Origin of the sequence: Mesorhizobium sp. STM 4661, from assembly GCF_000359125.1 — a bacterium.
In the GTDB taxonomy this organism is placed as follows: domain Bacteria; phylum Pseudomonadota; class Alphaproteobacteria; order Rhizobiales; family Rhizobiaceae; genus Mesorhizobium.
Genome location: NZ_CAAF010000003.1, coordinates 1 through 114,634 on the forward strand (window position 1 = coordinate 1; position 114,634 = coordinate 114,634).

97 protein-coding genes, 1 tRNA gene and 4 pseudogenes (1 of these 102 cut by a window edge) are annotated in these 114,634 nt (G+C 63.5%); 53 read left to right on the top strand and 49 right to left on the bottom strand.

All coding sequences use genetic code 11. The annotated features are described in order from the left end of the window. Positions 1-128: 128 nt before the first annotated feature. From MESS4_RS00190 to MESS4_RS00200, 3 genes are all read right to left on the bottom strand, one after another. The gene (locus MESS4_RS00190) at positions 129-1,283 is read right to left on the bottom strand and encodes an ABC transporter substrate-binding protein (protein WP_006325105.1); all 1,155 of its coding nucleotides are present in this window, start codon (positions 1,281-1,283) and stop codon (positions 129-131) included. Between the two features lie 208 nt (positions 1,284-1,491). Then, complete coding sequence (locus MESS4_RS00195; RefSeq protein WP_006325107.1) at positions 1,492-2,418, bottom strand: LysR substrate-binding domain-containing protein; 927 nt, start codon at positions 2,416-2,418, stop codon at positions 1,492-1,494. Positions 2,419-2,501: 83 nt separating this feature from the next. Next, entirely contained in the window at positions 2,502-3,278 is a 777-nt protein-coding gene (locus MESS4_RS00200; RefSeq protein WP_006325109.1) for a DeoR/GlpR family DNA-binding transcription regulator, read from the bottom strand. A 428-nt stretch (positions 3,279-3,706) separates the two neighbouring features. Between MESS4_RS00200 and MESS4_RS00205 the strand changes: the two genes are divergently transcribed. Further along, a complete protein-coding gene (locus MESS4_RS00205) occupies positions 3,707-4,594 on the top strand; it encodes a phosphotransferase family protein (protein WP_006325111.1) in 888 nt (295 codons plus the stop codon). After that, entirely contained in the window at positions 4,591-7,044 is a 2,454-nt protein-coding gene (locus tag MESS4_RS00210) for an FAD-dependent oxidoreductase (protein WP_006325115.1), read from the top strand. The genes MESS4_RS00205 and MESS4_RS00210 overlap by 4 nt, the downstream gene beginning before the upstream one ends. Positions 7,045-7,046: 2 nt before the next feature. Here the strand turns inward: MESS4_RS00210 and MESS4_RS00215 are convergent, their stop codons facing one another. After that, a complete protein-coding gene (locus MESS4_RS00215; protein WP_006325117.1) occupies positions 7,047-7,679 on the bottom strand; it encodes a class I SAM-dependent methyltransferase in 633 nt (210 codons plus the stop codon). Between the two features lie 114 nt (positions 7,680-7,793). Here MESS4_RS00215 and MESS4_RS00220 point away from each other — a divergent pair, with 114 nt between their 5' ends. After that, entirely contained in the window at positions 7,794-8,696 is a 903-nt protein-coding gene (locus MESS4_RS00220) for a phosphotransferase family protein (protein ID WP_006325119.1), read from the top strand. An 18-nt stretch (positions 8,697-8,714) separates the two neighbouring features. On the opposite strand, the gene MESS4_RS00225 is transcribed toward MESS4_RS00220, so the two are convergent. The 3 genes from MESS4_RS00225 to MESS4_RS00235 all read right to left on the bottom strand — a co-directional run bounded on the left by MESS4_RS00225 (position 8,715) and on the right by MESS4_RS00235 (position 11,464). After that, positions 8,715-9,638, bottom strand: coding sequence for a DMT family transporter (locus MESS4_RS00225; RefSeq protein ID WP_006325120.1), 924 nt, complete (start codon positions 9,636-9,638; stop codon positions 8,715-8,717). Between the two features lie 163 nt (positions 9,639-9,801). Beyond that, positions 9,802-10,056, bottom strand: coding sequence for a hypothetical protein (locus MESS4_RS00230; protein ID WP_006325121.1), 255 nt, complete (start codon positions 10,054-10,056; stop codon positions 9,802-9,804). Between the two features lie 115 nt (positions 10,057-10,171). Beyond that, positions 10,172-11,464, bottom strand: coding sequence for an amidohydrolase family protein (locus MESS4_RS00235; protein WP_006325122.1), 1,293 nt, complete (start codon positions 11,462-11,464; stop codon positions 10,172-10,174). Positions 11,465-11,641: 177 nt separating this feature from the next. Here MESS4_RS00235 and MESS4_RS00240 point away from each other — a divergent pair, with 177 nt between their 5' ends. After that, positions 11,642-13,396, top strand: coding sequence for an ABC transporter ATP-binding protein (locus tag MESS4_RS00240; RefSeq protein ID WP_006325124.1), 1,755 nt, complete (start codon positions 11,642-11,644; stop codon positions 13,394-13,396). A gap of 161 nt (positions 13,397-13,557) precedes the next feature. On the opposite strand, the gene ilvD is transcribed toward MESS4_RS00240, so the two are convergent. Beyond that, on the bottom strand, positions 13,558-15,402 hold the full coding sequence (gene ilvD / locus MESS4_RS00245; protein WP_006325125.1) for a dihydroxy-acid dehydratase: 1,845 nt from the start codon (positions 15,400-15,402) through the stop codon (positions 13,558-13,560). 255 nt (positions 15,403-15,657) lie between these two features. On the opposite strand from ilvD, the gene MESS4_RS00250 reads away from it, so the two are divergent. Then, positions 15,658-16,125, top strand: a complete 468-nt coding sequence (locus MESS4_RS00250) for a VOC family protein (protein ID WP_006325131.1) — start codon at positions 15,658-15,660, stop codon at positions 16,123-16,125. Between the two features lie 78 nt (positions 16,126-16,203). Here MESS4_RS00250 and MESS4_RS00255 read toward each other — a convergent pair whose 3' ends face one another. Beyond that, positions 16,204-17,796 (bottom strand): peptide chain release factor 3, encoded by a 1,593-nt coding sequence (locus tag MESS4_RS00255; RefSeq protein ID WP_006325136.1) that lies wholly within the window; start codon positions 17,794-17,796, stop codon positions 16,204-16,206. Between the two features lie 141 nt (positions 17,797-17,937). Here MESS4_RS00255 and MESS4_RS00260 point away from each other — a divergent pair, with 141 nt between their 5' ends. Further along, entirely contained in the window at positions 17,938-19,008 is a 1,071-nt protein-coding gene (locus tag MESS4_RS00260; RefSeq protein ID WP_006325137.1) for an FAD-binding oxidoreductase, read from the top strand. Here the strand turns inward: MESS4_RS00260 and MESS4_RS00265 are convergent. The 3 genes and pseudogenes from MESS4_RS00265 to MESS4_RS00270 form a co-directional block, all read right to left on the bottom strand. Next, positions 18,981-20,375, bottom strand: a complete 1,395-nt coding sequence (locus tag MESS4_RS00265) for an amidase (RefSeq protein WP_006325138.1) — start codon at positions 20,373-20,375, stop codon at positions 18,981-18,983. The two genes, MESS4_RS00260 and MESS4_RS00265, sit on opposite strands and share 28 nt — an antisense overlap. A 324-nt stretch (positions 20,376-20,699) precedes the next feature. Continuing rightward, positions 20,700-20,804, bottom strand: a pseudogene (locus MESS4_RS33135) (class II glutamine amidotransferase); the annotation flags it as partial. A gap of 14 nt (positions 20,805-20,818) precedes the next feature. Then, positions 20,819-21,070 (bottom strand): DUF6356 family protein, encoded by a 252-nt coding sequence (locus MESS4_RS00270; RefSeq protein WP_006325140.1) that lies wholly within the window; start codon positions 21,068-21,070, stop codon positions 20,819-20,821. A gap of 114 nt (positions 21,071-21,184) precedes the next feature. Between MESS4_RS00270 and MESS4_RS00275 the strand changes: the two genes are divergently transcribed. The 5 genes from MESS4_RS00275 (at position 21,185) to MESS4_RS00295 (ending at position 24,840) form a co-directional block, all read left to right on the top strand. Continuing rightward, positions 21,185-21,655 carry an Lrp/AsnC family transcriptional regulator gene (locus tag MESS4_RS00275; protein ID WP_006325142.1) on the top strand — a complete coding sequence of 157 codons (471 nt, stop codon included), beginning with the start codon at positions 21,185-21,187 and terminating at the stop codon, positions 21,653-21,655. A gap of 84 nt (positions 21,656-21,739) precedes the next feature. Beyond that, the gene (gene dut / locus MESS4_RS00280) at positions 21,740-22,225 is read left to right on the top strand and encodes a dUTP diphosphatase (protein WP_006325151.1); all 486 of its coding nucleotides are present in this window, start codon (positions 21,740-21,742) and stop codon (positions 22,223-22,225) included. Then, positions 22,225-22,881 (top strand): HAD family phosphatase, encoded by a 657-nt coding sequence (locus MESS4_RS00285; protein WP_006325152.1) that lies wholly within the window; start codon positions 22,225-22,227, stop codon positions 22,879-22,881. Before dut ends, MESS4_RS00285 begins: the two co-directional genes overlap by 1 nt. A gap of 142 nt (positions 22,882-23,023) precedes the next feature. After that, complete coding sequence (locus MESS4_RS00290) at positions 23,024-23,827, top strand: oxaloacetate decarboxylase (RefSeq protein WP_006325153.1); 804 nt, start codon at positions 23,024-23,026, stop codon at positions 23,825-23,827. A 14-nt stretch (positions 23,828-23,841) separates the two neighbouring features. Next, complete coding sequence (locus MESS4_RS00295; protein ID WP_006325154.1) at positions 23,842-24,840, top strand: proline racemase family protein; 999 nt, start codon at positions 23,842-23,844, stop codon at positions 24,838-24,840. Here the strand turns inward: MESS4_RS00295 and MESS4_RS00300 are convergent. Continuing rightward, entirely contained in the window at positions 24,837-25,541 is a 705-nt protein-coding gene (locus MESS4_RS00300) for a sulfate transporter family protein (RefSeq protein WP_006325155.1), read from the bottom strand. The genes MESS4_RS00295 and MESS4_RS00300 overlap by 4 nt on opposite strands. A 232-nt stretch (positions 25,542-25,773) precedes the next feature. Between MESS4_RS00300 and MESS4_RS00305 the strand changes: the two genes are divergently transcribed. Beyond that, positions 25,774-26,766 carry an adenosine kinase gene (locus MESS4_RS00305; protein ID WP_006325156.1) on the top strand — a complete coding sequence of 331 codons (993 nt, stop codon included), beginning with the start codon at positions 25,774-25,776 and terminating at the stop codon, positions 26,764-26,766. Between the two features lie 290 nt (positions 26,767-27,056). Here the strand turns inward: MESS4_RS00305 and MESS4_RS00310 are convergent, their stop codons facing one another. Both MESS4_RS00310 and MESS4_RS00315 read right to left on the bottom strand, forming a co-directional pair. After that, the gene (locus MESS4_RS00310) at positions 27,057-29,336 is read right to left on the bottom strand and encodes an NADP-dependent malic enzyme (RefSeq protein WP_036240362.1); all 2,280 of its coding nucleotides are present in this window, start codon (positions 29,334-29,336) and stop codon (positions 27,057-27,059) included. A gap of 127 nt (positions 29,337-29,463) precedes the next feature. Beyond that, complete coding sequence (locus MESS4_RS00315; RefSeq protein WP_006325158.1) at positions 29,464-30,663, bottom strand: glycosyltransferase; 1,200 nt, start codon at positions 30,661-30,663, stop codon at positions 29,464-29,466. A 146-nt stretch (positions 30,664-30,809) separates the two neighbouring features. Between MESS4_RS00315 and mutS the strand changes: the two genes are divergently transcribed. Then, positions 30,810-33,542 (top strand): DNA mismatch repair protein MutS, encoded by a 2,733-nt coding sequence (mutS, locus tag MESS4_RS00320; RefSeq protein ID WP_006325159.1) that lies wholly within the window; start codon positions 30,810-30,812, stop codon positions 33,540-33,542. 218 nt (positions 33,543-33,760) lie between these two features. Here the strand turns inward: mutS and MESS4_RS00325 are convergent, their stop codons facing one another. From MESS4_RS00325 to MESS4_RS00335, 3 genes and pseudogenes are all read right to left on the bottom strand, one after another. Further along, positions 33,761-34,606 carry an aldo/keto reductase gene (locus tag MESS4_RS00325; protein WP_006325160.1) on the bottom strand — a complete coding sequence of 282 codons (846 nt, stop codon included), beginning with the start codon at positions 34,604-34,606 and terminating at the stop codon, positions 33,761-33,763. A gap of 91 nt (positions 34,607-34,697) precedes the next feature. Beyond that, positions 34,698-35,084: a DUF305 domain-containing protein gene (locus tag MESS4_RS00330; protein ID WP_006325161.1), complete on the bottom strand. Its 387-nt coding sequence runs from the start codon at positions 35,082-35,084 to the stop codon at positions 34,698-34,700. A gap of 43 nt (positions 35,085-35,127) precedes the next feature. Beyond that, positions 35,128-37,630, bottom strand: a pseudogene (locus MESS4_RS00335) (heavy metal translocating P-type ATPase). Positions 37,631-37,818: 188 nt separating this feature from the next. On the opposite strand from MESS4_RS00335, the gene MESS4_RS00340 reads away from it, so the two are divergent. Genes MESS4_RS00340 through murJ form a run of 3 tightly spaced genes read left to right on the top strand, consistent with a single transcriptional unit; the run spans position 37,819 to position 43,150 of the window. Further along, a complete protein-coding gene (locus MESS4_RS00340; protein WP_006325163.1) occupies positions 37,819-38,670 on the top strand; it encodes a glycosyltransferase family 25 protein in 852 nt (283 codons plus the stop codon). Positions 38,671-38,703: 33 nt separating this feature from the next. Then, positions 38,704-41,505 carry a [protein-PII] uridylyltransferase gene (locus MESS4_RS00345; RefSeq protein ID WP_006325165.1) on the top strand — a complete coding sequence of 934 codons (2,802 nt, stop codon included), beginning with the start codon at positions 38,704-38,706 and terminating at the stop codon, positions 41,503-41,505. A 46-nt stretch (positions 41,506-41,551) separates the two neighbouring features. Then, on the top strand, positions 41,552-43,150 hold the full coding sequence (gene murJ / locus MESS4_RS00350) for a murein biosynthesis integral membrane protein MurJ (RefSeq protein ID WP_006325167.1): 1,599 nt from the start codon (positions 41,552-41,554) through the stop codon (positions 43,148-43,150). On the opposite strand, the gene MESS4_RS00355 is transcribed toward murJ, so the two are convergent. Both MESS4_RS00355 and MESS4_RS00360 read right to left on the bottom strand, forming a co-directional pair. After that, entirely contained in the window at positions 43,125-43,529 is a 405-nt protein-coding gene (locus MESS4_RS00355; protein ID WP_006325168.1) for a type II toxin-antitoxin system VapC family toxin, read from the bottom strand. The genes murJ and MESS4_RS00355 overlap by 26 nt on opposite strands. After that, positions 43,529-43,774 (bottom strand): type II toxin-antitoxin system VapB family antitoxin, encoded by a 246-nt coding sequence (locus MESS4_RS00360; RefSeq protein ID WP_006325170.1) that lies wholly within the window; start codon positions 43,772-43,774, stop codon positions 43,529-43,531. Before MESS4_RS00360 ends, MESS4_RS00355 begins: the two co-directional genes overlap by 1 nt. A gap of 184 nt (positions 43,775-43,958) precedes the next feature. On the opposite strand from MESS4_RS00360, the gene trpS reads away from it, so the two are divergent. The 3 genes from trpS (at position 43,959) to MESS4_RS00375 (ending at position 46,497) form a co-directional block, all read left to right on the top strand. Then, complete coding sequence (trpS, locus tag MESS4_RS00365; RefSeq protein ID WP_006325171.1) at positions 43,959-45,026, top strand: tryptophan--tRNA ligase; 1,068 nt, start codon at positions 43,959-43,961, stop codon at positions 45,024-45,026. A 268-nt stretch (positions 45,027-45,294) separates the two neighbouring features. Beyond that, positions 45,295-45,786: a universal stress protein gene (locus MESS4_RS00370; protein ID WP_006325172.1), complete on the top strand. Its 492-nt coding sequence runs from the start codon at positions 45,295-45,297 to the stop codon at positions 45,784-45,786. 144 nt (positions 45,787-45,930) lie between these two features. Continuing rightward, positions 45,931-46,497: a NifU family protein gene (locus tag MESS4_RS00375; RefSeq protein WP_006325173.1), complete on the top strand. Its 567-nt coding sequence runs from the start codon at positions 45,931-45,933 to the stop codon at positions 46,495-46,497. Positions 46,498-46,615: 118 nt separating this feature from the next. On the opposite strand, the gene MESS4_RS00380 is transcribed toward MESS4_RS00375, so the two are convergent. Further along, entirely contained in the window at positions 46,616-47,233 is a 618-nt protein-coding gene (locus tag MESS4_RS00380; protein WP_036240365.1) for a L,D-transpeptidase, read from the bottom strand. A gap of 224 nt (positions 47,234-47,457) precedes the next feature. Here MESS4_RS00380 and cueR point away from each other — a divergent pair, with 224 nt between their 5' ends. The 4 genes from cueR (at position 47,458) to MESS4_RS00395 (ending at position 49,488) form a co-directional block, all read left to right on the top strand. Further along, a complete protein-coding gene (cueR, locus tag MESS4_RS00385; RefSeq protein ID WP_006325176.1) occupies positions 47,458-47,880 on the top strand; it encodes a Cu(I)-responsive transcriptional regulator in 423 nt (140 codons plus the stop codon). A 123-nt stretch (positions 47,881-48,003) separates the two neighbouring features. Continuing rightward, a tRNA-Cys gene (locus MESS4_RS00390) sits at positions 48,004-48,077 on the top strand. Between the two features lie 628 nt (positions 48,078-48,705). Further along, positions 48,706-48,879, top strand: a complete 174-nt coding sequence (locus MESS4_RS33140) for a hypothetical protein (protein WP_006325187.1) — start codon at positions 48,706-48,708, stop codon at positions 48,877-48,879. A 108-nt stretch (positions 48,880-48,987) separates the two neighbouring features. Next, positions 48,988-49,488 (top strand): MmcB family DNA repair protein, encoded by a 501-nt coding sequence (locus tag MESS4_RS00395; RefSeq protein ID WP_006325189.1) that lies wholly within the window; start codon positions 48,988-48,990, stop codon positions 49,486-49,488. Between the two features lie 227 nt (positions 49,489-49,715). On the opposite strand, the gene nhaA is transcribed toward MESS4_RS00395, so the two are convergent. From nhaA to MESS4_RS00420, 5 genes are all read right to left on the bottom strand, one after another. Continuing rightward, complete coding sequence (gene nhaA, locus MESS4_RS00400) at positions 49,716-50,906, bottom strand: Na+/H+ antiporter NhaA (protein ID WP_006325191.1); 1,191 nt, start codon at positions 50,904-50,906, stop codon at positions 49,716-49,718. Positions 50,907-51,002: 96 nt separating this feature from the next. Then, positions 51,003-51,566, bottom strand: a complete 564-nt coding sequence (locus MESS4_RS00405; RefSeq protein ID WP_081609599.1) for an ActR/PrrA/RegA family redox response regulator transcription factor — start codon at positions 51,564-51,566, stop codon at positions 51,003-51,005. Between the two features lie 76 nt (positions 51,567-51,642). Beyond that, a complete protein-coding gene (locus MESS4_RS00410; RefSeq protein WP_006325195.1) occupies positions 51,643-52,968 on the bottom strand; it encodes an ActS/PrrB/RegB family redox-sensitive histidine kinase in 1,326 nt (441 codons plus the stop codon). A gap of 62 nt (positions 52,969-53,030) precedes the next feature. After that, positions 53,031-55,493 (bottom strand): ATP-dependent helicase HrpB, encoded by a 2,463-nt coding sequence (gene hrpB, locus MESS4_RS00415; protein WP_036240337.1) that lies wholly within the window; start codon positions 55,491-55,493, stop codon positions 53,031-53,033. 82 nt (positions 55,494-55,575) lie between these two features. Beyond that, on the bottom strand, positions 55,576-56,466 hold the full coding sequence (locus tag MESS4_RS00420; protein WP_006325201.1) for a DMT family transporter: 891 nt from the start codon (positions 56,464-56,466) through the stop codon (positions 55,576-55,578). A gap of 26 nt (positions 56,467-56,492) precedes the next feature. On the opposite strand from MESS4_RS00420, the gene MESS4_RS00425 reads away from it, so the two are divergent. The 13 genes from MESS4_RS00425 to dhaK all read left to right on the top strand — a co-directional run bounded on the left by MESS4_RS00425 (position 56,493) and on the right by dhaK (position 67,445). After that, positions 56,493-57,182 (top strand): PIG-L deacetylase family protein, encoded by a 690-nt coding sequence (locus MESS4_RS00425; protein ID WP_006325203.1) that lies wholly within the window; start codon positions 56,493-56,495, stop codon positions 57,180-57,182. 240 nt (positions 57,183-57,422) lie between these two features. Beyond that, on the top strand, positions 57,423-58,754 hold the full coding sequence (locus tag MESS4_RS00430) for an ABC transporter substrate-binding protein (RefSeq protein WP_006325205.1): 1,332 nt from the start codon (positions 57,423-57,425) through the stop codon (positions 58,752-58,754). Positions 58,755-58,862: 108 nt separating this feature from the next. Beyond that, complete coding sequence (locus MESS4_RS00435; protein ID WP_006325208.1) at positions 58,863-59,810, top strand: sugar ABC transporter permease; 948 nt, start codon at positions 58,863-58,865, stop codon at positions 59,808-59,810. Further along, entirely contained in the window at positions 59,807-60,757 is a 951-nt protein-coding gene (locus tag MESS4_RS00440) for an ABC transporter permease subunit (protein ID WP_006325209.1), read from the top strand. Before MESS4_RS00435 ends, MESS4_RS00440 begins: the two co-directional genes overlap by 4 nt. Continuing rightward, positions 60,754-60,960 (top strand): hypothetical protein, encoded by a 207-nt coding sequence (locus tag MESS4_RS00445; RefSeq protein ID WP_006325210.1) that lies wholly within the window; start codon positions 60,754-60,756, stop codon positions 60,958-60,960. Before MESS4_RS00440 ends, MESS4_RS00445 begins: the two co-directional genes overlap by 4 nt. Before the next feature lie 3 nt (positions 60,961-60,963). After that, positions 60,964-62,070 carry an ABC transporter ATP-binding protein gene (locus tag MESS4_RS00450; protein WP_006325211.1) on the top strand — a complete coding sequence of 369 codons (1,107 nt, stop codon included), beginning with the start codon at positions 60,964-60,966 and terminating at the stop codon, positions 62,068-62,070. Next, entirely contained in the window at positions 62,063-63,082 is a 1,020-nt protein-coding gene (locus MESS4_RS00455; RefSeq protein WP_006325212.1) for an ABC transporter ATP-binding protein, read from the top strand. The genes MESS4_RS00450 and MESS4_RS00455 overlap by 8 nt, the downstream gene beginning before the upstream one ends. Then, entirely contained in the window at positions 63,079-63,696 is a 618-nt protein-coding gene (gene dhaL, locus MESS4_RS00460; protein ID WP_006325213.1) for a dihydroxyacetone kinase subunit DhaL, read from the top strand. Before MESS4_RS00455 ends, dhaL begins: the two co-directional genes overlap by 4 nt. Then, entirely contained in the window at positions 63,693-64,082 is a 390-nt protein-coding gene (gene dhaM / locus MESS4_RS00465) for a dihydroxyacetone kinase phosphoryl donor subunit DhaM (RefSeq protein WP_006325214.1), read from the top strand. The genes dhaL and dhaM overlap by 4 nt, the downstream gene beginning before the upstream one ends. Before the next feature lie 21 nt (positions 64,083-64,103). Further along, positions 64,104-64,406 carry an HPr family phosphocarrier protein gene (locus MESS4_RS00470; protein ID WP_006325216.1) on the top strand — a complete coding sequence of 101 codons (303 nt, stop codon included), beginning with the start codon at positions 64,104-64,106 and terminating at the stop codon, positions 64,404-64,406. Continuing rightward, complete coding sequence (gene ptsP, locus MESS4_RS00475; protein ID WP_006325217.1) at positions 64,390-65,976, top strand: phosphoenolpyruvate--protein phosphotransferase; 1,587 nt, start codon at positions 64,390-64,392, stop codon at positions 65,974-65,976. The genes MESS4_RS00470 and ptsP overlap by 17 nt, the downstream gene beginning before the upstream one ends. 9 nt (positions 65,977-65,985) lie before the next feature. Then, positions 65,986-66,411: a hypothetical protein gene (locus tag MESS4_RS00480; protein ID WP_006325219.1), complete on the top strand. Its 426-nt coding sequence runs from the start codon at positions 65,986-65,988 to the stop codon at positions 66,409-66,411. 47 nt (positions 66,412-66,458) lie between these two features. Next, positions 66,459-67,445, top strand: a complete 987-nt coding sequence (gene dhaK / locus MESS4_RS00485; protein ID WP_006325220.1) for a dihydroxyacetone kinase subunit DhaK — start codon at positions 66,459-66,461, stop codon at positions 67,443-67,445. Positions 67,446-67,527: 82 nt separating this feature from the next. Here dhaK and MESS4_RS35085 read toward each other — a convergent pair whose 3' ends face one another. Next, positions 67,528-67,689, bottom strand: coding sequence for a lasso RiPP family leader peptide-containing protein (locus tag MESS4_RS35085; RefSeq protein ID WP_348259031.1), 162 nt, complete (start codon positions 67,687-67,689; stop codon positions 67,528-67,530). 95 nt (positions 67,690-67,784) lie between these two features. Here MESS4_RS35085 and MESS4_RS00490 point away from each other — a divergent pair, with 95 nt between their 5' ends. Continuing rightward, positions 67,785-68,804 carry a nucleotidyltransferase family protein gene (locus tag MESS4_RS00490; RefSeq protein WP_006325239.1) on the top strand — a complete coding sequence of 340 codons (1,020 nt, stop codon included), beginning with the start codon at positions 67,785-67,787 and terminating at the stop codon, positions 68,802-68,804. 93 nt (positions 68,805-68,897) lie between these two features. Here the strand turns inward: MESS4_RS00490 and MESS4_RS00495 are convergent, their stop codons facing one another. From MESS4_RS00495 to MESS4_RS00505, 3 genes are read right to left on the bottom strand one after another with little or no spacing between them, the layout of a single operon-like run. Continuing rightward, positions 68,898-69,887: a hypothetical protein gene (locus tag MESS4_RS00495; protein ID WP_006325241.1), complete on the bottom strand. Its 990-nt coding sequence runs from the start codon at positions 69,885-69,887 to the stop codon at positions 68,898-68,900. Then, complete coding sequence (locus MESS4_RS00500; RefSeq protein ID WP_006325243.1) at positions 69,884-70,318, bottom strand: lasso peptide biosynthesis B2 protein; 435 nt, start codon at positions 70,316-70,318, stop codon at positions 69,884-69,886. Before MESS4_RS00500 ends, MESS4_RS00495 begins: the two co-directional genes overlap by 4 nt. Continuing rightward, positions 70,318-70,605 carry a PqqD family protein gene (locus MESS4_RS00505; protein ID WP_006325244.1) on the bottom strand — a complete coding sequence of 96 codons (288 nt, stop codon included), beginning with the start codon at positions 70,603-70,605 and terminating at the stop codon, positions 70,318-70,320. Before MESS4_RS00505 ends, MESS4_RS00500 begins: the two co-directional genes overlap by 1 nt. A 548-nt stretch (positions 70,606-71,153) precedes the next feature. Here MESS4_RS00505 and MESS4_RS00510 point away from each other — a divergent pair. Together MESS4_RS00510 and MESS4_RS00515 are read left to right on the top strand one after the other, a co-directional pair. After that, entirely contained in the window at positions 71,154-73,061 is a 1,908-nt protein-coding gene (locus tag MESS4_RS00510; protein WP_006325245.1) for a propionyl-CoA synthetase, read from the top strand. Between the two features lie 134 nt (positions 73,062-73,195). Further along, positions 73,196-74,278 carry an acyltransferase gene (locus MESS4_RS00515; protein ID WP_006325246.1) on the top strand — a complete coding sequence of 361 codons (1,083 nt, stop codon included), beginning with the start codon at positions 73,196-73,198 and terminating at the stop codon, positions 74,276-74,278. Positions 74,279-74,339: 61 nt separating this feature from the next. Here the strand turns inward: MESS4_RS00515 and MESS4_RS00520 are convergent, their stop codons facing one another. From MESS4_RS00520 to MESS4_RS00545, 6 genes are all read right to left on the bottom strand, one after another. After that, the gene (locus MESS4_RS00520) at positions 74,340-76,769 is read right to left on the bottom strand and encodes a GNVR domain-containing protein (RefSeq protein ID WP_006325247.1); all 2,430 of its coding nucleotides are present in this window, start codon (positions 76,767-76,769) and stop codon (positions 74,340-74,342) included. A 153-nt stretch (positions 76,770-76,922) separates the two neighbouring features. Next, the gene (locus MESS4_RS00525; RefSeq protein ID WP_006325248.1) at positions 76,923-77,819 is read right to left on the bottom strand and encodes a UTP--glucose-1-phosphate uridylyltransferase; all 897 of its coding nucleotides are present in this window, start codon (positions 77,817-77,819) and stop codon (positions 76,923-76,925) included. A 58-nt stretch (positions 77,820-77,877) separates the two neighbouring features. Then, entirely contained in the window at positions 77,878-78,846 is a 969-nt protein-coding gene (locus MESS4_RS00530) for a glycosyltransferase family 2 protein (RefSeq protein WP_006325249.1), read from the bottom strand. Continuing rightward, complete coding sequence (locus tag MESS4_RS00535; protein ID WP_006325250.1) at positions 78,836-79,786, bottom strand: glycosyltransferase family 2 protein; 951 nt, start codon at positions 79,784-79,786, stop codon at positions 78,836-78,838. The genes MESS4_RS00530 and MESS4_RS00535 overlap by 11 nt, the downstream gene beginning before the upstream one ends. Continuing rightward, positions 79,786-80,781 (bottom strand): glycosyltransferase family 2 protein, encoded by a 996-nt coding sequence (locus MESS4_RS00540; protein WP_036240340.1) that lies wholly within the window; start codon positions 80,779-80,781, stop codon positions 79,786-79,788. Before MESS4_RS00540 ends, MESS4_RS00535 begins: the two co-directional genes overlap by 1 nt. 25 nt (positions 80,782-80,806) lie before the next feature. Then, complete coding sequence (locus tag MESS4_RS00545; protein WP_006325252.1) at positions 80,807-81,979, bottom strand: glycosyltransferase; 1,173 nt, start codon at positions 81,977-81,979, stop codon at positions 80,807-80,809. Positions 81,980-82,143: 164 nt separating this feature from the next. On the opposite strand from MESS4_RS00545, the gene MESS4_RS00550 reads away from it, so the two are divergent. The 5 genes from MESS4_RS00550 (at position 82,144) to MESS4_RS00570 (ending at position 87,827) form a co-directional block, all read left to right on the top strand. Further along, the gene (locus tag MESS4_RS00550) at positions 82,144-83,640 is read left to right on the top strand and encodes a lipopolysaccharide biosynthesis protein (protein ID WP_006325253.1); all 1,497 of its coding nucleotides are present in this window, start codon (positions 82,144-82,146) and stop codon (positions 83,638-83,640) included. Between the two features lie 44 nt (positions 83,641-83,684). Continuing rightward, the gene (locus MESS4_RS00555; RefSeq protein ID WP_006325254.1) at positions 83,685-84,707 is read left to right on the top strand and encodes a phosphoribosyltransferase; all 1,023 of its coding nucleotides are present in this window, start codon (positions 83,685-83,687) and stop codon (positions 84,705-84,707) included. 41 nt (positions 84,708-84,748) lie between these two features. After that, entirely contained in the window at positions 84,749-85,828 is a 1,080-nt protein-coding gene (locus tag MESS4_RS00560) for a glycosyltransferase (protein ID WP_006325256.1), read from the top strand. Positions 85,829-85,921: 93 nt separating this feature from the next. Further along, positions 85,922-87,364: a GMC family oxidoreductase gene (locus MESS4_RS00565; protein ID WP_006325258.1), complete on the top strand. Its 1,443-nt coding sequence runs from the start codon at positions 85,922-85,924 to the stop codon at positions 87,362-87,364. A 13-nt stretch (positions 87,365-87,377) separates the two neighbouring features. Beyond that, entirely contained in the window at positions 87,378-87,827 is a 450-nt protein-coding gene (locus tag MESS4_RS00570) for a hypothetical protein (protein ID WP_006325262.1), read from the top strand. A 99-nt stretch (positions 87,828-87,926) separates the two neighbouring features. On the opposite strand, the gene MESS4_RS00575 is transcribed toward MESS4_RS00570, so the two are convergent. From MESS4_RS00575 to MESS4_RS00595, 5 genes are all read right to left on the bottom strand, one after another. Beyond that, entirely contained in the window at positions 87,927-89,258 is a 1,332-nt protein-coding gene (locus MESS4_RS00575; RefSeq protein ID WP_006325264.1) for a UDP-glucose/GDP-mannose dehydrogenase family protein, read from the bottom strand. 82 nt (positions 89,259-89,340) lie between these two features. Beyond that, positions 89,341-90,252: a family 16 glycosylhydrolase gene (locus MESS4_RS00580; protein ID WP_006325266.1), complete on the bottom strand. Its 912-nt coding sequence runs from the start codon at positions 90,250-90,252 to the stop codon at positions 89,341-89,343. A gap of 154 nt (positions 90,253-90,406) precedes the next feature. Then, a complete protein-coding gene (locus MESS4_RS00585) occupies positions 90,407-90,805 on the bottom strand; it encodes a hypothetical protein (protein WP_006325267.1) in 399 nt (132 codons plus the stop codon). Positions 90,806-91,089: 284 nt separating this feature from the next. Then, positions 91,090-92,106 carry a glycosyltransferase family 2 protein gene (locus MESS4_RS00590; RefSeq protein ID WP_006325268.1) on the bottom strand — a complete coding sequence of 339 codons (1,017 nt, stop codon included), beginning with the start codon at positions 92,104-92,106 and terminating at the stop codon, positions 91,090-91,092. Between the two features lie 519 nt (positions 92,107-92,625). Beyond that, on the bottom strand, positions 92,626-92,898 hold the full coding sequence (locus MESS4_RS00595) for a hypothetical protein (protein WP_006325271.1): 273 nt from the start codon (positions 92,896-92,898) through the stop codon (positions 92,626-92,628). Positions 92,899-93,524: 626 nt separating this feature from the next. On the opposite strand from MESS4_RS00595, the gene MESS4_RS00600 reads away from it, so the two are divergent. The 4 genes and pseudogenes from MESS4_RS00600 to MESS4_RS35090 form a co-directional block, all read left to right on the top strand. Next, positions 93,525-94,202 carry a sugar transferase gene (locus tag MESS4_RS00600; RefSeq protein WP_006325274.1) on the top strand — a complete coding sequence of 226 codons (678 nt, stop codon included), beginning with the start codon at positions 93,525-93,527 and terminating at the stop codon, positions 94,200-94,202. Between the two features lie 228 nt (positions 94,203-94,430). Beyond that, positions 94,431-95,639, top strand: a complete 1,209-nt coding sequence (locus MESS4_RS00605) for a polysaccharide biosynthesis/export family protein (protein WP_006325276.1) — start codon at positions 94,431-94,433, stop codon at positions 95,637-95,639. Between the two features lie 31 nt (positions 95,640-95,670). After that, on the top strand, positions 95,671-96,429 hold the full coding sequence (locus tag MESS4_RS00610) for a class I SAM-dependent methyltransferase (RefSeq protein ID WP_006325277.1): 759 nt from the start codon (positions 95,671-95,673) through the stop codon (positions 96,427-96,429). Positions 96,430-96,532: 103 nt separating this feature from the next. Then, positions 96,533-96,646: pseudogene (locus MESS4_RS35090) on the top strand (acyltransferase); the annotation flags it as partial. A 35-nt stretch (positions 96,647-96,681) separates the two neighbouring features. Here the strand turns inward: MESS4_RS35090 and MESS4_RS00615 are convergent. Further along, positions 96,682-97,947: an O-antigen ligase gene (locus tag MESS4_RS00615; protein ID WP_036240343.1), complete on the bottom strand. Its 1,266-nt coding sequence runs from the start codon at positions 97,945-97,947 to the stop codon at positions 96,682-96,684. A 305-nt stretch (positions 97,948-98,252) separates the two neighbouring features. Here MESS4_RS00615 and MESS4_RS00620 point away from each other — a divergent pair, with 305 nt between their 5' ends. From MESS4_RS00620 to MESS4_RS00640, 5 genes are all read left to right on the top strand, one after another. Then, positions 98,253-99,005, top strand: coding sequence for an SDR family NAD(P)-dependent oxidoreductase (locus MESS4_RS00620; RefSeq protein ID WP_006325280.1), 753 nt, complete (start codon positions 98,253-98,255; stop codon positions 99,003-99,005). Positions 99,006-99,044: 39 nt separating this feature from the next. Beyond that, positions 99,045-100,388 (top strand): glucoamylase family protein, encoded by a 1,344-nt coding sequence (locus tag MESS4_RS00625; protein ID WP_081609601.1) that lies wholly within the window; start codon positions 99,045-99,047, stop codon positions 100,386-100,388. Positions 100,389-100,530: 142 nt separating this feature from the next. Next, on the top strand, positions 100,531-101,181 hold the full coding sequence (locus MESS4_RS00630; protein ID WP_157385491.1) for a bifunctional DNA primase/polymerase: 651 nt from the start codon (positions 100,531-100,533) through the stop codon (positions 101,179-101,181). Between the two features lie 20 nt (positions 101,182-101,201). Then, complete coding sequence (locus MESS4_RS00635; RefSeq protein ID WP_244441036.1) at positions 101,202-103,343, top strand: glycosyltransferase; 2,142 nt, start codon at positions 101,202-101,204, stop codon at positions 103,341-103,343. A 33-nt stretch (positions 103,344-103,376) separates the two neighbouring features. Beyond that, positions 103,377-104,951, top strand: a complete 1,575-nt coding sequence (locus MESS4_RS00640) for a sugar-binding protein (protein WP_006325284.1) — start codon at positions 103,377-103,379, stop codon at positions 104,949-104,951. Positions 104,952-105,061: 110 nt separating this feature from the next. Here MESS4_RS00640 and MESS4_RS00645 read toward each other — a convergent pair. The 7 genes and pseudogenes from MESS4_RS00645 to ntrB form a co-directional block, all read right to left on the bottom strand. Then, a pseudogene (locus tag MESS4_RS00645) lies at positions 105,062-106,482 on the bottom strand (aldehyde dehydrogenase family protein). Positions 106,483-106,594: 112 nt separating this feature from the next. Further along, positions 106,595-107,080: a hypothetical protein gene (locus MESS4_RS35095; protein WP_006325285.1), complete on the bottom strand. Its 486-nt coding sequence runs from the start codon at positions 107,078-107,080 to the stop codon at positions 106,595-106,597. A gap of 203 nt (positions 107,081-107,283) precedes the next feature. Next, positions 107,284-110,274, bottom strand: coding sequence for a nitrate reductase (locus MESS4_RS31055; RefSeq protein ID WP_006325286.1), 2,991 nt, complete (start codon positions 110,272-110,274; stop codon positions 107,284-107,286). Between the two features lie 5 nt (positions 110,275-110,279). Further along, entirely contained in the window at positions 110,280-110,609 is a 330-nt protein-coding gene (gene nirD / locus MESS4_RS00660; RefSeq protein WP_006325287.1) for a nitrite reductase small subunit NirD, read from the bottom strand. A gap of 241 nt (positions 110,610-110,850) precedes the next feature. Next, positions 110,851-113,301, bottom strand: coding sequence for a nitrite reductase large subunit NirB (gene nirB, locus MESS4_RS00665; RefSeq protein WP_006325289.1), 2,451 nt, complete (start codon positions 113,299-113,301; stop codon positions 110,851-110,853). Positions 113,302-113,305: 4 nt separating this feature from the next. After that, complete coding sequence (locus MESS4_RS00670) at positions 113,306-114,103, bottom strand: ABC transporter ATP-binding protein (protein WP_006325290.1); 798 nt, start codon at positions 114,101-114,103, stop codon at positions 113,306-113,308. Positions 114,104-114,114: 11 nt separating this feature from the next. After that, positions 114,115-114,634, bottom strand: the 3' portion of a protein-coding gene (gene ntrB / locus MESS4_RS00675; protein ID WP_036240378.1) for a nitrate ABC transporter permease. 377 nt of this gene lie beyond the right edge of the window; the window shows 520 of its 897 coding nt (coding positions 378-897); the start codon falls outside the window, past its right edge; its stop codon occupies positions 114,115-114,117.

A 114,634-nucleotide genomic window follows, 5' to 3' on the forward strand; every position in this document is an offset into this window, starting at 1 on the left:
ACCTTCTCCCCGTATAGTGACGGGGAGAAGGGGCTGTTCGCAGCGCTGGCGACCCCCTCTCCCCGTTCTTCACGGGGAGAGGGTAAGGGTGAGGGGCAGCGCCGAGCTCAGCAAAGTAGGGCTATAAGTCACCGCCCGCCGATGACGCCGATATAGTCCGACACCCAGCGATAATAGGGTACGCACTGGTTGTTCCCGGTGGCGCATTTCGACACCGGCGTCTTCCAGAACTTGATCTTGTCGAAATTGTCGTAGCCGTTGGTCTTGCAGCCCTCCTCGCCGAGCAGCTCGTTGCCCTTGCAGGCGGCCGGCACCACCGGCAGCGAACCGAACCAGGCGGAGACATCGCCCTGCACCTTCGGCGACAGCGAGTGCTCCAGCCACATATAGGCGCAGTTCGGGTTGGCCGCGTCGGCCTCCATCATCGTGGTGTCGGCCCAGCCGGTGACGCCTTCCTCGGGCACGGTCGAAGAGACCGGCTTCTTGGCGGCAACCAGCGTGTTGACCTGGTAGGGCCATGAGCCGGAAGCGACGACGCCTTCGTTCTGGAAATCGTCGACCTGGATGGCGGCGTCATGCCAGTAGCGGCCGACCAGCGTGCGCTGCACGCGCAGCAGATCGAGCGCAGCCTTGTACTGGTCCTCGGTCAGCTCGTAAGGATCCTTGATGCCGAGTTCCGGCTTGTGGAACATCAGATAGTTGGCGGCGTCGGCGATGTGGATCGGCCCGTCATAGGCCTGGACGCGGCCCTTGTTCGACTTGCCGTCGGGCAGGTTCATCTCCTCGAAGACGACGTTCCAGCTCTTCGGCGCCTCCTTGAAGACGTCGGTGTTGTACATCAGCACGTTCGGTCCCCACTGGTAGGGCACGCCGTAATGGACGCCGTCGATCGTGAACCAGGGCGCATCCTTCAGCCGGTCGTCGACCGTCTTCCAGCTCGGGATGAGATCGGTGTTGATGGGCTGGACGCGCTTGCCGGCGACAAGGCGCAGCGAGGCGTCGCCCGAAGCGGTGACGAGGTCGAAGCCGCCCTCGTTCATCAGCGCGACCATCTCGTCCGAGGTGTTGGCGGTCTTGACGTTGACCTTGCAGCCGGTGTCCTTCTCGAAGGACGTCACCCAGTCGTAGCCCTTGTCGGTTTCGCCGCGTTCGATATAGCCGGGCCAGGCGACGATGTTGACCTCGCCTTCGCCCTTGCCGAGCTCCTTGACCTGGGCGATGGCCTGGCCGGAGAAGCTCAGCGCGACCGTCAATGCAGTGCATGACTTCAGGAATGAATTCATCATCGATCTCCCATTTTGGCGCATGACCCCGAAAACCGGTTTCGGTTTTCGGAAAGGGATCATGCGCAAACTCAAGATGTCAGAGCGTCCCGGCGCTCTGACGGCCGCACTGTTGACGGCGGCTTTGGTTCCCTAAGAGAAAGTGCTGCGAAAATTCCGGTTTCGCAAATTCATTTATCAGAACGCCGATATCGGTTTTACCGATAGATTATCGGCCGATCTTGTCCGGCCGCTGACGGATCATGCGCTGCGACTGGGCGAGCCCGATGAAGTCGCGCGCCGCCTGCGGCAGGCCGGAGCCGCGGCGCCAGACCATGCCGACCTGCACGACCGGCAGGGCACCCGAAATATCGCGCGATTCGATGCGGTCGCCTTCCAGCGACCATGGCCGGTAGACGAGGTCGGGCAGCAGCGCCACGCCGGCGCCGGTGGCGACGAGGCTGCGCACCGCCTCGACCGAGCGGGTGCGAAAGGCGACATGCGGCTTGGCGCCGATTGCCGCCAGCAATTTTCCAGTGTTCTCCTCGATCTCGTCGACGGTCAGCATGATCAGCGGCTCCGAGGCGATGTCACTAACGCCGATAATTTCGGCGCCGGCCAGCGGATGGCCGAGCGGCACCCATAGCCGATAGGCCGAGACTTCGAGGATTTCCGACTGCAGCGCGGTGCGGTCGCGCAGATTCGAGGTGACCATGACAGCGATGTCGAGCTTGCCGCCGATCAGCAGATGTTCGAGATAGTCGCCATTGTCCTCGATGGCCGACACCTCGACGCCGGGATAGGCGCGGCGGTAGCGGGCGAGAAGATCCGACAGCACATAGCCGGCGACCAGCGAGGTGACGCCCAGCTGCAGGCGGCCGCCGGCCACGATCTGCTCGCCGAAGAAGGCGCGGCGCGCGTCGGAAACATCGGCCAGGATCTTGGTCGCGTGGCGCAGGAACTGGTGGCCCTTATGGGTGATGTTGAGGCCGCGCGGGTGGCGCTCGAACAGTTCGACGCCGAGATCGCTTTCGAGCTCCTTGATCGCCTCGGTGACCGACGATTGCGAGATCGACAGGTTCTGCGCGGCGCCCGACACCGTGCCTTGCTCGGCGACGGCGATGAAGAACTGCAACTGGCGGATGGTGAAGGCCATGGCCGGACTAAACACGGCGAAGGCCGCGCTGGGAAGTGGGTGACCAGCGAACACGTGACGACCATAAGATCGTCGGTCTGCGATCAGACCCCGGCTTCGCCACCGGCAATGCTGAGCCGCGCGCCCGCCTGGCCGAGTGCGGCGGCGATGTCGCGCGGTGGCGGCCGGTCGGTGGCGAGCTCGGAAAAGCCGTCGAAACCGCAAACCTGGACAAGACCCTGGCGGCCGAATTTGGTGTGGTCGGTGATGACGAGGGAACGCTGGCCGCGCGACAGTACCATGCGGGCGAATTCCGCCTCCTCCAGGTCATAATCCATGACGCCGGTGACGGCATCGACGGCGCCCGTGGAGATCACCGCGTGGCTGACGGAAAAACGGCTGACGAATTCGATGGCCGAAACGCCGAAGGCCGCACCTGAATCGCTGCGCAACTCGCCGCCGGCCATGTAGACCTTGTTGCCGTTGACGGTGGCCAGCGTGCGGGCGATGTCGGAGGAGTTGGTGACGACCGTCAGCCGCCGGTGGCCAAGCAGTTCTCGGGCCAGGAAAGACGTCGTGGTGCCGGTGTCGAGCATGATCGATTCGCCGTCGCGGATGGTCGTCGCGACCATGCGCGCGATCGTTCGCTTGGCATCGGCGTTTTCGCGCATGCGCCGCTCGAACGGCGCCTCGCCGACCATGGACGACAGGCCTACCGCGCCGTGCATCTTCAGGATGGAGCCATCACTGGTGAGCGGCTTGACGTCGCGGCGCACGGTTTCCAGCGAGACGCCCAGCCGGTCGGCCAAGCTGGCGATGGTGACGGTGCCTTCCTCCTGCAGGAGACGCAGGATCTCACCATGCCGCTTCGAATGGACCATCAGACTTTCCGCTCGCACAGTTTGGGTTTCTGACCGGTTTTACGCCAAATACGCCCATACTTACAACAATATCGAACTACTTCAGGCAAAAAGACGTAAAAAGCCACAGATTCTCGTTGACAAGCCCGGCCAGATGGCGCGAGATTATTGTTGTGACAGGCTCGTAACTGCTGCCGGAGAACGATGGTCGAGCCGCACAAAAATTCACCTTTCCGGACGCCTGCAAAGCGCCCGGCATAGGGGAAATGGAGTTTCAGGAATCCGCGGGGGCGGATGCCGGCGTCGAAGAACCCGGCACAGGGGCTCGTCGGTGCGGTGCGGGATACCATCCCGCACCGACGAGATTTTCACATTACCCCCTACCGCCCGCTGCCATCTTCGGGTCATCCATGGCCTTGTTGAACCCCCGCCAAACGAGGGATGAATCCTTGACTGTCGAAGACCGCATCCGCGCCCTGCCCTGTTGGACCGGCATGATCGAGATCGCGCCGCTGCCGGGCGGCCTGAGCAACGCCAACTATGTGGTCAAGGATGCGGCCGGGCGGCATGTCGTGCGCTTCGGCCAGGACTATGCGTTCCACCATGTCTTTCGCAAGCGCGAGGTGATGACGGCGCGTGCGGCGCATGCCGCCGGCTTCGCGCCGGCCGTCCGCTATGACGAACCCGGCATCCTGGTGACGGAATTTCTCGGCGCCAAGGCCTATGTCGCGGAGGATGTGCGCGCCAATATCGGCCGCGTCGCCGCCCTGATGCGCGGCTTCCACCGCGAAATGCCCAATCATGTCTCGGGCGCCGGCTTCATGTTCTGGGTGTTTCACGTCATCCGCGACTATGCGCGCACGCTGGAGGAGGGCGGCAGCCGCAAGCTGAGCGATCTGCCGCGTTTTCTGACCTTGGCGGACGAACTGGAACGAGCGCAGAAACTGCTGCCGATCGTCTTCGGCCACAACGATCTTTTGCCGGCAAATATTCTCGATGACGGCAACAGATTGTGGCTGATCGATTTCGAATATGCCGGTTTCAACACGGCGATGTTCGACCTTGCGGGTGCTGCCTCCAATGCCGGCCTGAGCGACGAGGAATCCTTCGCCTTCCTCACAGCCTATTTCATGATGGAACCGGACAAGGCGATCCGCCGCTCGCACGCGGCCATGCAATGCGCGTCGCTGCTGCGCGAGGCGATGTGGAGCATGGTTTCCGAACTCTACCTCGATGCGCCCGGCATCGATTACGTTGCCTATACCGACGAAAACCTGACGCGGCTGGATGCCGCGCTGGAGAACTACAGAACAAAATACGGGATGCAGGCATCATGACCTTGCCCAGCCATGCCGAGATCGTGGTTATCGGCGGCGGCATCATCGGCTGTTCGACGGCCTATCATCTGGCGCGCGACCACAAGGCCGATGTCGTGCTCCTGGAACAGAGCAAGCTAACCTCGGGCTCGACCTGGCACGCCGCCGGGCTGGTCGGCCAGTTGCGCTCGTCGGCCTCGATCACGCGCGTGCTCAAATATTCGGTCGATCTCTACAAGGGACTGGAGGCCGAAACCGGGCTGGCCACCGGCTGGAAGATGACAGGGTGCCTCAGGCTTGCGACCAATGCCGACCGCTGGACCGAATACAAGCGGCTGGCGACGACGGCGAAGAGCTTCGGCATGGACATGCAGTTGCTGTCGCCGGCCGAGGTCAAGAAGATGTGGCCGCTCCTGGAAACCGGTGATCTCGTCGGTGCCTCCTGGTTGCCAACCGACGGCCAAGCCAGCCCCTCCGACATCACCCAGTCGCTGGCCAAGGGTGCACGCATGCATGGCGCCAGACTGTTCGAGGACGTCCGCGTCACCGGCTTCGACATGAAGCACGGCCGCATCGTCGCCGTGAAGACCAGCAAGGGCGACATTGCCTGCGACAAGGTGGTGAACTGCGCCGGGCAATGGGCGCGGCAGGTGGGGGCGCTGGCCGGCATCAACGTGCCGTTGCAGCCGGTGAAGCATCAGTACATCATCACCGAGAAGATCGAGGGGCTGGCTACCGACGCGCCGACGATCCGCGACCCGGACCGCCGCACCTATTTCAAGGAGGAGGTCGGCGGGCTGGTGATGGGCGGCTATGAGCCCAACCCGCAGGCGTGGACGACCGGCCTGCCCGGGGGCGATGTGCCCGATGACTGGGAGTTCCGGCTGTTCGGCGACGATTACGATCATTTCGAGCAGCATATGAACCAGGCGATCGCGCGGATCCCGGCGCTCGAGAGCGCCGGCGTCAAGCAGATGATCAACGGGGCGGAGGGTTTCACGCCGGACGGCAATTTCATCCTCGGCGTCGCACCGGAATGCGCCAACATGTTCGTTGGCGCCGGCTTCAATGCCTTCGGCATCGCCTCCGGCGGCGGCGCCGGCTGGGTGCTGGCGCAATGGGTGGTTGACGGCGAAGCACCGCTGGACCTGTGGGTGGTCGACATCAGGCGTTTTTCGGGCTTGCACCGCGACCGGCAATGGGTCCGCGACCGCACGCTGGAAGCCTATGGCAAGCACTACACGATCGGCTTTCCGCATGAGGAATATCTGTCAGGCCGGCCGCGCATCGTCTCACCGCTCTATGAGCGGCTGAAGACGCACCGCGCGGTGTTCGGCTCGAAGCTCGGCTGGGAACGGCCGAACTGGTTCGCGCCCGAAGGTGTCGAGCCTGAGGACATCTATTCGATGGGCCGGCAGAACTGGTTTTCAGCCGTCGGCGACGAGCACCGGCATGTGCGCGAAAACGTCGGCATCTTCGACCAGTCGTCCTTCGCCAAATACGAAATGTCTGGCGTGGACGCGCAGAAGGCGCTGGACTGGATCTGCGCCAACGACGTCGCCAAGCCTGTCGGCCGGCTGACCTACACGCAGCTCCTCAACACGCGCGGCGGCATCGAGGCCGACCTGACGGTGGCGCGGCTCGGCGAAGAGAAATTCTACATCGTCACCGGCACCGGTTTCCGCACGCATGATTTCTCCTGGATCGGCGATCATGTCGGCAAGGATCTCGACGTCACCCTAACCGATGTCACCGAGAATTTCGGCACGCTGTCGCTGATGGGCCCCCGCGCCCGCGATGTGCTGGCTGCGGTAACCGAGGCGGATGTGTCGAACGCCGGCTTCCCGTTCGGCCATGCGCGCGAGATTGTTGTCGCCGGCCACACGATACGGGCGCTGCGCGTCACCTATGTCGGCGAGCTCGGCTGGGAGCTGCATGTGCCGATCGCGGCGGCAGGCGAGGTCTTCGATGCGCTGATGAAAGCGGGGGAGGCACACGATATTCGCCCAGTCGGCTACCGCGCGCTGGAATCGCTGCGGTTGGAGAAGGGTTACCGCGCCTGGGGCGCCGATATCACGCCCAACGACACGCCCGAGGAGGCGGGCCTTGGGTGGGCGGTGAAGCTCAGGAAGAACACGGATTTCGTCGGCCGGCGGGCGCTTGAAAAGATCAACGGCGCGGCGCTGAAAAAACGCTTTGCCGGCTTCACGGTCGATAACCGGGAAACCGTGCTGCTCGGACGCGAGACGATCCTGCGCAATGGCGAGCCTGTCGGTTATCTCACCAGCGGCGGCTACGGCTACACGGTCGGCAAGAACATCGGCTATGGCTACGTGCGCAATGCCGATGGCGTCAGCGACGATTTCCTCGCCTCAGGCGACTATGAGCTGGTCGTGGCGATGGAGCGGACACCAGCGCGGATTCAGCTTCGGTCGCTTTACGATCCAGCCGGAGACAGGATCAAAGCGTAGATTCAGCTCACGCGCAGAACGAGGCCGCGGCTGGGCACGGTATCCGTCTCACCCGGCATCGAGACATAGGGCGGCGTTTCCTCGGCGCGCTCTATGACGCTCTTCGCCTCGAGCTCGGCCATCCGCACGGCAAATCCCGCATCCCACAGCGTGTTCTTGACCGTCAGCACGATCACGCCGCCCGGCCGGCAGATGCGGATCAGTTCGTCCAGCCCCTCGACGCCGACATGGCCCGAGGTAAAGACGCCGGCCGATACGATCCCGGCATAGGCACCGTCGGCGAAAGGCAGCGGCCCGCCGAGCGCCAGGCAATGCAGCGCCGAATAGACGCCCTTGCGCTTGGCCTGGGCCAGCATGCCGGCGGAAATGTCGAGTGCCTCGACCTTGGGATAGCCGGTAATGGCAAGCCATTCGCCGATGAGGCCGGTGCCGGCTCCGGCATCGAGCAGCGGCGCCGCGCCGCGCGGCAGATGGCGGGCCAGCAAGGCAAGGCAGATGGTTGGATGACGATAACCAGCCGCCGACATGTCGGCATCGTAGGTGTCGGACCAGCTGTCATAGAGGGCCGCCACGTCCTCGGGCCGCTTTGCCGCATAGGCAGCGGCGAGCGGGCCTTTGTTTTTCTTGTCCGTCATCCAGTCCCGTCCGCCGACTCGTGGGCTCATACGCCATCCGAATGATAGCCAAATGGCGAAAATTGTGGAACCGTCGCCGCGAGAAAATAACGCTTTGGGAGGAGGGGCGACGCGATGGTGGTTAACGAGGCGCGCGCGAGGCTTGCGGCCATTCCGGTGCTGGCCGGCTATGACGGGCCGCTGGAACGCCTCGGCGGCCTCACCAACCTCGTCTTCAAGGCCGGAGATGTCTGCCTGCGCATCCCCGGCAAGGGCACAGAGGAATATATCAACCGCGCCAATGAGGCGGTGGCGGCGCAGGAAGCCGCCAGGGCCGGGGTCAGCCCCGAGGTGCTGCATGCCGACGGCAAGACGGGCGTGATGGTGACGCGGTTCATCGCCGGCGCCGAGACGATGTCGCCGGAAAAGTTCAAGACCCGGCCGGGCAGTCCGGGGCGTGCCGGCGAGGCCTTCCGCAAGCTGCATGGATCGGGTGCGGTCTTCCCCTTTCGCTTCGAGCTGTTTGCGATGATCGACGACTATCTGAAGGTGCTGTCGACCAAGGACGTCACCCTGCCCGCCGGATACCACGACGTGGTGCGCGAGGCCGAAACCGTGCGGGCTGCGCTGGCCGCGCATCCGCTGCCGCTTGTCGCCTGCCATTGCGATCCGCTGTGCGAAAACTTCCTCGATACGGGCGAGCGGATGTGGATCGTCGACTGGGAGTATTGCGGCATGAACGATCCGCTCTGGGACCTCGGCGACCTCAGCGTCGAAGGACAGTTCGATAGGGCGCAAGACGAAGAGATGATGCGCGCCTATTTCGGCGGCGAGCCTTCGCCGGCCGAGCGCGGCCGTGTCGTCGTCTACAAGGCGATGTGCGACCTCTTGTGGACGCTGTGGGGGCTGATCCAGCTTGCCAACAACAATCCGGTCGACGATTTCCGCGCCTATGCCGACGGCCGCTTCGCACGCTGCAAGGCGCTGATGGAGACGCCAGAGTTTTCAAGGCATCTGGCGGCAGTGCGTGCGGGTTAGGCACCGGAAATCCGTGTCTCAGTTCACGCCCTTCGGCACGTTCTCCGGCGGCACCACCGTATCGACCACCTTCTGACGGTGGAAGATGAACATACCGGCCAGCACGATCACGCCGGAGCCGATCAGGATGCGTGGGCTGGGAATGTCGCCGAAGAACACCAGCCCGAAGACCACCGCCCACAGGAGCAGCGTGTAGTGCAGCGGCGCTAGCGTCGAGGCCGGCGCCAGCTTCAGCGCCCTGGTGATCATCAGATGCGCGCCGCAGGAGACGATGCCGAGCAGCAGCATGGCGCCGAAATCGAGCGCGGACGGCGTCTGCCAGTTGCCGATGGTCAGCACCGCGCCGACCAGCAGCGTGCCGATGGTTTGCCAGGTGACGAGCGAGGTGTCGCTGGTGCCACGCAGCCGGCGGTTGAGGATGATGGCGAAGGCGAAGGAAATGCTCCCGACCAGTGCGAAGGCCGACGACAGCGAAAACGCGGCCGAGGATGGCTTCAGCATGATCAGCACGCCGCAGAAGCCGACCAGGATCGCCATCCAGCGCCGCCAGCCGACCTTTTCGCCGAGCAGAAGATGGGAAAGTGCGGCAACATAGATCGGCCCTGCCATGTAGAAGCTCATCACGTCGGCGAGCGGCAGATAGACAACGGCGGCGTAGAACAGCGCGGTGTCGAGCGTCGTCATGACGACGCGCAAAAGCTGCAGTTCAAGGCGCTCCATCCGGAACAACTTGGCCGTACCTTGATGCGCGATCATTGGGCCGAGCACGAAAAAGGCGCCCACGGAACGGATCAGCACGACCTGGCCGACCGAAAAGCTGGCGACCAGCCATTTGCCCATCGCGTCGTTCAACGCAAACAGGAAATCGCCGGCCAGCATCAACAGAATGCCCGCCAGCAGCACATTCCTGACCGTCGGATTCTGGGCTATCGGCTGTGCCATGCCGTTTTCGGTTCCTGCCGCATGTATCGCCTCGTAGACGCAAGCAACCGGCTTGACGAGCAGAAATCGGAAAACCGGCCGGACCAGAGCCGGAAATCGGCTGGGCCTATGGCGCAGATCGCGGCTTGAATGGTTGCTTTGCGGGCTGGGACCCGGGTCGCGCCTACTTCGGCTGTGGCCGGATGATGATCGGCCGATAGATCACCGGCCTCTCCCATGGATCGAAAGCCGAGGCGCTTCGCAGTTCCGCGCGCCGATCGAGATCGATCCGCTGCAAGCATTCGGCGAAAGCGTCGTTCTTCTTGGTGAATCCGTAGGACCGGCATTTCGCCTCGTCGGCGGCACGACGATCCTGCGCCGTCATGCAGCCAGCGCAAAGCACCGCCAACGCGACCGCCATCACAGTCTTTTGCCACATCGCGGTAATCCTCCTCGAACTAAAGTGGAGGTTTATTGTAGACTTAATTGTGGCCAAGCGAAGCGGAGAGCCTTGATGCAGAGCGGCTCGCCTGTTGGGCCTGCTGGCGGCTCGCTTATGACCGCGAACCTACCGCCTTGTGCCGGCGGTTCACCTGCACCGGCCGGCCGGCGATCGACAGCCGTGTTTCCTGCTTCGTCCGCTCCGCAACCACCTTGCCCCTGGCGATGACGCAGAGACGCTCAGGGCGCAAGCGTATGGCCTCGACCGGATTGCCGGCATCGAGGACGACGAGGCTGGCGCGCTTGCCGACCGCAAGACCGAGATGGTCCAGCCCCATGATGGCGGCGTTGACATTGGTGACCATGTCGAAGCAGCGCGCCATGTCGGCGGGGCTCGACATCTGGGCGACGTGCAGGCCCATGAAGGCGACGTCGAGCATATCGGCGGTGCCGAGCGAATACCAGGGATCGAGCACGCAATCCTGGCCCCAGCCGACACGGATGCCCATGGCTAGCATCTCCTTGACGCGTGTCAGGCCGCGGCGCTTGGGAAAATTGTCGTGACGGCCCTGCAGCATGATGTTGATCAGCGGATTGGGGATCGCCGACACACCCGCCTCGGCGATCATCGGCAGGAGCTTGGAGACGTAGTAATTGTCCATCGAATGCATGGAGGTGAGGTGCGAGCCGGCCACCCTGCCCTGCAAACCAAGGCGCTGCGTTTCATAGGCCAGCTGTTCGATATGGCGCGACAGCGGGTCATCGGTCTCGTCGCAATGCAGGTCGACCATCAGCCCGCGCCTTGCGGCGATCTCGCACAGTTCCGTCACCGAACGCGTGCCGTCGGCCATGGTGCGCTCGAAATGCGGAATGCCGCCAACGATGTCGACGCCCAGGTCGAGCGCGCGGATGGTGTTGTCGCGCGCCGTCGGCGAGCGGTAGAACCCATCCTGCGGGAAGGCGACCAGTTGCAGGTCGATATAGGGCGCAACCGTTTTCTTGACATCAAGCAGGGCTTCGACCGCCAGCAGCCTGTCGTCGCAGACATCGACATGAGTGCGGATGCCGAGCAGACCCATCGACACAGCCCAATCGCAATAGGCGAGCGCGCGGTCGCGCACCGCCTCATGGGTCAACAGCGGCTTCAACTCGCCCCACAGCGAAATGCCTTCGAGCAGCGTGCCCGACACGTTGATGCGCGGAATGCCGTAGGAGAGCGTGGCGTCCATGTGGAAATGCGGATCGACGAAGGGCGGGGCGATCAAATTACCGTGCGCATCGATCGCCGTGCCGGCAGTGACGTGCAACTCGGGCGCGATCGCCGCGATCGTCTCGCCGATGATGCCGATGTCGGCAATCGTGCCGTCGGGCAGCGTGCCGCCCCGGACGATAAGGTCGAAATCCATCTGTCGCCATCCTCTTCTAGGAATCACCACGCCATCGTGGCGCAAAAGACAGCTTGCCGCAGCCGTTTGTTTCAGCGCGGGTGGAAGGTTCCATCCGGACGCAACTCGCTCTATAAGCCGCCTTTCGTCCCCGTGGCGAATCCGAAATTCGTCTCAGCCAGGCATGGGATCAGCCATTTGTTTCGCTTCTTCCGTTCGACGGAAAACCAGCGCCTTATCGCAAGGCTGGTCAGGGAATCCTTCCGCGAGCACAAGTTTGGTTATGGCGCCGCCATAGCGTCGATGCTGGTGGTGGCCGCGACGACGGGCGCCAGCGCCTGGATCCTGCGCGAAATCACCAATGAATTCGTGATCTATAAGAGAGTCGAGCGCGTCAACTGGATCGCCGCGGCGGTTGCCGCGATCTTCGTCGCCAAGGGCATCGCCAATTTCGTCCAAGCCTACTTCATGAGCCGCGTCGGCAACAGCATCATCGCCGAACGGCAACGCAAGATCTACGACCGCATCCTGGAGCAAGGCATAGAGTTCTACCATTCGACCTCGTCGTCCGACCTGATCACCCGCATGACCAACAACGCACAGGCGGCGCGCAGCGTGCTCGACCTCGTCGTCACCTCCTATGCGCGCGATCTGGTGACCTTGGTTGTCCTGGTGGGGGTCATGGTCTGGCAGCAGCCGGCGCTGTCCCTGATCTGCTTCGTCGTCGGGCCCGTAGCCATCTACGGCGTCAACCGCATCCTGAAGCGTGTCCGCAAGATCGCCGCGCAGGAATTCCGCTCGCTCGGCCAGATCGTGCAGGTGATGCAGGAAACGGCAATCGGCGTGCGTGTCGTCAAATCCTTCGGTCTCGAAGGCGCGATGCGCAAGCGCATGTACAAGGCGGTGTCCGATGTCGAGAACCGCGCCAACAACATTGCCACGCTGGAGGCTGCCACCAGCCCGGTGATGGAAACGCTCGCCGGACTGGCGATCTCCGGCGCCATTCTGGTCAGCGGCCTTCTGGTCCTGCAGGGAGGCCAGATGCCGGGCAACATCATGGCCTTCATCGCGGCGCTGCTGCTTGCCTATGAACCGGCGAAGCGCCTGGCCCGCGTGCGCATCTCGCTGGAAACCGGCATCGTCGGCGTGCGCATGATGTTCCAGCTCGCCGACCGGCCGCTGACGCTGGCCGAAAAGCCGGACGCCGAGCCGCTGCGGCCGGGGCCGGGCGAAATCCGTTTCGACAATGTCAGCTTTGCCTATCCCGAAAGCCCGCCGGTGTTCGATGGACTCGACCTGACGCTGGCGGGCGGCAAGATGACGGCGCTGGTCGGGCCATCGGGCAGCGGCAAGTCGACCATCCTCAACCTGATCATGCGCATGTACGACCCGCAGAGCGGCAAGGTGCTGTTCGATGGCCAGGACATCTCCTGCGCGACCATCGCTTCGGTCAGGGAAAAGATCGCCTATGTCAGCCAGGACACGTTCCTGTTTGCCGGCACGATCATGCACAACATCCGGCTTGGGCGTCAGGACGCGACCGACGACGAGGTCATCTCCGCCGCCAGGGCGGCCAATGCGCATGACTTCATCACCTCCTTGGCCAAGGGCTACGAGACGGATGTGGGCGAGAACGGCGCGCTGCTTTCAGGCGGCCAGCGCCAGCGCATCTCGATCGCGCGCGCCATGCTGCGTAGTGCGGAGATTCTGCTTCTGGACGAGGCGACCAGCGCGCTCGACGCCGAATCCGAGGCACTGTTCCGCGACGCGCTGCAGCAACTGACGGTCGGGCGCACCACCATCGTCATCGCGCACCGGCTGTCGACCGTGCACCAGGCCGACACGATCGTGGTTCTGGAGGCCGGCAAGGCGGTGGAAAGCGGCCCGCACAAGACCTTGCTCAAGCAGGGCGGGCTGTATCAGAAGCTTTATGAGTACCAGCTGATGCCTTGAGGCGGTGTGTTGCCGGACGTGGGAGCCATGCCCCCTCATCCGGCCCTTCGGGCCACCTTCTCCCCGAGGGGAGAAGAGATCAACGTCAGCGCCAGCCTCTTCTCCCCAGCGGGGAGAAGGTGGCCGCGTAGCGGCCGGATGAGGAGGCCTAGGCGCAAACCTTACTCCGGCACGTGCCTCACAGCACCCTTGTCGGCGCTGGTGGCGAAGGCGGCATAGGCGCGCAAGGCGGTCGTCACCTTGCGCTTGCGCTTCTCCTCGGGTTTCCAGGCAGCGGTACCCTTGGCCTCCATCGCCGCACGGCGGGTAGCCAGTTCGGCGTCGTCGACCGCAAGGCGGATGGTGCGGTTCGGGATATCGATTTCGATCGTATCGCCCTCCTCAACCAGTCCGATCAACCCGCCTTCCGCCGCCTCCGGAGACGCATGGCCGATGGACAGGCCTGATGTGCCGCCGGAGAAACGACCGTCGGTGACCAGCGCGCAGGCCTTGCCCAGGCCCTTCGATTTGAGATAGCTGGTCGGGTAGAGCATTTCCTGCATGCCGGGGCCACCGCGCGGCCCTTCGTAGCGGATGACGACGACATCGCCGGCCTTGATCTCGTTCGACAGGATCGCCTTGACGCTCGAATCCTGGCTTTCGAAAACCCTGGCCGGGCCGATGAATTTCAGGATCGATTCGTCGACGCCGGCGGTCTTCACGATGCAGCCGTCGAGCGCCAGATTGCCTTTCAGCACGGCAAGGCCGCCGTCTTTCGAGAAAGGCGTCTGCGCCGAGCGGATGACGCCCTTCTCGCGGTCGAGATCGAGCTCATCCCAGCGGCGATCCTGGCTGAAGGCGACCTGCGTCGGCACGCCGCCGGGTGCCGCGAGGAAGAAATCGCGAACGTTCTGGCTGGAGGTACGGGAGATATCCCAATGGTCGAGCGCCTCACCCAGCGTTCGCGTATGCACGGTCGGCAGGTCGCGGTTGATCAGTCCAGCATTGTCGAGCTGGCCGAGGATCGCCATGATGCCGCCGGCGCGGTGGACGTCTTCCATGTGCACATCCGCCTTGGCGGGGGCAACCTTGCATAGCACCGGCACCTTGCGCGACAGCGCGTCGATGTCATCCTGATCGAAGTTGATCTCGCCCTCATGCGCGGCAGCCAGGATGTGCAGCACGGTGTTGGTCGAGCCGCCCATGGCGATGTCGAGCGTCATGGCGTTCTCGAAGGCGCCCTTGGAGGCAATGCTGCGCGGCAGCGCCGTCTCGTCGTCCTGCTCGTAATAGCGCTGGGCGAGATCGACAACGAGATGGCCGGCCTCGACGAACAGGCGCTTGCGGTCCGCATGCGTCGCCAGGGTCGAGCCATTGCCGGGCAGCGACAGGCCCAGCGCCTCGGTCAGGCAATTCATCGAATTGGCGGTGAACATGCCTGAGCAGGAGCCGCAGGTCGGGCAGGCCGAGCGCTCGATGACCTCGACGTCCTCGTCGGAGATATTGTCGTCGGCGGCCGCAACCATGGCGTCGACCAGATCGAGCGCCTGGGTCTTGCCGGCGAGCACCACCTTGCCGGCTTCCATCGGCCCGCCGGAGACGAAGACCGTGGGGATGTTGAGGCGCAGCGACGCCATAAGCATGCCGGGCGTGATCTTGTCGCAATTGGAGATGCAGACCATGGCGTCGGCGCAGTGCGCGTTGACCATGTATTCGACCGAGTCGGCGATCAATTCTCGCGACGGCAGCGAATAGAGCATGCCGTCATGGCCCATGGCGATGCCGTCGTCGACGGCGATGGTGTTGAATTCCTTGGCGACGCCGCCGGCCTTTTCGATCTCGCGCGCGACGAGCTGGCCGAGATCCTTCAAGTGAACATGGCCCGGCACGAACTGGGTGAAGGAATTGACCACGGCGATGATCGGCTTGCCGAAATCAGAATCCTTCATGCCGGTGGCGCGCCACAGGCCGCGGGCGCCGGCCATGTTGCGGCCGTGAGTGGTGGTGCGGGAACGATAGGCAGGCATGAACTTTCCTTAGCTGGCTGGCCGCGCCAGGGATGTCGCGGCGGCGCTGAATTCGGACCGCAGGCGTTATAGACGCCGAAGCCTGGTCTGGCCACAATTTTGCAGTGCGCCAGATTTTCCCAAGAAAATTTAATGACACTGTCGGATTGCGTGCCCCCCGGGCGTCCTTGGGCAAACGGCAGGGCAAATGACGCCAAACGTCAAGCCAGGCCGTTTCCCTGCGAAACCCAACTGAAACAGCCCGAGGAACAAAATATGCAAAAGATCACCCCCTGCCTGTGGTTCGACGGTCAGGCCGAGGAGGCCATGAACCACTACATGTCCATCTTCAAGAATTCGAAGGTGCTGAGCGTGATGCGTTGGCCTGAGGGCAGTCCCAGTGAAGGCAAGGTTCTGGTGACTTCGTTCGAGCTCGACGGCGTCGAGTTCCAGGCGCTCAACGGTGGACCGGAATTCAAATTCACCGAGGCGGTCTCCCTGTCCATCACTTGCAAGACGCAGGAAGAGGTCGATCATTTCTGGAACAGGCTGCTTGAAGGTGGCGAACCCAGCCAGTGCGGCTGGCTGAAGGACAAGTTCGGCCTATCCTGGCAGGTCGTGCCGGAGCAGTTGCCCAGGCTGCTGCAGGATCCTGACAAGGCCAAGGCCGGCCGCGTCATGCAAGCGATGATGCAGATGATCAAGATCGACATCGCCAAGCTCGAAGATGCAGCCAAGGGCTGAGTGATCTTCCCTTCTTCTCTTGCGGCCAGAGCCCAATAACGCAACTGGCCCACAAGGGGAGAAGGAAAAGGCCGATGGTCAAGCCGCCTTGTCGCGGACCTGGTAATCCTTGACCGCCGCAAAGCGGATCGCCTTCCAGCGCTCGGCCTCGTAATTGAGCGAGAAGGCGTGCTGGGCGAGGAACACCGGGTCATTGTCGAGGTCGCGGGCGATGTCGCCGCGATGCGCTTCGATGAAGCGCTGCACCTCGGCCTTGTCGTCGGCGGAGATCCAGCGGCAGACGGAAAAGCGCGACATCTCGAAATCGACCGGCAGCGTATACTCGAAGTTGAGCCGTTCCTTCAGCACGTCGAGCTGCAGAGCGCCGACGACGCCGACGATCGCCGGCGAACCATCCTCCGGCGAAAACAGCTGCACGACGCCTTCCTCGGCCATCTGATGCAATGCTTCCTTGAGCTTCTTGGCCTTCATCGCGTCGCCCAAGCGGACGCGGCGCAGGATTTCCGGAGCGAAATTGGGCACGCCACGGAACAGGATTTCCTCGCCTTCGGTCAGCGTGTCGCCGATGCGCAGCGTGCCGTGGTTGGGAATGCCGACGACGTCGCCGGCAAAGGCCTCGTCGGCGGTGACGCGGGTACGGGCGAAGAAGAATTGCGGCGCCGACAGGCTCATCGGCTTGCCCGTGCGCACCAGCTTGGCCTTCATGCCGCGCTCGAGCTTGCCCGAGCAGACGCGCACGAACGCGATGCGGTCGCGATGATTGGGGTCCATGTTGGCCTGGATCTTGAAGACGAAGGAGGTCATCTTCTCCTCGGTCGCCTCGACCTTGCGGGTGTCGGCCTCCTGCGCACGCGGCGGCGGCCCGAACGCGCCGAGCGCCTCGATCAGGTCACGCACGCCGTAATTGCGCAGCGCCGAGCCGAAATAGACCGGGGTCAGGTGACCCTCGCGGAACGCGTCAATATCAAGAGGTCGGCAAGCCTCCCGCGCGAGCTCCAGTTCCTCGATGAAGGCCTCGCGCTCGTTTTCCGGCAAAAGGCCGGCGACGCGGTTGGAATCGGGACCGTTGACCGGCGTGCGCTCCTTTTCGGCATCGCCCTTGCGCACGGCGTTCAGCGCCAGGTGATAGGTGCCGGAGAAGGTTTTTCCCCGACCGATCGGCCAGGTGATCGGGGCGGTGTCCAGCGCCAGCTTCTGTTCGATCTCGTCGAGGATCTCGAACGGGTCGCGGCTTTCGCGGTCCATCTTGTTGACGAAAGTGATGATCGGGATGTCGCGCAGCCGGCAGACCTCGAACAGTTTCAGCGTGCGCGGCTCGATGCCCTTGGCGGCGTCGATGACCATGACGGCCGAGTCGACCGCCGAGAGCGTGCGATAGGTATCGTCGGCGAAATCCTCGTGGCCGGGCGTGTCGAGCAGGTTGAAGACATTGTCCCCGTACTCGAAGGTCATCACCGAAGTGACGACCGAAATGCCGCGCTCGCGCTCGATCTTCATCCAGTCGGACCGGGTCTGGATGCGGTCCTTCTTGGCCTTGACCTCGCCGGCAAGCTGGATGGCGCCGCCGAACAGAAGCAGCTTTTCGGTCAGCGTCGTCTTGCCGGCGTCAGGGTGCGCGATGATCGCGAAAGTGCGGCGGCGCGATACCGCGTTTTCGATGTCTTCAGCCAATGTCTGGAATCCTGTCTGTGGCGCGGGCTTCTAGCAGCGCTTTTTGGACCTGTCGAACAGTTTTGGCCGAACAGGCCTTGCCCACACTTGAGATAGGATCGCCGCAATGGCATCAGAAGACGGGTTCTGCAGAGGTCCAGCATGAGCAAGCAAGTCATCGTCATCGGCGCCGGCATCGTCGGCGCGTCGATCGCCTGGCATCTGGCGAAGGCCGGTGCGGAGGTGACGGTGATTGCCGACAGCAGCGCCGGCGGGGTCGCCACGCCGAATTCCTTTGCCTGGATCAATGCAAGCTGGGGCAATCCGGAGCCGTATTTCCGGCTGCGCACCTTCGCCATGGCCGAATGGACGCGGCTGGCCCAGGACTTGCCCGGTATTCCGCTCCAATGGTGCGGTGGTCTGTGCTGGGACCTGCCGCCGGCCAAGCTCGAGGCCTATGCCGCGGAGCATTCCGCCTGGGGCTATGGCATCGAACGCGTCGGAAACCAACGCGCCGCGCTGATCGAGCCCAATCTCGCCGAATCCCCGGATTTGGCGCTTTATGTCGCCGAGGAAGGTGTAGCCGAACCCGTGGCGGCCTCTCAGGCATTGCTGGCCGATGCAGAACGACGCGGCGCTCGTATCATTACCGGCAAAGCCGTGACCGGGCTCGTGCAGTCCGGCGGCAAGGTTACAGGCGTGGAGATGCCCGGCGAACGGCTTGCCGCCGATGAGGTGGTGATCGCGGCCGGTGCCGGTGCTCCGGCGATCGCGGCGACGGCCGGGATAGACGTGCCGATCGAGACGCCGCCCGGCCTGATCGCGCATTCACGGCCCTACAGAAAGCTGCTCAACGGCCTGGTGCTGGCCGAGCGGCTGCATATGCGCCAGACGGCGCAGGGCCGCATCATCGCCGGCTCGGATTTCGGCGGCGCCGATCCGGGCATGGATGCCGAAGCCACCGCGCGCGACCTGTTCGCGGCGACGAAAGCCATGCTGCGCGGCGCCGACGGGCTGGAGCTGGATTTCCATACTGTCGGCTACCGGCCGACGCCGATCGACGGCTTTCCGATCATCGGCCGCGCCGAGGGCGTGCCCGGTCTATACGTCGCGGTCATGCATTCCGGCATCACACTGGCGCCAGTTGTCGGCCTGTTCGCCACCCGGGAGATCCTCGACGGCGAGCGTGACCCGCTGTTGGCGCCCTACGGCTTGGAGCGCTTCGGTTCATAGCCAGGCGGACGGCGAAAGCCACCGGTCAGTGGTTCCATTGCCTTGGCGATGCCGAGCAGCCGCGACTCCGACCAGCGCTTGCCAACCAGCTGCAGGCCAATCGGCAGGTCGTCGCTATCCTGCCCGCACGGCATCGCAAGCGCCGGGTGGCCGCTGTAGTTGAACACCGCGCCATAGGCCGGCAGCATCCAATAGCTCTGCTCCTTGCCGTCGACCTCGATCGGCGTCCCAGGCGTGCAATGCGGAAATGCCGTGGTCATGGCGACGGGACACAGCAAGGCATCGCAGCTTTCGAAGAACCGCTCCCAGGCAAGGATCGAGCGGTCGCGGCGGGCAAGTGCCGCGAACCAGCAAGAGACCGGCGTCGGTTCCTGTGGTGGCTTCGGTTGGGCGGCTTCCAGCATCATGCCGATCAGTGCACCGCCTTCAGCCAGATCGTCGTGCAAGTCGAGTTCCGGCAGTCTTGCTTCCTCGACGCTTGCGCCCGCCTGATGAAGCTGGCTTACCAGATTTTCGACGGCGGCACTGATCTCGCCGGCTACCGGAAGTCCGGGAAAGGAGGGGGCAAAGGCGATGCGCAACGTCCTGAGATCAAGTCTCGGCATGTCCTCGACCGGCACCGGCGCGAGATCGGTGTCGTGGCCATCCGGCCCGGCGATAATCCCATGGATCAGCGCCAGATCCTCGACGCCGCGCGCCAGCGGCCCGAGACAGGACATCAGCCGCACGCTGCGCGGCGCACCGCCCGGATCGGGAAAGGCACCGGCGAGCGAGATGCGGTGCTCGGTCGGTTTCAGGCCATAGACGCCGCAAAAAGCAGCCGGCAAACGGATCGAATCCTGCATGTCGGTGCCGACCTCGAACGGCGTCATCCCGGCGCAGAGTGCGGCGGCCGCGCCTCCGCTGGAACCGCCTGACGTGCGCGACAAATCCCACGGATTGCTGGTTCGGCCAAACAGCGGATTGTCCGATTGCCAGTCTCCCAGCATGGTCGCGACATTGGTCTTGCCGAGCAGAATGCCACCGGCGGCCTTCAGCTTCGCGACCACCGGACTGTCCTGTCTGGCGACATAGTCGGCAAAGGGTGGAAAGCCGACCGTGGTCTTCATGCCCGCGGTCTCGTGCATGTCCTTCAGCGTGAATGGCACGCCGTGCAAAGGTCCGAGAATGTCGCCACGCGCCACTGCCGCGTCGGCCATTTTCGCGCGTTCGCGGGCCCCTTCCCGGTCGAGCGTGACGACGGCATTCACCACCTCGTTGTGCCTGTCGATCTCAGCCAGATGCGCGTCCAGCACTTCCACGGCGGAAATCTTGCGGTCGCGGATTGCAGCGGCCAGTTCGGTGGTTGAGGAAAAGACGAGGTCCATGACGAATGCTCCGGCTTGCCGGCAACGCGGTTTCAAGCCAGTTCAGCATTCGAGAGCCGGCGGCGCTTGATCGAAATTGCGCCGACTGGATCTGTTGAGGTCGGCGCTCTACGTCGCCCCCCTCTGTCCTGCCGGACATCTCCCCCACGGGTGGGGAGATTGGATGTCGATTCGGCTTTCGCCAATCGCCAACGCTGAAGAGGAGGCACTGTCGGCGAAGCTGCCGATCTCCCCCTCGTGGGGGAGATGTCCGGCAGGACAGAGGGGGCGCTGTCCCGCGGACTTGCCGCAATTTGTAACCCGGCGAAGGAACTACACGGCCAGCGCCAGCTGGGCGCAATGGCTCTGTGCGATCAGCGAGTGGCAGGGCGCCGTGATGATGTCTTCGAGGAAGACCGCTTCACCAAGATAGGCCGCCCAGCGGCACATCGCTTAATCTTCCCTCAGGCGCGATCCACGAGAGCCGCCGGCTCCTTGACCGCGTGCGTGCCTCTGTTGTGCGTGCGCTCATAGAGCTCACGTACGATGCGGCTGGCCGTAGTCTCAAACAGAAACGGCAAGAAAGCGTGAATGAGCGCGGCGGCGGCAGCCATCAACAGGCGCGAGCAGAACCACGCGGCAAAGGCCATATGGCTGAAATAGGTCTCGCCCACCTTGGCCGGGTGAGAGGTGAAGAGCTTCGAAAGCTGCGTCATGGTGATCCCTCCTGCCGGGATAAGCCCCGATGTTGAGTATCCTGGCACAGGCTCGCGGTTCATCGGTCTCAAATTGTCCTTGTTTCTGGTGCTATTTTGGGACAAATATCCCAAATGGCGCCCGATATCGATGAAATCGATCGAAGATTGCTGGCCGAGCTGCAGCGCGACGGCACGCTGTCGGTCGACCAATTGTCGGAACGGGTGGCGTTGTCGCGCAATGCCTGCTGGCGCCGCGTCAAGCGGCTGGAGGAAGACGGCGTCATCACCGGGCGGGTGGCGCTGGTCGATGCCGACAAGGTTGGGCTCGGCCTCTCGGTGTTCATCCTGATCCGAACCTCCAACCACGATCCGGACTGGCTGCGGAAATTCCGCGCGGCGGTGACCGGGTTCCCCGAGATCACCGGGGTCTACCGCATGTCGGGCGATCTCGACTATGTGCTCAGGGCCCGCGTCGCCGACATGAAGGCTTATGACCGGCTCTACCAGCGGCTGATCGCCAAGGTGGCGCTGTCGGATGTTTCGGCCTCCTTCGTCATGGAGGAGATCAAGGAGACGACGGTCGTGCCAATGGAGGTTCGCTGACAGGCAACCACGGTGAAAGAAAGCCGTTGATAGCATTGCCGCCGAGTTGACTGAATCGGCATTTGCGCCGATAGGATCGGCCTCATGCGCGCAGCCTTTTATCCTACTCCCGTCATCGGCCCCTCCGTCGGTTTCGTCAGGTTGCCGCATGGCGAAGGCCTGCCGCTGCCGGCTTATGAAAGTGCAGGCGCCGCCGGCATGGATTTGCGCGCGGCGGTGCCGGACGACCGGCCGCTGCTGATCTTGCCCGGGAAACGCGCGCTGGTGCCGACCGGGCTGATCCTGGAAATCCCGGAAGGCGTGGAAGGCCAGGTCCGGCCGCGTTCGGGCCTTGCCTTCAAGCATGGCCTCACCTGTCTCAACACGCCCGGCACCATCGACAGCGACTATCGCGGCGAGGTGAAGGTGCTGCTGATCAATCTCGGCGACGAGGATTTCGCGGTGACGCGCGGCATGCGGATCGCCCAGATCGTCTTTGCATCGGTGATGCAGGCGACGGTCGAGGAGCGCACATTGGCCGGCGGCACGGCGCGTGGCTCGGGCGGGTTTGGGTCGACCGGCACGGCCTGATGAAAATACCCAAACTCGTCATCTTCGATTGCGACGGGGTCCTGGTCGACACCGAGAACCTGGCCAATCACCGCCTCGCCGAATGGCTTAGCACCGCCGGTTTTCCCGCCAGCTTCGAATACTGCCGCAAGAATTTTTCCGGCCGCAGCATGGTCTCGGTTCAGAAAGAGGTCGAGGCGATCGGCGTCAGCCTCGGCGCCGATTTCGTCGAGCGCTGGAACGCCGGGCTGCCGGATCTGTTCGCGCATGGCGTCGAGGCGATCCCTTACGTCCGGGACTTCATCGAGGCCGTCCACGCGGCCGGCATTCCAGCTTGCGTCGCATCGTCGGCACGCGTGTCGAAAATGCACATCACGCTCGGCCAGACCGGGCTTTTGCCGCTGTTCGAGCATGCGCTGTTCAGCTCGACCATGGTCTCGCGCGGCAAGCCTTTCCCCGACCTGTTCCTGCACGCCGCAAGCACGATGGGCTTCGCGCCCGCCGACTGCATCGTCATCGAGGACAGCGTGGCGGGAACGCAAGCCGGCATTGCCGCCGGCATGCGGGTGTTTTCCTATCACGGCGACCCGCATTCCGACCGCGACGGCCTCGCCGAAGCCGGCGGCATATTGTTCGACGACATGCGTGTGCTGGCAGGATTGGTGCCGATCCACTGACGCGGTGCGACACCAGCCGTGGCGCTGACCCGTTTGTCAGCAGAGAACGCCGAACGCTTCTGAGCCAACCGCATTCGTTTGCCCGGCGCAAATCGGCACGCTAGAATCCCTTTCACATCTTCGCATTCGATGGGGAGCATTCATGGACAAGGGCAAGATCTTTCGCGACCTGCATGCCTCGATCTTCGTCATGCCCAATCCGTGGGATGTCGGCACGACGAAGCTGCTGGCCTCCTTCGGCTTCAAGGCGCTGGCGACGACCAGCGCCGGCTTTGCCTTTTCGCGCGGCCTGCCCGACGGCGCGGTGACCTTCGACGCCATGATCCATCACTGCCGCGAGGTGACCGCGGCGACCGCCCTGCCGGTCTCGGCCGACCTCGAAAAGGGCAAGGGCGACAGCGCCACAAGTGCCGCCGAGACCATCTTCGCGGCCGAAGCAGCGGGCCTCGCCGGCTGCTCGATCGAGGACCATACCGGCGAACCCGACAAGCCGATCTACGATTTTTCGCATGCGGTCGAGCGCGTCGCGGCGGCGGCGGAAGCGGCGCGGGCGCTGAAGCGCGATTTCGTCTTCACCGCGCGGGCCGAAAACTTCCTGTGGGACAGGCCTGACATCGAGGACACGATCAAGCGGCTGCAAGCCTTCGAAAAGGCGGGCGCCGACGTGCTCTATGCACCGGGCATCGGCGACATCGAGACGGTGCAACTCGTCTGCTCGTCGCTCAGCAAGCCGGTCAACGTCATGGCGAGGCCCGGCTTCACCATTGCCGATCTCGCTTTGGCAGGGGTCAAGCGTATTTCGCTCGGACCCTGGCTCGCCAATTTCGCTTTCGGCATGCTGGAGACGGCGGCACGCGAGATCCAGCAGGACGGCACGTTCGGCTTCACCCGCGCCGCCATGCCTTTCAGCAAGCTGCAGGCGCTGTTTGCCAAATCCTTGGCTTAGATGGGCCCCGACGCATGACGCTCACCGTCGTCGACATGCATACCGGCGGCGAGCCGCTGAGGATCGTCACCGGCGGCTATCCCGCGATACCCAAGGGCACCATCCTGGAAAAGCGCGCTCATGTGCGCGATCACCTCGATCATCTCAGGAAGATCCTGATGTTCGAGCCGCGCGGTCACTACGACATGTATGGCGCGCTGCTGGTCGAGCCCGACCTGCCCGGCGCCGACCTCGCGGTGCTGTTCATGCACAATGAGGGCTATTCGACCATGTGCGGCCACGCCATCGTCGCGCTCGGCCGCTACGCCGTCGACGAGGGGCTGGTGGCGAGGCAGGAGCCGGTAACGACAGTCAACATCGAAGCGCCGTGCGGGCTGGTGGTGGCTTCGGTGGAGGTCAGGGATGGCAAGGCGGGGGCAGTGTCGTTCGAAAGCGTACCGGCCTTCCTGTTCGCCCGCGATCAGCAGATCGAACTGCCGGGCTACGGGGCGATCGGCTTCGACGTTGCCTATGGCGGCGCGTTCTACGCACTGGCCAATTGCCGCCAACTCGGCCTGGAATTCGGCAGGAGCCGCGTGCGCGATTTCGTCGATGCCGCGACCGCGCTGACGGAGAAGCTGAAGACAGAGTTCCCGCTGTCGCACCCCGATCACGCGGATCTCGCCTTTCTCTACGGCAGCATCCTGACCGACGGAAGGGATGCGTTTTCCGGCGACGAGACAAAAAACATCTGCGTCTTCGCCGAGGCCCAGGTCGACCGCTCGCCGACCGGCTCGGGCGTCACCGCGCGGCTGGCGGCCATGCATGCCAAGGGCGAGATCGCGATCGGGCAGGCACGGACCTTCGAGAGCATAGCCGGCTCGCGTTTTTCCGGCAGCGTGACACGGACGGCAAAGGCCGGACCGCATGACGCGATCATCGCCCGCGTCGGTGGCCGCGCCTATTATTCGGGCCGGGCCGAGTTCATCGTCGAGCCCGACGATGAACTCGGACGCGGCTTTCTACTGTTTTAAATCGGCGCGTGGCTCTCGCGCGCAGAAATCGCCTTGTGCAGATGCACCATCATGGCGGCGGCGAAAAGCGGCGTCACGAGATTGAGCAACGGCACGGCGAGGAAGGCGGCGATGAGCAGCCCGGCCAGGAACACCGTGCCGGCATATTTCCTGCGGAGCGTCCTGGCCTCGGTCTCCGGGCGAAAGCGCATGGCGGCGAATTCGAAGAACTCACGCCCGAGCAGATAGCCGTTGACGATGAAGAAGGCGGCGATGTTGATGCCCGGCACCAGCAGGAGCAGCAAGGCGACGATGTTGCCGAGGACGACGACGCCGAAGAATTTTATCGCCAGCACCAGCGAGCGCAGCCCCGGCATGGCGCGTCCGGGCGGATCGCCCGGATAGTCGGTGCGCTCGACCACCTCGGCGACATCGTCGAGGAACAGGCCGGCAATGATCGCCGTCACCGGCGCGATGAGCAGCGCCAGACCCAGCGCAAGGCCTATGCCGGCGACGACGACGCCCAGCCATCCGGCCCAGGACGGCAGGCCGGGCAACCACGCATCGATCCACGGCCAGGCCAGCCATTCGAACAGGCCCCGGATCGTGAACCACAGCGCGGCCAGCGCCAGCAGCGTCAGCCCCAGCGTCTTAACGAATACCGAGCGGAATTCGGGCGAGAACAGCCGGCTGGCGGCGGCGCGGGCGGCATCGAGGATCACGGCGTTTCCAATCCCATGTCAAACGGGCCCATGTCAAACGGGGCCCATGGCGAGCGGGACATCTGCGAGATAGGCGGAGACAGATCAAGTCACAAGCGCAACCTCGCAATGCGGCCCATCTGCCATTCGCCAAGATTTATCGAGTCACGACCTAGGCAAAGCCGCATCAAATCGCTAGACCCGCCTGCGGCCGGCGTGGCAGAAAGCCGGTGGGTTTTTGGCGGAGATATTGATGCCGGACTATGACGTGCTTTGCATCGGAAATGCCATTGTCGACATCATCGCCCAGTGCGACGAGGCATTCCTGGAAACGAACGGCATCATCAAGGGCGCGATGAACCTGATCGACACAAGCCGCGCCGAACTGCTCTACAGCCGCATGGGCCCGGCGATCGAAGCCTCCGGCGGCAGCGCCGGCAACACGGCGGCCGGCGTCGCCTCCTTCGGCGGCCGCGCCGCCTTCTTCGGCAAGGTCTCGAACGATCCGCTCGGCGAGATCTACGCCCACGACATCCACGCGCAGGGCGTCGCCTTCGACACCAGGCCGCTTCAGGGCGAACCGCCGACGGCACGCTCGATGATCTTCGTGACGCCGGACGGCGAGCGCTCGATGAACACCTATCTCGGCGCCTGCGTCGAGCTCGGCCCGGAGGATGTCGAAGCCGACAAGGCTTCCGGTGCGGCGGTCACCTATTTCGAAGGCTATCTGTGGGACCCGCCGCGCGCCAAGGAAGCGATCCGGCAGACGGCGAAGCTCGCGCATGCCGCCGGGCGCGAAGTGTCGATGACGCTGTCGGATTCGTTCTGCGTCGACCGCTACCGCGACGAGTTCCTCGACCTGATGCGCTCGGGCACCGTCGACATCGTCTTTGCCAACAGCCACGAGATCAAGTCGCTCTACCAGACCGCCTCCTTCGACGAGGCGCTGGCGCAGATCCGCAAGGACTGCAAGATCGCCGCCGTCACCCGCTCGGAAAAGGGCTCGGTGATCGTGCGTGGTGAGGAGACGGTCACCATCCAGGCGACGAAGATCAGGGAACTGGTCGACACGACCGGCGCCGGCGACCTCTATGCGGCCGGCTTCCTCTATGGCTATACGCAGGGCCGCGGCCTGAAGGCGTGCGGCGATCTCGGCTCGCTGGCAGCCGGGCTGGTGATCCAGCAGCTCGGGCCAAGGCCGCGGCAGAACCTGCGCAGAGAGGCCGAGCAGGCGGGGCTGATTTAGGGCACCCCTTTTTCCTTCTCCCCTTGTTGTGGGAGAAGGGGAAGCACCGCTATCTCACCCCGCGCCTGAGGCAATCCATGGCAGATCAGATAGGTTCTGGCAGCGCGCGACCCCGGCCTTGATGCGCGACTGCGTAGACGCCGACATCGTCGCCATTGGGCGCACTGCGCGAACCGCAACAATTCAGTCGAGTTTCGGCAGCCGTCCGAAACAGCCCGGGGCGAAAAGCCGCGCCATGGCGCGAACCCAAAACAGCCGGTTGCAGCAAATATGGTCGCTGATTTTTGCCTTCAAGCCCCTGCGGTATACGCCGCAATGGCCGCCATATTCACGATGTCCGAGTCCTTGGCGTTCAGCGAGACGATCTGTACCGGCTTGTTCAAGCCGACCAACAGCGGGCCGATGACGGTCGAGCCGCCGAGCTCCTGCAGCATCTTGGTCGAGATCGAGGCCGAGTGGAAGGCCGGCATGATCAGCACATTGGCCGGGCCGGTGAGCCGGATGAACGGATATTGCGCCATGGCGCGGGCGTTGAGCGCCACGTCGGCGGCCATCTCGCCGTCATATTCGAAATCGACGCGCCTTTTGTCGAGGATGCGCACTGCTTCCTGGACGCGCTCGGAGCGCTCGCCCTGCGGATGGCCGAAGGTGGAATAGGCGAGCATCGCCAGGCGTGGCTCGTAGCCCATGCGGCGGGCAAAGCCGGCGGTCTCCTCGGCGATGTCGGCGATCTCGATGGCGTTCGGCATATCGTGCACGGCGGTGTCGGCGACCAGCACGGTGCGCCCTCGCGCCAGCACGATCGAAACGCCGATGACGCAGTGGCCGGGCTTGGCGTCGATAACGCGGCGGATGTCGTCGAGCGCGGTCGAATAGTTGCGGGTGACGCCAGTGACGATGCCGTCGGCGTCGCCCAGCGCCACCATGCAGGCGGCGAAATGGTTGCGGTCGTTGTTGATCAGGCGCTGGCAGTCGCGGAACAGGAAGCCCTTGCGCTGCATGCGCTCGTACAGATAGTCGGTGTAGACGCTGTTGCGGCGCGACAGCCTGGCGTTGATGATCTCGATGCCCTGCTTGTTGAGCTCGATGCCGGCATGCTTGGCGTTCTCCTTGATAACGTCGTCGCGGCCGAGCAGGATGGCGGTGCCGAGCCGCTGGTTCACATAGGAGACGGCGGCGCGCATGACCTGTTCCTCCTCGCCCTCGGCGAAGACGATGCGCTTGGGCTGGCGGCGCACGCGGTCGTAGATGCGCTGCAGCGTCGAGGCGATCGGATCGCGGCGGGCGGACAGCTCCTGCGCGTAGCGGTCGAGATTGAGGATCGGCTTGCGGGCGACGCCGCTATCCATCGCGGCCTTGGCCACCGCAAGCGGAATGGCGGAGATCAGGCGCGGGTCGAACGGCACCGGGATGATGTAGCTGGGGCCGAATTTTGGCCGGTTGCCCTGATAGGCGGCGGCGACGTCGTCGGGCACGTCCTGGCGCGCCAGCTCGGCGAGCGCACGTGCAGCGGCGATCTTCATGTCGTCATTGATGGTGGTGGCGCGCACATCCAGCGCGCCGCGGAAGATATAGGGGAAGCCAAGCACGTTGTTGACCTGGTTCGGATAGTCCGAACGGCCGGTGGCCATGATGGCGTCGGTGCGGATCTTGGCCACTTCCTCCGGGGTGATCTCCGGGTCGGGATTGGCCATGGCGAAGATGATCGGGTTCTTGGCCATCGACTGCACCATCTTGGTGGTCAGCGCGCCCTTGGCGGAGAGGCCGAGGAAGACATCGGCGCCGTCGAGCGCCTCGGCCAGCGAGCGCGCCTCGGTCTTGACCGCATGCGCCGACTTCCACTGGTTCATGCCTTCGGTGCGACCCTGGAAGACCACGCCCTTGGTGTCGCACAGGATGATATTCTCCGGCGCAAAGCCCATCGCCTTCATCAGCTCGATGCAGGCGATGCCGGCCGCACCCGCGCCATTGCAGACCATTTTGGTGGTCTTCATGTCGCGGCCGGTGATCTCCAGCGCATTGATCAGGCCGGCGGCCGAGATGATGGCCGTGCCGTGCTGGTCGTCATGGAAGACCGGAATATCCATCAATTCGCGCAGCCGCTGCTCGATGATGAAGCATTCCGGCGCCTTGATGTCCTCAAGGTTGATGCCGCCGAAGGAAGGGCCGAGATAGCGCACGCAGTTGATGAATTCGTCGGCATCCTCGGTGTCGACCTCGAGATCGATGGAATCGACATCGGCGAAGCGCTTGAACAGCACCGCCTTGCCCTCCATGACCGGCTTGGAAGCCAGCGCGCCGAGATTGCCGAGACCGAGGATGGCGGTGCCGTTGGAAATGACGGCGACCATGTTGCCGCGCGTCGTGTAGTCGAAAGCGCGGCTTGGGTCCTCGGCGATGGCAAGGACGGGAACCGCGACGCCCGGCGAATAGGCGAGGCTCAAATCGCGCTGCGTCGCCATCGGTTTGGTGGCGACGATCTCCAGCTTGCCGGGGCGGCCCATGGCGTGGAACTCCAGCGCCTCCTGGGCGCTGACGGAGGGGCCGTTGTTTTCGGTTTTCCTGGCCATGATGCTTTTGATTTCCTCGCCGGTACGGCACCGCTTGAGACGGGTGCTTTTTGTGGAGTTCCGAATTAAGGCCACATGCCGCCGCTGTAAACCGCCAAGCGGTGCGGAATCGCGGTCGTGCGCACTCTCAATCGGCTGGGGAGGCGAGCGCGGCAAGCTCCCGCGCATGGTCGCGCACCGGCGCCCACCGCATTAGCGCAGAGGTCGGGGGAAATGGCCATTGCGAGAGCGACGGCGCGTCGCTGCCCATGCGCCGCAGCAGCGCCGACAGATAGGCCATCAGCTCCAGCCGCTGCGCGCGCACCTTTTCCAGCGTGCGGGCGCGGATCTCCTGGCGCGGAATGGCGCGGTCGCGCAGCGTCTCGACAGCCTTCCTGATCGCGGTGGGTTCCGGCTCGGCGATCAGGCAATAGTCCCGATCGAAATAGACGTCGCGCCCGCCAAGGCTCGGTGTCGAGACGATCGGCAGCCCGGCCATCAGATATTCCATGCTGGAGTACATCGCCCCTTCCGCCGCCGACAGGCAGAGCCCGACCGCGGCCTGGTTGTAGACGCGGTTGACTTCTTCCTGAGACAGGCTCGCGGTCATGCCGTCGACGATCGGATTGGCGATGCGATGGAGCGGCGATTGCGCCTGCAGGCGGCGGAGGAAGGCGCGGGCGCCGGAAGGCGGCAGTTCGCCGATCGACGTGGCGATGTGAACGAGCCTTTCGATATCGAAGGCGAGGTAATGCCGCTTGGTGTGGGATATGCGGCCGGTATAGACAGCGTCGAACTCGACCGGTACGTCCGGCAGCGGCCGGAACACATCCTCCGATATCATCAGATTGTGATTGGAAAAGATCGCGGTGCCGCCAACCGCTGCGATCAGGCGGCGCTCCTCCCCGGTGTTGCAGAGGAAGATGACCTCATGATCAGGGCAAAGCCTGGCATACCAGGCGAGATCCCGGCCGATCTGGTCGACGACGGCCGGCCGCTCCAGGGTCCAGCTTGGCATCAGCAGGAATGTGGCACCCCGCGACGCCAGGCGCCGGCCGATGGCGGCGACGGAATAGAACGGGCGCGGTCCGCCCACCGGCGTATACAACACCAGCGGATCGCGGCTGACCACATGCACGGAAACCTGGATGCCGCCGTCGAGGTCGGACAGGGGACCGCGGGACGGGAGAATGAAAGGAAACCGCTTTTGCGCCGAGAGCCTGAGCTTGTCGGCGGTCCGGTTGGCGCGGCGCGCCGCCTTGAGCAGCATGTGCTGCAACGGCGATCCGACAGGACCGATCATCTCCTCGAACGTCTCGTGCCTGTCCTTGTCCACCGCGCCCGCCAAGCTCCGATCCCGGACGATCAATATTGAGCATTCCGGCGCGAGGCAATGCCGGCGCGCTGCCCGTTACCGCGTTCGAGATCGCGGTTTCCCCTGTTTTTCAATCCGCCGGCATTAAATCGCGCCGTCACATCTGCTAGCGTGCCGGCATGAACATGCACATGCCGACCGAGCCCGACGCACCGGAGGCGACGACGCCCGCGCCCGTCGCGGGCGGCGGCGCCACGCCGATGATCGAGCAGTTTATCGAGATCAAGGCGGCGAACCCGGATTCGCTGCTGTTCTACCGCATGGGCGACTTCTACGAGCTGTTCTTCGACGACGCCGAAAAGGCGAGCCGGGCGCTGGGCATCGTGCTGACCAAGCGCGGCAAGCACCAGGGCCACGACATTCCGATGTGCGGCGTGCCGGTGCATGCGGCCGACGACTATCTGCAGAAGCTGATCGGACAAGGGTTCCGCGTCGCCGTCTGCGAGCAGATCGAGGATCCGGCGGAGGCCAAGAAACGCGGCGGCAAATCGGTGGTGCGCCGCGACGTGGTGCGGCTGGTGACGCCCGGCACCATCACCGAGGACAAATTGCTGGCGCCGTCGGAATCCAGTTTCCTGATGGCGCTGGGGCGGGTCAAGGGCGGTAGCAGTGACCACTCCTTCGCGCTGGCCTGGATCGAAATCTCGACCGGCAGCTTCCGCGTGGCCGAGACCACCGCCGACCGGCTGCTCGCCGATGTGTTCCGCGTCGACCCGCGCGAATTGATCGTCGCCGAGCCGGTGTTTTACGACCCGGAGCTGAAACCGGTGTTCGACGTGCTTGGCCGCGTCGCCAGTCCGCAGCCGCCGTCGCTGTTCGATTCGGCGTCTGCCGCGGGGCGCATCGCCCGCTTCTTCGAGGTGGCGACGCCTGACAGTTTCGGCACGTTTTCGCGCGCCGAGCTGTCGGCGATCTCCGGCGCCATCGCCTATGTCGAGAAGACGCAGAAGGCAGAGCGGCCGCCGCTGTCGCGGCCCGAACGCGAGGAGCAGGGCTCGACGCTGTTCATCGACCCGGCGACGCGCGCCAATCTGGAGCTGCTGCGCACCTTGTCCGGCAGCCGCGACGGCTCGCTGTTCAAGGCGATCGACCGCACGGTGACCGGTGGCGGCGCAAGGCTGCTCGCCGACCGGCTGATGGCGCCGCTGACCGACCCGGCGGCGATCGGCGCCAGGCTGGACTCGGTGTCGCTCTTCCGTGCCGAGACGCGACTCTGCCAGGCAGTGCGATCGAGCCTGAAAAGCGTCGCCGACATGCCGCGCGCGCTGTCCAGGCTGGCGCTCAATCGCGGCGGCCCGCGCGATCTCGGTGCGCTGCGCGCCGGCTTCGAGGCGGCGGGCACGATTGCCGAATTGTTTGGAGAAACCGCACTGCCCGTGGAGCTGGAGGCGGCGCTTGATGCCATCAAGGCATTGCCGCACGCGCTGGCCAACCATCTGGCGCAGGCGCTCGGCGAGGAATTGCCGCTGCTGAAGCGCGACGGCGGCTTCATCCGCGGCGACTACAATGCCGAACTCGATGAGATGCGGGCGCTGCGCGATGAGTCGCGAAAAGTGATTGCCGGGCTGGAGCGCTCGCTGATCGAGGAGACCGGCATCCGCTCGCTGAAAATCCGGCACAACAATGTGCTGGGGTACTATATCGAGGTGACCGCCAACCACCATTCGATCATGACCGGCAGCGACGGGGCGAAGGCGCGGTTCATCCATCGCCAGACGATGGCCAACGCCATGCGCTTCACCACGACGGAGCTGGCCGAGCTGGAATCGAAGATCGCCAATGCCGCCGACCGGGCGCTGAGCATCGAGCTTGCCGCCTTCGACCGGCTGACGGCAGAAGCGGTCGGTGAGGCGGATAAAATCCGCGCCGGCGCCGAGGCGCTTGCCGTGCTCGACGTCTCGGCAGCCCTTGCCCTGCTTTCGGAAAGCGAAGCGTGGTGCCGGCCGGTGGTGGATGCAGGCCTTGCCTTCGAGATTTCGGGCGGGCGGCACCCGGTGGTCGAGCAGGCGCTGCGGCGTTCGGGCGAAGGCCCGTTCGTCGCCAATGATTGCGATCTGTCGCCGGAAGATGGGGCGAAGAACGGCGCGATCTGGCTTTTGACCGGCCCCAACATGGGCGGCAAGTCGACTTTCCTCAGGCAGAACGCGCTGATCGCCATCCTTGCGCAGACCGGCTCGTTCGTGCCGGCGGCATCAGCCCATATCGGCGTGGTCGACCGGCTGTTCTCGCGGGTCGGCGCCTCCGACGACCTGGCGCGCGGCCGCTCGACCTTCATGGTCGAGATGGTGGAAACGGCGGCGATCCTCAACCAGGCCGGCGAGCGCGCGCTGGTCATCCTCGACGAGATCGGTCGCGGCACCGCGACCTTCGACGGCCTGTCGATCGCCTGGGCGGCGGTCGAATATCTGCACGAGAAGAACCGCTGCCGGGCGATCTTCGCTACCCATTTCCACGAGATGACGGCGCTGGCGGGGAAACTGCCGCGGCTGCACAACGTCACCATGCGGGTCAAGGAATGGGAGGGCGACGTCGTCTTCCTGCACGAGGTCGGCAAGGGTGCGGCCGACCGCTCCTATGGCGTGCAGGTGGCGCGGCTGGCCGGCCTGCCGGAAGCCGTGGTTGGCCGCGCCAAGGAAGTTCTGCACCAGCTGGAAGAAGGCGAGGTTTCGGGCAAGGCCAACCGGCTGGTCGACGACCTGCCGCTGTTTGCGGTGGCGGTGAAGCGGGAAGTACCTAGGCCGGTGAAGGACGATGCGCTGGGTGCCGCACTCGGCGCGATCAACCCTGACGAGATGACGCCGAGGGAGGCGCTGGAGGCGCTGTACAGGCTGAAGGGGCTGGCGGGGAGGTAGATGGCGAGTTGCTTCGTCCGACGGCGTTCCTTCGCACCCCCTCTGTCCTGCCGGACATCTCCCCCGCAAGGGGGAGATCGGCAGCTTTGCCGACTGCGCTCTTCCTGCAACGTCGGCGATTGGCGAAAGCGATGACGACATCCAATCTCCCCCCTTGCGGGGGAGATGTCCGGCAGGACAGAGGGGGGTGGGCGGGAACGCGGCCTGAGCCACTACCCTCAAATCATCTCCAAACCACGCTTGCGGGTCGGCGGCGGGAAGGCGCGGTCGAGATCGGCGAGATCTTCCGGGGTGAGCTCGATGTCGAGCGCGGCGACGTTCTGGCGGACATGCTCCTGTCGGCTGGCCTTGGGAATGGCGATGACGCCGTCCTGGCGCATCACCCAGGCAAGCGCGATTTGCGCCGGCGTGGCGTCGTGGCGGGCGGCGATGGCTTCGAGCCTGGCGTTGCGCGCCAGCGCGCCCTGATCGACCGGCGAATAGGCCATCAGCGGAATGCCGCGCTGCCGGCTCCAGGGCGAAAGGTCGAATTCGGGGCCGCGCTGGGACAGATTGTAGAGGATCTGGTTGGTCTGGACATAGCCGCCGTCCGGCAGGTCGACCAGTTGCTCCATCTCGTGGGTGTCGAAATTGCTGACGCCCCAGTGGCGAATCTTGCCGGCCTTCTTCAAGGCTTCGAAGGCCTCGACGGTTTCCTCCAGCGGCACGCTGCCGGGCCAATGCAGCAGATAGAGATCGATGCGATCGGTGGCGAGGCGCTTCAGGCTGTTCTCGCAGGCGCGCGCCACGCCGGCGCGCGAGGCGTTGGACGGCAGCACCTTGGAGACCAGGACGGTCTCGTCGCGGCGCCTGGCAATGGCCTCCGCCACCACTTCCTCGGCGCCGCCGCTGGCATACATTTCGGCTGTGTCGATCAGCGTCATGCCGAGGTCCAGCCCGAGCTTCAGGGCGTTCACCTCATCGGCACGGCGACGAGCATCCTCGCCCATCTTCCACGTGCCCTGGCCAAGCACCGGAACGGCTTCGCCGGAGGGCAGCGTGGTCGTTCTTATTACTGATGGCATGGCGTGCTCCCGGCATGATCGGCGCGCATCGCACCACAACCGCCGGGAGAAATCCAGATGACGGTCCGGACTCCGATCACGGCGGGCGCGATCACTTCGCCGGATAGGCGGCGAGCCAGGCCTGCAACTGCTTGATCTCGGCTTCCTGCGCGGCGATGACCGCTTCGGCCAGCTTGCGGATTTCCGGATCCTTGCCGTTGGCAAGCTCGACCTTGGCCATGTCGATCGCCGCCTGGTGATGCGGGATCATGCGGCGGGCGAAGTCGACATCGGCGTTGCCGGAAGATTCGATCGCCATCATGTCGGCGTGCATCTTGTCCATCGCCGCCTTGTAGCCATCGGTGGAAGGGCTTTGCGCGCTCATCGCGCCCATGTCGTGTTTCATTTCTTGGGACTGCGCCGGCATACTTTCGAGAAAAACGGCAAGCAGCATTCCCGCCGCCATCAGCAACAGCACGATCTTTTTAGCCAAGGTCATCCACAATCTCCTGTTGAATGGATTTCGTATTTGGGGGCTTCACTCAGAGTTTCAACGTCCTGAGCCGCAAAGCGCTGGCGATGACCGACACCGAGGACAGGCTCATCGCCGCTGCCGCCACCATCGGCGACAACAGCGTCCCGGTGAGCGGATAGAGCACGCCGGCCGCGACCGGCACGCCAAGCACATTGTAGAGGAAGGCGAAAAACAGGTTCTGGCGGATGTTGCGGATGGTTGCCTGGGCGAGCGTTCGGGCCCGGACGATGCCGTTGAGATCGCCCTTGACCAGCGTGATCCCGGCGCTTTCGACCGCGACATCGGCGCCGGTGCCCATGGCGATACCGACATCGGCGGCGGCCAGCGCCGGTGCGTCGTTGACGCCGTCGCCGGCCATCGCCACCCCGGCGCCCCTGGCGCGCAGTTCCTCGACAAGTGCTGCTTTCTGTTCCGGCAGCAGCCCGGCACGCACTTCGTCGATGCCAAGCTTCTTCGCGATGGCCCTGGCGGTGCGCTCATTGTCGCCGGTCGCCATGATGATCTTCAGCCCGCGGCCGTGCAGCGCCCTGATCGCCTCGGCCGTCGTCGCCTTGATCGGGTCGGCGACAGCGACAAGGCCGGCCAGCTTCTTGCCGAAAGCAACGAACATCACGGTCTTGCCGTCGACCTGCAGCGCCTCAGCAGCGGCCGAGAGCGATGCGGTGTCGATGCCGAGATCGGCCATCATCGCGGCATTGCCGAGCACGACCTTCTTTCCCGACACCATACCGGAAACGCCCTTGCCGGTGACCGCCTCGAAATCGCGGGCCTCTGAGACCTTCAAGCCCCGTTCGCCGGCGCCCTCGACGATGGCCTCGGCCAGCGGATGCTCCGAGCCTTTTTCCAGCGCGGCGGCGAGTGCCAGCAGTTCGTCTTCCAACAGGCCTTCGACTGCGACGACATCGGTCAATTTCGGCCGGCCTTCGGTCAGCGTTCCGGTCTTGTCGACGATCAGCGTGTCGACCGAAGCAAAACGTTCGAGTGCGGCCGCCTCCTTGATCAGCACGCCGGCATGCGCACCGCGTCCGGTGGCGGTCATGATCGACATCGGCGTGGCAAGACCGAGCGCGCATGGACAGGCGATGATCAATACCGAGACCGCCGAGACGATGGCAAAGACCAGGCTGGGCTGCGGGCCGAAGACCGCCCATGCGACGAAGGCAAGGATCGCGACCAGCACCACGGCCGGTACGAAGTAGAAGGAGACGCGGTCGGCCAAGCCCTGAATCGGCGCGCGCGAGCGCTGCGCCTTGGCGACAAGCTCGACGATCCGGGCCAGCGTGGTCTCAGCGCCGATCCGCTCGGCGCGCATGATCAGCGAGCCGTTCTTGTTGAGCGTGCCGCCGGTCAAAGCATCGCCTCGGTTTTTCGACCGGCAGCGGCTCGCCTGTGATCATCGATTCGTCGATGGAAGAGCGGCCCTCGAGCACGATGCCGTCGACCGGCACGGCATCGCCGGGGCGGATGCGCAGGCGGTCGCCGGCTTTGACCGCGTCGAGCGGCACGTCGTTTTCGGAGCCGTCCTCGCCAATCCGCCGCGCCGTCTTCGGCGCAAGGTCGAGCAGCGCGCGGATCGCCGAGCCGGTTTTTTCCCGGGCGCGCAGTTCCAGCACCTGGCCCAGGAACACCAGCGCCACGATGACGGCGGCCGCCTCGAAATAGACCGGCACGGTGCCGTCATGACCGCGGAACTGGTGCGGGAAGATGTCCGGAAACAGCGTGGCGACGACGCTGTAGACATAAGCGGCGCCAACGCCGAGCGAAATCAGCGTCCACATGTTGGGGCTGCGGTTGAGAACCGAATCCCAGCCGCGATGGAAGAAGGGAAAGGCGGCCCACAGCACCACCGGGCTCGCCAGCACCAGTTCCAGCCAGACCTTCGTCCGATCGTCGATGAAGGCTTGAAAGGTCAGACCGAGCATCGGCGCCATGGCAATGATCAGCAACGGCACGGACAGCGCCGCGCTTACCCAGAAGCGCCTGGTGAAGTCGATCAGCTCCGGGTTCGGGCCTTCATCGCCGCTCGGCACGCCCATCGGTTCCAGCGCCATGCCGCAGATCGGGCAGGAGCCCGGCTTGTCGCGGACGATTTGCGGATGCATCGGGCAGGTGTATTGCGTGCCTTTCGGCATCGCCCGCGATTCCGGCCTGTCGCCAAGATATTTTGCCGGCTCCGCCTCGAATTTCGCCTGGCAAGCGGCCGAACAGAAATAGAAGCCCTGGCCCTCGTGCCGGAAAAAGTGCTTCGCGGTGGCGCGGTCCACGCTCATGCCGCAGACGGGATCGATGGCCGTCAGGTATTTCTCCGGCTCGGCGACGAATTTCTGGCGGCAGCGCTCGCTGCAAAAATGATGGAGCTGACCGCCATGCTCGGCCGTCGGCTTGCCGGCGGCAGGATCGACGGTCATGCCGCAGACCGGATCGCGGACGACGGCATCCGCGGCGGACGGAGCTTCCTTCGCCGAGCAGCAGCCGCCATGCGCGCGATGATCGTGGCCGGAATGGGTCATGCGAAAAGCCTCTGTGTCTCGATCTCTAGGCGGAAGTAGTGCTTCCAGTAACTGGAAGGTCAAGGGGCCGGCTTCGATTTTTCGCAACTGCCCCACTTCGATCCGCATGAGCGGAAAAAACCGCACGCTTATGCGCCGGTGTGCTATGGACGCCACCACTTTTGGACAACCGCGTCGATCCCGTTCAAATGAAATGTCTGGTCATCAACCTCGATCGGTCCCGCGACAGGCTCGCCCACATGACGGCCGAGTTTGCCCGGATCGGCGTTGCGTTGGAACGGGTTGCGGCGATCGACGCGCAGGATCGGCCCGACCTCGCCCTTATGCCGCTGCGCGTCAAGCGCAAATCGCCGCTGCGCATGACGGACGCCGAGATCGCCTGCTTCCTCAGCCATAGAGCTTGCTGGGCGATCATCGCGGCCGGCGACGATGCCTACGGCGCCATCTTCGAGGACGATATCGTCTTTTCGGCGAAGGCCGGCGCATTGCTTGCCGATGCCGGCTGGATTCCGGCCGATGCCGATATCGTCAAGCTGGAGACGTTCTTCAAGAAAACGACTATCGCGCGAAAGCGCGTTTCGGCAGGTCACGGCTTTTTCATGTCCAGGCTCCACCGAACCCATATCGGCACAGCCGGCTACATCCTTTCAAGGCAAGCCGCGCGCGACCTTGTCGATGCCACGGGGGACATCGGCATTCCGGTCGATCACGTCGTCTTCAACCCGAGCCTGGCAACGTCGTCCAGCAAGACCATCTACCAGCTCGTTCCGGCGCTTTGCGCGCAGGACCAGTTCCTGGGCGACAGGGCTGTCGGAATGCCGAGCCTGCTCAAGCAGGATCGCGGCGAGCAGCGTGACGTAATCGAGATGATCAAAAGACGCAGGAAGACGGGATTGAACAAAATCAGGACCGAGATCAAGCGGATAGCGGAACAGATTTCCGACCTCTGCCGGCTGCGGCAAGAGACAATCATCCCATTCGACTATCGCGGAGAACGTATCCGCCCGCCCCATACCCAGCGCCGCGAAAACGCGCTATAGACGCCGCCGAAACGGCGAGGCCGACCAGCACTTATGGCAAAAATAACCCTGAAGCTCGACGAATTGATCGACGGCGAAGCCTTGCGCCGCGACATGACCGCGCTGACCACGGCCACGGCAGGCAACGGCGCCGGGCAGGCTGCGCGTAGCGGCGTTCTCCAGCTTCTCAAAAGCCGGCTCAACGAGGGCCGCACGATCGCCGAACGCATGCTGATGGAGGATGGCGGCGGCACCGCCTGCGCCGCCCGGCTGTCGCATCTCATGGACGAAATCATCCGCGCGCTTTACGATTTCGCGGCGACCCATGTCTATCGCGTGAAAAACCCGTCATCGGCCGAACGCATGGCCGTCGTCGCGGTCGGCGGCTATGGTCGCGGCACGCTGGCGCCGGGGTCCGACATCGATCTCTTGTTCCTGCTGCCCTACAAGCAGACGCCATGGGGCGAGCAGATCGTCGAATACATGCTCTATATGCTGTGGGATCTCGGGCTGAAGGTCGGCCACGCCACCCGCAACATCGACGAATGCCTCAGGCTGTCGCGCACCGACATCACCATCCGCACCTCGATCCTGGAAGCGCGCTTCCTGTGGGGCGAGCAGAAGCTCTATGACGAGCTCCTGCTGCGCTTCGACCGCGAGGTGGTGCGCACGACCGGCCCTGAATATGTGCAGGCCAAGCTCGCCGAGCGCGACGAGCGCCATGCCAAGGCCGGCGAAAGCCGCTATCTCGTCGAACCCAATGTCAAGGACGGCAAGGGCGGCCTGCGCGACCTGCAGACGCTGTTCTGGATCGGCAAGTATTTCTACCGGGTGCGCACCGGCGAGGAGCTGGTCGACAAGGGCGTCTTCACCGATGCCGAGTACCGGGAATTCCAGAAGGCCGAGGATTTCCTGTGGGCCGTGCGCTGCCACATGCATTTCCTCACCGGCAAGGCCGAGGAGCGGCTGCACTTCGACATCCAGCGCGAAATCGCCGAGCGGCTGGGCTACACCACCCATCCGGGCCTGTCGGCGGTCGAGCGCTTCATGAAGCACTACTTCCTCGTCGCCAAGGATGTTGGAGACCTGACCCGCATCTTCTGCGCGGCGCTCGAGGAGGAGCAGGCCAAGCATGTGCCGGGTTTCAACCGCATCTTCCTCACCTTCTCGCGCCGCAAGCGCAAGCTTGCCGGCACGTCCGATTTCATTGTCGACAACCACCGTATCAACATCGCCGACGACCAGGTGTTCGAGCGCGATCCGGTCAATCTCTTGAGGCTGTTCTGGTTCGCCGACAAGCACGGGCTGGAGTTCCATCCCGATGCGCTGAAGCTTCTGACCCGGTCGCTCGGCCTTGTCGGCAAGGCGCTGCGCCGCGACGAGGAGGCCAACCGGCTGTTCCTCGACATATTGACCTCGGACCGCAATGCCGAGCTCAATCTCAGGCGCATGAACGAGGCGGGCTTGCTCGCAAAGCTGATCCCGGATTTCGGCAAGATCGTCGCCATGATGCAGTTTTCGATGTACCACCACTATACGGTCGACGAGCACCTGATCCGCTGCATCGGCGTGCTGGCCGAAATCGAGCGCGGCGACGGCGAAAAGCTCCATCCGCTCTCGCACACACTGATGCCGGGGCTGAGGAAGAGCCGCGAGGCGCTCTATGTCGCGGTGCTCCTGCACGACATCGCCAAGGGACGACCGGAGGACCATTCCGAGGTGGGCGCCCGGATCGCGCGGCGCATCTGCCCGCATATGGGGCTCTCGCCAGCCGATACCGAAACGGTCGCCTGGCTGGTCGAGAACCATCTCGTGATGTCGATGACGGCGCAGACCCGCGACCTCAACGACCGCAAGACGATCGAGGATTTCGCGGCGATCGTGCAATCGGTCGAGCGGCTCAAGATGCTGCTGATCCTCACCGTCTGCGATATCAGGGGCGTCGGCCCGGGCGTGTGGAACGGCTGGAAAGGGCAATTGCTGCGCACGCTCTACTACGAGACCGAGCTATTGCTGACCGGCGGATTCTCGGAAGTGTCGCGCGCCAAGCGGACGGCCGCGGCGCGCGAACGGCTGGCCGAGGCGCTTGCCGAATGGCCCGAAAAGGCCCGCAAGCGCTATGTCGGCCTGCATTACGAGAACTATCTGCTGACGGTCGATCTCGCCGACCAGCTCCGCCATGCCGAATTCATCCGCGAGGCGGATGCGTCGGGCAAGAAGCTGGCCACCATGGTCAAGACCCATCAGTTCGAGGCGGTGACCGAGATCACCGTTCTGGCGCAGGATCATCCGCGCCTGCTTTCGGTCATCGCCGGGGCCTGCGTGGCGGCCGGCGGCAACATCGTCGACGCGCAGATCTTCACCACCTCCGATGGGCGGGCGCTGGACACCATCCTGATCTCGAGGGAATTCGACCTTGACGAAGACGAGCGCCGCCGCGCCGAGCGCGTCGGCCGGCTGATCGAGGACGTGCTGTCAGGCAAGAGCTGGCTGCCAGAGATGATCGAGAAACGCACCAAGCCGCGGCGCGGCGCCAAGGTGTTCCGCATTCCGCCGCGCGCCGAAATCCGCAACACGCTGTCGAACCGGTTTTCCGTGATCGAGGTCGAGGGGCTGGACCGGCCGGGCCTGCTTTCGGAGATCACCGGGGTGCTGTCGGACCTGTCGCTCGACATCGCGTCGGCCCATATCACCACCTTCGGCGAGAAGGTCATCGACACTTTCTACGTCACCGACCTTACCGGCCAGAAGATCGACAGCCCGGCGCGCACCACCGCCATCCATAACAGGCTGATCGCAGCACTCGAAGGCACAGTGCCCGAGCGTGGCGGCAAGGCCAAGGCGGCCGCCGAGTGACGACGACCATCTATTTGTCCCAATCCCACAGGCAGTCTCCAAGCGCATGAGCCTTGTCAAAAAATTCGCTACCGTCGCTTCCGGCACGTTGATGAGCCGCGCCCTCGGCTTCGGCCGCGAGATGCTGATGGCCGCCGCACTCGGCACCGGGCCGATCGCCGACGCCTTCAACGCGGCCTTCCAGTTCCCCAACACCTTTCGCCGGCTGTTCGCTGAAGGCGCCTTCAACGCCGCCTTCGTGCCGCTTTTCGCCAAGGAGATCGAGACCCACGGCACCGACGGCGCCAAGCGCTTTTCCGAAGAGGTGTTCGGCGTGCTGTTCACGGCGCTTTTGGCGCTGACCATTGCCATGGAACTGGCGATGCCGCTGATCGTGCGCTACCTGGTGGCACCGGGCTTTGCCGACACGCCTGGAAAATTCGATATGACGGTGGCGCTGGCGACCGTCATGTTTCCCTATCTGATCTGCATGTCGCTGGGCGCGATGATGGCGGGCATGCTGAATTCGCTGCGCCGCTATTTCGCCGCCGCGGTGGCGCCGGTGTTCCTCAACATCATCCTGATCGGCGTGCTCGCCTATGCCTGGTACAAGGGATCGGATGCCCGCACCGTCGGCTTCGGGCTGGCCTGGGGCGTGCTGGCGGCAGGGGTGGTGCAACTGGCGATCGTCTGGGTGGCGGTGCGCCATGCCGGCATCTCGATCGGTTTCCGGCGGCCGAAAATGACGCCCAACGTCGAGCGGCTGCTGATCCTGGCGCTGCCGGCGGCGATCACCGGCGGCATCACCCAGATCAACCAGCTGATCGGCACGGCGATCGCCTCGGCGCAGGACAGTGCCGTGTCGTCGCTCGCCTATGCCGATCGCATCTACCAATTGCCGCTCGGCGTCGTCGGCGTGGCGGTCGCCATCGTGCTTCTGCCGGAACTGTCGCGGGCGCTGAAGTCGGGCAATCTGATCGAAGCGGCCAATCTGCAGAACCGCTCGGTCGAGTTCACGCTGTTCCTGACCTTGCCGGCGGCGGCCGCTCTTCTGGTCATGTCCGAGCCGATCGTGCGGCTGGTCTATGAGCGCGGGGCGTTTGCCGCCAGCGGCTCGACGCCGATCGTGGCGGCGATCCTGGCGATCTTCGGCCTCGGCCTGCCGGCCTTCGTGCTGATCAAGGCATTCACGCCAGGCTATTTCGCCCGCGAGGACACGCGCACGCCGATGATCTTCGCCGCCATCTCGGTGGCGGTGAACGTCACCACCGCGCTGAGCCTTTTCCCGTCAATGGGCGCGCCGGGTATTGCGGTCGCTTCCGCCGTCGCCGGCTGGGTCAATGCGCTGATGCTGCTCGGCGTGCTGATCCGCCGCGGCCATTGGGGCCGCGATGTACCGCTCCTGAAACGCATTCCGCGGCTGGTGCTGTCGGCGGCGGTGATGGGGGCTGCGCTCTATTTTGCCGAGCACTGGTTCGCCGCCAGATTGGCGTCGGGTTCGCCGCTGGTCACCAAGGCGGTAACGCTTCTTTCTTTGATTGCCGGCGGGGCGCTGCTCTATTTCGTCACCGCCTTCGCCACCGGCGGCGCCGATTTCGGCATGATCAGGCGGAATATGGCACGGAAGGGATCGTCGCCTGTCAGGGAACAGTCTCCAGATCCGTAAGCCGGAATTCGTCCGCCGTCGAAAGCATCGGAACGGCGTAGTAGCGCGCGCAAGCATAGTGGAAACAGTCCGCCATGTTCAGGCGGATGGCGTTGTTGCGAAACCGCGACGCGGCCTCAACGGACAGAGACGTTGCGTCAGAGGCAGGCGGAAGCTCCCGCAAGGCGATTGCCCGCTCTTCGAGAAAACGGCTGACGATCTTCAGGCTTACAGCGACCGGTATGGCCAGCTTTTCCGATCGCGAAAGCGCCATCGCGGCTTCCCAAACGGCAATTGCCGACGTGAATGGAGCCGACGCTTCCATGACCGCCTGCGCGCAGCGCTCGGCTTCAGCCTCGTGGCTCAACATCGCAACGATGGCGGCGGCGTCGATAAACATCAGTCTTCGCCGGACAATTCGTCGTAGACCGAGCGCGGCAGCGGGTCGCGCGCCTGGTTGCTCAGCTCAATCCCGAACTCGGCCCGGAGCCGCGCCGCCGTCTCCAGCGGCGTCTCGCGGTTGCGGCGGCGCTCCAGGGCCTCACGCATGGCGATCACGATAGCCTCGGTGATCCCGACGCCCTCGATCCTGGCGAAGGCGCGCGTCAGGCTGTCCGCCTCCTTGTTGTTGATATTGATGGTCATCGCTTCCGCCTAGTGAATGATGTAGCAGAAAGTATGTAGCAATCCACATCATTATGTCAACAAGCTTGCTAGCTATTGACCTTCCAGGAGCCTCTTGATCCTCCCTTCGCTCTCGTCCATAAGCGCGCCGTCGCAAGACTTTCGCCGCGCGCGAAACGGCCCTCCACAAGCCATGAGGAAACCCATGACCGCCTTCAAACCGCTCGTCTTTTCCGGCGTTCAGCCGACCGGCAATCTGCATCTCGGCAATTATCTCGGCGCCATCAAGAAATTCGTCGCCCTGCAGGACACGTCCGACTGCATCTATTGCGTCGTCGACCTGCATTCGCTGACCGCGCAGCTCGTCCATGAAGACCTTGCCGACCAGACGCGCTCGATCACCGCTGCCTTCCTGGCCTCCGGCATCGATCCGAGGAAGCACATCGTCTTCAACCAGTCGCGGGTCATGCAGCACGCCGAGCTTGCCTGGATCTTCAACTGCGTGGCGCGCATCGGTTGGATGAACCGCATGACGCAGTTCAAGGACAAGGCCGGCAAGGACCGCGAGAATGCCTCGCTCGGGCTGCTTGCCTATCCGAGCCTGATGGCTGCCGACATCCTCGTCTACCGCGCCACCCACGTCCCGGTGGGTGAGGACCAAAAGCAGCATCTGGAGCTGACGCGCGACATCGCGCAGAAATTCAACAATGATTTTTCGGACCGCATCGCGCGCCTTGGCGTCGGCGTCGAGATGCAGGTCGGAGAGGAGACGGTGAACGGCTATTTCCCGCTGACCGAGCCGGTCATCGGCGGGCCGGCGGCGCGCATCATGAGCCTGCGCGACGGTTCGAAGAAGATGTCGAAATCGGACCCGTCGGACCTGTCGCGCATCAATCTGACCGACGATGCCGACGCCATCTCGAAGAAGATCCGCAAGGCCAAGACCGATCCCGAGGCATTGCCGGGCGAGCTGGACGGCCTGACTGGCCGGCCGGAAGCGGAAAACCTCGTCGGCATCTATGCGGGTCTCGCCGAAATCTCGAAGGAAGCGGTGCTCAAGGAGTTCGGCGGCCAGCAGTTTTCCGTGTTCAAGCCGGCGCTGGCCGACCTTGCCGTGGAAAGACTGGCGCCGATCGCCGGCGAGATGCGCCGTATTTCCGGTGACCGCGCCTATGTCGACGCCGTCTTGAAGGATGGCGGCGAACGCGCCAGCGTCCTGGCCGAGGCGACGATGAAGACAGTGCGCGACATCATCGGTCTGCTGCAGGACTGATCTCTGTCCTGACACGGCCGCCCCTAATACCGCAGCAATGACCGGCCGCTTGCGGCCGGTCTGCGGCGGTGGCAGATTGCGGCCATAAGACCCTCGTATCCCTGATTTTGAAATTCGCCCGAGTTGGATATCAAGGGCAGTGCGAATTTCAAAATCAGGGATACGAGCAACTCATTGATTTCTAGTGTCGTTTTTGATTTCGAAGTTCGCTCCGAGCGCGATATCGAAATCAGGCGAACTTCGAAATCACGACACTAGGTAGACAGACATGGTCTCCAAACGCCTCAGCCGCGAAGCCGGTCATCGCCGCAAGTTCCTGGCGATCATCGACGACACGCCCGAATGCGAGCGCGCCGTCGCCTACGCCTCGAAGCGCGCGCAGAGCACGAACGGCGTGCTGGTGCTGCTCTATGTGATCGAGCCGGACGATTTCCAGCATTGGCTCGGCGTCGAGAAGATCATGCGTGAGGAGGCCACCGCCACGGCTCGCGCGGCCCTCGACAGCCACGCCAACAAGGTGCGCCAGAAGCTTGGCATCGAGCCGGAACTGGTGGTGCGCGAAGGCAAGCCGACCGAAGAGATCCACAAATTGATCGAGGAAGACCAGGACATCGCCATACTGGTGCTGGCGGCCGGCGCCGGCAAGGAGGGGCCGGGGCCGCTGGTCGGTGCGGTGGCCGGCAAGGGCGCCGCCTTTCCTATCCCGGTGACCGTGGTGCCGCAGAATCTGTCCGACGAGGAGATCGACAGCCTCGCCTGAGCCAATCTTTGGTATTCGGGTTTAGGGGCAAAAACATTCCGCCAGCCAGCCATTCCCGCGATGCGTTTCGCTTGAATGTCCAGCCGATAAAGCCTATTTAGAATTATTCCAAACTATCTGCCCGAAACGGGCATGGAGACGGCCATGTTCATCCAGACCGAATCGACGCCAAATCCGGCGACGCTGAAATTCCTGCCCGGCAAGGAAGTGCTTGTCGAAGGCACCGCCGATTTCCGCGACGCCGCTGCTGCCGCTGCCTCGCCGCTGGCCGGCCGGCTGTTCGAGATCCCGGGCGTCACCGGCGTCTTCTTCGGCTATGACTTCGTCACCGTGACCAAGGACGGCCCCGACTGGCAGCATTTGAAGCCGGCTATCCTCGGCGCCATCATGGAGCATTTCATGTCCGGCGCGCCTGTGATGGCCAAGGCCGGCCCAGCCGCCGAAACCAGCCAGACCGGCGAATTCTACGATAAGGCCGACGAGGAACTGGTCATCACCATCAAGGAACTGCTGGATACCAGGGTGCGCCCGGCCGTCGCCCAGGACGGCGGCGACATCACCTTCCGCGGCTTCGAGAATGGCACGGTGTTCCTGCACATGAAGGGCGCCTGCGCCGGCTGCCCGTCATCGACGGCGACGCTGAAGCACGGCATCCAGAACCTGCTCCGGCATTTTGTGCCCGAGGTGCAGCAGGTCGAACAGGTTTCTTGAGAGACTCACGTCCAGGAACAATTCGCCCTCGGGCAAAAAACAAAAAACCGGGCCGAATTGCCCGGTTTTCTGTTTTAGGACGTCAGTTGTTGCCTAGACGGTCCGCGTAGAATTGGTTTTACAAAACGATGACCTTGGCGCCGACCGAGGTACGGTCATAGAGGTCGATAATGTCCTGGTTCATCAGCCGGATGCAGCCCGACGACATCGCCTTGCCGATCGAGTTCCATTCCGGGCTGCCATGCAGGCGGTAGCCTGAATCGCCACCCCTGTTGAACAGATACATGGCACGCGCGCCGAGCGGGTTCTTCAGCCCCGGCTCCATGCCGCCGGCGAACTTGGCAAGCTCGGGCTGGCGCTTGATCATCGCTCCGGGCGGCGTCCAGGTCGGCCATTCGCGCTTCAGCGCGATGCGGGCGGTGCCGTTCCATTCAAAGCCTTCGCGGCCGACGCCGATGCCGTAGCGCATCGCCTCGCCGTCGCCCATGACGAAATAGAGGAATTTGTTCTGCGTATCGACGATGATGGTGCCCGGCTTTTCCCTGGTGTCGTAATCCACCACTTGCCGGCGGTACTTGAACGGCACTTTTTCGATCGGAATACGCGGCAATTGATAGCCGGCATCGGTCACCGCGCCGTAGTGGTTGGTGAAGACCTGCGAGCCGATGGTGCTGCAACCGGCGATAGCGGCCGACAGCGCAAGTGCGGCGACAATTGCAAATGACTTCATGCGCATGAAAAGGTCCGATGCCCCGCCCGAAATAGTGCGGCTCGTTGCGGCCGCTTTGTCGCCATCATTCATGCTGGCATTTGCTTTGCTTGCCAAGCCCGCGATGCCTATATGCGAGAGCTTACGTGCCGGTAACCACGTTACTATGGCATTTCGGCAACAGCCGCCACAGGATTGTGAAGCAAATTCAATGGGGCGGCCAGCCAGACCGCCAGAAATCGAGGAACGTCATGAATGTCGGGGATGCCGCCCACCGTTCCGGCCTGCCGGCCAAGACCATCCGCTACTATGAGGAGATCGGGCTGATCCATCCCCGGCGCGCCGGCAACGGCTACCGCGACTATACGGGCGAGGACATCCACCGGCTGGCTTTCCTGCGCCGCGCGCGCAACCTCGGCTTTTCCATCGACGATTGCCGCCAGTTGATGGCGCTCTATCAGGATCGCGACCGCGCCAGCCACGATGTGCGCGAGATCGCGGCCGCCCATGTTACCGCCATCGAGCAGAAGGTGCGCGAGCTGCAGTCGATGCGCTCGACCCTGCAGAAGCTGATCCACGCCTGCCATGGCGACGAGCGGCCGCACTGCCCGATTTTGGATGATATTGCGGGTGGTACGGAGGATGGCGACAAGGGCGCTTCGGCGGCGGTATAGGCGCTCACGCGCTCACGCGCTGACGCCCGAACGCCGGAGGAGGACGCCCCGAGCGCTAAGCCGTCGCGCCCGTTTTGCCAGCGCCATCTGGGGGCGATGATGGATTGGGCATAGAGGCACCAAGGTCTGAGGGCGGGACGGTGACGCATCGGTCTGCAAAACCGACGTAGTGGGTTCAATTCCCACTCAGACCTCCAGCCAGCCCACATGATCGACTATGAACGCATTCAAAAAACCGGCGCCGGCTCGCAGAGGACAGGCCGGCAACTACCGCGTTCGAAGCAGCGAGCGGATAAAGACAATAAGGGCGCCTAAAGCAAACCCCTGGCTTTGGGGACCGTACCACCTTCGCCCTCCGTTCCTTGCCAAGAACTCCGCCTCAAGTGGGTGTGTAGGACCAAGCGGGCCGCCGGCGATATGCTCACCCTCAGGGGGAGGTCGCCTTGCAGCCTTAAGCTCTGCAACGCGTGCGCCCAACAGTTTTAAGCGCGCTTGCCTCTCGTTATCTGTGGAATCCGTATTCATGCTTTTACCATCGCACTAACTTGGGATAGGGGCAACGTGGCGCCACCCAGCCATAGGGGAATGGCCGCTACAGGTGCTGACAGAAAACTAGCTTTTCCCAGATTCGCGCTCGCGGCGCACAAACTCCTTTATCTGTTCTGGTGTGAGTTTCCTCTCTTCAGCTTCGCCAGGAAGGCTTCGTCGATTGGGTTTGTCAAATATACAATCGCCCACCTTAAGGCGATTGTATATTTGACAAACCCATTTGCTTAAGACCCTAGCTCTGCTAGCCTCACGTTGGGTTTTTCTGGGGGTCGAGACATGAATGCCGCTGAGTTTATCGACAAGATTCTAACGCCGCTTGGTGGTGGGCTTGGCGTCCTGCTGGCATGCCGATTTTCACCGCAACTTCGTGCACAGGTTAAGCCGGGGCGGGAATATGTGATGGCAGCTATCGTTGTGCTAATTCTAGGAGCCATCAAATGGCTCGCCTAGTAATGGTCGTCGCATAGCGGGCCAGCGCTACCCCAGGGTCTGTCAAATATATAATCATCCCCATAAGATGGGTTCAAACCGTGAACAAAATCTGGCATGGTGCCCGCCATGCCTATCATCTCTCCTATCCCCCTCAATCCCCTGATCGATGGCCGCCAGTCGGAGCGCGCCATGCTGGTGCGGCGCGGCGTGCAGCGGCTGCTGATGGAGATGGGCGCGCATGTGCTGCCCGAAATCTCGCTGGCCACCGGCCGCCGTGCCGACCTCGTCGCGCTGACCCGCCAGGGCGACATCTGGATCATCGAGATCAAATCCTCGATCGAGGATTTCAGGGTCGACCGCAAATGGCCGGACTATCGGCTGCATTCCGACCGCTTCTTCTTCGCCACCCATCCCGGCGTACCCTCGGAGATCTTTCCCGAAGAGTGCGGCTTCATCCTCTCCGACGGCTACGGCGCCGAGATCCTGCGCGATGCGCCGGAGCACCGCATGGCGGCGGCAACGCGCAAAGCGCTGATGCTGAGGATTGCGCGTGCCGGCGCCTCGCGGCTCTTGGCGGCGGAGTTGGCGGGCGTGTCGGTGCCGGCGCTGGACGGGGAGAGCGAGTAGCTGGCGGTTGGCGAATGCCGACGCGGCATCCGATCTCCCCCCTTGCGGGGAGATGTCCGGCAGGACAGGGGGAAGGATCGCCGACTTTCGACTTAAACTCCTTCCGAACCGGGAACTGGCTGAGGACGTGGCTCCGACCGGCTGGCAGGTCGGAGGGACAGCACCCCCCTCTGCCCTGCCGGGCATCTCCCCCGCAAGGGGGGAGATCGGCAGCTTCGCCGATGGCTCTACTCCTCGCCCTCGTCCGCCACCGCCGGCGCCATCAGCAAGACCGCCGCGCCGAGGATGGCGGCGAGGAAGGAGCCGGCGAGGATGCCGACCTTGACCGCGTCCTGCAGCGCCACATCGTTGGCAAAGGCGAGCAGGCCGATGAACAGGCTCATGGTGAAGCCGATGCCGCACAAGAGCGAGATGCCGATCATGTGCAGCCAGCCGGCATTGACCGGCAGATCGGCAAAGCCGAGCCTTATGGCGAGCGCGGAAAAGCCGAACACGCCGACCAGCTTGCCGGCGACGAGGCCGGCGGCGACGCCCAGCGTCAGCGGCTCGACCAGAGCGGCGGGGCTGAGACCGGCGAGCGAGACGCCGGCATTGGCAAAGCCGAAGATCGGAATGACGAAGAACGGTACGATCTTGTGCAGGCCGTGTTCGAGCCGGTGCAGCGGCGAACGGTCGAGATCACGGCTGATGCCGGCGGAGCGTTCGAGCGGGATGGTCAGCGCCAATGCGACGCCGGCCAGCGTCGCATGCACGCCCGATTTCAGCACCAGCACCCACAGGACGACGCCGAGCACGAGATAGGGCAGCAGGTTCATCACCCGCATGCGGTTGAGCACGATGAGCACGGCAATGACCGCGAAGGCGGCACCCAGATAGGCCAGCGACAGGCCGCTGGTGTAGAAGATCGCGATGATGATGACGGCGCCGAGATCGTCGATGATGGCGAGCGCGGTGAGGAAGATCTTCAGCGAGGCCGGCACGCGGTTGCCGAGCAGCGACAGGACGCCAAGCGCAAAGGCGATGTCGGTGGCGGTCGGGATCGCCCAGCCGGACAGAGCGGCCGAATTGCCTCTGTTGACGGCGACATAGACCAGTGCGGGAACCATCATGCCGCCGGCGGCGGCGACGCCGGGCAGGACGCGCCTGGGCCAGGTCGAGAGCTGGCCGTCCAGCATCTCGCGCTTGATCTCCAGGCCGACCAGCAGGAAAAACACCGCCATCAGGCCGTCATTGATCCAGTGCGAGACGCTGAGCGGGCCAAGATAGGCTTGAAGGGCGGAGAAATAGGTTTCAGCCAGCGGCGAATTGGCGACGATCAGGGCAAGGGCCGCGGCCGCCATCAGGATGATGCCGCCGGCCGCCTCGCTATCGAGGAATTCGCGGAAAACGGAGACCGGCCGCTGTTTGTCGTCCTGCATGTCGCCTCCGTCATGCCCCCAGTCGAACGGAATCACTCCGCAGGATGATGCGCAAACCCCGGCAATGAGGCAAGCGGCCTCTTAAGTCAGCCCTAGTCAGCGCGGGGCGCGCTTGGCCAGTATACGCTGCAGCGTGCGGCGATGCATGTTGAGCCGGCGCGCGGTCTCGGAAACGTTGCGGTCGCACATCTCGTAGACGCGCTGGATGTGTTCCCAGCGCACGCGGTCGGCCGACATCGGATTTTCCGGCGGGGCGGCGCGTTCGCCTGCCGTGCGGGTGAGCGCCGCAAAAACATCGTCGGCATCGGCCGGCTTCGACAGATAGTCGATGGCCCCGAGCTTCACCGCCGTCACCGCGGTGGCGATATTGCCGTAGCCGGTGAGGATGATGGCGCGGGCGTCGTCGCGCTTTTCGCGGATGGCGGCGACGACGTCGAGGCCGTTGCCGTCGGCAAGCCGCATGTCGACCACCGCATAGGCAGGCGGATTGGCGCGCGCCTTGGCCACCGCCTCTTCGACGCTCTCGGCCGTCTCGACCAGGAAACCCCTGGTTTCCATGGCTCGGGCAAGGCGCGTCAGGAACGGCTTGTCGTCGTCGACGATCAACAGCGAGGTGTCCTCGCCTTCAACCATTGCACCAATCGTTTCGTCGCCACTCATCGTCTCTGGAATTCCTGCTGCCTGATTTTTACGCAGATATAGTTTTGGCGCGCCAATGTCCAATTTTTAGCGCCTGTCAGGCCGTGTCGAACATGGTGGTCGAAGCCTGCTCGGGATTGAGGAAGACGCTGCGCGGCCAGGCTATCTGCACGATGGCGCCCTCGCCCAGCCCGCTCGAATTGCGGAAATCGAGCGTGGCGCCCGAACGCTCCAGCAAGGTCTTGGCGATGAACAGGCCCAGGCCCAGGCCGCCGCCGGCTTCGGTACCCTGGCGCGTCGACATGTAAGGTTCGCCGATGCGGTCGATGATCTCCGCCGGAAAACCCGGTCCGTCGTCGATGATCGAGAAGGTGACGGCGGCCTCGTCCCAACTCCAGCGTATGGTGACGCTCTTGCGGGCGAAGTCGACGGCATTCTCGACCAGATTGCCGAGGCCGTAGATGACGCCGGGATTGCGCCGCCCGACCGGTTCCGGGCCGATGCGCTCGCCGGGCCGGAGCCTGATCTGGATGCCGAAATCGCGGTGCGGGGCCGTCACCTCCTCGACCAGCGAGGTCAGCGGCAGGCGGGAGAGATGCGCCTCGCCCTCGGAGGACAGGCTGGTAAGCCGCTTCAGGATTTCGCGGCAGCGCTCGCTCTGCGAACGCAGCAGCGTGACGTCCTCGCGGTATTTCGGGTCTGCGCCGAGCGCCTTCTCCATCTCCTTGGCGACCAGCGCGATGGTGGCGAGCGGCGTGCCCAGTTCATGCGCGGCGGCGGCTGCGAGACCGTCGAGCGCCGACAGATGCTGCTCGCGCTGCAGCACCAGTTCGGTGGCGGCAAGCGCGTTGGCGAGCAGGCGCGCTTCCTCGGCCACCCGGAAGGCATAGATCGCGGTAAAGGCGATCGAGGAAAACACCGCCATCCACATGCCGGCGACATAGATGAACGGCACCTCCAGCGGTGCGCCCTCGTGCCAGGGCAGCGGCAAATGAAAGAAGACCAGAAGGCTTGCCGCCATCATCACCAACGCGCCGAGGACGGCTGTCAGGCGCAGCGGCAGCGATGCCGCCGAGATGACCACGGGCACTGTCACCAGCACGGAAAAGGGATTGGTCAGGCCGCCGGTCATATAGAGCAGACCGGCAAGCTGAAGGCTGTCGAAGGTCAGGATGGCAAAGGCCGAAAGCGGGGTCAGGCGGTGCGCCGCCGGATAGCGGAAGGTCAGCAGCAGGTTCATCCAGGCCGAACAGGCGATCAGCGCGAAGCAGAGGCTGACCGGCAGCGGGAACTTCAGCCCATAGGCAACCACGAGCACCGTCAGGCTCTGGCCGACGATTGCCAGCCAGCGCAGCCTGATCAGCGTGTTGAGGCGCAGCCGCTGGCTTTGCTGGAAGTCGGGCGCGTGCAGGATGTTGATCATGGCCGGGGATTATAGCCGGGAAAGGGAATGGTGCGATGGTCCATGATGCTTCGACCCCCGGATCACGTTCCGCGCGGCTTGGCGCGGCTGGTGGCGGTGGCGAGAAGCGGGTTCTCCGGCCAGACATGCCGGGGATAGCGGCCGCGCATGTCGGTGCGCACATCGGCCCAGGAACCGCGCCAGAAGCCGGGCAGGTCGCGCGTCGTCTGGATCGGCCGGTGCGCCGGCGACAGAAGTTCGAGCGTCAGCGGCACAGTGCCGCCGGCGATCGCCGGATGCCGGTCGAGACCGAAAAGCTCCTGCACGCGGATCGCCAGCACCGGCCATTCGCCATCATAGCGGATCGGCACATGGCTGCCCGACGGCGCGTCGAAATGGGTCGGCGCCAGCGCCTCGACCTTGCGTTGGAGCTCATGCGGAACCAGGGCCATGAGGCCGGCCGAAAGCACGCCCGGATCGATCGCGGCGAAGGACGCCGAGCCGGAGAGAAAAGGCAGCAGCCAGTCGTCGAGGCCTTCGAGAAGTGCGGCATCGGACATGTCGGGCCAGGGCGCGCCAAGACCGCGATGCAGCCAGCCGAGCCGCTGGCGCAGCGTTTGCGCCTCCTTGCTCCACGGCAAAAGCGAGAGGCCATGTTCGCGCAAGGCGTCAAGGATGGCGCGGTCCGCATCGGCGCCCGATGGCGCCGGCAGCATGCGTTCGGACAGGGTGATGGCGCCGAGGCGAGCGATCTCGCGCATGCGCACCGCACGCCTGTCACGGTCGAAGCTGGTTACTCGGCGGACCTCCATCCTGTCGCCCAGCGCAGCGCAGATGTCGACGTCATCGACCGCGGCCGCCGCGGTGATGCGGGCGTTCTGCGCCTTGCCCTGCAGGTCGGCGACGACGAGCCAGGCCTCGCCGGCCAGCGGATCGGCGGCATCGAGCATGGCGCCGGAGCCATTGGCCAGCACGAAACGGCCGCGCTCGCCGCGCGCCTTGGCGATACGGTCCGGCCAAGCATGGATGAGGAGGGCGCCGGCGAAAGCCGGCTCATTGTTTCTCTCGCCACCAGCCTGCCTCGCGAGCCGCTCTGCAAGTTGCCGCGCCGATGTGGCACGCGGCGATCTTTCGGTCCGAAACCGCATCAGCCGCCGTTCGAGGTCGGCGCCATCGCCACCCAGGCCGCGCTCGGTGAGCAGCACGGCAAGCATTGCCGCTTCCGAGGCCTGGCCGGTCTTGGCCGCTTCAGCGACCATGTGAGCCAACCGCACCGGCAGCGCCAGCTTGCGCATCGCAGCACCTGATTCCGTCAGGCGCCCTGCCGCGTCGATGGCGTCCAGCGCGCGAAGCAGCGCCCTTGCCTCGTTGAGCGCCGGGGCCGGCGGCGGATCGAGGAAGGAAAGGCTCGCCGGATCGGCGACGCCGAAGGCGGCGCAATCGAGCAGCAGGCCGGAAAGGTCGGCCTCGAGGATTTCCGGCGGGGTGAAGGCGGGAAGTGCGGCCGTCTGCTCGGCCCGCCACAGCCGGATGGCGATGCCAGCTTGCGTGCGCCCGGCACGGCCGGCGCGCTGGTCGGCGGAGGCTCTGCTAACACGCACCGTCTCCAGCCGCGTCAGGCCGCTGGCCGGCTCGTAACGCGGCAGCCGCGACAGGCCGGAATCGATGACGACGCGCACGCCGTCGATGGTGATGGAGGTCTCGGCGATCGACGTCGCCAGCACCACCTTGCGGCGGCCGGGCGCAGCCGGCCTGATCGCCGCATCCTGCGCCTTGCCGTCGAGCTGGCCATAGAGCGGCACGATATCGGTGTCGGCGCCGATGCGGTCCCGCAGTCGCTCGGCGGTGCGCTCGATCTCGCGCTGGCCGGGCAGGAAGGCAAGCACGCTGCCGCTTTCCTTGGCAAGCGCGGCGCGAATCGCCTTGGCCATGGCGTCCTCTATTGCCGTGCCGGCCGGCCGCTCGTCGTAGCTTATGTCGACGGGGAAAGCGCGGCCCTCGCTCTCGATCACCGGCGCGTTTGCCAGCAACCGGGATACACGCACGCCGTCAAGCGTCGCCGACATGACCAGCAAGCGCAAATCGGGCCGCAGCGCGCCCTGCACGTCGAGCGCCAGCGCAAGGCCGAAATCACCGTCGAGCGAGCGCTCGTGGAATTCGTCGAACAAGACCGCCGAGACATCAGGCAATTCAGGATCGTCGAGGATCATGCGCGACAAGACGCCTTCGGTGACGACGAGGATTTTTGTCCGGGCCGAAATGCGGCTTTCCATGCGCATGGCGTAGCCGACCGTGCCGCCGGGCTCCTCGCCGATGAGCTCGGCCATGCGGCGGGCGGCGGCGCGGGCGGCGAGCCGGCGCGGCTCGAGCAGGACGATCCTTCCCGTGCCGAGCCATGGCGCGTCGAGCAGCGCCAGCGGCACCAGCGTCGTCTTGCCGGCGCCAGGCGGCGCCACCAGCACGGCGCTGTTGGCATGGTCCAGCGCCTCGCTTAGCGCCGGCAGCACGGCGGATACCGGAAGCTCCGGCAAGATTCTTTTGCTCATTGTCCTAGGGGTATACAGCCAGTCGCCAGCGCCCGCATATCAGCGCGCGGGGCTGCCGCGCAACCTGACGATTTGGGTCGGCTCAAAGCCGGGTCCGCGAAAACGGGTTCCAGCGCACGGTGCCGAGCCTTGCCTCCTCGCGCACCATCGTCAAAAGGCCGGAGCCGCCGACGACCGCAAGGCCGACCAGCGACAGCGCGTCCGGATACTCCTGGAAGAACAGCGCGCCGAGGATCACCGCCCAGACGATCTGCGAATAATGCGTCGGCGCGATGCGGTTGGCGGGCGCGTATTTGACGGCAAGTAACTGAAGCAACTGCCCGCAGGAGGTGAACGCACCGGAGATCACCAGCCAAGCGAGCTGCCTCGCGTCCGGCAAGGTGAATGAGGTGGCCGCCGCGCCAATGCCGTTGAAGAACAGGCCGTAGCCGATCAGTACGCCGAGCATGGTCGTGCGCTTTTCCTGCTGGGCAAGCGAGCGCATCAGGATGACGCTGGCGGCGGCAAGGAAGGCAACGCCGAAGGCGGCGAGGTGGCCGAGATGCAGTTCGCGAAAGCCCGGCCGCACCACCAGCATGACGCCGGCAAAGCCGGCGACCACCGCCAGCCATCGCCAAGGGCCGACCTTCTCCTTGAGAATGACGGTCGAAAGGATGGTGACGCAGAGCGGCGCCAGGAAGATCAGCGCATAGGCTTCGGCCAGCGGAATGGTGGTGAAGGCATAGACGCTGAGCACGCCGGACAATATGCCGGCCCAGGCGCGGGCCTGCACCGCCCAAGGCCGCTTCGTGCGCCAGAAATCCCGCCAGCGCTCCCCGTTCGGCCTGGTGAAGAGCAGGAAAAAGCCGGCAAACAGCGTCGAGAAGAAGCCGATCTCGAACACGGTGAACTGCCCGCCCAGGCTTTTGACAACGGCGTCGTTGCACGAATAGCTTGCATAGGCGATCAGGGCGAGCAGGATTCCGTTCGTCACGTTCTTCCATTTCCGGGGAGAGAGCAGTGAAAATATTGGCGCTCGGTGCGCATCCCGACGACATCGAGATCTTCATGCTCGGTACGATGGCCGCCTATGCCACGCAAGGCGCAGAATTGATTTTTGCAATAGCCACGGATGGGGCCAGGGGCGGCAAGAGCGATCCGGCAACGCTCGCCCGCGTCCGCCGCGAGGACGCGACGGCCGCGGCGGGCCTGCTTGGCGCCACGCCGCACTTTCTCGACTTCCCGGATGGTGCGCTGATTTTCGATGCTGCCCTGATCGCAGCCCTGAAGGCGCTGATCGGCGAGGTGAAACCGGATCTCGCGATTACCCATGCGCCAAACGACTACCATGGCGACCACCGCGCGCTGTCGGACGGCGTGCGCATCGCGGCGTCTTTCGCAGTCCCGGTGCTGCATGCCGATACGCTCGGCGGCACCGGTTTCTCGCCGACGCACTATGTCGACATATCAGTGCATTTCGACCTCAAGGCCAAGGCGATCCGGGCGCATCAATCGCAAGATCCCGAGCGCTTTGTCGACGCGGCGCGCACGCAGAACGCCTTTCGCGCCGGTCAGTGCAATGGCGCGACCGGTTCCTTCGCCGAGGCGTTTCGCTTCGAGCCGGTCTTCCCCTTCGCCGACATTCGCGCCTTGCTGCCGCCGGCCCCAGTGATCCGGCCAGTGACGGTCAGCACCAGGACGATGACCTGAGCCAGGCACCGGCGTGCCGGACGGCGCGAGCGCCGAAACTCCTTAGCCAGCGCCTGACCCGCGCGCGCCATGCTGCGGCGCAGCAACGAATTCGCTTGCCTTGTTTAGTAAAAATTGCATCACTAAACAAATTACTAAACATCGGCCACGCGATCGCGTTGTCATGTTTAGACCCCTGAGGAGGGGGGTTGAGGTTCTTGAAACCGTCATCCGGACGCGTTTCGCAAATGGGAGGAAGGCATGAAATCGACCTTGAAACTGACGTTGGGACTGGCCTCGGCGATGTTGGCGTCGACAGCCGCTTCGAACGTTGCGCAGGCTGAAGATCTGACGCTTTGCTGGGCAGCCTGGGACCCGGCAAACGCGCTTGTGGAATTGTCCAAGGACTTTACCAAGGAATCCGGCATCGGCATGAAATTCGAATTCGTTCCGTGGACGAACTATGCCGATCGCTTTCTCAACGAACTGAATTCCAAGGGCAAGCTGTGCGACCTGATCATCGGCGACAGCCAGTGGATCGGCGGCGCGGCCGAGAACGGCCACTACGTCAAGCTGAACGACTTCTTCGACAAGGAGAAGATCAGCATGGACGACTTCGTGCCGGCGACGGTCGTCGGCTATTCGGAATGGCCGAAGAACACGCCGAATTACTGGGCGCTGCCGGCCATGGGCGACGTCGTCGGCTGGACCTATCGCAAGGACTGGTTCTCCAGGCCGGAATTGCAGAAGGAATTCAAGGAGAAGTACGGCTGGGACCTCGCCGCGCCGACGACCTTCGACCAGCTCAAGCAGATCGCCGAGTTCTTCCAGAAGCGCGAGATCGACGGCAAGACCGTCTATGGCGCGTCGATCTATACCGAGCGTGGCTCCGAAGGCATCACCATGGGCGCCATGGACGTGCTCTACAGCTTCGGCTTCCAGTACGAGAACCCCAAGAAGCCCTACGAGATGGAAGGCTTCGTCAATTCCGAGAAATCGGTGAAGGGCCTGGAATTCTACAAGGCGCTCTATGACTGCTGCACCCCGCCCGGTGCCTCGAACAGCTATATGGGCGAAGGCGTCGACGCCTTCAAATCAGGCCAGGTGGCGATGCACATGAACTTCGCCTTCACTTGGCCAGGCTTGCAGAAGGACGAGAATGTCGGCGGTGACAAGATCGGCTATTTCGTCAATCCCAAAGGTCCCGATGGCGACCAGTTCGCCCAGCTTGGCGGCCAGGGCATCTCGGTGGTGTCCTACTCCGACAAGCAGGAATCGGCGCTCAAATACATCAAATGGTTCGCCAACAAGGACGTGCAGGCCAAATGGTGGTCGCTCGGCGGCTTTTCCTGCCTCAACGCGGTGGTCAAAGACCCGAACTTCCCGTCCAGCCAGCCCTATGCGCAGACCTTCCTCGACTCCATGGCCATCGTGAAGGATTTTTGGGCAGAGCCGAGCTACGCGCCCCTGCTGCAGGCGTCGCAAAAGCGCTTCCACGACTATGTCGTCGCCGGCCAGGGTTCGGCCAAGGATGCGCTTGACGGCCTGGTCAAGGACTGGACCAGCGTCTTCCAGGATGACGGCAAGATGTAAGGCTCCTCCCGAGCCGACGCGCGTGTCCCGTGCCGCCCTTGGCACGGGACACAGTTCAGATAAATTCCAGTGTCGAGACGACTTAAAGTGACCGAAGCGGGACTGACCATGCTCAATCGGACTGCGGACAGCGTTGCCCGGGCCACGCCTGAGCCGTTGGCCCGCAAGGTCCGGGGTATCAGCGACAAGGGCCTTGCCTGGCTGTTCATCTCGCCGACGATCCTGTTGCTGCTTGCCATCAATATCTTCCCGCTGTTCTGGGCGATCTATCTGTCCTTCACCAATTACCGCGCCAACCGTCCCAACGAGGTGGTGAAGAATGTCGGCCTTGCCAATTACAAGCGCATCCTCGGCGACCAGGATGTCTGGATCGCCATGCAGACGACGGCGCATTTCGTCTTCTGGACCATTCTCCTGCAGACGCTGATCGGTTTTACCCTCGCCTGGCTGATTGACCGCAAGTTTCGCGGCCACGCCTTCTGGACGACCATCATCCTGGTGCCGATGATGCTGTCGCCGGCCGTGGTCGGCAATTTCTGGCGCTTCCTCTACGAGCCGCAGATCGGTCTGTTCGCCTACGCCATCTCCTTTGTGTCCGGCATTCCACCGACCGATGTCCAGATGCTGTCCAATGTCTCGCTGGCGCCGTGGTCGATCATCATCGTCGACACATGGATGTGGACGCCCTACGTGATGCTGATCTGCCTCGCGGGCTTACGCTCCATCCCCGAATACCTCTATGAGGCGGCCGAGGTCGACCGCGCTTCCAACTGGCGGCAGTTCTGGTCGATCACGCTGCCGATGGCGCTGCCCTTCATCATGCTGGCGGTGCTGTTTCGCGGCATCGAGAACTTCAAGATGTTCGACATGGTCACTCTGTTGACCGGCGGCGGGCCGGGCTCGACCACCGAAGTCGCGTCGATCACGCTGAAGCGGCAGGCTTTCGAAAGCTGGCGCACCGGCTACTCGTCGGCCTTCGCCATCATCCTGTTCGTCGCGGTGTTCGGCCTCGCCAACATCTACGTCAAGGCGCTGAACAAGGTGAAGCAGAGATGAGCCTGACCACAGCCCATTCGGTCGTCGCACCTTCGGCAAACGCGAAGCTTATCGCCGGCACGATTATCGTTGCCTATGCGCTGATCTCGATCGTGCCGCTGCTATGGATCTTTGCCACCAGCTTCAAGACGCCACCGGACTCGATCGCCTATCCGCCGAAGATCGTCTTCCAGCCGAGCCTCGAAGGCTACTGCAATCTGTTCACGACACGGACAAGGCAGACGCCGGAATACATCAACTCGCTCGGACCGGCGACCGGCTTCTGCGACGAGACCGTGCGCAAGCGCAACATGGTGATCGCCGGACCATCCAACTTCATGCCGCGCTTCGTCAATTCGCTGATCATCGCCTTCGGCTCGACCTTCTGCGCGGTGTTCCTCGGCACGCTGTCGGCCTATGGCTTCTCGCGCTTCAAGGTGCCGCTGGCCGACGACCTTTTGTTCTTCATCCTGTCGACACGCATGATGCCGCCGATCGCGGTCGCGATTCCCATCTACCTGATGTATCGCGAGCTTGGCCTCTCCGACACCGCGCTCGGCATGATCCTGCTCTATACGGCGGTCAACGTGTCGCTCGCTGTCTGGCTCTTGAAAGGCTTCATCGACGAGATTCCGCGCGAATATGAGGAAGCGGCGATGATCGACGGCTATACGCGGCTGCAGGCCTTCTGGCGCACGGTTCTGCCGCAGGCGACCACCGGCATTGCCGCGACCGCCATCTTCTGCCTGATCTTCGCCTGGAACGAATACGCCTTCGCAGCGCTTCTGACGTCGGGCACGGCGCAGACCGCGCCGCCCTTCATCCCGACCATCATCGGCGAAGGCGGGCAGGACTGGCCGGCGGTGGCGGCCGGCACGACGATCTTCCTGGTGCCGATCCTGGTCTTCACCATTCTGCTCCGCAAGCAGCTCTTGCGCGGCATCACCTTCGGCGCGGTGCGCAAATGAGCACGATCCAGCCCGCAAAACGCAAATCGCGCTGGCCAGTCTGGGCAAGGCGCGGGCTGATGGAAAACATCGCCACCGCGATCATCGCCATCGGCTTCCTGATGCTGTTCCAGCCCTTCGCGCTGTCGCTCTACACCTATTCCTTCATCACCATGCTGGCCGGCACGCTGATGTTCATCATCGTCTCGAAATTTCCGGAGTAGACGATGGCTGAGATCCGCGTTGAGCATCTGAGGAAGGCGTTTGGCGATTTCGTCGCCGTGCAGGATTCCAGCTTCGTCGTTGAGGATGGTGAATTCTTCGTCATGCTGGGACCGTCGGGCTGCGGCAAGACGACGACGCTGAGGATGATTGCCGGGCTCGAACTGCCGACCGGCGGCAAGATCGTGCTTGGCGGCGAGGACGTCACCATGCGTCGTGCCCGCGAGCGCGACATCGCCTTCGTCTTCCAGCTGTTCGCGCTCTACCCGCACATGAACGTCAGGAAGAACATCGGCTTCCCGCTGCTGGCGCAAGGCATGCCATCAGCAGAAATCCGCCAGCGGGTGGAAGAGACGGCCAAGCTGTTGCGCATCGATCATCTGCTCAACAAATCCGTCTCGGGCCTTGCCGGCGGCGACCGCCAGCGCGTCGCACTCGGCCGCGCCATCGTCAGGCGACCGAAATGCTTCCTGATGGACGAGCCGCTCGGCACGCTCGACACCGAATTCCGCGACCTCATGGTCCATGAACTGCGCGAACTGCACAATCGCATCCACGCCACAACTGTCTACGTCACCCACGACCAGATGGAAGCGATGTCGATGGCCGACAAGATCGCGGTGATGAACCACGGCGTCATCGAGCAGTTCGGGACGCCGCGTGAGATCTACGACCGTCCGGCGACCATGTTCGTCGCCGACTTCATCGGCTCGCCGCCGATGAATTTTCTCGGCTTCGGCGGCGGGCTGGCGAAAGGATCGAAAGAGATCGTCGTGCAAGGCGCCAAGGTGGCAGTGCCGGAGGTGCGCGAGGACATCGCGCCGGCCGAGATGGCGCTTGGCATCCGTCCGGAATACATCCGCTTCGACGACGCCTCGAAATTGCGCGGCGCCATCTACGGCACCGAATATCTCGGCACCACGCAGATCGTCGCGGTGGAGACGGCGGACGGCATCATCAAGGCGCGGGTGCCGGCCGAAATCCGGCTCAACACGGGTGACCATGTCGGCCTGGCGCTGAGCAGCGCGCGGCTGTCGCTGTTCGACAAGGGATCCGGGCGCGCGGTCAGGACCGCAATCCATGACGCAGCCGTGGAGGCGCGCCATGGCTGATGTGCACATCAAGGGCGTGACCAAGAGTTTTGGCGAACACACCGCCGTCGACAGGCTGGACCTGCAGATCAAGGACGGCGAGTTCGTCGTGCTGCTTGGGCCAACGGGCGCCGGCAAGACGACGACGCTGCGGCTGATCGCCGGGCTGGAACGGCCCGACACGGGCACGATCCATATCGCCGGCCGCGATGCGACGATGCTGTCGCCGGCCGAGCGCGACACCGCCTTTGTCTTCCAGCAATATTCGCTCTATCCGCATCTGTCGGTCTTTGACAATCTCGCCTTTCCGCTACGCTCGCCGGCGCGGCGGCTGGCCGAGGACGCGGTGCGCCGCCGCGTCGAGGAAGTGGCCAGGATGGTGCGCATCCATCACAAACTGAACAACCGTTCGACGAAGCTTTCCGGCGGCGAGATGCAGCGCGTCGCCATCGGCCGCGCGCTGGTGCGCAAGCCCGCGATCTATTTGATGGACGAGCCGCTGTCGTCGCTCGACGCCAAGCTGCGTGCCGATCTCAGGCTGGAACTGAAGCGCATCCAGGCCGAACTCGGCGCCACCATGCTCTATGTCACGCACGACCAGATCGAGGCGATGACAATGGCCGACCGCATCGGCATCCTGGCCGAGGGCGTGCTGGTGCAGATCGGCACGCCGCGCACGATCTACTCGGAGCCGGCAAACCTGCATGTCGCCGCAAGGCTCGGCCAGCCGGCGATCAATCTGTTGCCGACCGGGCTCCTGCCCGATGGCGACATGCCGGCGGGGACGAAAACCATCGGCGCGCGCACCGAACATCTGTCGATCGGCAAGGCGTCTAACGGCCACGCTGACGGGGTTGTCGACTGGGTCGAGCATCTGGGCGACCAGAACCATCTGCATGTGACGGTGGGGACCAGGAAGCTGGTGACGCTGACCGACCCCGACACGCAACTGGAAAAGGGCGACAAAGTGACGATCCGTTACCGGGCGCCGCTGTTCTTCGACCAGGCCGGCAACAGGATCGCCAACCGATGAGCGCGGAGACGATGAACAAGGTAGAGCTGAAGGCGCTGATATCAGCCACCGCCGATACGATTGCCGCTCACGCGGATGAGCTGACCACGCTCGACCAGGCGATTGGCGACGGCGACCACGGGCTGAACATGAAGCGCGGTTTCGAGGCTGTCAGGGCCGATGCCGACAGTTTCGCTGCAAAGCCGCTGCCCGACGCGCTGAAGGCGATCGGAACCAAGCTGGTGATGACCGTGGGCGGTGCTTCGGGGCCGCTTTTCGGGACCCTGTTCATGGCGCTCGGCAAGGAGATTTCGACGGAGCCCGATCGCGCCGATCTGGCGACGGCGTTCGGCAAGGCAATCGAAGCGGTGGCAGCACGCGGCAAGTCGCAGGTCGGGCAGAAGACCATGCTCGACGTGCTGCAGCCAGTGCATGAGGCGCTGTTGCAAGACAGAACCGGTCCGGAAATCACCGACGCCGCCGACAGAGCGGCTGAGGCCACCGTGCCGATGAAGGCTTTGCGCGGGCGCGCCTCGTTCCTTGGCGATCGGTCGATCGGCCATATGGACGCCGGGGCGCGTTCGACAGCGCTGCTGGTACGGGCCGTTGCCGAAACAATCGAGGGCTACGCATGAGCAATGTCGGCATCGTCATCGTATCGCACTCGCCGCTGGTGGCCGAGGGCACGGCGGACATGGTGCGCCAGATGGTCGGCGACGAAGTGCCGCTTGCATGGTGCGGCGGAAACGGCCATGGCGGACTGGGCACAAACGTCGAAGCAATCATGGGCGCCATCGACAAGGCCTGGTCGGAGGCGGGTGTCGCCATCCTCGTCGATCTCGGCGGCGCCGAGACCAACAGCGAGATGGCGGTCGAGATGATCGGCGAGCCGCGCGCGCAGAAGATCATCGTCTGCAACGCGCCGATCGTCGAGGGCGCGGTGATGGCGGCGACGGAGGCTTCCGGCGGCGCCTCGCTGAGGGAAGTGGTGGCGACGGCGCACGAATTGTCACCGTCGTGAACGAACAGGAATTTTGACAGCATGTCCGCATCCGCCGAAGCCACCGTCCTGATCACCCACGAGGTGGGCCTGCATGCGCGCCCTTCGGTGAAGTTCACCAAGCTCGCCAAGACATTTTCGGCCGAGGTGGAGATGGCGCTCGCCGCCAACGGGCCGTGGTTCGACGCCAAGAGCATCGTCAAGGTGATGGCGGCGAAGGCGCCGAAAGGCACGATGCTGCATATCAGGGCCAAGGGCGACGGCGCCGGCGAGGCGGTCGGTGCGCTGGTCGAACTGGTACGGCGCGACTTCGACGAGGGCGCGGACCATGCCCGAACCGCTTAGGTTGACAGGCATTTCAGCCTCGGCCGGTTATGCCGAAGGGCCGCTGTTCAACCTCGAACCGGTTGCCGCGCGCTACGCCAGCAAGGCAACGGCGGCTGAGGAGAAGGCTGCGCTCGAGGCGGCGATCGGCGTTGCGGCGGGCCGGCTCGCCGGGCTGATGGAAATAGCCGACGGAGAGGCGGCCGGCATCCTCGAATTCCAGGTCGCCATGCTGGAGGACGACGCGCTGACCGGCCCGGCCTTCGTGGCGATCACAGCCGGCCAGCCGGCCGATGCGGCATGGCGGCAGGCGCTGGACGCTGAGATTGCCGGCTACGAGACCTCGGACCAGGATTATTTCCGGGCACGCGCCGCCGACATGCGCGATATCCGAGACCAGGTGCTGCGCGCATTGACCGAGGACGGCGGGGCCGCGGCGCCAGCCGGCGCCATCTTCTATGGCGAGGACATCGCGCCAACACGTTTCCTCGAAACCGACTGGAGTTGCGGCGGCGGCATCGCGCTGAAGGCCGGCAGCGCCGCCAGCCATGTCGCCATGCTGGCGCGCTCACGCGGCGTGCCAATGGTCGTGGGGCTTGGTGCTTCGCCGGCTCATCTTACCGGAATCGCACTGCTCGACGCCGAGCATGGCGGCATCGTGCTTTCGCCCTCGAAGGCCGAGATCGACGCTTTCCGCCAGTCTTCGTCGTCGTTCACAGCCCGTCGCGACAGGGCACGGACCTATCTGGACAAGCCGGCCGTGACGAAAGCCGGGACGGCGGTACGCGTGCAGGTCAACATCGCCGATCCGTCCGATGTCGACGGCATCGACATCTCGACCTGTGACGGCGTCGGGCTGATGCGCACCGAATTCCTGTTCGGCAAGACGCTGCCCGACGAGGAAACGCAATATCGCGCCTACCGCAAGGTGCTGGAATGGGCCGGCGAAAAGCCGGTGACCATCCGTACCGTCGATGCCGGCGGCGACAAGCCGGTGCCGGGTTTCACCGTCGAAGAAGGCAATCCGTTCCTCGGCCTGCGCGGCATCAGGCTGTCGCTGGCGCGGTCTGAGGTGTTTCGCGCGCAGATCCGGGCGCTTCTGCGCGCCGCCGTCCATGGCAATCTCAAGGTGATGTTTCCGATGATCGCCGTCGTGGACGAATATCAAAGAGCAGCCGCCCTGTTCGCGGAAGAGCAGGCCGGGCTTTCCGCGCGCGGCGTCGCATGCAAAATGCCGCCGCTGGGCATCATGGTGGAAGTGCCGTCGGTGGCGATCGCGCCCGAGGCATTTTCCGGCGTCGCCTTCTTCTCGATCGGCTCCAACGATTTGACGCAGTATGTGATGGCGGCGGCGCGCGACAATGCCGCGGTCGCTCATCTCAATTCGGTCCGGCATCCGGCGGTGCTCCGCCTCATCGCGTCGGTCGCCGCTTTCGGCCAGGCGAAGAGAATACCGGTCAGCCTGTGCGGCGACGCCGGCGGCGATCCGGCCTCCATCCCGGCGCTGATCGAGGCCGGCCTGCGCGACCTCTCCGTCGTTCCCGCCCAGCTCGCCATGGCCAAGGCGGCCATCGCGGATGTGGCCGTCTAGGGCGCCGGCATGGCCGACAAGATACCTGTACCCGGTTCGGAAGAGGCGATCCGCGCCTACAAGACGATCCTGTCGCTGGTTATCGATCAGCGCCCGTCCGGCATGCGCCAGCGCCTTGCCGATGCGCTCGGCAAGCATCGCAGCTTCGTCACCCAGATCTCCAGCCCGGCCTATTCGACCCCGATTCCGTCAAAACATTTGCCGGCTATTTTTTCCGTCTGCCATTTCAGCCCGGCCGAACGCGACCACTTCCTCGCCGCCTACCACCAGGCGCATCCGGGGAAGATGTCGGTGGCGGCGGGCATGCGCAAGACACGGCATGTCTCGCTGATCGTGCCCGATTTCGGCGACGAGAAGCAGAACGCCGCGCTCGACCGAGCGGTCAACGATTTCATCCAGAAGATCACCAGCATCACCGGCAAGGGTGGCGGCTGATCGTTTCATGACAGGTTGTTTCGGCTAGGTTGTATCGGGAGGACACCATGAAGAAGTTTCTGAATTCGGTTGATACGGTGCTGACCGAAAGCCTCGACGGCTTCGTTGCCGCGCATGCCGACATACTGGCGCTTGGCGACGAGCACAAATTCGTCCGCCGCAAGGTGCTCAAGCCCGGCAAGGTGGCGCTGATCTCCGGCGGCGGCTCCGGCCATGAGCCGCTGCATGGCGGACTGGTCGGGTACGGCATGCTGGATGCCGCCTGCCCCGGCCAGGTGTTCACCTCGCCGACGCCGGACCAGATGATGGCGGCGGTGGAGGCCGTCAATACCGGCGCCGGCTGCCTGTTCATCGTCAAGAACTACGAGGGCGACGTGATGAACTTCGAGATGGCGGCCGAAATGTCGGAAGGCGTCATGCAGATCGTGACCAATGACGACGTCGCCGTCGAGAATTCGTCCTACACGACCGGCCGGCGCGGTGTCGCCGGCACGCTGGTGGTCGAGAAGATCGTGGGTGCGGCGGCTGAGCAAGGCATGGCACTGAAAGAGCTGAAGGCGCTGGGCGAGCGCGTCAACGGCGAGACGCGCTCGATGGGCGTGGCGTTGACCAGCTGCACCGTGCCGGCGGCGGGCAAGCCGACCTTCGATATCGGCGACGGCGAGATGGAGTTCGGCGTCGGCATCCATGGCGAGCCAGGAAGGCGCCGCGACACATTGAAGAGCGCCGATACCATCGCCGAGGAGATCTGCCTGGCGATCCTGGGCGATCTCGGCGACCGGGCAAAGGGCCCGGCGCTGCTCTTCGTCAATGGTTTCGGCGGCACGCCGCTGATGGAGCTCTATCTTATGTACAACAGCGCCCGGACAATCTTCGAGAAGCACGGTGTGACGGTCACCCGGTCGCTGGTCGGCTCCTATGTGACGTCGCTCGACATGGCCGGCTGCTCGATCACGCTGACCATGCTCGATGAGGCGACGACCGCATTGTGGGATGCGCCGGTGCATACGGCGGCGCTGCGCTGGGGAATGTAGCCCCCCGGACATAGCCGCTAGTGAATGATCGGCACCTGTCAACCCATAGAGGTCAGGCTGCGATCAATCGATTTTGGCCGGATTATTCCACGATTACTACAGGCACGGAAGAGCCTGAGCCCGCCGTGACGCTCGACAGTTTTCCTGCTTTGCGAAGGACCGGCGCCTGATATTGTTTCTTGGTCATGTCATCCCCTGCTCTCGCGACACTGGCAAGATAATAGGAACAGGCGATACAACTCATGTGTTACTTGCCGACAAGAGACACACTGGCTTCCGCACGGCTTTTCTGCAACCATCTTTTCGAGATTCCTTTTCAGCACAAATGTTGCCTGTTCGATGCTGCCACCGCTGACGCCCGCCGATGAAAAACTGCTGCTGAACTATGCGGATCCCGAGGCGCTGACGGCCGGCGATCCCGCGGCAAAAACCCTGTCGGCCTTGCTCGCCAATGCCGAGTTCCACGGCGTTCTGCCGATCATGCTGCGCAAGCTGCAGGAGCGCGGCGACGCGCATCTGCCGCGGGATGCGGCGCTGCAGGAGCAATTGTCCGGCTTGCGCCAGAAGGCGCCGATCGTCACCGGCCAGTCGATGTTGCTGCAATATCACGGCGATCGCATCATGAAGACCCTCGCCGCCGACGGCGTTCCGGCGCGGATCGTCAAGGGTCCGGTCTTTGCCCGAAAGCTTTACCGGCATGTCGCCGACAGGCCGTTTACCGACATCGACATACTTGTCGAGCCGGCCAATCTGCCCCGCGCCAACAAGATCATCGCGGGATGCGGTTTCAAGCTTGCCGGCGATGAAGCGCGGTCACGGGAGCAGCAGGAGTTCAAATGGCTCGAACAGGAGAATTCGAGCCTGCTGATCGAGCTGCATGGCAATCTGGTGCATGATTCCGGCATGCGGCGGCGCCTGTCGCTCGGCTTCAGGGAATTGCGCGCGATCGACGGCGAGGCAACAGACACGCCGGCAGCGCTTCTCACCATCGCCATCGTGCATGCCGCCGGCGGCCACAAATTCCACCGCCTGCAGCTTTGCGTGGATGTGCTGCAGGGCGTGCGCGCGCTTCAATCAGCGGAATCGGAAGCGCGTCTGCTCGAGGCTGCGCGCATGACCGGCATCGAGCTCGAACTGGCAACGGTGCTCAACGTGACCGGCCGGCTGTTCGACGATGCCCACGCCCTCGAACTGGCGGGCCGGGTCAAGCCCGATCTCGGCATCCGGCTGGCCAGGCGGCTGATCACCAGGAGCACGCTGCTGAACGTCAATTCCAGGAACAAGATGGGCTCGCGCCTCAGCCGCGACGCCTTCCGCTGGATTCAGCGGCTTGCCAGGGCAAAGCCGAACCTCGCCTGAGAAGACTATTTCGGCGTCTGGATCCAGCGGCTTGCCAGGGCAAGGCCGCATTTCGCCTGAGAAGACGGCACGGCGTGATTGTCCAAACGCCTTTCAACCCTGCGCCAAGGCGGCGCGGATCAGCGGCGCGGCATCGGCCGGCCTGGACCCCACTTCCAGCGCAAAGGTCGGGACGGTCGAGACCAGCCTGGCGATCGTCGCCAGCCGGTGCTTTTGCAGCGGCAGCAGGCCGGTCATGCCGGTTCTGACATTGTCCGCGGCAAGCGCGGCCATCGCATCCGTTCTGGCCATGGCCAGGAGCCTGCTCTGGCCATCGGTCGACCGCGCGAGGTGGAGAAGTGCCGCCACCGGTCTGATGCCGGAATTCTCGACGCGCATGATCTCGCTCAGCTGTTCGAGCCCAACGGCCTGCTCGCCATTGCGATCCCATGAAGGACCGAGGCATGGCGCGACGAGCGGAACCATCTCGGCGGTCTTGCGATGGATCTTCACATGACGCGGCAGGCCCCAGGCGGTGGCCTTGCCTGAAGCAACGTTCAGGATCATGGCATCGTCCGAGCAGAGGCCGAAGCCTTGCGAGGCCAGCGCCAGCGACGTCGTGGTCTTGCCGGTGCCGCTCGGAGCATGGATCAGGACGACGGCATTGCCGCCCGGCAAGGTCAGGCCGGCGGTGTGCAGCATGTGCTGGCCACCAGCATCAAGCGCGGCATCGAGCAGCAGCATCCAGGCGGTCCAGGTGATCCTCGTGTCCGGGCGGACGCGGATTTCGGCCCAGCCTTCGCCGACATGGATCGCCACCGTCTGGCGGCCGGGGAAAATCAGATGGATGAGGTCGCCATCGTCGATCATTCGGCAGTGGCCGTCCTCCGGCACCTCGCCATCGAAGGCGAGAGACCCGTTTGGCGCTTCGGCCAAGGATTGCGTCTCGACGATGCGGATCAGAAAGTCCGGCTCGACCGGTGCCGTCGTGCGCAGGCTGGTGAGCATCCTGTCGAAATCCCGCCAGACATCAGGGCTTTCGGCCGATACGCCGACGACCTGCCCGTTGAGGGCATAGCGCCCCTGAGCCAAAGGTCCGGTCAAGCGGCGCGCGCCTTTCCGGCCTCGGCGTGATGACGATAGATTTCGACCATGCCCGGTAGGCTGTCGCTGACCACCGGCCTGCCATCGAGGCAGACCCAGCAATGCGCCGCCAGGCTCGGCGCCTGCATCGATTTGGGATCAACGCCGAAGCGCAGATCGGGATCGAAGCCGGCAAGCCGAAGGAAGCGATGGGCGAGCAGGCCTTCCCGCAGGCATCGGCGATCGCGCATCAGCCAGGGGTGCCTGACCGTGCGATTGACCGCTGCGACGATGTAGGACGACGGCAAGCCACGATACGGGGTCGATGACTGAAGCGGCGCCCATTTCAGCACGGCTTCGAAATCGCACTGGCCGATCAGCACCGGCATCAGCCGCGCGCTTGCCCATAGGTTGGCTCGAAACAGCGCACGCAGAAGAGGTCCGTCAGCCATCACGCAGCCGGGGCGGCGAGGATGCCTTCCGCCACCAGCTCCTCGGCCAGCGCCGCCATGTCCTGGTCGAGCGTATCCTTGTCGACCTCGAACTCCTGGGAAAGCAGACCGACGATCTGGTCGAGGCTGCGCGCGCCATCCACCTTGTCGAGAAAGGCTTCGGTTGTGTCGTTGCAAGTGTAGAGCTGACCGCTGCGCGCCAACAGCACGACTGCGCCATCGCCGACATGCTGGATCGAGGCATCGTCCGCCAGCCGCAGAACCATTTCAGAGGCAATTTCGACCATGGGCCGCTCCAGACCATGCAGGATTGCGGGAGAGCAAATAGCGCGACAACGCCACGCTGTCCATCGTATGGCGGTGCCCAGGAGGGCAATGGCGTCAGGTTCCGACAGTTGCGCCGATGTGACTCCCCCAGAAATAATCGGTGACAGCCTCATGACAAGTCGCGCTTCGGCATTGTCAAGCCGACAAAGGGATTCTAGGCACAGTGCTGCGCTTCTTACCCTGGGTAAGGTAAGAAGCTGGCGGTTTTGGGGAGACAGCTGATGCGTTATAACTGGGATCGGGCGCCGACGGGCTTCGAACGTCATCGCAAGGCGCTGGCGGCAGCCATATTGATCGCCGGCGGGGTCGGACTCATGCTCGCGGCGCTGCCATTCTAAAACGCGGCGCGCGACCAGGAGCGACCGATCAGGGTGGCAGCCGCTGACCTGCAGCTCGGAGGTTCCACACGTTTGCGGCCAGGGCGCGGTCGTCGAAAGACGAAATTGCACATGGCTGCAAAAAACCGCATAGGCTATCCCCGGCAAATCGTTCCTGGGGAGGAAGCTGGATGGCGTCACGCTATCACGAGGTCTATGATGGCTGGAAACGCGATCCGGAAAAATTCTGGGCGGATGCGGCCAAGGCCATCGACTGGTTTGCGCCCTTTGACAGCGTGTTCGATGCCAAGGCCGGCGTCTATGGCCGCTGGTTCAGCGGCGCGTCCTGCAACACCTGCTTCAACGCCATCGACCGCCATGTCGCTGGCGGTCGCGCCGACCAGATCGCGCTGATCCACGACAGCGCCATCACCGGCACGGTCAGGAAATTCACCTATGCCGAGCTGAAGCGCGAAGTGGTCGCGCTGACCTCGGTGCTGAAGAACCGCGGCATCCAAAAAGGCGATCGCGTCATCATCTACATGCCGATGGTGGCGGAAGCGGCTTTCGCCATGCTCGCCTGCGCCCGTATCGGCGCGGTGCATTCGGTGGTCTTCGGCGGCTTTGCCTCGCACGAGCTCGCCACCCGCATCGATGACGCCAGGCCGAAGCTGATCATTTCGGCCTCCTGCGGCCTGGAGCCCGGCCGCGTCGTTGCCTACAAGCCGCTGCTCGACAAGGCGATCGAGATGTCCAGGCACAAGCCGGAAGCCTGCCTCATCCTGCAGCGCGAGCAACTGCGGTGTGAGCTGCAGGATAATTACGATATCGACTATGCCGACGCCGTCGCCCGCGAACGGGCCGCGGGCGCCAATGTCGACTGCGTTCCGGTGCTGGCCACCGACCCGCTCTACATCATCTATACCTCAGGCACGACCGGCCAGCCCAAAGGCATCGTGCGCGACAATGGCGGCCACATGGTCGCCTTGAAATGGACGATGGAGAACGAGTTCGGCATCCAGCCGGGCGAAGTGTTCTGGGCTGCGTCGGATGTCGGCTGGGTGGTCGGCCATTCCTATATCGTCTACGGACCGCTGCTGCATGGCTGCACCACCGTCCTGTTCGAGGGCAAGCCGGTCGGCACGCCCGACGCCGGCACCTACTGGCGGGTGATATCGGAGCATGGCGTCGTCGCGCTGTTCACCGCGCCGACCGCTTTCCGCGCCATCAAGGGGCAAGACCCCAAGGGCGAATTCGTGCCGAAATACGACCTGTCGAAATTCCGCACGCTGTTCCTTGCCGGCGAGCGGGCCGACCCGGAAACCATCAAATGGGCGGAGCAGAAACTCAACGTGCCGGTGATCGACCATTGGTGGCAGACCGAGACCGGCTCGCCGATGACGATCAATCCGGCCGGGCTGGGTCTGCTGCCGGTGAAATACGGCTCGCCCGGCGTGCCGATGCCGGGCTACGACATCCGCGTGCTCGACGATGCCGGCCACGAGGTGCCGCGCGGCACTCTGGGCAATGTCGTGGTCAAGCTGCCTTTGCCCGCGGGCTGCCTGCCGACGCTGTGGAACGCCGACGACCGCTTCCAGCAAGCCTATCTCGACGAATTCCCAGGCTTCTACAAGACAGCGGATGCCGGCATGATGGACGAAGACGGCTACCTCTATGTCATGGCGCGGACCGACGACATCATCAATGTCGCCGGCCACCGGCTGTCGACCGGCGCGATGGAGGAGGTGCTTTCAGCGCATCCCGACGTTGCCGAATGCGCCGTCATCGGCATCGCCGATCAGATGAAGGGCCAGGTTCCGCTCGGCTTCGTCGTCTTGAATGCGGGCGTCACGCGCGACACTGGCGCCATCGAGAACGAAGTGGTCGCCCTGGTGCGCGAGCGGATCGGTCCGGTCGCCGCCTTCAAGACGGTGGTGACGATCAAGCGCCTGCCCAAGACGCGTTCCGGCAAGATCCTGCGCGGCACCATGCAGAAGATCGCCGACAAGGAAGAATGGGCGATGCCGGCGACGATCGATGATCCCGTCATCCTCGACGAGATCACAGCGGCGCTCAGAGGGCGTGGCATCGGGCTTTAGTTGCCTTCGGAGCGTGGCAAGCGGGATCGCGGCGTCGGACGAATTCACGAATTCATCCCGCATTGCAATCGTCTGTTGTGCAATGCAGCAACAGACCCTAAACTTTGCGTGGGGGGCCATTGCGAAGGCACGGCATGGCTCAGCAAAAAACCACATTCGGCGGCGTCGACATCCTGCGTTTTCTCGCCGCCGTCATGGTGATGTTCTACCACTACGGCTTCTGGGTGTGGGCGTTCCCCGAGGGCGTTTCGGCGCGCGCGACAGGCGGCGTTCCTCCCCATCCGGAAATAGGGGCGCTGGTCCAATTCGGATGGGTTGGCGTCCAGATATTCTTCGTCATCAGCGGCTTCGTCATCGCCTTCAGCGCCGAGAATTCGACGCCGCTGCGGTTTTTCGAGGCGAGGGTGAAACGATTGGCGCCGGCTGTGTGGATCTGCGCGCCTATCACCGCGATGGTGCTGCTGTTCGTCGATCTCAGTTGGCCGACGGATGCGGTCATCAGGCTCGTGCGCACCGCCTTGTTCGTTCCCTTCAACCCCTGGGTCGACAGCGTCTATTGGACGCTCGGCATCGAGATCGCCTTTTATGCCGTCGTCTGGATCCTGCTGCGGCTTGGCCGCTTCGACCTGATGGAAACGGTGGCGATCGCGCTCGGCGCGATCAGCACGCTTTTCTGGTGCCTATACCATCTACTCGACTGGTCGAACCTTGCCGAGACGCGCTGGCTCGACCTGCTCCTGGTGCATCACGGATCCTTCTTTGCGACAGGCGTGCTGTTCTGGCTGATGCGTTTCAAGGCCGTGACGCCCGCCCGCCTTGTCTTCTGCGCCCTGTTCCTGGCCGGCGGCGTGCTGCAGATCATCAGCGCGGTCGACGTCCGAAGCGTCAAGGTCGAAGCCGCGATGCCCTACGCGCCGCCGATCGTCCTGTTTCTCGCCGCCATGGCGCTCATGGCGTGGTCGTTGCGACTTGATCTCTCCTGGAGCGGCTGGCGCCGGATCGGCTTGATGACCTACCCCCTCTACCTGATCCACAATGTGGTCGGCGCGGCCCTTCTCGGCGCCATGGTGCGCGCCGGGGTGCCATACCTGCTGTCAATGATGGTCGTAGGAGCAACCATGATCGCGGCGAGCTGGCTGGTCGCGATCGAGGCAGAACCGCGAATCCGGCTTCTGCTCGACCACACCATTTTCCGCTACCGTCTCAAGGCCGCGTAACGCGCCGGCTTGCTTAGCCGACTGCGGGGGGCGAGCAGGCGGCGCCTCAAATGTACCAGCCTTAGGCGTTTGCCTTTGTCCGCGCTTCCGACTTTTCCAGATAGTAGGTCGAATATTTGTCGAAGAATTTTTCCGATCCGCCCATCGACCCATATTTTGCGAGCTTCTTCAAATCGACCTTGTTGAGGACGACGCCGACGATCTTGTTGGCGATATAGGGTTCCGAGCTCAGCATGGACTGCACCATGGCACGCGGCGTGCGCCCCCACTCGGTGACGAGCACGAAGCCGTCGGCAAGTGGAGCAAAGGCCTTGGCGTCGACCACGGGGCCGAGTGGCGGCAGATCGACGACAATGTATTCGAAGGTCTCCTTGGCGTTGTCGATGAAACGCCGCATTCCGGCCGACGACAGCAGCTCGCTCGTATGCGAAAAATGACCACGCAAGACCGCCGGGACGATCGCCAGCTTCGTCTGCCGATCGATCTTGCCGACGGACTGCCAGGTCTGCCCGCTGACCACTGCTTCCATCAGCCCCTGCTCGGCCTCCATGCCAAGGCTGCGGCTGAGGCCGGGATTGCGCAGATCGCCGTCGACCAGCAGCGTCCTCGATCCGTTGGCCGCAAGCAATCCTGCCAGATTCGCGGCGACTGTCGACTTGCCTTCACCGGGCAGGAGCGAAATCACGCCAATGACCCGGCTGCCCTGCCCTTCCATGACGACGTCGAAGGCGATCTTGGCGCTGCGCAGCGTTTCGGAGAACATCGACGCAGGCGCGTCGACGGTCACCCGCATGCGCGCGCGTTTTTCGGCGGCCGACAATGATTTCGCGGTTTGGGATTTGCCAGTTTGGGATTTGGCCGTTTGCGATTTGGCGGTTTTGGCGTCGGCCTGCCCGTCGTCGCGCTTGTCGTCCTTGCCGGCCTTGCTGCCGATGATCGGCAGGTAGCCGAGGAATTTGAGGCCGACGCGATCGCGAACGTCCTCGCCGGTCCTGAAGAACCGCTCCCTGAATTCATTCAGGCCACCCACGCCGGCTCCCAGCATCATGCCAAGCACAAGCGACAAGCCCAGCACGATGGACGTGCGCGGGGTTGCCGCCGACTGCGGCATCGTCGCGTCCGAGATGACGCGGATCTTGCCGACCGGGAAGGACTGCTGCTGGGAGGCTTCCTCATAGCGGCCGAGGAACGTCTGATAGAGCGTCGACAGCGCCGTTGCCTTCTGGTCCAGTTCACGCAACTGGACCTGCGACTGATTGTCGATGGAACTCTTGCCGGCCGCTAACGCGACGTTTGCGCGAAGCGCCGTCTCGCGCGCGAGAGCGACTTCGTATTCGTTGCGATAGCCTTCGGTCAGTTGCTTCAACTCGCCGAAGATCTGCGCCGATATGTCGGCCTTCTCCTTGGCAAGGGCGACCGCCTGGGGATGCTCGGCCCCGAAATTGGCTTCGACATCCTGTTGCCGCTTGGCCACGGCGAGATAGCGGGTCTTGAGCGTCGCAATGACCGAGCTGCTCGGCTGGTCGCTCGATATGGCGGCATCCTTGAATGCGTTGTCCGAGCCGCTTTCGACGATCGACTTGTATTGCTGGTAGCGAGCGCTGGCGCGGGCGGTATCGGCCTGCGCGACGATGAGTTGACCGTTGAGGTCGGACAGTTGCTTGTCGCTGATCAACTGGCCGTCATTGACGGACAATCCGTGTTCGGCCCTGAACTTCTCGACGGCGAGCGCCGCCGCCTGCGAACTCTCGCGAAGCTCCGTAAGCCGGCCTTGCAGCCAGACCGCCGCGCGCTCGGTCGCGTCGAAGCTCGCGTCGAGCTGATCCGCGAGATAGGCGTCGGCATAGGCTTTGGTGATCGCGGTCGCAAGCGCCGGATCCTTCGCCGGATAAGCGATGGAGATCACAAAGCTTCGGCCGCTGCGCTCGGCTTGCACCTCGCTTTGCAGTTTGAGGATTGCGTAATCGCGGCCTGACGAAGCGATCATCGCGTCACGCGTCGCCGGATCAAGCTTGGTGACGTCGACAGTGCCCACCGAGGCGGGGGTGGGACGGAAATACCGGATCAGGCCGCGCACAAAGCCAACGGCTTTCGCCGCGGCCGAGGTCGGAGGGTTCATGAAGGTGTCGTTCTTGTCGAGCTTCAGCTTGTCGACAACCACCGCCGCCAGCCTCGCCGACTGCAGAATTTCGAGCTGGCTCAGAATGGCCGAGTCGGTCTGCATGCTGACTGATGCCGCCGAAATATCGTCGACGACCTTGTTCAAGCCTTCGTCGATCAGCACGCTGCTCGTGGCTATATAGGTGGGAGGCGTGGTCTGCAAATAGAGCACGCCCAGAAAAAGACCGATGAAGGCGCAGGCCGCGACCACCTTCGCCTGCCTTGCCGCCATGGCGAGCAGGCGCTCGACATCGATGAAATCTTCGGCGCTTGCCGCATCAGAACTCGGCAATGGCTTCCTCTTGTCGAGAGGAAAGTTGGCATAATTCATCTTCGGTCCAATTCCCAGTTTGCAGGTGCGATCGGGAGCATCAGCGAATACGCGATGCAAACGTCATGCCAGATATCGCAAGACCTGGCGGCCAAACGCTTCGGCTTGTCCTTGCGTCGCCACCCGTACGCTGATGCTCCCAAAAAATGGGCATTATGCGGCTTCGACCCGGCGCTCATGTGACCGGACGAACTCCTGAAGCATCTCGAAGATCGGCTCCTTCATGTCATCGCGCGCCAGCGCGAAGGCGATATTGGCCTGGATGAACCCTTCTTTCGAACCGCAGTCGAACATGCGGCCGTCGAAGGGCTGGGCAAAGAAAGCCTGGCTTTGCGACAGACGGACCATGGCGTCGGTGAGCTGGATTTCGTTGCCGGCGCCGCGTTGCTGATTGCCCAGGAGCGAGAAAATCTCAGGCTGCAGGATATAGCGGCCGTTGATGTAGTAATTCGACGGCGCATTGGCCGAGGCCGGCTTTTCGACCATGGCGGTCACCTCGAAGCCCGAGCCGACATCGGCGCCGCAGCCGACGATGCCATATTTGCTGGTCTCTGCCGGGTCGCAGCGCTCGACAGCGATGACGTTTCCGCCGGTCTCGGCATAAAGGTCGGCGACTTCGGCGAGGCATCCGCGCCCACCGAAGGACACCATATCCGGCAACAGCAAGGCGAAAGGCTCGTCGCCGATGACCTCCCGGGCGCACCAGACCGCATGGCCGAGACCTTGCGGCGACTGCTGGCGGATGAAGCTGGTGGCGCCGGCCACCGGAAGCAGGCTTTCGAGCGACAGAAGCTGCGCCTTCTTGCCGGTTTGCTCCAGGGTTCCGATCAGTTCGGGATGCAGGTCGAAATAGTCCTCGATGACCGCCTTGTTGCGACCGGTCACGAAGACGATGTGCTCGATGCCGGCTTCGAACGCCTCGTCAACCGCATATTGCACGACAGGCCTGTCGACGACCGGCAGCATTTCCTTCGGCATGGATTTGGTCGCCGGCAGGAATCTGGTCCCAAGCCCCGCCACCGGTATGACTGCCTTCCTGACTTTCTTCATCGCAAGTTCCTTCTGAGGAGATCGAATTCAACCTATCGCAGGCCCATGAAAACCGTTTTCACCTGCCTGCACCCTTCACCTCCCCCGCACCCGCGGCAAATTGCGCCGCAACCCTTCGTAGCCGGACGGCGATCGGCATGCCCATATGCCTGACCGCCGCCGGATCGCTGAGCGCCGTCCATATCGCCTTGAGCGGGGACCGCGCCTTGATGTGCTGGACCAGCGACAGGAACGACGCCGCCTTGCGCAGGCTGCGCGTGCGCCTTGCGAAGGCGGCCTCGGCCTTTGCGTCCATCGAATGCGTTCTGGCGAAGACGATATCGGCCTTGCGCATCGCCTCGACGTGATGAAGTTCGAGCACGCGGGAAATGGAGCCGGTGCGGATATGGTAGACATAGCCGGTCGTCGGCTCGACCACGCATTTGCCGCCCTTGGCCAGCGCATTGGCCAGCAGGATGTAGTCCTCGCCGATGATCAGGCCCTCATCATAACGAAGCCCGTTTTCGTCCAGGAACCGGCGCTGGAAGATCGGCTTGAGATAGCCGAGGTTGAACCTGGATTCGAAGACCACATTGCCGGCGATGTAATCCGCCAGCGAGATTTCACTCAAGCTTTCGAGATAGTCGACCGGGAACATCGTCTCTTCGGCGACGCCGTCCTCGCGAACGACCTGGAGATTGTCGACGGCGATCTCGGCGCCGGCTTTCTCCGCGCGCGCGATCATGGCGCAGATCCGCCCGGGATAGACCGCATCATCGGAATCGAGCACCGCGACCCATCGGCCACGGGCAAGTTCGAGGCCGGCATTCCTGGCGCCGCCGGGACCTCGGTTCTGCGCCAGGGCGACGACGCGGACGACATCCTGCGGCCAGGCATTCGCCAGGTCGAGCGTCCGGTCGCGCGACTTGTCGTCGACGACGATGACCTCGACGGAGACGTCGCGCTGGGCGATGGCGCTGCGAACCGCCCGGTCGATGGTCGCCTCCGCATTGTAGGCGGCAATGACAAAGCTGACGTCAGGCTGCACGCTTGCCCCCTTCCTGCGGCGAGGACAGGCCGTATTGGCGGATCTCGCGCACGCCGACCAGACCGCTGACGACACCGACATGCATGATGCCGCGAAGCACGCTGCGGTTCCTGCGCACCGGATTGATGGCGACCGGGATCGCCGATGCGAAACAATAGACCGCCTTTGCCGAGGCAAGGCCGATCTCTTTCGCGCGCCGGACACCGCCTGCGTTGTGTCCGAGCAGGTGACCGTGCGTCTGTCCGAAACGAAAGCGGCGACGTCTCAGCCAGTCGAAGGCCGCCCTGGAGCGTGGCACGACTTCGTCAACCCAGGCCTCAGGCGAAAAGGCGATCCGGCCGCCGGCCTTGACCATCTGGTCGAAGAATTCGGTGTCCTCGCCGCCGGTCTGGCCACGCGCCAGGCTGAAGCGTCGGCCCTTGAGGCTGTCGGCGCCCATCCTGAGCAGGACGTTGCAGGTGTAGCCGGTGCGGATCTCGCCGCGCACCCAGACCGGCAAGGTCGAATGGAAATCACCTTTCCGCATCCAGTCGGGCGCGTCCGGCGCATAGAGCGCCCGCACCGGGCCGAGCACAGCGGCCGCGCCACTTGTTTGCGATTCCCCAACCAGTTCGGCGAGCCAGCGCGAAGACGCCGTTTCGTCGTCGTCGATGAAAGCGACGAAATCCGACGTGCTGGCGTCGAGGCAGGCATTGCGGGCGATCGAGATGTTGCGCGCCGGGGCATGCCGGTAGCGGATCGGCAGCCTGAGCTCCTCCGCCAGCCTCGTCACCAATGGTTCGGCCGTCGGCGTGTCGTCATTGTCGGCGACGATGATGCTGATATCGAACCCCGAAGGCATGTCCATGGCAGCCAGGGAGCGAAGCGTGTCGGCAAGCTCCGGCCGCCGAAACGTGCAGACGCAGATGTCGATGCCGCGGTTCTTGCCGGCCTTGGTCATCACGCCACTCCGCGCTGCGATCGAGGTCCAAGCAGTTGCAGCCAGAAGCCGACAGACCAGCCGAAATGCATGACCATCGCCGAGATCCCGGCCAGCGCAATATCGGGATTGCGCTGGCTGATGGCGGTCCACACACCATAGCCGAGGCAGACCGACGCCCACAGCAGCAGCGGCACGGCGGCCAGCCAGCTGACGAACGAGAAAGCCGCGAGCAGGACCACCGGAAACACCAGCAGCGGCACCATCTGCCGGACTTTTGGTATCATGCGGTGCTTGAGAACGTTCCTTGCCCGGCCGCGGCCATAGCCGAGATACTGGAAATAGAGGCCCTTCAGCGACGAGCGCGGATAGTAGACCATCTGGGTCTTGCCGCTGATCCAGATCCGGTAGCCGGCCTGGCGAAGCCGATAGTCGAGCTCGGCATCCTCGTTGTGGCTGAACGTCTCGTCATAGCCGCCCACCGCGGTGAAGGCCGATATCCGCATCAGCGCATGGTGACCGTGATCGACCCACTCTCCGACCGAGAGATGCCGGTGCTTGGAGCCGCCCGTGCCGAGCTTGGAATTCTGTGCCGCCGCGGCCGCTTTCTGCACGGTGCCGCTGCCGCTGGTCAGCATCGAGACCACCACCGAATCCGCGCCGGTGGCCTGCGCCTCCTCGACCAGCCGGTCGCAATAGTCCGGGGGATAGCCGCCATGCGCATCGATGCGGATGAGATACCCAGTGCCTCCGCCGTAACGAGCGACGGCGAGATTGATCGCCGCGCTCTGCAGGCGCTTTTCATTGTGGAGCAGAATGATGCGCGGATCCTTGCCGGCGATCTCCTCGACGACGGCCCTCGTGCCGTCGGTGCTGCCGCCGTCGGCGACGACGATCCTGGCGCCGAGCCTCTCGGCCGCCGGTCGAAGCTGATGAAGCAGCGCGCCGATATGGGCCGCTTCGTTCAGGCACGGAATCACGATCAGGCTAGAGGGAAGCATTTCGGTTTGCGTCATCGACCCGTGTCCATCCCCAGCCATGCTATGCCAGCGCCTCGGCGGGATATGGATCGGGCACCGAGGCCAAGCCGCGAAGTTTCTCGACCAGCGCCCGGCAATCGCCGCGATCATGGCTCCAGGTTCGCGGGTTGCGGGCAAGGACACGCGCCCGCAACGTCGCGAAACGATGCTCGTCCATATCGCCCAGGGCGGCTTCTAGCGCCTCGGGCGTGGCCTGAGGCAAAAGAACGCCGATGCCCTGCCGGTCGAGGAAGCGCCCGGTTTCGGTGTTGGCCATCGAGATCGGCACGGCGCCGAAGCGGCAACCCTCATAGAGGCGGTTGGGCAGCAGCCATTCAGAATTCAGCCCCTGCTCGAAAAAATCGATGGCCCAGGAAAAATGAACCTCCCCGTAGATCGCCGCCATGTCCTCCGGGTTCCGGTAAGGCCCGCCGAACGAGAGCCACGGCTCAGCTTCGACGAAAGCATGAAAATCCGGGAATTCGGTCAATGCCGGACGACCCCTGAGGATTATTTCGAACCGGCCGTCGAGCCGGCGGGAAAACTCGGCCAGAAGTTCCAGGGACCGGCGGCAGCGCAGCGCGCCGAACCAGCCGATTCGCCAAGGCGGAGCGACGGGATCCTCCGCCGCCATGCGATCGTCCGGCGACACCGCGGCAAGCTCGAAATATTTGTTCTCGAGCAGTTCGACAGGGGCCGCGACCTGCCCGAACGGCTTGAAGTAATTGGCGATGAAGGCCGGCGAACTCGTCACCAGGAGTTTGACATCCCTGGCCAGATAGCGTTCCGCGCCGCGCATCGCCTTGCCCAGCAAGTCGTCGCGCAGCACCAGGCGATGAATGTCGAGGCACTCGTAGACAATCGGCACCGATGCCTGGAAAGCCGACCTGGCACGCCGGGCAAGCGCCAGCATCTCCAGATTGCGCGCGATGATGAGGTCGGGCCTGGACGTCGAACCAAGTTTCGAGCCGATGGAAACCGCCGCCTTCGCGACCGCGGCCAGACGCTGGGCGAATCGACCGTCGCGCGTCGCACCAAGATCGACCGGCCGCAATCCCTCGACATCGGCAATCGGGCTCGCGGTTCGACGGAAACCCGCCAATGTAACCTCGGCGCCGCCTGCCTTGAGCATTATGATACGCCGGCGCACCGCCGGGTCGGAGACGTCGTGTACCAAGTACAAGACATGCAGCATGAAAAATCGACCGCTGTTGGCCCGCCCGCGTGAATGCTAGTACAGCTTTTGCTGCATCGCAACATTTTTGGTGCGGCGTAGCAGAAATCCACGTTTTTTGTTGCACTGCAAAATTATTGCCGTAGTTTGGTGACCGGGCCGGCACAAGATCAGGGACCCTGAATTTGCAAGCCAATGCATTCGATCCGCCAGAGGGTTCTCTCCGCAGATCGGTCGGACGTGGCGCCATTGTCACGGCCTTGGCACAATCAGTGCGGGTCGCGACGCAGATCGTCTCCGTCATCGTCTTGTCGCGCCTTTTGTCGCCACAGGACTTCGGCGTCGTGGCGATGTGCGCGCCGGTGCTTGCCTTCATCGCGCTGTTCCAGGATTTCGGCCTGACCCAGGCCACGATCCAGAAAAGCGCAATCAGGCATGAGGAGGTCAACTACCTCTTCTGGATCAATGTCGCGGTCAGCACGCTGCTCGCCTGCGTGCTTGCGGGTGCTGCACCCCTGGTTGCCGCTTTCTACGACGAACCGCGGGTGGCAGGCCTGGTCGCCGCGTTGGGGCTGCAGATCATCGCCTATGGCCTTGGCGCCCAGCATCTGGCGCTGTTGACGCGCCGCATGCAATTCGTTCGCCTGGCCGTCATCGACGTCGCGAGCGCCGTCGCCGGCCTTGCCGTCTCGATCGCCTGGACGTTCATCGACCGTTCCTACTGGGCGCTTTTTGCCGGCACGCTGACAGGAGCGGTGCTGCCGACGCTTTGCTTCTGGGCAAGCTCGCGCTGGCGTCCCAGCCTGCCGCGCAAGGTCGACGGCATCGGCGAGCTGATCAATTTCGGCGCCGGCATCACCGGGTTCAATTTCGCCAACTTCTTCGCCCGCAACCTCGACAATGTGCTGATCGGAAAATACTGGGGCGAAGCGCAGCTCGGGCTTTATGACCGCGCCTACAAGCTGCTTCTGTTCCCGTTGAGCCAGATCACCAATCCGCTGTCGAAGGTGATGGTGCCCGCTCTTTCCAGACTGAAGGACGAGCCGGACCGCTACCGCAGCGCCTATCTTCGCGTCATGCCGCTGATCTTGCTGGTGGCGCTTCCCGGCGTCGCCTTCGCCACTGCCATGTCCGACGTGCTCATCCCCTTCGTGCTTGGCGAGCAGTGGCGGCAGAGCTCGAGCATCTTTCTTGCGCTCGGTTTTGCCGGACTGCTGCAGCCGCTCAACAATCCGGCCGGATGGCTTTTCGTCAGCCAGGGCCGCTCGGGCGATTTCATGCGCTGGGGCATCATTACAGCGTTGACGTCGGTGCTGGCCTTCATCATAGGCCTGCCCTATGGCGCACTCGGCGTGGCGATCGCCTATGCGGCCAGCGAGTATCTGAGAACACCCTTCCTGTGGCTGTATATCGGCAAGACCGGGCCGCTCAGGGCAAGCCATGTGCTGCGCGCGGCAACGCCCTTCGTGCTTGGCGCGCATCTGGCGCTTGCCGCCATCTGGCTCGCCAAGCCGCTGCTGCCGCAGCAGCACGTCATCGCCATGGCCAGCGCGGCGCTGCTGTCCTACGCAATCACCATCGTTGTCGCGCTGGCCTTCGCTTCCGGCCGCGAGGCGTTGCGGGAGGCCTTGAAGCTGTTGCCGGCTCGCGTGCCCGCGGCAGCACCAAGCGAGGCGAAGTAACATGCGCGGACATCCATACGAGAACGAGAATCAGGCCTGATCCCATGCATTACCGATCGATCTCCGACATGAACGATGCGATTGTCAGAAGCCTCCACCGGCTACCGCGCGACATCGACCTGGTGGTCGGCGTTCCCCGCAGCGGCATTCTCGCCGCCACGCTGGTGAGCCTGACGGCGAACATCCCGATGACCGACCTGGACAATTTCCTCGCCGGAAAGATCTATACTTCTGGCGTCACCAAACGCCGTGCCGCGCTCGACCGGCAGGCCTCCGAAATGCGCAATATCCTGGTGATCGACGACAGCGTCAGCGGCGGCGCCGCCATGCGCGACGCACGCAGCCGGATAGAGGCCGCCGGCATCAAGGCGGACTTCACCTATGCCGCGGTGTTCGGCCTGTTGGCGCAGCATGAGGAAACCGATCTCGTCCTCGACGTCGTGCCGCATCCAAGGATGTTCCAATGGAACTTCATGCACCACAAATTCCTCGGGCAATCCTGCGTCGACATTGACGGCGTGCTTTGCCTGGATCCCACCGAAGCCGAAAACGACGACGGGCCGGCCTACGAGAAATTCCTGAGCGGAGCGCTGCCTCTCCATGGCCCGACCCGCAAGATCGGCTGGCTCGTCACCAGCCGGCTCGAAAAATACCGCGCGCTTACCGAAGCATGGCTTGCAAAGCACGACATCCAATACGATCACCTGATCATGCTCGACCTGCCGAGCAAGGCGGAACGGCAGCGGCTTGGCGTGCATGGCAGTTTCAAGGCCGATTTCTACCGCAAGTCCGATGCCATCCTATTCATCGAAAGCGAGCACCAGCAGGCGCTCAATATCGCCAGGCTGTCCGGCAAGCCGGTGCTGTGCGTTGAGACACATCTTGTAAGCTATCCCGACGCGCTGTCGCTGCCGTCACTTGGGCAGACGGCGCGCAATCTCCCGGCCAGATTGCGGCAGATCAATTCGCCTGACGGACGCAAGACGGCCATCAAGACCGTCGCGCGCACGCTGCTTGGCGAACGCGGCTACGAGACGCTCAAGAACCGGGTCAAACGACCGGCCTGACCTCTCCCCGAAATGTGAGATGCGACAAGGAGCCCTATTCCATGAAAATCCTTTTTGCAGGCGGCAATGGTTACACGCCGCAGTTCAGCGGCGGTGTCCAGTCCAGCACCCATCACCTGGCCGAGCAGTTGCTCGAGCATGGGCATGAGGCGTCAGTGCTTGCCGCCCTGTTCGGCCAGGGCGTTTTCGGGCTCAAGGCGCGCGCCAAGATGAAGCTCCTGAGGCAGCGCGCGGTCATCGACAGCTATCCGGGCTACCCGGTGGTAAGGGCCTGGTTTCCCTGGGAGGCGGCGGGCTTTGCCGTCAAAAAGCTGAGGCCAGATGTCGCCGTGGTCCAGTGCCACAAGTCGGTCCCGATCGGCAAGGCGCTGCAGGCCGAGGGCGTGCCGCTGGTCGTCTATCTCAGGAACGTCGAGTTCCATGAACTGGGCGGCGACCTGCGCGAGCTGCATTCGGCGCACTACATCGCCAATTCCGAATTCACGGCGCGCAGCTACAAGGCCAGGTTCGACATCGATTCGACGGTCATCCCGCCAACCATCAATCCAGCATTCTACTCAACGCCGACGACGGGCCAGTTCGTCACGCTGATCAATCCTTATGAGGAAAAGGGCTTCGAGCTTGCGGTGCGCATTGCCGAGGCTTGCTCCGAAATCCCGTTCCTGTTCGTCGAAAGCTGGAAGCTTGACGACGATCATCGGGCCCGGATCGAGCAGACGATCGCGCCGCTCGGCAATGTCACGCTGGAGAGCCGCACCAGCGACATGAAGACGGTCTATGGCCGCACGAAGATCCTGCTTGCCCCAAGCAAATGGGAAGAGGCCTGGGGCCGGGTGGCGTCGGAAGCCCATTGCAGCGGCATTCCCGTCGTCGGCTCGCGTCGCGGCGGCCTGCCCGAAGCGATCGGCTCCGGCGGCGTGGTGCTGGACTATGACGCCCCGCTCGCCGACTGGGTGGCTGCGATCAGGCTCCTGTGGAACGACAGCCGGGAGTATGAACGGCTCTCGGCGGCGGCGCGCGCATTCTCCGAGCGCCCCGCCTTGAACCCCGAGCGCCAGTTCGCCACTTTCTTCTCGCTGCTCGACAAGGCCGCGCAACAGCCTTCACGAAAGGCCGCATAGGGTCCAAATGCGCGTCGCGACGCGAACCGGCACGGCGCGAAGCGGCACGAAAGCCGTGGCGAACGCGCTTGTCTCAAGAAAGGGTTTTATCTGATGGTGCTGGACATCAGGCCGGACAAAATCACCAACGACCATTTCGATCTCGTCGCCATCGGTTCCGGTTTCGGTTCGGCCTTCTTCCTGCACGGATTCGCGAAGCGCCGAAAGGCCCGCATTCTGGTTCTGGAATGGGGCCGGCACAACACGCATGAATGGCAGCTCGACCGGAACGCCAACACCGACATCGACGATGAGACGACCTACAAGACCAATTCCGACAAGCCTTGGAATTACACCATCGGATTGGGCGGCGGCACGAATTGCTGGTTCGCGCAGACGCCACGCTTCCATCCGAACGACTTCAGGCTGAAAAGCCTTTACGGCATCGGCAACGACTGGCCGATCGCCTATGACGAGCTCGAGCCGTTCTACTGCGATGCGGAAGACGTCATGTCGATCTCCGGCGATCCCGACATGGCGGCGATGATGCCGCGCTCCAGGCCGTTCCCGCAGCCGCCACATAACATGTCGACGCCGGACCGGATGATGAAGGCGGCGCAGTCGGACCAGCACTTTGTCATGCCGACGGCGCGGGCGCGTGTACCGACGGCGCAGCGAACCTCATGCTGTGCCAATCTGCGATGCGGCCTTTGCCCGGTCGACGCCAAATTCACCGTCAACAATGGCCTGATGCATGTCTTCGAGCATCCCGACGTTTCGGTCTGCCTCGGTGCCGAAGTGCGTCGTCTCGACCATGTCGGCGGATCTGTCCGTTCGGTCACATTCACCCATGACGGCAAGGAGTATCAAGTCAGTGGCGACCTTTTCATTCTCGGCGCCAATGCCATCCAGAGCCCGGCGATCATGTTGCGCTCCGGCCTGTCGGGCGAACTCGTCGGCCGCGGCCTGCACGAGTCCTACGGATGGAATTTCGAAGCCTATCTCGACGGTATCGACAATTTCGACGGCAGCACCATCACCACTGGCCTGAATTTCGGCCTTTATGACGGCCCCCACAGAGCCGAGCATGCGGCAGCCCTCGTCTATTTCGAAAACCGCTGGCAGCACGGGATGCGCCCCGAGAAGGGACGTATCCGTCAGACACTTCCCCTCGTCATTGTGACCGAGAATCTGCTCGATCCCGAAAATTTTGTCACCCTCGACAAGGGCGACAACGCATTCGTCAGTTTCAAGGCACCGTCGAACTATGCCGTCGAAGGCATGGCGCGAGCGCTGGAAAAATTACCAGCGCTTCTCGCTCCATTGCCGGTCGAACAGATATTCGATCGCGGCATCCGGCCGACCGAGTCGCATGTCCAGGGCACATTGCGGATGGGTTCGAGCCCAGCGGATTCGGTCGTCGACAGCGACATGATCCACCATCAACTCCGGAACCTGGTTGTCGTCGGCACCAGCACCTATCCAAGCTGCTCCTGCGCCAACCCAAGCCTGACCGCGGCAGCCCTCTCCTTGCGGGCGGCGAGCCGGATAGCGTGAAAGGAGACGCCAGATGATCGAGGTTTCGCGACGCGCGGCACTGGCCATCCTGGCCGGCGGGGTTGCTTCGTCAGGTATCGCCTACGCCGCCGTTTCCTCGCTTTCGGACGAGGACCTGGTGCGGGTCACGCTCGAAAAATACTTCGGCAAGCTCAACATGCGCATCGAACATCTGCAGCAGTTCGTCCTGGAATTTCGGAACCGCAATCCGTGGATATTTCCGAACGAAAAGCTGGGCGATGCCGTCACTCTGCTTGAAGAGCTAAAACTGGGCGCCGCGCGCCAGCTGCTGCCCGAAGAGAAAAAGCAGGATCTCAGGCATTTCGACCGTTGGGTGATTGCCGAGTTCCATATGCTGACCGACTACGCCTGGCGCAGTTCGCCAAACGACCCGATCCGGTTCACCGGCTGGCATCCATGCACCAACCCATTCGCCAATTTTGAGATGCGACAGGACGCCTAGAGTGGTTCATCGTTTCACGGAAACGCCGAACCGCTCTATCTCTTTGTTTTTGCGCAATTCCCTAGGGAAAGCGCTATGCGCTTTTCCCGGGAAAAGGCCTCATGCCGCCATCCTGCCGATCGAGTGGTATTCGATGCCGTGGCGAGCGATGACCTTCGGATCGTAGAGGTTGCGGCCATCGAAGATGATCGGCGTCGTCAGCGCATCCTTCATCGCGTCGAAGGACGGGGCGCGAAAGCTCTTCCATTCGGTGGCGATCAGGAGTGCGTCGGCGCCGCGCAGCGCTGCCTCCTTGGTCCCGCACAAAAGCAGGTCGTCGCGCAGCCCGTAGATGTGCTGGCATTCCTGCATGGCCTCGGGATCGTAGGCCTGCACCTTGGCGCCGGCCTTCCACAGCGCTTCCATCAGGACACGCGCCGGCGCCTCGCGCATGTCGTCGGTGTTGGGCTTGAAGGCCAGGCCCCACAGCGCGAAGGTCTTGCCCTTGAGATTACCCTTGAAATAGCGGTTCACCTTGTCGAACAGAACCGACTTCTGCGCATTGTTGCGTTCCTCGACCGCGCGCAGCAGCTTGGCATCGAATTTGACGCCTTCCGCGGTCTTGATCAGGGCGCGCACATCCTTCGGGAAGCACGAGCCGCCATAGCCCAGGCCCGGATAGATGAAGTGGTAGCCGATGCGCGGATCGCTGCCGATGCCCTTGCGGACCTCCTCGATGTCGGCGCCAAGCTCCTCGGCCAGATTGGCCATTTCGTTCATGAAGCTGATCTTGGTCGCCAGCATGCAGTTAGCCGCGTATTTGGTGAACTCGGCGCTGCGCACGTCCATCACGATCATCTTCTCGTGGTTGCGGTTGAACGGGGCGTAAAGCTCGCGCATCACCGCCTCGGTGCTCTCGCTGCCGGTGCCGACGATGATGCGATCGGGCTTCATACAGTCGGCCACGGCGGAGCCCTCTTTAAGGAATTCCGGGTTGGAGGCGACGTCGAAAGCCAGATCCTCGCGACCGCGCGCCTTCAGCGTGGCCGCGATCTTGGCCTTTACTTTTTCGCAGGTGCCGACAGGCACGGTCGACTTGCCGACGACGATCTTGGGTGCGTCCATCTCCCGGCCGATGGTCTCGGCGACGGCCAGCACATATTTGAGGTCGGCCGAACCATCCTCGCCCGGAGGCGTGCCGACGGCGATCATCTGGATCTCGCCATGCTTGACCGCCGCGACCGCGTCCGTGGTGAACTTGATGCGGCCGGCCGCATGGTTCTCCTTGACCAGGTTTTCGAGCCCGGGCTCGTAAATCGGAATGAGGCCCTGATTGAGCCGTTCGACCTTTTTCGCGTCGATGTCGACGCACACCACCTGATGGCCGACTTCCGCAAGCACCGCCGCCTGGACGAGACCGACATAGCCAATTCCAAAGACTGTCAGATTCATTCGGTTTCATTCCTGTTCAAGGCTTCGGACTGTCTTCGGTCCGGCCGGTTCAGATGCGTTTTTCCAGGCCGTGATTTCACGACTAGTTCGTTATGCCGCATGCCAGCGATTCCGGAAACTGGCACGGTTGGCCTAGTGCGGTAAATGCGACGCGATCCACCTGCGTTGTGAGCTTGCGACCCGGATCCGAAAACGGGCCCATCCAGTCCTTCAACGTATCGCTGCCCCAAAGGCTGAAGAATATCTTTTGCGCATGGGTGGGCAGCTTTGCCGGATCGGTAATCGTGTTCACAAGCTTGCCATTGACGTACCAGCGCAGCCTGTCCTTCTCCCAGACGAAGGCATAGTCGTTGAAGGCCTTGTCGGTGCCGCCCGCGACATCGACCAGCTTCTCGTTCTTGCCCTTGCCGGCAATGTAGGCGTTGACCTGTATCTTGGACGTGTCCTTGGTCAACACTTCAAAGTCGATTTCGTCCCATGGCTGCTTGTCGGAGGGGCCGATATAGGAGAAGAAAGCCGCGTTGATGCCGGAGCCTGAATCGGTTTTCATCCGCGCCTCATAGGTGCCGTAGCCGAAGCGCTGCTTGGTCTGGATCTCGGCGCAGGCAAAGTCGCGGTCTTTCAGCTTGCGCTTTTCGAAGCCGAGCGTCAGCACGCCGTCGGAAAGCTTGACCAGGTTTTTGGACCAGATGCAGTTCTGATAAGCGCCGTTCGTCCAGCCGTCGGCAATGTACCAGCGCGAACGGTCGAATTTGCTGAAATCATCGACGAATGATGGTGCGCTTTGGATATCCTCGGCACGGGATGGGGCCGGGCCTGCAATCAGGCCACCGAGAACGACCAGCACAAACGCGCCAATCGAGCATAGCCGCCTGCTTTGCCTGATCCAGTGCGGAAACGGCATTCCGCCGGTCGATGGGCCGCCGGTTGTCAGGGTGCCAGTTGTGGGGGTGCCAGTTGTGGGGGTGGACGTGTTTTTCGGATTCGCGCTCATACCAAACTCACCTTTGTGCTGTGCGCCCCCAACCCAAAGTCGATGTTCGAACCGTGATGAAACAAGCTGATCTTGACCCTTCCTCCGCCCCTGCGCTTCACTTCTTGCTCCAGCACAAGCCTGTTGCCTGCGGCGTCAGCCAGGATCCTGGCTTTCAGCGCGCGCCGGCGGCCGGCTTGGCGAAAGCGGCCTTGGTAGTGGAGCCATGCTGGGCATTCTGGTCGAAGATTTCATCCAGCGAATGACGGATATCCTTCATTAATTCGCTCTGACGGGTGAGCGCCGCGATCCGGCGCTCGCAATTCAGGATCGACTTCGTCAATTCGCCGACTTCCGCCGAACTTTTGGAGGACGCCGCTCCATTCTCCATCGCCTCGACCAGGAAGGCCGCGTTGGTGGCCTTTGTCCGGTAGCGGTTCTCAAGTCCGCTCTTTTCCGCCTCGACCTCGGCGGCGATCTGGTCAAACAGCTTTGCCAGGCGATCGAGGCGCGCAATGTCGGTCTGCCTGTCGCGAGCCGGATCCCTTGATCTGAAACCGAATATCGAAGCCATGCGCTCCTCATCCCAGCGAGATATTTGGGCCGTTTCGATCGACCAACCAGAATTGCTGCACCGCAACATACAGTGCCATCCCAAGAGCGAGTAGGCAACCACCTAAAGCGCGCCGCGTCTGAAGAAAATCATGCGACGCGTCTTAAGCCTTTGTTTTTATGTGGTTGTTGCCCAAATCGCCGCTCACCTTGAGCGGCATGCATCAAACCGCGGACTCGTGAATCCAGTCGAGACGGCGGGTAAGAAGCTGACGACATGAGCACCAAGGCTTCGGCGCGAACCGCTTACGTCTCGCTGGCCGGGCTGGTTGCGGCCATTAGAAAGCGCCGCGGCGGCACATGCTGGTGCTTCGAGACGAAGCCGAAGTGGCGGAACAGCGCCTCCAGCTTGTCGGCGGCGACGCCGCGAACGATGGGGACAAGATTGGACTGACTGGCCAGCGCATAGGCCGCGGCCGATGCCAGGCCCCGCTCTGCCTTCACGTCGAGGAAGTTCCGCAGCCGGTATTTGTCGCGCACATGCCGCTCATGCCTTCTGAGCACGGCTTTCGAAGCTTCCGGCAAAGTGTCGATCGCCAGCAGCGCCAGATCCGCATCGGCCAGGCGCTTGAGATCCTGGGTCTTGTGCCGGCCACTCAGCGAATCGCCGCGAACGATCGCGCCATAGCCACAGGACCTGATGACCTTGAACCGTGCCCCGCAAGCGACCGCGCGGGCGTAGAGTTCATAGTCTTCGCCCAGACGCAGGTTTTCGTCGTAGCGCAGCCCATGCCGGTCGAGGAAGGCCCGGCTGATCACCGGTTTGAGGAAGCCCAGTTCCCCTCTCTGCACACGGCGCCTGGAAATGTTGCCTTCGATGAAGCGCTCGAAATTGAGAAACTCCGGATCGGCCGAAAACCGTGGGGCCACGATTTTCGAGACATCGGTCGCCGCATCGTCCCGGATCAGCATGATGTTGTCGGCCGCGAAATCCCAGTTTGCGCCGGCGAACAATTCGCGAAATCGGCCGGCGAGAAAAAAATCGTCGGCGTCCAGAACGCTGATGAATGGCGATTTGGACCTGGCGATCGCGGCGTTGCGGGCGAAGGAGGGGCCACGGTTGACGTCGAAGCGGATGATGCAAAGCCGGCCGCTGCCATCATCGGCCGCCTGAGCGACTTTCACCGTATCGTCGGTGGAGGCGTCGTCGACGACGACGACTTCCGTCACCTCCGGTTCGCGCAAAGCCGATGCGATGGCAGCCGGGATTGTCCGCGCCGCGTTGCGGGCGGCGATGATCACGCAGACCTGGGATCCTGTCATGGCTTGGCCTCTCGATTGCACAGGTGGCTCCCGAATTTCCTTCCCGTCCCAATGCCCGATATCACTGTCATCGACTGCCCGCTCATCGGCTGCCCGAGTGTTCGAAATGCGTCGGCCGACGCTTATGCTGCAAGTGCTATGCTGCGGGTGCGAAGCAAAGCATCGCCAAAATCATTCGCGCCGTCCAGTCTTTCCTTTCGGTGCCGCCACGGCGCAAATCGGTGAGGGGCGAACATCCGCGGATAGTGCGCGTTGCCGCATGGGCGCCGGTGTTGATTGCGAATCAAGCCAGCCGGCGGCTCGGTCGCATCCGGTCGTCAAATGAATGCTGTTCAGCGAGTAGTCGTAAGGGGCCGACACGTCCCAAAGCGCGTCGCGTTTGAACGGATTCATGCGACGCGCTTTAGGTTCTTGTTTTATGCATGTCGTTATCGCAAAACCGCTACGCATCCCCGGTTCAAGCCCGAGGGCATGCTTTTGCGCGATATGCATTAGCGCCGAATCAACGTGGGCTGGCTCTCAGTGCAGGCTTCGCCTGGCGCTGAACTTCTCGCCATCGGCCGCTTCGGTCGAATTGAGCTTTCGTTCGGCATCGCGAATCTTATCAGCCGGCGTCGGGGCGTTTCTGGCAATCATGACGAAGACCAGCAGAAAATAGCCCAGCTGGATGACGATGGCGCAGCCGATGACACGAAAAAGCGTCGTGCTGAACGAGGCGCCACCCAAATAGGACCAGGCGACCACGATCGCCAGGGCGAAAATCATGCCGATGATGAATTTTGGTAGCGACATACCCCACAGCCTGTCAAATCTGCTCGGGCATAAATCGATGATTGACCCACCCCGAGCCTCCCTTCGCCATGCGGGCTTGTTGAGGCGCCCGCTTTTCGGCCGGTTGCTTCCGGCCTTTCCCACCCTGTCCATACTCCGACAGAAACCATTTGCAATTCTATTGGGGCGTGCAATAGCCGGCAAGGCCAACCACAAATAAATTTGAACGAGTTGACCAGATCGACTCTGCCATGCTGCGATGCACACATCGGCATCAAGGCCGGCGACCGGATATGGACTCACTTCAGTAAGATCTACAATATTGATTAGTATTTTACGTTAAAAACCCTCTATGTTTTGAAATTCTAAAGCACGCTGACGCTCCAAACTGCTGCACAAAGAGCGGTTCGCCCAAAATCAGCCCCAAAAAGGCACTAGATTTTTCAAAGTTGCCCATAAAATGTCACACGTATGCCATAAAGTGCAAATTTTGGGCAGGATCAGTTTATTATTTAGTCAATTCATGACGCGACTATTTCAAGCCGCCGGGAAATTGTGTGTTGCGCTGCAACATTTTTTTGGTATCGTGCGCCAAAACCATCCGGTCAACGGCCAAAACCATCCGGTCAACGTATGGAGACTAAAGCATGAGGGACATTGCCAAGCCGGCCAATGCGGATTTTTCGGAGGCTGGCATTGATTTTCCGCCACCGATCGGCGGGCTCATCAAGCGCAGCTTCGATATCGCCGGTTCGCTGATTGGGCTGATTGCGCTCAGCCCATTGTTTTTGATGGTCGCGCTGCTCGTCAAATTTTCCGATGGCGGGCCGATTTTCTACGGTCACAGCCGAATCGGCCGGGGAGGACGGATTTTCCCGTGCCTCAAGTTCCGCACCATGGTTCAGGACGGCGAACGGGTGCTGGCCGCATATCTTGCCGCCAATCCGGACGCCAACGCCGAATGGATAGCGACCCGCAAGCTGAAGAGCGATCCGCGCGTGACGCGCGTCGGTGCCGTGCTGAGGAAGCTCAGCCTCGATGAGCTGCCGCAGATCATCAACATCCTGCAGGGCGAGATGAGCCTTGTCGGGCCGCGCCCCGTGGTGCGTGACGAATTGGAGATCTATGGCAGTTCGGCCGTCTACTATCTGAAATCGCGTCCCGGCCTGACCGGGCTCTGGCAGGTCAGCGGACGCAATGACGTTTCCTATGACAGCCGCGTCGCCTTCGATCGCCACTATGTCGAGAACTGGTCGCTGTTCGAGGACATTCGCATCATCATCAAGACCGTTCCCGCGGTGTGGATGTCGCGGGGCTGCTACTGACCGGAAGACGGTCCTGACATTGAGGAGCGACTGTCCAAAGTACTTTATGCATGTCGTCATCCCAAAACCGCAGCGCGCTTTGGGCGACATGCATTAGATGCCAAGCATTCTGCAGCAAGCTCAAATGGGCGGGGCCAAAGCGGATCGGAAAACGTTCAGTTGAAAAGAGACATCTTCGAGATCTCCCGCGCCGGCATTCTTGCGAATCGCATGCGGCGGATGCGGCTTATGACCACTTGCCTCGCGCTGGCGCTTGCCGTCCCCCAATTTGCCGCCGCCGACGAATACCGCCTCGGATCGCAGGACAAGCTGACCATCCGCGTCGCCGAATGGCAGACCGTTGAAGGCACGTTCCGCGACTGGACGGCCGTCAACGGAGAGTACACGGTCGGTCCTGCCGGAACATTGTCCGTGCCGTTCGTCGGCGAGATGCCGGCATCCGGCAAGACCACGGCCGAGGTCGCGGCAGCGATCGGCCAGGCGCTCCAGCGCAAGCTCGCTCTGGCGGACCGGCCGGAAGCCTCCGTCGAAATGGCGCAGTACAGGCCGTTCTACATTTCCGGGGAGGTCCAGACGCCCGGCCAGTATCCTTACGTGCCGGACCTGACCGTCCTGAGGGCGATGAGCATCGCCGGCGGTGTCCGACGGAGCCCCGAAGGACAGCGGTACGATCGCGACATGATCAATGCCAAGGGCGATTTTGACGTTCTCCAAGACCAACGGGTCCGACTGATCGTCAGGCGCGCGCGCATCGAAGCGGAGATCGCGGACAAGTCGACGTTCGACGTGCCCAAGGAGGTGGCCGACGATCCAAAGCTTCCCAGCATCGTCGCCGACGAACTGGCGATCCTGACGGCCGACCAGAAGAAGCTCAAGCTGCGCCTGCAGGCGCTCGACGAACTGAAGGCGCTGCTGCAGAGCGAGATCGAATCACTGCAGAAGAAGATCGTCAACCAGCAGCGGCAGGTCGACCTGGCAAAGGAACAGCTCAACGGCATCGGCTCACTGGCGCAAAAGGGCCTGGTCGTCAACACGCGGGTTCTGAATTCGCAACAGACGATCGCCGACCTGGAAGGCCAGATCCTGGATTACGACACGGCCGTCCTCACCGCCAAGCAGGCGATCAGCAAGGCAACCCAGGACGCCATCGATCTGGAAAACACCCAGAATGCGAGCCTCGCCACCGACCGGCAGCAGGCAGAAGCCGATCTCAGCGAAACAATGCTCAAGATGAACATGCAAACAGGCCTGATGTCCGAAGCCATGTCGGGGAACCCGGCGTTGCAACGCTATCGCGACGGCGAAGAGCCGACACTGTCGTTTGCCCTGATTCGGGTGGTCGACGGCAAGACCAGCGAAATCGCCGCCGGCGAGGACACGCCCGTGCTGCCCGGAGACGTGATCAAGGTGAAATTGGCGCCAATGGCTATCCAATAATAGTCTGCAACCTAAATCAGGGGGCTTTGTCATGCACAGTGAAAGGGACGAAATAGTCAGTCGGGAAAGAGAATTTCACAATCTCAGATTTAGTCAGGAGGCGGATCCAAGAGAAAATCTGGACAAGTGGTATCGAACAATCCGCCACGGTGCTGAACATCAAGACAAGCAAATAAAACGCCTTTCGAAAAACGCGGACGTGCTCGAGTACGGTTGTTCCGATGGTGGGTGGTCCCTGCATTCCCTGCACCTGCCCGGTCTTTGCCGATCTCTGGCGGGGATCGACATTTCGGACGTAGCAGTAAACAAGGCGAACGAACGGGCGAGCACGCTTGGAAGCACGAACGCTACATTCCTGGCGATGAATGCTGAAGCCATGTCCTTCGAAGACAACAAGTTCGACCTGGTGTATGGACGCGGGATCATCCATCACCTGGATCTGGATCGGTGCTTTTCCGAGGTGGTCCGTGTCCTGAAGCCGAACGGCGTGGCGTCCTTCTACGAGCCGATGGGACACAATCCTCTCCTGAATGCCTACAGAAGGCGGACACCCCTCATCCGCACCGCTGATGAACATCCTTTGTTAATTTCGGACTTCGCGTTGGCTCGCCGCTATTTCAGCAATGTCCAGGTGGAATATTTCGGCCTGTGCTCCGTAGGAAGCGCGCTGATGCCGCGAGGCATCTCGGAGACCGTCTACACAGTTGGCAAAGCTATCGATTCAGTCGTTCTGACACTACCCTTTGTGAAGCGGTTCGCATGGTATGCGCTCCTAACCCTTAGGGCTTGATCAACTCGGGCGAGCGTGAAGGAGCAACTGCCGCTCGCCACCGCTTCAGAGCTGCCTGCGAGATAGTTGTTTGGCCTTAGCGCTGTTAGGCGGCGTCTTCAAAATCCTGTCTGGCGTCGAAATCGGGCGTCATAGCGGAATTGGAGCTGGGTCCGTGATCACCCAAAGTGCCTCCTTACGAAATCTGGTTGCAGGAAATCCTGCCCGAAAAATTCGCGAAATTGTGGTGTCCCAAGATATTCACGGCCTTGCTTAGCCCGCCGCGGTTTCTGGTTCCGCGAGGTTGGCCGCGGTCCACCGGGGACGGGCAACAGGCACCCTCACCAGCTTGAAGTAGCTGTAATAGAGGAGGAAGGAGCCCATGATGTAGGGGTTGAAGGTATCGATCTCGACGAAGGACCGGATGACCAGAAGCACCATCACACCGGCAAGAATCACGGACTCGGCCTGCCATGTCCTGAATATCAACGCCGATATGTGGCCCCACAGCGTCCGCAGGATAATCAGCGAAATCAGCGTGGCCCCGATATAGCCGAGCTCGACAAGCGCTTCGATATAGGTGTTGTGGAAGTGGAAGCCGCTTCGGGTTGTGATGTAGAACTCGTTCCAGAGCCGCTCGGCCTCGGCGAAACCCTGCACCCAATAGGCCGCGTAGCCGACGCCAAGCACTGGCGATCGCTGCGCCGCTTCCCAGCCCTGCTGCCAGAGGTAGGTCCGCCCGGTGAGCGTCGAATCCTTGCCGAAGAGGCCAAGGACGAAATCCAGGAGGCCGGCATTCACGGCAACCAGCGCGACCACGACCAGTCCGCATGCGCCAACCAGGAAAATCACCCGTCGATAGCGCAGCGAAAGCTTCTTGGTCATGGCAAGCAGCGCTACTAGGAGGAGAACCGCTGGTAACGAAGCCGTCGAAGTGGCCGAATGCGCGACGACCAGAAGATAGGCCGACAGGACGACGACCGGGACCGTCAGGAAAAGGCTCAGCCGGCCGCGTCTGAGAAAGACCAGGAAGACGATGCAAAAGTAGATGCCAAGCGACGCGACAAAGCCGAGCTGGTTCTTGGAGCTGAACGCGCCGACGAAATTGTATGTCCCGTCGAGAACGTCATAGGAAAAAGCGCCGACCTTGAGCGAATAGAGCAGGACGAAAAAAATCCCGATCAAGGCGCCGATCGTCAATGTCCGGACGCTGACGGTACGCGCGGCGATGTAGGCGCAGGCAATATGGGAACAATACTGGAGCGCGGTCCTCGCCGTAATGCCGGGGGCATCCGACCAGAACACCGAGAAACAGACATAGAAGGCAAAAATCAGCGGAAGCCAGGCACTGGAGACGCCCCGCAGCAGCCGCCGGTAGTCCACCAGGATGAGAGGCAGCCAGACCGCGTAATAGGCCAGGATCAGGACCGGACCAAAAACGGTGGAATAGGAAAACGCCCAGATGGAGACGGCAACGGCAAACGCGCCGTAGACCGAGTTCTTCTCCTGGTCGATCAACAGAGATTTTGGAATCTTCATCTCGGTAGCGGATTCCCGATCATGCAACTCCACGCAATTCAGCGCCGATTCGCCGCCGCGCCCCTTAGAGCATTTCCATTGTGCAGTGCAATATAGCCCAACCTCCGCCATCTGTCACCCAGAAGACGGTTTTTGACCGCACGCCGCGCCACTGGATGCGCTCGAACGGACAAGGTGTCGCCAAGAAGCCAGACCCCTCGGTCGCCTGCTCCTGGCCTAGCATGAACCTGTTCGGAGGCTCCAGTCCCCGACTTGAACTTCCCTGTCGTTGACTTCACATTCGCCGCCGATTGGAGGAAGATCCCATGCCGATGAATTTTACGGGACGGTTTGCCGGACGCTCGGCCGTGATCACGGGTGGCGCCTCCGGCATCGGCCTGGCCGTGGCGCAAAGGATCGTCGACGAGGGCGGTCGCGTTTCGATCTGGGATCGCGATCCCGCCCAGATCGAGCGGGCCAGTGCCGTCATTGCGGACCTGCACGGCGTGACTGTCGACGTCGCCGATCCCGCGGCCGTCGAACGCGCCGCCCGGCAGACGATCGAAGCGCTTGGCGCGGTCGATATCCTGGTCACCAGTGCCGCCATCACCGGGCCGAACATGACGATGTGGGACTATTCCACCGACGATTGGCGCCGGGTCATCGACATCAACATCAATGGCGTCTTCTACTGCAACAGGGCGCTGGTTCCGCATATGCTCGAACGCAATTACGGCAGGATCGTCAACATCGCCTCGATCGCCGGCAAGGAGGGAAATCCCAACGCCTCGGCCTACAGCACATCGAAGGCGGCGGTGATCGGCATGACCAAATCGCTCGGCAAGGAACTGGCCAAGACCAAGGTGACGGTGAACTGCGTCACGCCGGCCGCCGTGCGCACGGCGATCTTCCAGCAGATGAGCCAGCAGCACATCGACTTCATGCTGTCGAAAATACCGATGGCGCGCTTTGGCGAGGTCGAGGAGGTGGCGGCGCTGATCTCATGGATCGCTTCCGAGGAATGCTCCTTCACGACCGCCGCCGTCTTCGACGTTTCCGGCGGCCGTGCCACCTATTGAGGCAAGCCGGACGCAATCTGCCAATGGGCTGTGCTTCATTTGACTGGCGTTGAACCTCCCCTGTCCGACGCGGACCTGCTCGACCGCTTCCAGCGTGCAGCCTTCGGCTATTTCCTGGAAACCGTGAACCCGGAGAACGGGCTGGTCGCCGACACGTCGCGGCCAAATTGGCCGGCCAGCATCGCTGTCGTCGGCTTCGCGCTGTCCTGCTATCCGGTCGGAGTCGAGCGCGGCTGGGTGACACGCGATGCTGCCATAAAGCTGACGCTTGCCGCGTTGCGCTTTTTCTGGAACAGCCGGCAAGGCAATGGCGAAGACGTCACCGGCCATAAGGGCTTCTATTATCACTTCCTCGACATGCGGACCGGCCTGCGTGCCTGGCGCTGCGAATTGTCGATGGTGGACACGGCACTGCTGATGGCCGGCGTGCTGGTGGCGGGGGCCTATTTCCTGGGCGACGGCGAGGACGAGGTCGAAATCCGCGAACTGAGCGAGACGCTCTACCGGCGCGTCGATTGGCGTTGGGCGCAAGGCAGCGGTCCGACCTTGCGGCAGGGCTGGAGGCCGAAGAGCGGTTTTCTCCGGTACGATTGGGAAGGCTACAACGAAGCGACGATCCTCTATCTGCTGGCAATGGCCGCGCCGGACAAGCCAGTCTCCAACGACAGCTATGCCGCCTGGACGGCCACATATCAGTGGGAAACCATCCATGGCTACGAAGTGCTTTATGGCGGTCCGCTGTTCATGCACCAGTTCTCGCATGCCTGGATCGACTTCGATGGCATCCAGGACGCGTTCATGCGGGAGAAGAACTCGGACTATTTCGAAAACAGCCGCCGCTCAACCTACCTTCATCGGGACTATGCGCGGCAAAACCCCGCTGGCTTCGACGGTTACAGCGAAGGACTATGGGGCCTTTCGGCGGGCGACGGACCCGGCAATTTCCGCGCCCGGATCGCGCGGCGGCCGCGCAAGTTTTCCGGCTATGCAGCGCGCGGCGCACCCTTCGGCCCCGACGATGGAACGATCGCGCCGTGGTCGTATCTGGCATCGCTGCCCTTCGCGCCGGAGATCTGCCTGCCGGCACTGCGTCTCCTGCGGGAGCGCCACCCCCAGGTGATCGACAATTTCAGGATGCCGAGCGGCTTCAATCCGACACTGGCGAACTGGCGAGACTTCGGCACGAGCGGCTGGCTATCGCAGGGACATTACGGCCTGGACCAGGGTATCGTCGTGCTGATGACCGAGAACCACCGTTCGCGCCTGATCTGGAACCTGATGCGGTCAATCCCGCACATCCGTCTCGGCCTGCGCAAGGCCGGGTTCAGCGGCGGTTGGCTGTCGCAGCCGGCGAGCGCTCCCAAGGCTGGTTCTGTCGAATGATGGCCATGGCCTTGTCAGTCGACCACGGCGACAGCGGCCTGATCGGGGATCTATAGTGCTGAGCGGCCGCCTGGAGCTTGACGAAAGCACCATTCGGCTAAAGAAGTTCCAAGTGAAATCGCATGGCCGCGGAACACGCTGGATGCCGCCTGACATAACAACCGACTATGCAGTCCGGCTCCTGGCGCAGGGTTATATATGCCTGCCACTTCGTACCGGCGGCAAGCATCTCGACCTTGAGGCGATGGGCTATGATCCGCTGCATCTGCACACCCGACGCAAGGATTTGAAGGAACTGGCTTTCTGTTCCGTCGCGTTCCAACTGTCGCAGAAACCACCGACCCGTGAGGATATCGAGCGCTGGTTTTGCAATTTCACCGGCAATGTCGGCATATTGGGAGGCTTCTCCAACTTGCTGATCCTGGATTTCGACAACGCCGCCGCATATCAAGGTTGGCAAGGCAGGCATGGTGAAATTGCCAGGCGCACGCCGATGGCAAAGTCCCCGAAGGGCTTTCATGTCTATCTGAGGACGCGTGAGCCGATGGTATCGTCGAGCCTGCATTTCGGCATGCGCCGGATCGGCCACGTCAAGGCACTTGGCGGCTATGTGGTGGGCAGCCCCTCGGTACTCAAGGACGGCTCTTCCTACGGCTGGTTGGAGAATCAGTCGCCTTTCGATGTCGAGCCACAGCCGATCGACAGCCTTGCCAGTCTTGCGCTGCGCCCGGTCACGCCGCTCAAGCACTATTACGACCGCATGCTGAACCGTGGCTTCTTCGAGCGGCAGTGATCAAATCCGGGCAAACAGGATTGGAGGTCACGGTCGTCATCCCGGCAAGGAACGCCGCCGCAACGATCGATGCCGCGTTGCTTAGTCTGATGCCCGACAGGGATCTGATCGGTGAAATCCTTCTGATCGACGACGGTTCAGACGACCGGACCGAGGCGAAAGCGACCGAAAGCGCGCGACGACATGGATTGCCGCTGGAAGTCCTGAGCGTCAGCCTCGGCAATGCCGGGGCCGCGCGCAACGTCGGCATAGCGCGAGCCAAGGGAAAGTCGATATTCTTCCTCGATGCGGACGACGAGTTGATCAGGGGAGGCCTGTCGCTGCTGCACGACGCGCTCGAACGCAATCCCGAGGCAGGCCTGTCGATCGGGGCCAGCATCCGTCGCACGCGCGGGCGGCCGGACAAGCTCAAGGCACCGCACGGCTATACAAGCGACAAAGCCGAAAACACCAGGCGGTATCTTCGCAACGAACTCTGGCCGATCGCCATGGGAAGCGCGCTGATTTCGACAGCGGCGACAGCCGCCATCCGCTTTCCCTCGGCGATCGGTCTCGACGAAGACACATGCTACTGGGTCGCCATGCTCGCGCGCTTCGATGCAGCCACGATTTCGGCGCCAGTGCTGCTCTATCATCACGACGAAACCAGAATGGCGCAGCGCTTCATCCATGCGCCGCGCGGGACGTTTCTTGCCATAGCGCTCGAACTGGACAGGTTGGCGGACCTGGGCGTCGAAAGGGATGCCCTTCAGTGGCGGAAAGCCTGGATAGCGCAACGAATTTCGCGGCAGCTGATCAAGCACAAAATGTACGCCGATGCGGCGGCCATGATGCGGGCTGTCCGTGCCCACAAAATGATCGGCCGGAGCTGGAAGGCCTTGCAGTATGGCGCCCGCATCCGCTTGGGGAGCCTGGTTCCGGGGCGCGCGATGGAGACAGGGCATTCAAACCGCGACGCCGATCACGGTAAGGAGCGGCGCACGCTGGTGCTCTGCTACGATCCGGCCTTCCCCCCTGTCTCGGGCGCGGATTTGAGAAACCATCACAACGCCAAGGCCGCGGCGGAACTGGGGCCGGTCTGCCTTGTCTCGATCCGGCCGCGGACCGATCCGTCGAAACCGGCCGACCCGCGCATTCGAATAGAGGCCTTGACGCTCGCGGGGGAAATCCGCACGGCCTCGATCGGCTGGTGGAGAACAGGCGCCGAGAAACGGATCCCACGCACCGCGCTGAGGCGCCTGGAGGCGATTATCCGCGCCTTTGCCCCGGACAGCATCGTCGTCGAAGGCATTGCCTTGTTCAAGCTGCTCCGATCCTTGCGGCCATTGGCGGGGCAACTCATTCTCGACATGCACAATGTCGAATCCGATCTGGCGGGCCAGTTGCATCACGCAGACAGGACAAGATCGATGCCTGTCCTCTATGGCGTCAGACGCCTCGAAAGGAAGGCGCTCGCCATCGTCGACAGAGCCTGGGTCTGCTCGCGGCTCGACCACGAAAGACTGACTGCTGTGTCCCGGCGCGCGGTGCCGATCGATATTGTTCCGAACGGCATCCCTCGCTTCGAGGACATTGCGGTTGACCTGCCTGCTGAGGCAGCAATATCCGAAGGCTTTCCGATCATTCTCTTCATCGGCCATCTCGGATACAAGCCAAACATCGATGCCGCCGAGCGTCTTGCCCGCACCATCCTGCCCCGCATCCGGCAACGATTGCCGACCGCAAGATTGGTTCTTGCCGGCCGATACCCCAAACCGGCCGTGAAGGCGCTGAACGGGCTGCAAGGCGTCGACCTCGTCGAGAATCCGGACCATGTGACGCCGCTGCTGGCCCGCGCGCATCTCAGCATCATTCCGCTTTCGGCGGGCGGTGGCACGCGCATCAAGATCCTCGAAGCGATGGCCTGGGGCATTCCGGTGATCGCGACGCCGCTGGCGGCCGAGGGGCTGGATCTGGTCGACGATGAAGAGGTGCTTTTGTCTGATTCGGATGAAGGGCTTGCCGGCATGGCGGTCGAGCTTTGCCTGGACCGCACGCGCATGGCGAGGCAGCGCGCCCGCGCGCATGAGGCCGTGTGGTCCCGGTTTGGCCCGCAAACCATCCGCAACGCCGTCCGCGCCGGATTTGGGGCCGGATTTGGGCTGGACGATGCCGGCTCATGACGCCCTTTCCAACCGCCGATCGATGAGCTGCCGATGATCCCCACCATCCTGCACCAGACGTGGAAGACAGACAGCGTCCCTGCCCGCTTCCAGGGCTATGTCGAAAGCTGGAAACGGCACCATCCCGGCTGGACTGTCATGTTCTGGAACGACCGGATGCTGCTCGAGTTCGTCGCCGAGCACTATCCGGATTTCCTGCCGACCTTCTGCAGCTATTCGCACGGCGTGCTGCGCGCCGATGCGGCACGCTATCTGCTGCTGTATCATTTTGGCGGCGTCTACGCCGATATCGACTGCGAATGCGTCGCGCCTTTCGATCCGATCATGGGCGAGGAGCGGATCGTGCTCTGCACCGAGCCGGCTTCACACGAAGTCCTTCAGGCGAAGTTTCGAGGGCTGCCCTACCTGCTGTTCAACGGCACGATGGCGAGCCCGCCCCGGCATCCCTTCTGGCTGGAGCTCCTGTCCCTGCTGCCGGGATTGGTCCATGCCAAGGAAGCGCTCGACGCGACCGGACCCTGCGTGCTGACCTCAGCGCAGCTCGGCTATCGTGACCAGGCGGCCTTCGCCATTCATCCTCCCGCCCTGTTCGCGCCAATGGACTCGGCCGGGCGCACGGAGACGCAAGCCGGCAGCGACACGCCGACACTGTCGATCCATCACTGGGCGGGTACATGGTGGACGGCACGGCCCGCGACGCGGTGGCGGGACAAGGTTCGCAATCACGCCTACCGGTTCTGGCACCACCTGACACGCGGCGCCCATCTTGACGAGGCCGCGGCGAAAGCAAGCGTCAGCCAGGCGGCGCTTTCGGCGCCGCGTCCTTCGGGGTCGAACATCGCCATACTGGTGCCGCTTCGCGATGCGGCCGACCACATCCAGCCGTTTCTCGATGCCTTGCAAAGGCTCGACTATCCCAAGGACAGGATCAAGCTGGTCTTCTGCGAGGGCGACAGTTCCGATGGCAGCTGGGAAAGGCTCAAGGCGGCAACGGCGCCGCTTGCCGCCAGCTACCGCGGCATCGTCCTGCTGCAAAAGCATCTGGGCACAAGCCTTGACCGGGACAAGCGAGCGAAGCCGCGGCGGCAGCGCGAAAGACGGGGCGCCATTGCCAGGATACGCAACCATTTGATCGATCACGGGCTGGATGCCGATGATGCCTGGGCGCTGTGGATCGACATCGATGTCTGGCGATTCCCGAGCGATGTCGCCGACCGATTGATCGCGGCAGGGCATCGCATCGTGGTTCCCAACTGCGTCAAGATCGCCGGCGGCGACAGCTTCGACTTGAACAGTTTCGTCACCACCCAGCCCGAAAAAAACTATCGCTACTATCGCGAGATACGCGGCGGTCTTTACCAGCCGCCCGCGTATTCGATGAGCCGGCTACATCTCAGCGATATCCGGCATCTCGAAAGCATCGGTCTCGACGGGGTCGGCGCAACCATGCTGCTTGTCGATGCCGCATTGCATCGCGGCGGCCTGCGGTTTCCGGAAATCCCCTATCGCGACCTGATCGAAACCGAGGGCCTTGGCGCCCTCGCCAACGACCTGGGCATCAGGCCGGTCGGCCTTCCCAAGCTTGAGATATTGCATGTTCCGTGGTGACCGGACGTCGAGCCTATTTGCCGCGCACCTTGTGCGGCGAGCCAAGTCAGGCCGGCATTTTGAATGTCTTCCGACCTGCCTGATCCGTGCGCGATACTTTCTGACTCTGATTAGCCGGCAAATGTATAGGCGGTTTTCACGGTGGTGTAGAATTCCGCCGCGTAGCGGCCCTGTTCGCGCGGGCCGTAGCTCGATCCCTTGCGGCCGCCGAAGGGGACATGGAAGTCGACGCCTGCCGTCGGCAGGTTGACCATCACCATGCCAGCCTCCGAATTGCGCTTGAAATGCGTGGCGTGCTTGAGGCTCGAGGTGCAGATGCCCGAGGTCAGCCCGAACGGCGTGTCGTTGGCCACGGCGAGCGCCTCATCATAGTCCTTGACACGGATGACGCTGGCGACAGGCCCGAAGATCTCCTCGCGTGAAATGCGCATCGCGTTGCTGGCTCCGGTGAACAGCGCGGGCCGCAGGTAGAAGCCGGGGGTTTCGCGATCGAGCCGCTCGCCGCCAAAAGCGAGATCGGCGCCTTCCTTGCGGCCGAGGGCAATGTAATCCTCATCCTGTTTCAGCTGGCTGTCGTCGACGACGGGACCGATCTGGGTCTTCGCATCGAGGGCATCGCCGACGACCAGCTTGCTCATGCGGTCCTTCAGCGCCGCGACGAAGCGGTCGTGAATGCCCTCGGTCACGACCAGCCGGGACGATGCCGTGCAGCGCTGGCCGGTCGAGAAGAAGGCGCCGTTGAGCGCGCAGTCGACGGCCGTGCCGAGGTCGGCATCGTCGAGCACGACGAGCGGGTTCTTGCCGCCCATTTCGAGCTGGAACTTGCGCATGTGCTCGACGCTTGCCGCGGCGACCCGTTTGCCGGTACCGACCGAGCCGGTGAAGGTGATGGCATTGAGGTCGGGGCTGTCGAGCATGGCCTGGCCACCACTGAACCCTTGCCCATGACGAGGTTGAGCACGCCCTTGGGCAGGCCGGCGCGATGCAGGATGTCGACAATGGTCCAGGCGCTCTCGGGGACCAGTTCGGCCGGCTTGAAAACGATGGTGTTGCCGTGGGCAAGTGCCGGAGCGATCTTCCACGCCGGGATGGCGATCGGGAAATTCCATGGCGTGATGATGCCGACGACGCCGACCGCTTCGCGCGTGATCTCGACACCGACGCCCGGACGCACGCTCGGCACCAGTTCGCCCGACAGGCGCAGCGTCTCGCCGGCGAAGAAATCGAATATCTGGGCGGCGCGCACGGTCTCGCCAATACCCTCGGCCAGCGTCTTGCCTTCCTCGCGCGCCAGGGACCGGCCGATTTCATCTTTCCGCGCGGTGATCTCGTCCGATGCCTTCCTCAGAGGGCCGGAACGCGACCATGCCGCAAACGCCGCTTTCGCCGCCGCGATGGCTTGCCGGGCCTGCTCGGCGCCGGCGGAAGCATACTCGCCGACGACATCGCCGGTATTGGATGGATTGATGTTGCGGGAACCGGGCTCGCCCACCCACTCGCCATCGATGAGATTCTTTCGAAACAGGGTCATGTCGCAGTTTCCTAGCCGTTCGGTTGCCGTCTATCTGGACCACTGGCCACCACACCGCAAGGCCGCCGGACGGTAAAGTTCTGCTGTTCGACAGGCATGTGCTGCACATAGCTCACACTGCGAAAGACCAGAACAGGCAGGCCAGCGTCGCCGCGGCGAAAACGACAAAGAACAGGCTTCTCAGCAGGATGTTGCGGCGCAGCTCATTCATGAAGAGATGGCATGCCACGACGGCCGCGACGAACAGAAAGCGCCAGTTCAGCAGCGCCGTCAGGACGCCGCTCTGACCGAAAGCCCATCTGGCGGCGAGGCAGCCGATGATGGTCGCGAACAACACGATCACCGTCCAGAAGATGGCATCGGCGGCATTTGTCAGAACGATGCCGGCCGCCCTGATGGGCAGGATCATCATCAGCAGCGCACTGAAGAAATAGACCGCGGCAAGCGGGATGAAAATCCCGACGTCGGCCATGTCGTCCAGGCGTTTGGCGCCGATCGCGCCATAGGGATAGCCATGCCTGGCCACCGCCAGGCTCAGCGCCATCAGCAAAGCCGTCAGCACGGCGACCAATGCGAATGAAGTGAGGGCCTTGCTCATGTTGTTCCTTTTGATTTGCGCATGATCCTTTCCGAAAATCCGATTTTCGGAGGTTATGCGCAGGCGAATCGAACAGGAACGTTGGTAGCCCACCGTTTGTAAATGGCTGGTAAGCGTTGGGGGGAGCGCGGTGACCAGGCTTTCGGAAATTGCCTTCATGGCAGAACCGTTCCTGGCCGCAGAAAATTCAGCGGCAGGTGCATTCACTCCGCCGCTTGCAGGCGGCGCGCATCGACAATGGCCCTGATCTCGGCGCGGCAGGAGCCGCAATTGGTGCCGGCACCCAGCGCGGCGCCGATTCCCTCGACGCTGGCGCAGCCGCCGCGCACCGCCTCCGCGATCTGATTGGCGCCAATTCCGAAACAGGAGCAGACGATGGCGCCGCGGTTGACGCCGTTGCCGCCCGGTCGCCCGGCAACGATCGCCGGCCGCCCGCGCCGGTCGGCATGGTCCGCGCCCAACTGCTCCACGGCCCAGCTGCGCGATACCGCGACCGGCCCTGGCGCCAGATAGAGCGCGCCGATCAGCCGGCGGCCTGCAAAGCGGGCGAAGCGATAGTGCCCTCCGGCAGCGTCATGATAGGCGAGCGTCTCGCCTTGCGCGTCGTCGCCGAAGAGCGAGGCGGCGAACACCGTCCAGTCCCGGCCGGCTTGCAGCGCAAGCTCGAGGCGCCAGCCGGCGGCGCAGCGGGCAAGGCTCCAGTAATCGGCATCGATCGAAGCCGGCCGTTCGGCAAGCACGGCGAAGCCGAAGGCAGCGGCAGCGAAGCGTTCCATGCGCGCGGCACCGTTCTTCGAGGCCGGCTGACCTGAAATCGCATCGGTAACCGGAGCGACCAGCGCATCGACGCGCGCCCGCGCGGCGAACTGATCCGTCCAGTGCATCGGCACGAACACCGAACCCGGCCGCTGCCGCGCTGTCACCAGCGCGCGCAGCAGCGCTTGGCCATGAACGGTCGAGATCCGCACGATGTCGGCGTCGCCGATACCGAAGCGCTGCGCATCGGCCGGGTGGATTTCGACGAAGGGCTCGGCGATGTGCTGGGACAGGCGCGGGCTCTTGCCGGTGCGCGTCATGGTGTGCCAGTGGTCGCGAACGCGGCCGGTGTTGAGGATCAGCGGATAGTCCGGGCTGGTGCGGGTTTCGACGGTTGGGCGGACAGCGATGAAGCGCGCCTTGCGGCCGGGTGTGTAGAAGTTGCCGTTGGCGAAGAAGCGGGTGCTGGGTGAGGCACGTCTTGCCTGAATACCCAAGTCTGTCTCACTTCCAGCCTGAGCACCCCCCTCTGGCCTGCCGGCCATCTCCCCCGCAAGGGGGGAGATTGGCAGCTTTGGCGCCGGCTCTCCCCTTGCAGCATTGGATATTGGCGAAGGCCGTGGTGATAGCCGATCTCCCCCCTTGCGGGGGAGATGGCCGGCAGGCCAGAGGCGGTCGTCTGCGACGGCCTCGGCCTCGTTGGGGCGGGTCGTAAAGGCCGAGCCTTCACCACCGACCCCACCCCGGCTCGCTTGTTTCGCTTCGCTCAACGCGCTCTCCGACCCTCCCCTCAAGGGGGAGGGTAAGGCCGGTGCTGGCCACTGGAACGGCGCCAAATCCGCGTAGGCCTCAGCATCAATGTCGGCATAGGCGCCGATATCGAAATCCCGCGCGCCGTCATTCTCGAAGCCCGACAGCGCTGCGTGCTCGGCAAAAATCCCCGCCGCCGACGCATGCGAAAACGCCTCGCCGAAACCCATTCGCCTCGCCACTTCCACGACAATCCACCAGTCGGGCCTTGCCTCGCCGGGTAGGCCCAGGAACGCCCGCTGGCGCGAGATGCGGCGCTCCGAATTGGTGACGGTGCCGTCCTTTTCGCCCCAGGCGGCGGCGGGCAGCCGGACATGGGCGTGGCGGACCGTATCGGTGCTCGCCAATACGTCCGACACCACGACGAAAGGGCAGGCCTTGATCGCCGCCTCGACGACATCGGCATCGGGCATCGAATCGACCGGGTTGGTGGCCATGATCCACAGTGCCTTGAAGCGCCCGTCGGCCACCGCCTTGAACATCTCGACCGCTTTCAGGCCGGGCTTCTGCGCGACCGCCGGCACCTTCCAGAAGCGCTGCACACGGTCGCGATGCTCGGGGTTTTCGATCTCCATATGGGCGGCCAACATATTGGCCATGCCGCCGACCTCGCGGCCGCCCATCGCGTTGGGCTGGCCGGTCACCGAAAACGGCCCGGCGCCGGGCTTGCCGACACGGCCGGTGGCGAGATGGCAGTTGATGATGGCGTTGACCTTGTCGGTGCCCGAGGACGACTGGTTGACGCCCTGGCTGTAGACGGTCACCGTCTTCGCGGTTCCCGCAAACAGGCTGTAGAAGCGGCCAAGCTCGTCCTCGCCGAGGCCCGTGGCGGCGGCGATGCCGGCAAGGTCGAGCTTCGAGGCGGCGAAAAGAGCTTGCCCGAAGCCGGTCGTGTGTGCCGTGATATAGGCGCGGTCGAGCGCGTTATGCTGGCCGAGATAAGCCAGCAGCCCGGTAAACAAGGCAACGTCGCCATCCGGCGCGATCGCCAGATGCATGTCGGCGATATCAGATGTCATGGTGCGGCGCGGGTCGACCAGCACCACCTTCATCTGCGGCCGTTTTTCGCGTGCCGCCGCGATGCGCTGGTAGAGCACGGGATGGCACCAGGCGAGATTGGAGCCGACCAGCACGATCAGGTCGGCAAGCTCCAGATCCTCGTAATTGCCCGGCACCGTGTCGGAGCCGAACGCGCGGCGGTGGCCGGCGACCGAAGAGGCCATGCACAGGCGCGAATTGGTGTCGATGTTGGCCGAGCCGATGAACCCTTTCATCAGCTTGTTGGCGACGTAATAGTCCTCGGTCAGCAACTGTCCGGAGACGTAGAAGGCGACCGCGTCGGGGCCGTGCTCGGCGATGGTTTGCGAGAAGGTCGAGGCGACGTGGTCGAGCGTCTCGTCCCAGCCGGCGCGGTGGCCGTGGATTTCGGGATGGAGCAGCCTGCCGTCAAGATCGATGGTCTCGGCAAGTGCGGAACCCTTGGAGCAAAGCCGGCCGAAATTCGCGGGATGGTCGGGGTCGCCGCGGACGGTTACTTGCCCGTCCGCGGCGACCTTCGCCAGCACGCCGCAGCCCACCCCGCAATAGGGGCAGGTGGTCCTCACCTCGCGCGCTTCGCCTGTTGCCATTGTGTTCAGGCCGCGCGGCTGGCCAGCGCTTCCAGCGCAATGAACAGAAGCTCGCCTTCGATCCTGACCGGAATAGTGCGCACCGCGCCGTCGTCGGCACCGAGCGCCTTGCCGGTTTCCAGCGAGATCACCCAATTGTGCAAGGGACAGGTCACCGCAGTGCCATGGACGATGCCCTGGCTGAGCGGCCCGCCTTTGTGCGGGCAATGGTCGTCGATGGCGTAGACCTGATCGTCCGCCGTGCGGAAGACGGCGATTTTTCCCTCGGGGGTGTCGACGCAGCGCGCGCCACGGCGGGGGATGTCGGAGAGCGTGCCTATGGCGATCCAGTTCATATGGACTTCCCCGCATTTGCTCGATCTGAATTCGCCCAGCCACCCCCCTCTGGCCTGCCGGCCATCTCCCCCTCAAGGGGGGAGATTGGCAGCTTCGACCCTCCCGCCCATCGTGAGACGTTCGAGACTGGCGAAAGCCGTTGCGAGAGAAAATCTCCCCCCTTGAGGGGGAGATGGCCGGTAGGCCAGAGGGGGGCCGAACGACTGGACGCCGACAGGGTGGATGGCGCAAACGTCTCCATCACTCCGCCGCCTCTGCAAACCCGACCGAAGCCATCGGCTGGAATTCGTGCTTGTCCTTGCCGGAGACTCGCTCCGACCACGGATCGACCTGGGCGAATTTCTGGCTGAAAACGAAGCGCTCGTAATAGGCCTTGCGCTTGCCGGCATCGTCCATGATCTGGCGCTTGATCTCAGGGATGCCGATGCGTTTGGCCCATTTGTAGATGCGCTCGAGATAGCGGCCCTGCTCGCGATACATCTGCGTCAGCGCCACGATATGCTCCAGCGCCTCGTCTTCTGACTTCACCAGGCCGAGCACCTCGGTGCCCTTGATGTCGAGGCCGGCCGCACCCGCGAAGTGGATCTCGTAACCACTGTCGACGCAGATGACGCCGACATCCTTGCAGGTCGCCTCGGCGCAGTTCCGGGGGCAGCCAGACACCGCCATCTTGACCTTGGCCGGGGTCCACGAGCCCCACATGAATTTCTCGATGCGGATGCCCAGGCCGGTCGAATCCTGCGTGCCGAAGCGGCACCAGTCCGAACCGACGCAGGTCTTCACCGTGCGCAGGCCCTTGGCATAGGCATGGCCGGAAACGAAGCCGGCCTGGCCGAGATCGGCCCATACCGCCGGCAGGTCCTGCTTGCGGATGCCCAGCATGTCGATGCGCTGGCCGCCGGTGACCTTGACCATCGGGATTTCGAACTTGTCGACGACATCGGCGATGGCGCGCAGTTCGGCGGCGTTGGTGACGCCGCCCCACATGCGCGGCACCACCGAATAGGTGCCGTCCTTCTGGATGTTGGCGTGGACGCGCTCGTTGACGAAGCGCGACTGGTAGTCGTCGGCGTACTCGTTCGGCCAGTCGCAGACGAGATAGTAGTTGAGCGCCGGCCGGCATTTGGCGCAGCCGCAGGAGGTCGTCCATTCCAGCTCCTGCATGACGGCGGGAATGGTCTTCAGGCTCTTGGCCATGATCAACCGGCGGACCTCGTCATGGCCGTGCGTGGTGCAGCCGCACATCGGCTGGACGGCGGCCGGATTGTATTTGTCGCCGATGGTCAGCACCATCAGCTTCTCGACCAGCCCGGTGCAGGAGCCGCAGGAGGCGGACGCCTTGGTGTGTGCCCTGACATCGTCGAGAGAGGTCAGGCCCTTGCCCGTGATCGCGCCGGTGATCTTTCCCTTGCAGACGCCGTTGCAGCCGCAGACTTCCGCATCATCCGGCAAGGCTGCAACGGCCGCCATAGGGTCCAGCGGGGCACCCCCCTGGTAGGACTGGCCGAAGATGAGCGTGTCGCGCATTTCGGAAATGTCGGTCTGCTTCTTCTTGAGGTCGTTGAACCAGGCCCCGTCGCCCGTCTCGCCATAGAGTACGGTGCCGATGATGCGATCGTCCTTGAGCACGAGGCGCTTGTAGACGCCGGCCGCGGCATCGCGCAGCACGATCTCCTGGCGGTCCTCGCCCTCGGCGAAGTCGCCGAGCGAGAACAGGTCGATGCCGGTGACCTTGAGCTTGGTCGGCGTGTCCATATGGACGAAGGCCGCCGCCTCGTTGCCGGCCAGCTGGTGGGCTGCGACACGCGCCATCTCGTAGAGGGGGGCGACCAGCCCGTAGACCATGCCGTTGACCTCGGCGCATTCGCCGAGCGCGTAGATGTCGGGATCGTTGCTGCGCATGCCGGCGTCGACAACGATGCCGCGATTGACGGCAATGCCGGCCTGTTTGGCCAGCGCCGAATTCGGCCTGATCCCCACCGCCATGACGACGAGCGTCGCCGGAATGACGGTTCCGTCGGCGAGTTCGACCTGCTCGACCTTGCCGACGCCGGTGATCGCTTGGGTGTTGGCCTTGGTGATGACCTTGATGCCGCGCTGTTCCACCGCGCGCTGCAGCAGGTAGCCGGCGGCCGGATCGAGCTGGCGCTCCATCAGCGTCGGCATGACATGCAGCACGGTGACGTCCATGCCTTGCGCGTTCAAGCCGGCCGCGGCCTCCAGCCCGAGCAGGCCGCCGCCGATGACAACGGCCTTAGCGCGCGACTGGGCTGCGAGCAGCATCGCCTGCACATCGTCGAGATCGCGATAGGTCAGTACGCCGGGCAGATCGTGGCCAGGCACCGGAATGATGAACGGCACCGAGCCGGTGGCGATGACCAGCTTGTCGTAGGGCTCGGTGACGCCGTGGTCGGAGGTGACGGTCTTTGCCGTCCGGTCGATGGCGACTATTCTGTGGCCCTTGTAGAGGGTGATGCCGTTGGCGATGTACCAGCCGTCGCCGTGGATGATGATTTCCTCAAAGGCCTTTTCGCCGGACAGCACCGGCGACAGCATGATGCGGTCGTAATTGACCCGCGGCTCGGCGTTGAAGATGGTGACCTGGTAGCGACCGGGCGCCTGTTCGAAGAGGTGCTCCAGCATCCGCCCGGGGGCCATGCCATTGCCGATGATGACGAGTTTTTCGGTCATGGCGTTACTCCGCGGCTTCGACGAAGCGGTGGCGTTCGTAGAGGAACTTCAGCACCGCCTCGCGGCAGCGCAGGAAAGTGCGGTCGGAGGAAAGCTCGACGCGCCGACGCGGGCGGGCGAGCGGCACGGCAAGCACCTCGCCGATGGTCGCCGCCGGACCGTTGGTCATCATGACGATGCGGTCGGAGAGCAGCACCGCCTCGTCGACATCGTGGGTGATCATGATCGTCGTCGAGCCCAGCCTCGAATGGATGTCCATCACCGCGTCCTGCAGATGGGCGCGGGTTAGCGCGTCGAGCGCACCAAAGGGCTCGTCGAGCAGCAGGATCTTCGGCTCCATGGCTAGCGCGCGCGCAATGCCGACGCGTTGCTTCATGCCGCCCGAAATCTCAGCCGGGCGCTTGTCCCTGGCATGCGCCATCTGCACGAGATCGAGGTTGCGCATGATCCAGTCATGCCGTTCAGTGCGGCTCTTTGTGCGGCCGAAAACCTTGGACACCGCCAGATTGATGTTCTCGTAGACGGTGAGCCACGGCAGCAGGCTGTGGTTCTGGAACACCACGGCGCGTTCGGGACCGGGGCTGTCGACCTCCTTGTCCTCGAGCAGCACCGCGCCGGCGGAGACCTTTGTCAGCCCGGCGATCAGGTTGAGCAAGGTCGACTTGCCGCAGCCGGAATGGCCGATGATCGAGACAAATTCGCCCTTGTCGATGGTCAGCCTTATGTCCCTGAGCACCTCGCTGACCTGGCCGCCGCGGGTGAAGGATTTGTCGATATGGTCGAGTTTCAGATAGGTCGTCATGACGCATCTCCTCACTTTGCCGTTGTGCCGCGGGTGACGAAGGCGCCGGCCGCCGCGACCAGGCGGTCGAGGCAAAAGCCGGTGACGCCGATATAGGCGAGCGCGACGATGATGTCGGGCAGCCTGGACGAGTTCCACGCGTCCCAGATGAAGAAGCCGATGCCGACGCCGCCGGTCAGCATCTCGGCGGCGACGATGGCAAGCCAGGACAGGCCGATGCCGATGCGCAGGCCGGTAAAGATGTAGGGTGCCGCGGCAGGCACCATGATCTTCATGAAGAACTCGAACTGGTTGAGCCTGAGGATGCGGGAGACGTTGCGGTAGTCTTCGGGGATGTTGCGGACGCCGACTGCGGTATTGATGATAACAGGCCAGATCGAGGTGATGAAGATGACGAAGATCGCCGACGGGCTGGAATCGCGAAAAGCCGCAAGCGACAGCGGCAGCCAGGCGAGCGGCGGCACCGTGCGCAGGATCTGGAACACCGGGTCGAGGCCGCGCATCGCCCAGATCGACTGGCCGACCAGCGCG

What these genes read in the sequence shown, in the direction of transcription:
- MESS4_RS00605 (WP_006325276.1), top strand. Translation starts at nt 94,431, where the DNA reads ATGACCACTTGCCTCGCGCTGGCGCTTGCCGTCCCCCAATTTGCCGCC.
- cueR (WP_006325176.1), top strand. Translation starts at nt 47,458, where the DNA reads ATGAATGTCGGGGATGCCGCCCACCGTTCCGGCCTGCCGGCCAAGACC.
- MESS4_RS00250 (WP_006325131.1), top strand. Translation starts at nt 15,658, where the DNA reads ATGCAAAAGATCACCCCCTGCCTGTGGTTCGACGGTCAGGCCGAGGAG.
- MESS4_RS00310 (WP_036240362.1), bottom strand. Translation starts at nt 29,336, where the DNA reads ATGGCCAGGAAAACCGAAAACAACGGCCCCTCCGTCAGCGCCCAGGAG.
- MESS4_RS00220 (WP_006325119.1), top strand. Translation starts at nt 7,794, where the DNA reads ATGGTGGTTAACGAGGCGCGCGCGAGGCTTGCGGCCATTCCGGTGCTG.
- MESS4_RS00565 (WP_006325258.1), top strand. Translation starts at nt 85,922, where the DNA reads ATGGTGCTGGACATCAGGCCGGACAAAATCACCAACGACCATTTCGAT.
- MESS4_RS00560 (WP_006325256.1), top strand. Translation starts at nt 84,749, where the DNA reads ATGAAAATCCTTTTTGCAGGCGGCAATGGTTACACGCCGCAGTTCAGC.
- MESS4_RS00520 (WP_006325247.1), bottom strand. Translation starts at nt 76,769, where the DNA reads ATGAATTATGCCAACTTTCCTCTCGACAAGAGGAAGCCATTGCCGAGT.
- dhaK (WP_006325220.1), top strand. Translation starts at nt 66,459, where the DNA reads ATGAAGAAGTTTCTGAATTCGGTTGATACGGTGCTGACCGAAAGCCTC.
- MESS4_RS00510 (WP_006325245.1), top strand. Translation starts at nt 71,154, where the DNA reads ATGGCGTCACGCTATCACGAGGTCTATGATGGCTGGAAACGCGATCCG.
- MESS4_RS00370 (WP_006325172.1), top strand. Translation starts at nt 45,295, where the DNA reads ATGGTCTCCAAACGCCTCAGCCGCGAAGCCGGTCATCGCCGCAAGTTC.
- MESS4_RS00235 (WP_006325122.1), bottom strand. Translation starts at nt 11,464, where the DNA reads ATGGATTTCGACCTTATCGTCCGGGGCGGCACGCTGCCCGACGGCACG.
- MESS4_RS00640 (WP_006325284.1), top strand. Translation starts at nt 103,377, where the DNA reads ATGATCCCCACCATCCTGCACCAGACGTGGAAGACAGACAGCGTCCCT.
- MESS4_RS00325 (WP_006325160.1), bottom strand. Translation starts at nt 34,606, where the DNA reads ATGCCATCAGTAATAAGAACGACCACGCTGCCCTCCGGCGAAGCCGTT.
- murJ (WP_006325167.1), top strand. Translation starts at nt 41,552, where the DNA reads ATGAGCCTTGTCAAAAAATTCGCTACCGTCGCTTCCGGCACGTTGATG.
- ilvD (WP_006325125.1), bottom strand. Translation starts at nt 15,402, where the DNA reads ATGCCTGCCTATCGTTCCCGCACCACCACTCACGGCCGCAACATGGCC.
- MESS4_RS00295 (WP_006325154.1), top strand. Translation starts at nt 23,842, where the DNA reads ATGACGCTCACCGTCGTCGACATGCATACCGGCGGCGAGCCGCTGAGG.
- MESS4_RS00215 (WP_006325117.1), bottom strand. Translation starts at nt 7,679, where the DNA reads ATGACGGACAAGAAAAACAAAGGCCCGCTCGCCGCTGCCTATGCGGCA.
- MESS4_RS00360 (WP_006325170.1), bottom strand. Translation starts at nt 43,774, where the DNA reads ATGACCATCAATATCAACAACAAGGAGGCGGACAGCCTGACGCGCGCC.
- MESS4_RS00585 (WP_006325267.1), bottom strand. Translation starts at nt 90,805, where the DNA reads ATGGCTTCGATATTCGGTTTCAGATCAAGGGATCCGGCTCGCGACAGG.
- MESS4_RS00540 (WP_036240340.1), bottom strand. Translation starts at nt 80,781, where the DNA reads ATGACGCAAACCGAAATGCTTCCCTCTAGCCTGATCGTGATTCCGTGC.
- MESS4_RS00265 (WP_006325138.1), bottom strand. Translation starts at nt 20,375, where the DNA reads ATGGACCTCGTCTTTTCCTCAACCACCGAACTGGCCGCTGCAATCCGC.
- MESS4_RS00610 (WP_006325277.1), top strand. Translation starts at nt 95,671, where the DNA reads ATGCACAGTGAAAGGGACGAAATAGTCAGTCGGGAAAGAGAATTTCAC.
- dhaL (WP_006325213.1), top strand. Translation starts at nt 63,079, where the DNA reads ATGAGCGCGGAGACGATGAACAAGGTAGAGCTGAAGGCGCTGATATCA.
- MESS4_RS00515 (WP_006325246.1), top strand. Translation starts at nt 73,196, where the DNA reads ATGGCTCAGCAAAAAACCACATTCGGCGGCGTCGACATCCTGCGTTTT.
- MESS4_RS00435 (WP_006325208.1), top strand. Translation starts at nt 58,863, where the DNA reads ATGCTCAATCGGACTGCGGACAGCGTTGCCCGGGCCACGCCTGAGCCG.
- MESS4_RS00575 (WP_006325264.1), bottom strand. Translation starts at nt 89,258, where the DNA reads ATGAATCTGACAGTCTTTGGAATTGGCTATGTCGGTCTCGTCCAGGCG.
- MESS4_RS00410 (WP_006325195.1), bottom strand. Translation starts at nt 52,968, where the DNA reads ATGATCAACATCCTGCACGCGCCCGACTTCCAGCAAAGCCAGCGGCTG.
- MESS4_RS00440 (WP_006325209.1), top strand. Translation starts at nt 59,807, where the DNA reads ATGAGCCTGACCACAGCCCATTCGGTCGTCGCACCTTCGGCAAACGCG.
- MESS4_RS35095 (WP_006325285.1), bottom strand. Translation starts at nt 107,080, where the DNA reads ATGAGCAAGGCCCTCACTTCATTCGCATTGGTCGCCGTGCTGACGGCT.
- MESS4_RS00380 (WP_036240365.1), bottom strand. Translation starts at nt 47,233, where the DNA reads ATGCGCATGAAGTCATTTGCAATTGTCGCCGCACTTGCGCTGTCGGCC.
- MESS4_RS00395 (WP_006325189.1), top strand. Translation starts at nt 48,988, where the DNA reads ATGCCTATCATCTCTCCTATCCCCCTCAATCCCCTGATCGATGGCCGC.
- MESS4_RS00525 (WP_006325248.1), bottom strand. Translation starts at nt 77,819, where the DNA reads ATGAAGAAAGTCAGGAAGGCAGTCATACCGGTGGCGGGGCTTGGGACC.
- hrpB (WP_036240337.1), bottom strand. Translation starts at nt 55,493, where the DNA reads ATGAGCAAAAGAATCTTGCCGGAGCTTCCGGTATCCGCCGTGCTGCCG.
- MESS4_RS31055 (WP_006325286.1), bottom strand. Translation starts at nt 110,274, where the DNA reads ATGGCAACAGGCGAAGCGCGCGAGGTGAGGACCACCTGCCCCTATTGC.
- MESS4_RS00305 (WP_006325156.1), top strand. Translation starts at nt 25,774, where the DNA reads ATGCCGGACTATGACGTGCTTTGCATCGGAAATGCCATTGTCGACATC.
- MESS4_RS00535 (WP_006325250.1), bottom strand. Translation starts at nt 79,786, where the DNA reads ATGACCAAGGCCGGCAAGAACCGCGGCATCGACATCTGCGTCTGCACG.
- MESS4_RS00260 (WP_006325137.1), top strand. Translation starts at nt 17,938, where the DNA reads ATGAGCAAGCAAGTCATCGTCATCGGCGCCGGCATCGTCGGCGCGTCG.
- MESS4_RS00445 (WP_006325210.1), top strand. Translation starts at nt 60,754, where the DNA reads ATGAGCACGATCCAGCCCGCAAAACGCAAATCGCGCTGGCCAGTCTGG.
- MESS4_RS00345 (WP_006325165.1), top strand. Translation starts at nt 38,704, where the DNA reads ATGGCAAAAATAACCCTGAAGCTCGACGAATTGATCGACGGCGAAGCC.
- dhaM (WP_006325214.1), top strand. Translation starts at nt 63,693, where the DNA reads ATGAGCAATGTCGGCATCGTCATCGTATCGCACTCGCCGCTGGTGGCC.
- MESS4_RS00620 (WP_006325280.1), top strand. Translation starts at nt 98,253, where the DNA reads ATGCCGATGAATTTTACGGGACGGTTTGCCGGACGCTCGGCCGTGATC.
- MESS4_RS00290 (WP_006325153.1), top strand. Translation starts at nt 23,024, where the DNA reads ATGGACAAGGGCAAGATCTTTCGCGACCTGCATGCCTCGATCTTCGTC.
- MESS4_RS00225 (WP_006325120.1), bottom strand. Translation starts at nt 9,638, where the DNA reads ATGGCACAGCCGATAGCCCAGAATCCGACGGTCAGGAATGTGCTGCTG.
- dut (WP_006325151.1), top strand. Translation starts at nt 21,740, where the DNA reads ATGCGCGCAGCCTTTTATCCTACTCCCGTCATCGGCCCCTCCGTCGGT.
- MESS4_RS00480 (WP_006325219.1), top strand. Translation starts at nt 65,986, where the DNA reads ATGGCCGACAAGATACCTGTACCCGGTTCGGAAGAGGCGATCCGCGCC.
- MESS4_RS33140 (WP_006325187.1), top strand. Translation starts at nt 48,706, where the DNA reads ATGAATGCCGCTGAGTTTATCGACAAGATTCTAACGCCGCTTGGTGGT.
- MESS4_RS00210 (WP_006325115.1), top strand. Translation starts at nt 4,591, where the DNA reads ATGACCTTGCCCAGCCATGCCGAGATCGTGGTTATCGGCGGCGGCATC.
- MESS4_RS00285 (WP_006325152.1), top strand. Translation starts at nt 22,225, where the DNA reads ATGAAAATACCCAAACTCGTCATCTTCGATTGCGACGGGGTCCTGGTC.
- MESS4_RS00195 (WP_006325107.1), bottom strand. Translation starts at nt 2,418, where the DNA reads ATGGCCTTCACCATCCGCCAGTTGCAGTTCTTCATCGCCGTCGCCGAG.
- MESS4_RS35085 (WP_348259031.1), bottom strand. Translation starts at nt 67,689, where the DNA reads ATGAGTTGTATCGCCTGTTCCTATTATCTTGCCAGTGTCGCGAGAGCA.
- MESS4_RS00615 (WP_036240343.1), bottom strand. Translation starts at nt 97,947, where the DNA reads ATGAAGATTCCAAAATCTCTGTTGATCGACCAGGAGAAGAACTCGGTC.
- MESS4_RS00555 (WP_006325254.1), top strand. Translation starts at nt 83,685, where the DNA reads ATGCATTACCGATCGATCTCCGACATGAACGATGCGATTGTCAGAAGC.
- MESS4_RS00470 (WP_006325216.1), top strand. Translation starts at nt 64,104, where the DNA reads ATGTCCGCATCCGCCGAAGCCACCGTCCTGATCACCCACGAGGTGGGC.
- MESS4_RS00505 (WP_006325244.1), bottom strand. Translation starts at nt 70,605, where the DNA reads ATGGTCGAAATTGCCTCTGAAATGGTTCTGCGGCTGGCGGACGATGCC.
- MESS4_RS00600 (WP_006325274.1), top strand. Translation starts at nt 93,525, where the DNA reads ATGAGGGACATTGCCAAGCCGGCCAATGCGGATTTTTCGGAGGCTGGC.
- MESS4_RS00490 (WP_006325239.1), top strand. Translation starts at nt 67,785, where the DNA reads ATGCTGCCACCGCTGACGCCCGCCGATGAAAAACTGCTGCTGAACTAT.
- MESS4_RS00330 (WP_006325161.1), bottom strand. Translation starts at nt 35,084, where the DNA reads ATGACCTTGGCTAAAAAGATCGTGCTGTTGCTGATGGCGGCGGGAATG.
- MESS4_RS00670 (WP_006325290.1), bottom strand. Translation starts at nt 114,103, where the DNA reads ATGACGACCTATCTGAAACTCGACCATATCGACAAATCCTTCACCCGC.
- MESS4_RS00570 (WP_006325262.1), top strand. Translation starts at nt 87,378, where the DNA reads ATGATCGAGGTTTCGCGACGCGCGGCACTGGCCATCCTGGCCGGCGGG.
- MESS4_RS00275 (WP_006325142.1), top strand. Translation starts at nt 21,185, where the DNA reads ATGGCGCCCGATATCGATGAAATCGATCGAAGATTGCTGGCCGAGCTG.
- MESS4_RS00270 (WP_006325140.1), bottom strand. Translation starts at nt 21,070, where the DNA reads ATGACGCAGCTTTCGAAGCTCTTCACCTCTCACCCGGCCAAGGTGGGC.
- nirD (WP_006325287.1), bottom strand. Translation starts at nt 110,609, where the DNA reads ATGAACTGGATCGCCATAGGCACGCTCTCCGACATCCCCCGCCGTGGC.
- MESS4_RS00355 (WP_006325168.1), bottom strand. Translation starts at nt 43,529, where the DNA reads ATGTTTATCGACGCCGCCGCCATCGTTGCGATGTTGAGCCACGAGGCT.
- MESS4_RS00200 (WP_006325109.1), bottom strand. Translation starts at nt 3,278, where the DNA reads ATGGTCCATTCGAAGCGGCATGGTGAGATCCTGCGTCTCCTGCAGGAG.
- MESS4_RS00545 (WP_006325252.1), bottom strand. Translation starts at nt 81,979, where the DNA reads ATGCTGCATGTCTTGTACTTGGTACACGACGTCTCCGACCCGGCGGTG.
- MESS4_RS00375 (WP_006325173.1), top strand. Translation starts at nt 45,931, where the DNA reads ATGTTCATCCAGACCGAATCGACGCCAAATCCGGCGACGCTGAAATTC.
- MESS4_RS00500 (WP_006325243.1), bottom strand. Translation starts at nt 70,318, where the DNA reads ATGGCTGACGGACCTCTTCTGCGTGCGCTGTTTCGAGCCAACCTATGG.
- MESS4_RS00340 (WP_006325163.1), top strand. Translation starts at nt 37,819, where the DNA reads ATGAAATGTCTGGTCATCAACCTCGATCGGTCCCGCGACAGGCTCGCC.
- MESS4_RS00455 (WP_006325212.1), top strand. Translation starts at nt 62,063, where the DNA reads ATGGCTGATGTGCACATCAAGGGCGTGACCAAGAGTTTTGGCGAACAC.
- trpS (WP_006325171.1), top strand. Translation starts at nt 43,959, where the DNA reads ATGACCGCCTTCAAACCGCTCGTCTTTTCCGGCGTTCAGCCGACCGGC.
- MESS4_RS00450 (WP_006325211.1), top strand. Translation starts at nt 60,964, where the DNA reads ATGGCTGAGATCCGCGTTGAGCATCTGAGGAAGGCGTTTGGCGATTTC.
- MESS4_RS00405 (WP_081609599.1), bottom strand. Translation starts at nt 51,566, where the DNA reads ATGAGTGGCGACGAAACGATTGGTGCAATGGTTGAAGGCGAGGACACC.
- mutS (WP_006325159.1), top strand. Translation starts at nt 30,810, where the DNA reads ATGAACATGCACATGCCGACCGAGCCCGACGCACCGGAGGCGACGACG.
- MESS4_RS00430 (WP_006325205.1), top strand. Translation starts at nt 57,423, where the DNA reads ATGAAATCGACCTTGAAACTGACGTTGGGACTGGCCTCGGCGATGTTG.
- nirB (WP_006325289.1), bottom strand. Translation starts at nt 113,301, where the DNA reads ATGACCGAAAAACTCGTCATCATCGGCAATGGCATGGCCCCCGGGCGG.
- MESS4_RS00590 (WP_006325268.1), bottom strand. Translation starts at nt 92,106, where the DNA reads ATGACAGGATCCCAGGTCTGCGTGATCATCGCCGCCCGCAACGCGGCG.
- MESS4_RS00190 (WP_006325105.1), bottom strand. Translation starts at nt 1,283, where the DNA reads ATGAATTCATTCCTGAAGTCATGCACTGCATTGACGGTCGCGCTGAGC.
- ptsP (WP_006325217.1), top strand. Translation starts at nt 64,390, where the DNA reads ATGCCCGAACCGCTTAGGTTGACAGGCATTTCAGCCTCGGCCGGTTAT.
- MESS4_RS00230 (WP_006325121.1), bottom strand. Translation starts at nt 10,056, where the DNA reads ATGTGGCAAAAGACTGTGATGGCGGTCGCGTTGGCGGTGCTTTGCGCT.
- MESS4_RS00630 (WP_157385491.1), top strand. Translation starts at nt 100,531, where the DNA reads ATGCCGCCTGACATAACAACCGACTATGCAGTCCGGCTCCTGGCGCAG.
- MESS4_RS00595 (WP_006325271.1), bottom strand. Translation starts at nt 92,898, where the DNA reads ATGTCGCTACCAAAATTCATCATCGGCATGATTTTCGCCCTGGCGATC.
- nhaA (WP_006325191.1), bottom strand. Translation starts at nt 50,906, where the DNA reads ATGCAGGACGACAAACAGCGGCCGGTCTCCGTTTTCCGCGAATTCCTC.
- MESS4_RS00580 (WP_006325266.1), bottom strand. Translation starts at nt 90,252, where the DNA reads ATGAGCGCGAATCCGAAAAACACGTCCACCCCCACAACTGGCACCCCC.